Origin of the sequence: Caulobacter sp. Root343, assembly GCF_001425745.1 — a bacterium.
Taxonomy (GTDB): domain Bacteria; phylum Pseudomonadota; class Alphaproteobacteria; order Caulobacterales; family Caulobacteraceae; genus Caulobacter.
On sequence record NZ_LMDF01000007.1, the window covers coordinates 933,130 to 1,047,076 of the forward strand.

Consider the following 113,947-nt stretch of genomic DNA (forward strand, 5'->3'; position numbering starts at 1 on the left):
GCGCCAGCGCGGCCCTGCGCGGGGTCTCGTGCGCCTATATCTCAGGCGAGGAAGCCGTCGCGCAGATCCGCGGGCGCGCCGAGCGCATGGGCTTGGCCAAGGCCAATGTCAGCCTGGCGGCCGAGACGGCGCTGCGCGACATCCTGGACGGGCTGAAGCGGGACAATTTCGACCTCGTGGTCATCGACTCGATCCAGACCATGTGGAGCGACGCCCACGAGGCCGGACCCGGCACGGTCACCCAGGTTCGCGCCTGCGCCACCGAGCTGGTGCGCCTGGCCAAGAAGAAGGGCGTGGCGATCCTGCTGGTCGGCCACGTCACCAAGGACGGCCAGATCGCCGGCCCGCGCGTGGTCGAGCACCTGGTCGACGCGGTGCTCAGCTTCGAGGGCGAGCGCGGCTATCCGTTCCGCATCCTGCGCGGCGCCAAGAACCGCTTCGGGGCCACCGACGAGATCGGCGTCTTCGAGATGGGCGACGTCGGCCTGCGTGAGGTCAAGAACCCCTCGGCCCTGTTCCTCAATGAAGGCGGCGAGCGATCGGCCGGCGCCGCGGTGTTCGCCGGCATCGAAGGCTCGCGACCCGTCCTGGTGGAGTTCCAGGCCCTGGTCGCCCCCTCCGCGTACGGAACGCCGCGCCGCGCGGTGGTCGGATGGGACTCTGGGCGTCTCGCCATGGTCCTGGCGGTGCTCGAAGCCCGATGCGGCCTTGGTTTTGGCGACAAGGACGTCTATCTGAACGTCGCCGGCGGCCTGCGCATCACGGAACCGGCGGCGGATCTCGCGGCGGCGGCGGCCCTGGCCTCCTCCGCCCTGGACGTCGCCCTGCCCCAGGATTGCGTCGTATTCGGCGAGGTCAGCCTGTCGGGCGAAGTGCGGCCCGTCAGCCGGATGGAGACGCGTTTGAAGGAAGCCGCGAAACTGGGATTTGGCCGCGCGCTCGGACCGCTCTCCGGCCTTCCCGAAGGCGGCGGCGCCCTGCCCGTGGCTGGGGTCGCGCGCTTGACAGACGCCGTCCGCCGGATCGGCGACGAGATCTGGAGCAATCTGACGTGACGCCGTTCGACATCATAGCCGGCCTGCTGCTGCTGGTGTCCGGCGTCACCGGCTGGGTGCGCGGCGCCTCGCGCGAGCTGACCTCGGCCCTATCGTTCATCTTCGCCGCCGCGATCGCCCTGTTCGGTCTGCGGATCAGCGGGCCCGTTTTCCGCAAGCTGATGGACCCCGACTGGGCCGCCACCGGCGCGGCGGTGCTGGTGGTGTTCGTCGTCTTCTTCCTGATTTTCCGCCTGATCGGCGGCCGCCTGACCGCCAGCCTGCACGAGACCTCGGCCGGGACGCTGGACCGCGGGGTCGGCGCGACCTTCGGCCTGGTCCGCGCCTGCGTGATCCTGGGCGTCTTCAACCTGCTGCTGCACCTGGCGACGCCGCCGGACCGCATGCCGCACTGGGTCGAGGACTCGCTGTTCTACCCGGTGTCCGAAGCCAGCGGCAAAGTGCTGAAGGTCTTCGCGCCCAAGGGCAAGGCGCTGGCCGGCAAGCTGGCGCCCGCGATCAAGGACGCCGTTCACGAGGGCGGCGACAATACGTCCGGCGAGAAGTCGACCGGAAAAGGCTATGATGATAACCAGCGTCGACAGCTCGACGACCTGGTGGAGAAATCGCGATGACCTTCCTGGGCCAGTCGACCGACCGCTATTCGTCCACGTCCTGGCGTGACCCGGAGGACGATACGCTTCGCCTGGAATGCGGGGTATTCGGGGTGTTCGGCGTGCGCGACGCCGCCGCCATCGCGGCCCTGGGCCTGCACGCCCTGCAGCATCGCGGGCAAGAGGCCTGCGGCATCGCCGCGTTCGACGGCGGCCGCTTCCACACCGAACGCCACATGGGCCACGTTGGCGACGCCTTCACCGGCCCGGACCTGGTGCAGCGCCTGCCCGGCAACATGGCCATCGGCCATACCCGCTATTCGACGGCCGGCGGCAGCGGCATCCGCAACGTCCAGCCGATGTTCGCCGATCTCGAGACCGGCGGCGTGGCCATCGCCCACAACGGCAACCTGACCAACTTCCTGACCCTGCGCGAACGCCTGGTCCAGGAAGGCGCGATCTTCCAGTCGACCTCGGACAGCGAGGTGATCCTTCACCTGATCGCCCGCTCGCGGAAGGCCAAGATCGTCGACCGCTTCATCGACGCGGTCGGCCAGATCGAGGGCGGCTACGCTCTGGTGGCGATCACCAACAAGAAGATGATCGGCCTGCGCGACCCGCTGGGCATCCGCCCGCTGGTGCTTGGCGACCTGGACGGCAAGCCTGTCCTGGCTTCCGAAACCTGCGCGCTGGACATGATCGGCGCCCGCTTCGTACGTGACATCGAGCACGGCGAGATGGTGGTGATCGAGGAGACCGGCGTCACCTCGACCAAGCCGTTCCAGACCAAGGCCGCCCGGCCCTGCGTGTTCGAATATGTCTATTTCGCCCGTCCCGACAGCGTCGTGAACGGCCGTTCGGTCTATGGCGTTCGCAAGCGGATGGGCCGCAACCTGGCCAAGGAGACCGGCGTCGAGGCCGACGTCGTGGTGCCGGTGCCCGACAGCGGCGTGCCGGCCGCGCTCGGCTTCGCCCAGGAGAGCGGCATCCCGTTCGAGATGGGCATCATCCGCAATCACTATGTCGGCCGCACCTTCATCCAGCCGACCCAAGGCGTGCGCGAACTGGGCGTGCGCATGAAGCACAGCCCCAACCGCGCCATCCTGGCCGGCAAGCGCGTCGTGCTGATCGACGACTCGATCGTGCGCGGCACCACCTCGCTGAAGATCGTCCGCATGGTCAGGGAGGCCGGCGCCAAGGAGGTCCACCTCCGCTCGGCCAGCCCGCCCATCAAGTGGCCCGACTTCTATGGCATCGACATGCCCGAGCGCGAGCAGCTGCTGGCGGCCAACAAGTCGCTGGAAGAGATGGCCAAGTTCCTGGAGGTCGACAGCCTGGGCTTCCTGTCGGTCGAGGGCCTGTACGACGCCCTGGAGGCCGGTCCCCGCGACCCGGCCGCCCCGCAGTTCACCGACCACTACTTCACCGGCGACTATCCGACCCGCCTGACGGACCGCGAGATCGCCGAGGGCCGCAACGAAACCAACGACAAGCAGCTTTCGCTGCTGGTCAGCGCGTGACATACCCCTCGTCCCCCAAGGCCTAGATCAAGGGCCGGCGGGACGAGGATTTGTCCATGGGTTTCAAAAGCCTGCTCGATAAGCTGAAACTCGAGCCTTTCGTCATCGCCCTGTTCGGCATGGTCGTGCTGGCCTCGATCCTGCCCGTGCGCGGTGAGGCGGCCGTCGATCTCAAGCTCGTGGTCAAGCTGGCCATCGCCCTGCTGTTCTTCCTGCACGGGGCCAAGCTGTCGCGCGAGGCCGTGGTCGCCGGGATCACCCACTGGCGGCTGCATCTGTTGATCCTGGCCTTCACCTTCGTGATGTTCCCGGTCCTGGGCCTGATCGCCAGCAAGCTGGGGATCCTGTCCTCGACCCTGGCGGCGGGCATGCTGTTCCTGTGCTGCCTGCCCTCGACCGTGCAGTCCTCGATCGCCTTCACCTCGATCGCCCGGGGCAATGTCGCCGCCGCCGTCTGCGCGGCCTCGGCCTCGAACCTGTTCGGGATTTTCATCACCCCGGTCCTGGTCGGCCTGCTGATGCACACTCAAGGCGGTGCCGCCGGCGGCTGGAAGTCGGTGCAGGACATCATCATCCAGCTGCTGCTGCCGTTCGTGGTCGGCCAACTGGCGCGACCGCTGGTCAGCAAGTGGGTCGAGAAGCACAAGGCGCTGGTCGGCTATGTCGATCGGGGCTCGATCCTGCTGGTGGTCTACGCCGCCTTCAGCGAGGCCGTCGTGGGCGGGATCTGGCACAAGGTTTCGGTGCTGGAGATGGTCGTGCTGCTGGTCGCCTGCTGCGTCCTGCTGGCCGTCGTCCTGGCCGCCACCACCTACGGCTCGCGCGCCCTCGGCTTCTCGAAGGAAGACGAGATCACCATCATGTTCTGCGGCTCCAAGAAGAGCCTGGCCACCGGCGTGCCGATGGCGGGCATCCTGTTTCCCGGGCCGACGGCGGGGATCATCGTCCTGCCATTGATGATCTTCCACCAGATCCAGCTGATGGCCTGCTCGGTCATCGCCCAGCACTATGCGGGGCGGCCAAGGGAGATCGCGGGAGCTTAAGGGCTCCCCCCGGTTTCCGTTTCACCTTCCCTGCTCTAGAACCCGCGCCATGACTTCCGACTCCCCAAAGCCGCTGGCCGGCCGCATCGCCCTCGTCACCGGCGCCACGCGCGGCATCGGCGAAGCGGTCGCCCTGGGCCTGGCCAAGGCCGGCGCCCACGTGATCGCCACGGGCCGCACCCAGGGCGCGCTCGAGGCCTTGGACGACGCGATCCTGCAAGCCGCCGGCGAGCGCGCCACCCTGGTGCCGCTGGACCTGCGCGAGCCCGACGGCCTGGACCATCTGGGCGCGGCGATCCATCAGCGCTGGGGCAAGCTGGACATCCTGATCGGCGCGGCCGGCCTGCTGGGCCCCCTCACCCCGGTCAGCCACCTGGAGCCCAAGGGCTGGGACATGATCCTGTCCACCAACCTGACGGCCAACTGGCGGCTGATCCGCGCCATGGATCCGCTGCTGCGCGCTTCGGACGCCGGCCGGGCTCTGTTCTTCACCAGCAGCGTCGCCAAGACCCGCCCGGCCTTCTGGGGGGCCTATGCGGCCACCAAGGCAGCGCTGGAGGCGCTCGTCGACGTCTATGCCGACGAGATGGAGAACACCGCCGTCCGCGCCTTTTGCATCGATCCCGGCGCGATGCGCACGCGCATGCGCTCGGGCGCCTTCCCGGGTGAGGATCCCAAGACCGTGCCCGCGCCGGAGACCATCGTCCCGTTCGTCGTCGACCTGGTCCGTCCCGATCGCGAGCCGCCCAAGGGCGTGGCCCGCTTCAAGGATCGCGGCCAGGAATCACCCAGCGTCGACGCCTAGAGGCGATCCGGGCTTCCCTCTGAAATCACTGTGAAAAACAGCCGCCAGGGTTGTTTGTCCGCAAGGAATGCCACCCTGAATCCTCGCGATCGCCGCTTAGCGACCCGGATTGGGTGAACAACATTCACGGTTAGTAACCAATTAACCCTGATCCCCGACAGCTTTGTGTCGACTTTCACACGGAGCGGGGGCTCATTCTCATGGCGCTGTTTTCCTTCGGCCGCGAAGACGCCGCCGCCTCGGCCAAGATCACCGACCTGGAAGGCGTCGTCGCGGCCATCCAGCGCTCCCAGGCGGTCATCGAGTTCAGCCTCGACGGGACGATCCTCACCGCCAACGAGAACTTCCTGCGGGCCCTGGGCTATAGCCTCTCGGAAATCCAGGGGCGCAAGCACAGCATGTTCGTCGAAAGCGGCGAGATCGACTCGCCCGCCTATCGCGAGTTCTGGCGCGCGCTGAACGCGGGCCAGTTCGTGGCCGACAAGTTCAAGCGCATCGGCAAGGGCGGCAAGGAGGTCTGGATCCAGGCGTCCTACAACCCGGTCCTCGACAAGCACGGGCGTCCGTTCAAGGTCATCAAGTTCGCCGCCGACATCACGGCGATGGAAACCGAGCGCCACGCCGCCGACGCCGAGCGCGAAGAGGTTCGGCAGGAACAGGATCACGTCGTCTCGGTCCTGGCCCAGAGCCTGGGCCGCCTGGCGCGCGGCGACCTCACCGCCCGCATCGAGGAGCGGTTCGACGGCCGCTACACCCAGCTGAAGGAAGACTTCAACGCCGCCATCGACAGCCTGAAGGACGCCATGGGCGCGATCGCCGAGGCGGCCAACGGCATGGAGAGCGGCGCCAACGAGATCGCCAGCGCCTCCAACGACCTGTCCAAGCGCACCGAGCAGCAGGCCGCCAGCCTGGAAGAGACCGCCGCCGCCCTCGACGAGATCACCGCCACGGTCCGCCGCAGCGCCGAGGGCGCCAAGCAGGCCTCGGCCGCCGCCTCGACCGCCAGCACGGACGCCGACCGTTCGGGCGAGGTGGTCCGCGAGGCCGTCGCCGCCATGGGCGAGATCGAAAAGTCCTCGGGCCAGATCACCCAGATCATCGGCGTGATCGACGAAATCGCCTTCCAGACCAACCTGTTGGCCCTGAACGCCGGGGTCGAGGCCGCCCGCGCCGGCGACGCCGGCCGAGGCTTCGCGGTCGTCGCCCAGGAGGTCCGGGCCCTGGCCCAGCGTTCGGCCGATGCGGCCAAGGAGATCAAAGGCCTGATCGCCAACTCGACTGCCCAGGTCGAGCGCGGCGTGCGCCTGGTCGGCGACACCGGCCAAGCCTTGGAAGGCATCGTCGGCAAGGTCGGCGAGATCAACAGCTTGATCCGCGAGATCGCCGAGTCCTCGCAGGAACAGGCCACCGGCCTGAACCAGGTCAACGCCGCGGTAAACCAGATGGACCAAGTCACCCAGCAGAACGCCGCCATGGTCGAACAGGCCAACACCTCGTCGGCCTCGCTGCGCGGCGAGGCCCAGGACCTGGCCCGCCAGGTGGCGCGCTTCCAGACCGGCGCCACGCGTCGTCCCGAGCCGGCCCAACCCGCGCGCCATGCGCCGGCCCGCAATCCCGTAGCCGAGCAGCGTGCGCGCCTCCAGACCTTCGCCCGCCCGGGCGGGGCAGCCACGGCCGCCGCGCCGGCGACGGAGTGGGAGGAGTTCTAACGCTCCTGGGAGGGAGCCCTGACCTGCTTTAGCAGCAGGTTCGCCGTCGCCGTCGCCGAGCCGTCACCGGTCAAGGCGGCGGCCACGATCGCGCCGTCCTTGACCGAGTAGGCCACGACCGCGTTGGCGCCCGGCGCGCCGCCCAGATGACCCAGCCATAGCGACTTGGAGCCATCGGGGTCGGGAACCTCGATCGCCATCACGCCCAGGCCGTAGAAGCTGCCGCTGTCGAACATCGGGTAGAGCCTGGCGAACATCGTCGTGACGGTGTCCTGCTTCAACAACTTGCCGCCCAGCAGCGCCGCCCAGACCCGCGCCATGTCGCCGGCCGAACCCACGGCCGGCCCCGCGGCGCCGGCCCAGGCCGGCTGCATCGGCGCCTCCTTGGCCGAGACCAGCCTGGCCACGTCCTCGGCCCTGTCGCCTTCCGCCAGCATCCGCAGTGATTTCAGCCCCAGCGGCTTGACGATGCGGGCGTCGACCGCGTCCTGCCAGGAACGCCCGTCCACCGTCTCGATGACCTTGCCCAGCAAGGCGTAGCCGGTGTTCGAATAGCGCCAGCGCTCGCCCGGACACGAGAACGCCCCGTGACGAGCGATGATCTTCAAGTCCTCGTCCAGCGTATGGGCGCGATGCTCCGCCCGAGCTTTCAGGTCCTCGTTGGCGCTGAACAGGCCGCCGGTGTGGACCAGGAGATCGCGGATCGTCACCACGTCGCCGTTCGGGACCCCGGCGACATACTTGCTGATCGGATCTTCCAGCTTGAGCTTGTCGGCCTCGACCAGCTGCAAGACGACCACGGCGACCAGGGTCTTGCCCGCGCTGGCCCAGAACAGCAGCGGGGGCTGATCGCCGCTGTCGGTGCGCTCCCAGGCGCCCTTTCCGGGAACCAGGACGGCCGCGGTCAGGGCCGGCGCCTTGGTCGCCGTCTTGGCTTGCGCGAAGGCCGCCTCAAGCCGCGCGACCATCGCCGGATCGAGTGCGGCCTTGGGAATTTGGGCGAGAACCGGCGGCCCGACCGGCGCATGCAGCGGCGCGCCGGCATAGGTCACCGCGCTCTTGCAGACGACGGGCTTGTAGTCCTCGGCCCAGGCTTCGGCTGACGCCGCCAAGACGGGCAGCATCGCCAGCCCCAAGATCCATCCCCGCCCCATCGTCGCCTCCCGCGCTCAAGCTTCACTAGCCGAAACGCGCGAGGCGAAGATAAGGCGATCAGCGGCCCTTGGAACCGCCGGGACGGGTGTTGCCGCGCACGGTGCGCGAGCCGGCGGTGGGGCGCTTTGGTCCGGCCGCCTTGCCGCCAGCCGACTTGGCGCCGACCTTGTAGCTGGGCGTGGTCGAGACCTTCTTCTGGACCTTGGGGCCCAGTTTCTTGACCGACTTGACGGCGGCCTTGCCCGGTTCCGACACGGCGGCGCTCTCGACCGATGCGGCGGTCTTAGGCGCGACGTCCTTGGACGCGGCGGCCTTTTTCGGCCTGAGGGCCGGCTTGGTCGGATCGGGCAGGCCCGCCTCGGCCGCGGCCTTGGCGGCGGCCTCGTCGGCGATGCGCTTGGACTTCTTGACCGTGTTGCGCGAGGCGCGGATGCGCTCCTCCTCGCGCTCGCGGCGTTCGAACTCGCGCTTGCCCCGGCCGCTGTGGCCCTTGGCCTCGCCGTCGGCATAGGGGTTGGCGCCCGACTTGATGGTGATGCGCAGCGGCACCCCCGGCAGGTCGAAGCTCTCGCGCAGGCTGTTGATCAGATAGCGCCGATAGTGGTCGGGCATCTGGTCGGCGCGGCTGGAGAACAGCACGAAGGTCGGTGGGCGCGCCTTGGTCTGGGCCATGTACTTGGGCTTGACGCGGCGGCCGCTGACGGCGGGCGGCGGGTGCCGCTGCATGGCCATCTGCAGCCAGTCGTTCAGGTCGCGGGTCTTGACCTTGGTCGACCAGTCCTTGTGGATCTTCAGCACGGCCGGCATCAGCTTGTTGACGCCGCTGCCCGTCTCGCCCGACAGCGCCACCACCGGTGCGCCGCGCACCTGGGGCAGCATGCGCTCGGCGTGCTCGCGGAAGGCGGCCAAGGTCGCGGCCTGATCCTCGATCAGATCCCACTTGGCCAGCACGAACACCAGGGCCCGCCCTTCCCGCTCGGTCAGATCGGCGATCTGCAGATCCTGGATCTCGAACGGGTGGGTGGCGTCCATCACCAGCACCACGACCTCGGCGAAGGTGATGGCGCGGATGGTGTCCTGGGTGGAGAGCTTCTCCAGCTTCTCCTGGACCTTGGCCTTCTTGCGCAGGCCGGCGGTGTCGACCAGGCGGACCTTCTTGTCCCCCCAGATCCAGTCGACCGAGATGGAGTCGCGGGTGATGCCCGCCTCTGGGCCGGTCAGCAGGCGCTGCTCGCCGATCAGGCGGTTGATCAGGGTGGACTTGCCGGCGTTCGGACGGCCGACGATGGCCAGGCGGATCGGCTTGTCGTCGTCGTCTTCGTCGTCGGAGTATTGGTCCTCGGGCACGGCGGCCAGCATGGCGGCGTAGAGCTCGGCCATGCCTTCCCCGTGTTCGCCCGAGATCGGGATCGGCTCGCCCAGACCCAGCTTGTAGGCCTCGCCGATGCCCGACTGGCCCGCTTTGCCCTCGGCCTTGTTGGCGGCGATGATCACCGGCTTGCCGCGGCGACGCAGCAGGGCCGCGAACACCTCGTCCAGCGGGGTGACGCCTTCACGGGCGTCATAGATGAACAGCGAGAGATCAGCTTCCTCGATGGCCAGCTCGGTCTGGGCGCGCATCCGCGCTTCCAGGCTCTCGTCGGCGACGTCCTCGAAGCCGGCGGTGTCGATCAGGTGCAGGTCCAGGTCGCCCAGGCGGCCGTCGGCGTAGCGGCGGTCGCGGGTGACCCCCGGCTGGTCGTCGACGATGGCCAGCTTCTTGCCGGCCAGACGGTTGAACAGCGTGGACTTGCCCACATTCGGGCGGCCGACGATGGCGAGTTTCAAAGGCATAGGCGTCCAGTAGTCGATTTTAGCTCATCTCGCAAAAGCGAACGCCCGGGCCAGCTTTCGCGGACCCGGGCTTCAGAGCGTTTAAAGTTGTCTTTCGGGCCCCAAAAGGCCCGGTCGGTCTAGCGGATGGCGACCAGGTCGGCCTCGTCCGTGACCAGATAGATCATGTTGCCGACCGCGATCGGGTTCAGCAGGACGGGCGCGCCGATCTTCAGAGTCTTTTCCCTGGCGCCGGTCTTGGCGTTCAGGGCAACCGCCTCGCCGTCGCTGGAGGCCGTGATCAGGCGGCCGTTGGCCAGGATCGGGGTCGACCACAGGCGCGGATGCTTGGCGCGCTTCTTCTTCTGCTTCTTGCTGAGCTTGGCGCTGTCGTTCAGATCCTGGATCCAATAGACCGAGCCGGTTTCGCGGGCGACACAGATCACCTGGCCGGCCTTGTCGACCACATAGACGACGTCGCCGGCGGCCCACGGAGTGGTGATCGCGGTCACCGGCAGGCTCCAGCGGGCTTGGCCCGTGCGCAGGTCGGTGGCGGCGAACACGCCCGAGTGGCTGACGGCGAAGACGTCGCCCTTGTAGATCACCGGGCGGCCCGGAATGTCGCGGATCTCGGACAGGGCGTTGGTGCGGCTGGCGCGGCTGAGTGCTTCGCTCCACAGGTCGTTGCCGTTGGCGGCGCGCAGGGCCACCAGCTCGCCCGAGGCGAAGCCCGAGACCACGGTGTCGCCGCTGACGGCGGGCGTCGAGGCGGCCAGGATGCGGGCCGGCTCGCTGAGGGCCTGGTAGGTCCAGCCCGGCGTGCCGTTCTCGGCGTTGTAGGTCAGCAGCTCGTTGTCGGTCGACACGACGAACACGCGGCCGTCGGCGACCGTCGGGGCGCCGTGGATCGGGGTCGAGGTCTGCTGGGTCCAGCCGATCTCGCCGGTGGTGGCGTCGATCTGGGCCACGAAGCGGAAGCCCGAGGCGACATAGAGCTTGTTGTTCGGACCCAAGGCCACGCCGCCGCCAAAGCCGAGGCGGTCGTTCTTCTTGGGCATCAGGCCCAGGAAGCCACCCTTCTTGGTCGGGCCGGCGGCCGGACGCAGGTCCTTGCGCCAGATGGTCGAGCCGGTCTTGGCGTCCATCGCCACGACGTCGGCTTCGCCGTCCATCACATAGATGCGGTCGCCCGACGACACCGGCGGGGCGGTGACGTGGAACTTGCGGCCGCCCTTCTTGCCGAAGCCGCGCTTCCACGCGATCTCGAAGGCCTTGCCGGCGTCGACATGCTCGATCGACTGCTCGGGATTGCCGCCCGGCAGGCGCCAATCGGCCTGCGCGACCGGATCGGGCAGGAAGAAGTCGGCGCCCTTCAGCGATTCCGCGGCCTCGACCTTCTGATCGAAGGCGATGATCGAGATCCGCTGGCCCTGGCTGGCCGTGGACTTGTTCTTGTCCTTGCCGCCGAACGGATTGAGCTTGGAAACGGTCGAACAGCCGCTGACGGCCATGGTCGCCGACATCAGCGCGACCAGGGCGACGGAACGCTTGGAGATCATCAGGCGGCTCATTGTGCGGCGTTGGGGGCGGCGTTAGGCAGGGCGGTCGGCGGCAGCTGGCTCAGCGGCGGCGTCGCCGGCAGGCTGGCGGCCGCCTTCACGGCGGCGGCCAGGTTCTTGGCGGCGCCCGAGTCGATCAGTTGCATGGCCGCCTGGGCGCGCTGGCGCACCTCCTCGGACGTGCTGGTGTCCAGCGAGTTGGCCAGGATCACGAAGTCCGCCCGCGCGCCGGCCAGATCACCGGCCTGCAGCTTGGCGAACGCCAGCCCCTCCTTGGCGTACACGCGGTACGGACTCTTTTCCCCCGCCAAAGGCGTCAACCTCGTCTCGATGTCTTTGTACGAGGCGGTGTCCATCAGGGCGAAGGCGGATTTGAGGCGCGCCAGATCGCCCAGCAGCGGGCTCGGCGCGGCCTTGGCGGCTTCGTCGAAATAGGCGACGGCCTCCTTGGTCTTGCTCTCTTCGAGGCGGATATTGCCCATCTGAAGCAGGGCCAACGCCTTGTAGCCCTTGGCGCCGCCGTCAGCGATCGTCTTGAACTGGCCGAAGGCCTGGGACGGACTTTGCTTCTGCGCCGTTTCCAGCGCGGCCTGGTAGCCTTCCGAGGCCTTGTTGGCCTGGTTGGTCTGGTAGGAATTCCAGCCCCAATAGCCGCCGACGCCGATCACCACGGCCGCCGTCGCCGCCGCCACCCAGGGCAGCGACTTCACCACCAGGGTGCGATAGCGCTCCGACCGAAGCTGCTCTTCGACTTCGTCAAAAACATCGACCACGAAACGAAGCTCCGAAAGGGGCGGCGCCGCCCTTGGACGTCACACCCGTACTGGGCCGACGTCGCTGGTTTACGACAGATTGTGGCTAGCGGAGGGCCGCTCGCCGAGGCGGCGAACCTATAGCGTGCCGCGCCGCGTCGCAACGCGCCGTTTTAAGCCTTTTTGGCGTAGTAGGTCTCGGTCTCGCCCGGAAAGCTGCGATCTTTCACGTCACGCGCGTATTCGGCGGCGGCGCGTTCGATCTCGCCCTTCAGGTCGGCGTAGCGGCGGACGAATTTCGGGGTCCAGTCGAACAGGCCCAGCATGTCGTCGGTGACCAGCACCTGGCCGTCGCAGCCGGCCGAAGCGCCGATGCCGATGGTCGGGACCGAGACGGCTTCCGTGACCTCGCGGGCCAAGCTCTCGGCGACACCCTCGACGACGATCGCGAAGGCGCCGGCCTCGGCGGTCAGGCGCGCCTCCTTCAGCACCTTGGCGCGGCCGGCCTCGTCCTTGCCCTTGGCCTTGAAGCCGCCTTCCAGCAGCACGGCCTGCGGACGCAGGCCGACATGGCCCATGACCGGCACGCCGCGCCGGGTCAGGTAGGCGATGGTCTCGGGCACGGTCGGGCCGCTCTCGACCTTCACGGCCTGGGCGCCCGTCTCCTTCATGATCCGCACCGCGTTTGCATAGGCTTCCTCGTGCGAGGCCTCGTACGAGCCGAACGGCATGTCGACGACGACCATGGCCTTCTTCGAGCCACGCATGACCGCCTGACCGTGCAGGATCATCATCTCCATGGTCACGCCCACGGTGTTGGGCAGGCCGTGAACCACCATGCCCACCGAATCCCCGACCAGCAGCAGGTCGCAGGCGTCGTCCAGGGCGGCGGCGACCGGCGCGGTGTAGGCGGTCAGGCAGACGATCGGCACGCCGCCCTTGCGGGCGGTGATGTCCGGGGCGGCTAGACGGCGGACCGTCTCTTCACGATGAGCGGACAGGGCGAGCCCTCCCTACGGCGTACTTTGGGCGCCGTTTGTGGGCCGGATCGCGCCGCATCGCAACATGAACAGCGATAAGACGGCCGCGGAGGCTTCTAGAAGTCCTCCACCACCCGCGTCACGAAGAACGCGATCGCCACCACCGCCAGACCGGCCGCCAACCAGACCGCCTCGGCGCTGGACGGGGTCGTCAGCACCGCGTTGAACTTGGCCACGCCCGCGCTGATCTCGGTCTCGAAGCTGTGGCTGCTGCTTTTCGACAGCTGCGAGACTTCGCTGGAGAAGCGGGTGCTCAGGATCTGGAATGCGGCGATCAGCCCGGCCGCCACGCCGGCCGCGCCAATGAACATCCGCCGCATCGCCCAGCCACGGTCCAGCTTGGCCGCCATCTCGGCGTTGAACAGCGCCGCGTCCGGAAACGACGGCGGCTCGGCGAACATGCGGCTCAACTGCGCTTCGAAATCGGGTTCAGCCATGAGCTTCCCTCCTCGCGCCTTCCTCGGGTCGGGCCAGTTTCGCCCGGAGTTTATCCAAACCACGTTTGACATGGGATTTGACCGTGCCGATCGGGATGTTCAAGGCCTCCGCCGCCTCGGCGTGAGACCAATCAGCCCCGTAGCAGAGGGAAACGCACAGGCGCTCTCCCCGTGACAAGGCCTTCAACGCTTCGTCCAGGTCGATGCGGCTGGCGGCGTCCCCCGACGCGTCGCGCACCATCACTTCCTCGACCGGCTCGGCGTTGTCCGAGAAGATCAATCGCGCATCGCGCCTGACCTTCTTCAGATAGAGCCGCGCGGCGATCTTCTTGATCCAGGCGCCGAAGGTCCCCTCGCCCCGATAGTCGGCCACCTGTTCGAAACCGGTCATGAACGCGTCCTGGGCCAGGTCGTCGGCGCTGGCCGAGTCGGCGCCCAGGCGTCTCAAGAGACCCCGGACGGTCGAGCCGTGCCTGCGCACCAGCTCCCCGTAGGCCTGCCGGTCGCCCGCCGCCGCGGAGGCGGCGAGCTCGACATCGTGGCCGGTTGGCGGGCGTTCCATGCCCATTGGACTCATGCCCCTCCCAAGGCTTCGGGTTCTAGACCCGCTCTTCCTTGTTCGGATTGAAGAAGCTCAGGACGATGAAGGCCACGCCGATCACCGCCGGGATACAGGCGAGACCGATGCTGTCGAAATCGCCGTCTCCATGAATGAAGTCGCCGAAATAGGTGGCCAGGCCGATGCCGATGCCGATCGCCAGCCAGATCACGCCGGTGCGCAGATCGCGCAGACGGGTCGGCGGCATCTTCACCGCGCGGGTCATGGCCTCGATCACCTCGGGCGGGATCGGCTGGCCCTTCTCGATGGCGACGCGGAGCGTGGCCTGCATTTCGCGGCGCTCGCGGCTCTTGAAGTAGAACGGCAAGCAGACGATGGCGACGATCATCATGCAGCCGGCGACGGGAACGACGATATCAGGACCCATTTTCAATCCTCCAGTTAGGTGGACGACGCCCCCGCGCCGCCTTCACTAGTAAGAGGCGTTCACGGCCCCGTTTGGAGGCGCCCGCCGGGATGAAACTTTCGTAAGGCGCGAAATCGTCAAAGCGCTCAGCCGATCGACAGCCCTAGTCGACGCCAGACGGTCGGGCCTCCCGTCACCACCACCGCCCCCGCAAAGGCGAAGACCGCCGCGATCGGAGCCAGGGCCGGCGCGATCATCGAGACAGCCAGGTTCAGCACCGGCGCGCAGGCCCACAGGACCAGGGCGATGACCACCGCCCCGGCGGCGGTCGTGGTCAGGCGATCCAAAAACACCTGCCGCTCGACACGCTTCATCACCTCGGCGGTGAACACGTCGGCGCGGCTTTGCTTGGGCGTCTCGCCCAGAAAGGCGGAGAGTTGATCGTCCAGGTTCATGATCCAGCTCCCAGAACCGCCAGCAGTCGCTCGCGACCACGGGTAACATGCGATTTGACGGTGCCCAAAGGAAACCCCAGGGCGTCGGAGACCTCGGCATGCGACCAACCTTGGCCAAGGCACAGGGTGACACAGGCTCGTTGGTCCTCGGGCAGGGTCGCCAGGGCCGTTTCGAGGGCCATCCGGTCCTCGGCGCCGACCTCGGCGGCGGCCTCCAGTTCCTGCTCGCCGCGCCACGCTTCATCCCGGGCCGCCGCGCGCTGTGCGCCCCGTCGTTGAGAGAGCGCCTTCTTCCAGGCCACCCCGTAGAGCCAGGCCCGGAAACCTTCGTCTTCGCGCAGCTTGGCCAGGCCCGACCAGGCCGCCACGAAAGCCTCCTGGGCGATGTCGTCGGCGTCGATCCAGCCGCTCTTGCGCAGAAAGCCGCGCAGAGGCTTTTCGTGGATCGCCACCAGCCGTGCGAAGGCGGCCTGAGAGCCCGCGCGCGCCTGTCTGACAAGCGCGGCCTCCATCAGACGGTCGGGCCGTTCCGATCGAGCAACACCTGCACCAGGGTCGCCGCGCACAGGGCGCCCAGAACGAAGGCCACGATGACGAAGGCTTGGCCCGCGCCATAGATGTTGGTCGCGGCGGCGACGGTGAAGCCGATGCTCAACGAGCCGAACAGCACCACCTGATACCAGGTTCGCTCACGACGGCGGCGATAGCGCGGGCGTTCGTCCCGGTCGTCGTCGTCACCGTGCCAGCGCTTGTTCAGCCTGGCCATCAGCTCGGGCGGCGGCTCGCGGCCGGCGGCGGCGTAGGTCTTGATCAGGTCCAGCGTCTCGCGATTGGCGCGGTACGACAGCCAGCTCTGCCAGGCGCCGAACACGAACCAGCTGAGCGGGAAGATCAGCCACCAGAATTGACGGAAGATGTCTTCGGACATCGGATCCTCCTAGCGAGCGTCGAGTTGAGCAACGAGGGCGGCCGGAGCTTCGCGTCCGGCCTTGGCCAGGTCGCGGAGCGTCTCCACCACTTCGCGGCGAGCGCGATAGTCCAGCCACGCGCGGAAAGCGCCCTGCAGCATGAAGCCCATGGGGAACATCAGCCACCAGAAGTCACGGAACAGGTCGTCCACGGTCAGATCCCTTCGATCAGAGGCGCGATCATTCGCGCTTTCGAAGGTTAGTCGCCGCCGACCGCCGGTCTGGATGCAGCGACGTACGAAATAATTTCAGACATCGAAGCGAACGAGACGGTGGGCTGGTGCTCGGCCAGGATCGACGGCTTGGCGTAGCCCCAGCCGACGGCCCCGCAGTCCAGGCCCACGGCGCGGGCGGCCTCGATGTCGCGAGTCTCGTCGCCGATGCAGAGGACCTTGTCGCGCGACACGCCGCGCGCGGTGACCTGCTTGAACTTGCGAGCCTTGCCGAACAGCGACGCGCCGCAGGCGTAGAGGCTGATCAACTCGGCCAGCTCCTCGCCCAGCACCCGGCGGATCACCGCCTCGCTGTTGGAGCTGACCACCGCGATCTTCACGCCCGCCTGGTGCAGGGCGCGCAACATGCAAGCGGTCTCGGGAAACAGCGGGATGGTGTGGGCGTCGGCGGCCATCAGCTTCTTGCCGGCCCGGGCGATCAGCGGAAGCTTCCAGGGCGAGACGCCCAGATAGCGGATCACCTCGCGGGTGCTGCGGCCGCGCAGCATCTCGATCTCCTCGTCGGTGACGGTCTTGAAGCCGTACCGGCGCGCCATCGGATTGACAGCCCGCATCATCCACGCCGCGCTGTCGGCCAGCGTGCCGTCGAAGTCGAAGATGACCAGTTCGTACCGCGAGACGCCGTTCTCCCCCACGCGCCTAAAGCCCCTCTTCCGTCCGCCGATCGCGGATGTTCCGTCCAGTGATAGACTGATCCCCCGAAGGTTGTCGTCTTAAACTTCGCTCACCCGGCGACCAAGAGCGTGGATAAATCCGGGGCTTAGCTAAAGATCGCCTCATAGAGGTCAGGCTTGAAGCCGACCAGGCGGCGGTCGCCGAGGTCCAGCACCGGGCGCTTGATCATCGACGGCTGGGCCAGCATCAGGGCGATGGCCTTGTCGGCGTTCAGGTCCTGCTTGTCGGCGTCTTCCAGCTTGCGGAACGTCGTGCCGGCGCGGTTCAGCAGCACTTCCCAACCGAGTTCCTTCACCCAGCCTTCGAGGCGCGGACGATCAATCCCCGCGGCCTTGTAGTCGTGGAAGGCATAGGCCCGGCCGCGATCCTCCAGCCACTTCCGGGCCTTGGCGACCGTGTCGCAGTTCTTGATGCCATACATCGTCAAGGTCATCGTGGACTCCTCGGCGCGGGCCGAATCCAGGCCGCGTCCTCTCCCCTGCCCTAGCGGAGAGACTCCGCCGCGCCAATCGCCTCAGCCGGTCTTCTTGTTCAGCTGACGCAGAGCGTCCTTGCCGTTCCAGCGGGCCGTGGGGTCCGACATCGCCGCCAGCCGCGCGGCGACCTCCAGGACGGCCACCTTCAGGGCCGGGCTCTTGCGCGAGCCGATCGCCCGCAGGGCCCAGTTGACGCCCTTCTTGACGAAGTTGCGCGGATCCGTGGCGCCGGCCTCGATCAGCGTCAGGCGCTCCAGGAACGGCGCGTCCGGCAGCTCCTTGCGATGCAGCGCCACGCAGGCCAGCAGGACGAAGCCGGCGCGCCTGTCGAATTCCCCCTCCAGTCCCACCCATTCGTCGACCTTGGCCAAGGCGTGGGGCGTGCGGTCGAACAGGTCGAAGCAGAGCGTGTCGGTGACCGCCCAGTTGTCGAAGTCGGCGCGCCAGGCGTCCATCTGCTCGGGCGTGACCAGCTTGGGATCATCGACCATGCCCGCCAGCAGCCGCGCCTCGTACCAACCGGTGTCCCACAGGGCCTGGGCCAAGGCATGGTCGCGGCCGAGGCGCTTGGCGAGGGCGCGAAGCTGACCGACGGCGACGCCGAACGCTTTCGGCGCGTGGATGGCGTAGCGGGCCATGCCCTCACGGTAAGCGTCGTCGCCGAGCGCCTCCAGTTCCCGCAGGACGTCGGCCGCCGTCGCCATCAGGCCAGGTTCCAGGCCCTGAGCACGATATGCTGAGTCTGACCCAGCTTGCTCTGGACCAGAACAAAGCGGTTCACGGTCCAGCGGATCGGTTCGATCGCCTGGGCCGGGACCACCTGGCCGTCATAGAGCAGCGTGATGTGCGGCAGGAACTGCTTGTCCGGCTTCAAGCCCGCCTTGGCCATTTCCAGCCCGAGCTTCCGTTGAAAGTCGATCAGGTCTTGCACGCCCTCGCCGCCCTGCAGCGTGAATGGGTTGTTGCCAGGCCGGTTGGCGAAACTAACCGCGCGATCGAACGTCACCTCGAAAGGCGCCGTGGCCAGGGCCTGCCCGGCATCCTCCCCCTTGCGGACCAGATCGCGCGGCAAGCCGACATAGTCGCCCAGGTGATGCAGGGTGATATGGAAACGGTCGGTCAGCAGCGGCGCACCGCGCAGGTTCAATGCGTCCTTCAGACGGCGCGCCTCCCGGGCGATCGTCTCGGCCGTCGCCGCGTCCGGATACAGCAGGAACATCAGCCGGTCGGTCGGCGTGGGCGGGTCAAAGCCCGGCAGGCCCATCTGCAGCGTCTCGGCCATCCGGGCCCTCCCTGAAGTCGGTCGCCAGGATTACGCCGCTTCGGGGTCTTGGTCCAACCGCTGCATTACATTTCGTTTACATGCGTAATCGTTGGCTTGACGCGATCGTTTACGTGCGTAATCGTCAGAGCATGGAAACCACCCCGCAACGCATCAGCGCCGCCGAGAGCGAAGTCATGAAGGTCCTGTGGGCCGACAGCCCCAAGGCCGCCGAGGACGTGCTCGCCATCCTGGCCACGAACCAGGGTTGGGCCGAGGGCACGGTGAAGACCCTGCTCAATCGCCTGCTGAAGAAGGGCGCGATCGCCGCCGACAAGGACGGCCGCCGCTTTCTCTACCGCCCGCTGATCGGCCGCGAAGACTATGTCGACGCCGAGAGCCAGGGCCTGCTGGACCGCCTGTTTGACGGCCGCCTCGCCCCCTTGGTCAGCCACTTCTCCAAGCGCGAGAAGCTGAATCCCGAGGACGTCGCGGAGCTGCGCCGCCTGCTGGAGAAGATCGACGATGACCAGTGACCTGATCCTCTTCCTGCTGAAGGCCAACCTCGCCCTGGCGGCGGCGGTCTTGCTGATCCTGGTCCTGCGCAAGCCGGTTCGGGCCATGTTCGGGGCCCGCAGCGCCTACGCCCTGTGGCTGGTCGCGCCGCTGTCGATCCTGGCCCTGTTGGTCCCGGCCCGGACGATCACCCTGCCCGCTTCGGCCACGGCCAAGCCGGCGGCGGTGGTCGCCGAGACCCAGGTCCCGGTCGCGACCACGCGGCTGACCAGGCCCGCCCCTCGCCAGCTGCCAGCCTTGCCCATCGGCGAGATCCTGCTGGGCCTGTGGATCGCCGTCGCGTTTGGCGGCCTGGTCGTCCAGGCCGAGCGCCAGCGGCGGTTCGTCCGCTCGTTGGGCAAGCTCAGCACCACCGACGAGGCCGGTCTGTTGCGATCCGAACGCCCTGGCGCCGGTCCCGCCGTGATCGGCGCCCTGGCCCCGCGCGTCGTGCTGCCCGCCGACTTCGCCGAACGCTTCACCGCCGAGGAGCAGGCCCTGATCCTGGCCCACGAGCGCAACCACCTGGCGGTCGGCGACGCCCAGATCAACGCCGCCGTCACGGCGCTGCAGTGCCTGTTCTGGTTCAACCCGCTGGTCCATGTCGGCGCGGCCGCCCTGCGGATCGACCAGGAGGTCGCCTGCGACGCCGCCGTCCTGGCCCGCCACCCCAAGACTCGCCGCGCCTATGGCGAAGCCATGCTGAAGACCCAGCTGGCCGCCTGCGCCCCGCCGCTGGGCTGCCACTGGCCCGCCTCGGCCAACAAGCAACTGAAGGAACGCTTCACCATGCTCGCCCGTCACCATTCCAATCGCTCCCGCCATCTCGCCGGCGCGGCCGTTGTCGCGATCCTCAGCCTTGGCGCCGGCGTCGCCGCCTGGGCCGCCCAGCCCGCCCAGGTGGTCGAACAGCCGCAGCAGGCTCAGAAGGCCGTGGCCCGCCATCTGGGCGGCCCGCTATTCGACGCGGTCCGAGCTCGCGACTTGGCCGCCGTCCGCGAATTGATCGCCCTCGGCGCCAATGTGAACACCGTACTGCCCGGCGACGGCTCGCCGCTGATCGAGGCCGCCCGTCACGGCCAGATGGAGATCGTCCAGGCGCTGCTGACCGCCGGCGCCGATCCGAACCTGGCCGTGCGTGGCGACGGCGCCCCGCTGATCCAGGCCGCCCTGTCCGGCAACCTCGCCGTCGTCCGGCTGCTGGTCGAGCGTGGCGCCAATGTCGAGGTGTTCGTCCCCGGCGACGAAACCCCGCTGATCAACGCCGCCCAGGCCGGCGGCCTCGATGTCGTCACCTATCTGGTCGAGCACGGCGCCGACGTGAACCGGGCCGTTCCAGCCAACCCCGGCCAGACGCGCTCGCCGATGAGCGAGGCCCGCCGGAACGGTCATGCGGACGTGGTGGCCTATTTGAAGAGCCGGGGCGCGCGGTCCTAAGCCGCCCCCGACTTTCCCCTTAAAAATCAAGCGAGACCTCAACGATGGCGATCATCGACGCCCGAACCTTGCCTGACGCCAGCCGGATCGAGGCGGATCTGATGATCATCGGCGGCGGCATGGCCGGCATCGCCCTGGCCAAGGAACTGGCCGGCGGGCCGCTGAAGGTGGTGATCCTGGAGAGCGGCGGCCTGGAGATCGATATGGAGAACCAGGCCCTTTACGCCGGCTCCGGCGTCCAGCGGGCGCCGGGCAATCCCGACCGGCCGTTCGATGACTATCCGGTCCAGTCGCGGATCCGGGCGCTGGGCGGGTCAGGCATGGTCTGGGGTGGCAAGTGCGCGCCGCTGGATCCCGCCGACTTCGCCGAGCGGGCCTGGATCCCCCACAGCGGTTGGCCGATCACCCGCGAGCAGATGCAGCCCTATTACGACCGGGCCTGCGATCTGCTGGAGATTCCGCGCTTCCCGCTAGAGCGGCCCAAGCCCGCGGAGCCAGAGCGGCAGCCGCTGGCGCTAGATCCGGCCGACGGCTTCTTCCCCGCCCCGCGCGAGTTCTCGAGGTTCTCGGGCGGCGTGGACAAGACCGCGTTCGACGCGTTCCGCACCCAGTTCGCGGACGCGCCCAACATCACCGTCTATCTCCAGGCCAACGTCTTGAAGATCCGGCGAGAAGGCGACCGGATCACCGGCCTCGACCTGGCCTGCCTGAGCGGCAAGCGCCACACGGCCAAGGCCGCGCGCTACGTCCTGGCGGTCGGGGGCATCGAGAACGTCCGCTTGCTGCTGGCCTCCGACAGCCTGGGTAACCGCGAGGATCTGGTCGGCCGCTTCTTCCAGGGCCACGTCACCTATTCGAACGATGGCGACAGCCAGACCGAAGGTTCGGTCGTGGCGGTCTCGCGCGCCGCGCCGATGGAGCTCTACGCCCCGGGCAAAGGCCGGATGGCGCACTGCGTGATCGGTGCGGGCCTCAAGGCCCAGACGCGGATGAAGACCGGAAACTTCACCGCCACCCTGTTCCGCGCCACGCCCTCGGGAACGGAGACGCCCGTTGGAGCCGACACCCAGACCATTCGCCAGGCCAGCGGCCGCGTGGCCGGCCAGGACCAGGCGCAGTTGCTCGGCTACTTCGCCATGGCCGAGCACTTTCCCAACCCCGACAGCCGCGTGACCCTGGATCCAGAGCACAAGGACCCGCTGGGCTTGCCGCGCGTGAGTCTGACCTGGACCTATGGCGAGAAGGACCATGCCGACCTGGAGCTATCGGTGACGGGCCTGGCCGACGCGCTCGGCGCGTCCGGCGAAGGGCGGATGTGCTGGTCGATCGAGCGGAGCAAGCTGCTGGCCCTCTCCAGCGCCTCGCGCCATCACATGGGAACCACGCGGATGCACGCCGACCCGAAGAAGGGCGTCGTCGATCCGGATCTGCGTCTGCACGAGGCCAAGAACCTCTACGTCGCCGGCAGCTCGGTCTTTCCGACCTCCGGCATCGCCAATCCAACCCTGACCATCCTGGCGCTGGTGATGCGCCTGGCCGACCACCTGAAGCGCGAGACGGGAGCCGCCCGATGACCAGCCGCCGCGACCTGCTGGCCGCCCTCGTCGCCTTCGCCGCCGCGCCCGTTCTGGCCCACGCGGCGGTATCGGACGCCTTTGCCGGCCTCGATCCCGCCGCAGTCGATCGGATCGGCAAGGCCTGGCGCGCTCAGCACGCCGATGTCACCGCGCGAGCGCTCGCCGTCCGGCTGTTCCCGACCGGACGCGGCTCGGACGCCTTGGCCCGACTGGGCGCTCTGGCCGCCGCCGACTTCCGCGCGGGCAAGGTCTTAACCTATCGCGGCTGGCGGTTGTCGGACACCGAAGGCGCGCTCTTCGCCCTGCTGTCGCTGGAAGGTCGGCCGTAGGAACCAGCCTGGCGCCGGCCGGTTAGGTCTCGCAGCAGAGGAGACTCGCCATGCCTCAGGGCGACAAGAGCAAGTACACCGATAAGCAGGAGCGCAAGGCCGACCACATCGCCGAAGGCTACGAGGCGCGCGGCGTCTCGGAGAAGGAAGCTGAGCGGCGGGCGTGGGCGACGGTCAACAAGGACGACGGCGGCGGCAAGAAGGCTGGCGGTTCCGGTCGCGGCAAGCACACCGGCCATCCGGCGGCCCACAAGGGCGGCGAGAAAGGCGGTGAAGCCTCGGCCCACCGCAGCGCCGCCGATCGGTCAGCCTCGGCCAAGAAGGCCGCCGCGACCCGCAAGCGCAACGCCGAACACCACGCCCATCACTGAACGGCGGGCTCGGCCTCGGGCTCACGCTCGGCGGTCCGCCGCCACAGGGCGAAGGCCGCGCCGGTCAGGGTCAGGGCCACCGCCGTCATCGTCCATTCCATGCGGCTGGTCGGCTCGGCGATGACGCGCGGAATGTGAAGCAGCACCACGAAACTGGCCATCATGCCGAAGATCGCGGGTCCCGCCGCCTTCAGCCCGCGATTGGACAGGAAGGCCAGACCCGCCAGGACGTGCCCTGCCCCGGTCGCCGCGGCCCAACCCGTCCGCCAGGGCAGCCAGGCCGGAACCATCTGGGCCGTGAAGGCCAGGTAGACGAAGTGCGACAGACCGAAGACCAGCAGGCAAAGGCCAAAGGCTATCCGGCTCGAAAAAGTTAGGCGGCGTCGCCAGGTCTCCGCCTCGAGGGTGTCAGCGAAGAGGGCGACGCCGCCCGCCGCCATGGCCGCGCTCTCGGCCACGCCCAGCCATTCGGCCACGGAGCCGGGCTGGAGGGCGACATGGGGGCCGTGGAGCAGGACGGCCCAGACACCGAAGAAGATCGCCAGGAGCAGCCGCCCCTCCCGCGCCAAGCGCGGCAGGACCGCCGCCAGGGCGGCGCCGGCCATGGCGGCGGCGGAGACGGAAGCCAGCACGGACCGGAGAGGAACGTGTTCCGGCACGGGCTGCCATTGGAAGGCGAAGTCGCCGGAGATCAGCCCCAGGACACCCAGCACGAACGCGCCCAGCGCATAGAGAACCGCCTTCACCGACACCATCGCCCGCCCCGCTCCTGAACCTCGGTAGGCGCAGAATGGCAGGCGCGGCCACGCCGAACTTGGGTTTTGTTGCGCTTGGCTCAGGCCATCCCGCGCCACGCTCTCGGCGGCCGGCCGAACGCGTCACGGAAGGTATGGTTGAAGTACGAGAGGTCGTTGAAGCCGACGTTCAGGGCGATGGTCGTGATCGGCGCCTTGGTGTCCAGCAACTGGTCGGCGGCGGCTTTCAGGCGCGCGCCGATTTGGAACTGACGCGGGGTTTCGCCCGTGACGTCGCGAAAGGCCCGAATGAAGTGATAGCGCGACAGTCCGGCGCTGGCGGCCAGGGTCGTCAGGGGGAGAGCCTCGGCGTAGCGGCGCTCGATCTCGTGCGCCACCTCACGGACCCGCCGATGATCCACCCGGCTGGCGTCGCGCCGGCGCACCCGCCGTCCCAAGGCCAGGGCCGCGGCCGTGACGCCGACGACGGCCTCTTCCTGCGGACGAGGATCGCGCGCCAGGCGACGGATCGCCCCATAGAGCGGTGCGGTCGCGCGTCCGGGCGCCACGGCGGCGACCGCGAACCGTCCTTCGGAGCATCGCAGATCTTCGGCTAGCTCGGCCAGCAGCCCTTCGTCCAAGGCCAGCACCGCGCGACGGTTGCCGGCGTCGTCCAGATGCAGACAGCCGAAGCGCTCCTCGGCGTTGCCCAGCACGATCGCGCCCGGCGAGACGGTCGCGGCGCCGCAAGGGGTCAGATAGTCGAACAGGCCCGACACCACGGCCCCGATCGCCGAGCGGGCATAGCGGTGCTCGGCCAAGGTCCGGGCCGGCGCGCGGCAACGGACGTCGCCCACGCCGTAGAGGCCGCCCCGGTTGGCCAGCAGCGGACCGTCGACCTCGACCCGGAATGCCTGTTCGCCCCCGGTCGAGCTCATGGACTCTACAGCGCTCGGCCGGTCGGGGCGCTCGCGGTGTCGATCCGCGTCCAGATCTGCGATTTGCACAGGATGTTGGGCAGCAGACAGCCCTTGGCCCGCAAGGAGGCGCGGTCCAGAAGCTTAACCTGGCCCGAGAACGTCATGTCCAGATCGGGCACGAACACCTTGCCCTTCCACTCGTTGGGATCGGAGACGCGGAAGTCGCGCAGCAGCTGCATGCCGACCAGGTCCTGGTTGTTCTTCTTCTTCACGTCAGCCCGCGCGTCGGCGCTGGCCCAGACGACGACGCCGCAGGTGCGCGCATCGCACGGCTTGATCTCGATGTGGACGCTGCCCTTGGGATTGCGCCAGACGCCGTAGATATCACCGGCGCGCGGCGGCGGGGCGTCCGCGGCCAGGGCCGCGCCGGCGACGCTCCATAGCGCCAGCCCGATCGCGGCCAATCGCGTTCCGCTCGACATCGTTCGGCTCATCCGGTCCGTCCTTCTCTGGTCGGCATGTGCGCACGCGACCCAAGGGCGCGAGGCTAGACGTTCCAGAAGACCAGGTGAAGCCGTCAGAATCGAGGCGAGATCCCGGTTTCAGGTTTCGGCGATCTTCCGGGCCTCAGCCCTTGGGCTGAGCGACGACGCGCAGGTACGGCTTCAGGGTCTTCCAGCCGTCCGGATACTTGGCGGCGGCCTGTTCGTCGCTGACGCTGGGCGGAATGATGACGTCCTGGCCCGGGCGCCAGTTCACCGGCGTCGCCACCGTGTGCCGGGCCGTCAGCTGGCACGAGTCTAGCAGGCGCAGCACCTCGTCGAAGTCGCGGCCCGACGTCATCGGGTAGATCAGCATCGCCTTGATCTTCTTATCGGGCCCGATGATGAACACCGCCCGCACCGTGGCGTTGTCGGCGGCCGTGCGGCCGTCCGAGGTGTCGCCCGCGCCCTCGGGGAGCATGTCATAGAGCTTGGCGACCTTCAGGTCGGTGTCGCCGATCATCGGGAAATTGACCGCGTGGCCCTGGGTTTCCTCGATGTCGGCCGCCCAACGCGCGTGATTGTCCACCGGATCGACGCTGAGCCCGATCACCTTGGTGTTGCGCTTGTCGAATTCTGGCTTGAGGCCCGCCATATAGCCCAGCTCGGTCGTGCAGACCGGCGTGAAGTCCTTGGGGTGCGAGAACAGGATGGCCCAGCCGTCGCCGATCCAGTCGTGGAAGGTGATCTCGCCTTGGGTGGTCTGGGCCGTGAAGTTCGGCGCCTCGGAATTGATCCTCAACGACATGGGCTTCGTCTCCGTCCGGATGGGCCGCGACGCGCACGCTGCGCATGACGACTTGGCTCGCGCCAACGTTTAGCAAAGTCGAGCGCGGCGGCTAGGCTGGTCCCGTGAAATATTCACGTCCGAGCTCCGCACGCGAACCAGCAGGGGGACCGGCGGAAAACTGGCTTGATTTATAGTACAATTACTCACACCTTCCGCCCGCCTCCATCACGGGGCGCGTCGGTCGGAAGGAAACGTCATGCGGGGCAAACGCCACCTTACCCTGGCCCTCGCCGCCAGCCTGGTCAGCCTGGTCAGCCTGGGCGTCGCGCAAGCCGCCGAACCGACCATCTACCTCGGGGTCGACATTTCCTACGCGAACGAGATGGACGATTGCGGCGCGGTCTACATGTCAGGTGGACAAAAGGTCGACCCGTATGGGTTCTTCAAGTCGGCCGGCGCCAATGTGGCGCGGATCCGGATCTGGAACGATCCCGACTGGACGAAATACTCCAACCTGGCCGATGTGAAACGCAGCATCCGGCGCGCCAAGGCCGCCGGCCTGCGAGTGCTGTTGGACTTTCACTATTCCGACGACTGGGCCGACGGCGACAAGCAGATCGCGCCCAAGGCCTGGGCCGGCCTGTCGACGCCTGACCAAGCCAAGGCGCTGTACGCCTTCACCCACGACACCCTGACCGAACTGAACCGCGAGGGCTTGATGCCGGACTTGGTCCAGGTGGGCAACGAGACCAACGGCGAGATCGTCTCCAGCCTGGCCAAGGCCAAGGAGCCGATCCATTGGGACCGCAACGCCCTGCTATTCAACGCCGGGATCAAGGCGGTGCGGGACGCCGGCAAGGAGACCGGGACGAAACCGCGCGTGATGCTGCACATCGCCCAGCCCGAGAACGCCGAGCCGTGGTTCGAGGCGGCGACCAGGGCGGGAGTCACCGACTACGACATCATCGGTCTCAGCTACTACAGCAAGTGGTCTAAGCGTTCGATGGCGCAGCTGGGCCAGACGATCAGCCGCCTGCGAAACACCTACGCCGCCGAGGTGCTGGTGGTCGAGACAGCCTATCCGTTCACCACCCAGAACAACGACGCGTCTCCAAACCTGCTCGGCGAGGACTCGCTGATCGCCGGCTATCCGGCCACGCCGGATGGTCAAAAACGGTATCTGGTCGACCTGACCCAGCTGGTGCTGGCCAGCGGCGGCGTGGGCGTCTTCTACTGGGAACCCGCTTGGGTCTCGACCAAGACCTGCGGCACGCGCTGGGGCAAGGGCTCAAACTGGGAGAACGCCGCCCTGTTCGACTACAAGGGGAACGCTCTTGAGAGCGCCAAGGGCTGGCTGAAGCACCGCTACGTTCTACCGTCGAAGTGACGTTCAGGATCAGGCGGCCGAAGCGAGCGCTCGTCGATGGCCAAGCGGTCGCCGTTCCCCTGACGGGGCAACCTTGAACTGTCGCGCTCAACCCGCGATTATCTGTTTAATAATATGAATGGAGATTTCCTGAGAACGACGGTATGGCTGTCGGATTAAGGGAGCGTCGGGCGCGAAGACGCGTCTGTCGAGGAGGTCGCGATGCCGCGGGAAAACCCGGCGCAGCAGCAGGTGGGAACACCCGACGACGGGCAAATCGATCGCCTGAGCGCGCGGTATCGAGGCCCGCTGACCAGCTACTTCCTGCGCCGCGTCCATCGTCGCGACGAGGCCGAGGACCTGACCCAGGAGGTGTTCCTGCGCATGGTCCGCAGCCTGCAACGCCCGGACCGCGACGGCGGCGAGCGGATCGACAACCCCGAGGCCTTCCTGTTCCGGACCGCGGTGAACCTGCTGCGTGACCGGGCGCGCCGGGCCAAGACCTTCGCCGAACATCTGGCGGAAGCGGCCCATCGCGACGAAAACGTTGAGGTCCGTTCGCCCGAGCGCGTCTTACAGGGCAGGCAGTCCTTGCGATCCGCGCTGACCGCCTTGGAGGAATTGGACGCCCGCACGCGCGACGTGTTCATCCTGCATCGACTGGAAGGGTTGAAACACGCCGAGATCGCGACGCTGTACGGCGTCTCGTCGAGTTCGATCGAGAAGTACATGATCAAGGCGCTGGCGCATCTGGCAAGGCGCGCTCGCGCGTTCTAGAGCAGGTCCGTGGCCCAATCCCCATCCGACAGCATCGTCCACGAAGACGCCGCGCGCTGGCTCATGCGCCTGCGCGCCGCGCCGAACGACGCCTCGACCTTCCAGGCCTTCCAAGACTGGCGCGACGCCGCGCCTGAACACCAGCAGGCCTTCGACGCCGTCCAGGAGAGCTGGGCGCTGTTCGGCGACCAGGCGGCCGCGCCGGAACTGCTGGTCCTGCGGCGCGACGCCCTGAACCGCGCGGACGGGATCGGGCGGCGCGGGCTCGGGCTTGGCCGCCGAGGCTTCGCCGCGGGCCTCGCCGCCTTGGCCGTCGCGCCGTTGACGTTCTATGGCTGGCGGCGGCTGCGTCCCGGCGCTCGCCAGACCCTGCGGACCGAGGTCGGCGAACAGCGCACGGTCACCCTCTCGGACGGCAGCCGGGTTTCCCTGGACGCCAACACCCTGGTCAAGGTCACCTATTCGCCCGCCATGCGCCTGGCCGAGCTGGTCGAGGGGCGCGCCCATTTCGAGGTGGCCAAGGACAAGACTCGCCCGATGAAGGTGCGGGCCGGCACGCGCACCGTGACCGCCCTGGGCACCGCCTTCACCGTCGAGCACGAGGGCCAGCGCGTCGTCGTCACCCTGGTCGAAGGCCGCGTGGCGGTGACCGAAGCCGCGCCGGAACGCGGCGTCGCCCCGCCGCCGAAAGAATTGGCTCCGCAGCAGCAACTGGTCTTCGCCGCCAACGCTACGCCACGCATGCATGAAGCCGTCGACGTCGAGCGGGCCATGGCCTGGCGCGAGGGCAAGCTGGTGTTCGACGACGAAACCCTGGCCGACGCCGTCGCCCGCATGAACAACTATTCGCAGGTGAAGATCGTCGTCGAGGACGCCCCCGCCCGGGCTCTGAAGATCAGCGGCATTTTCAACGCCGGCGACTCGCCGGCGTTCGTCGAGGCCGTGCAGAGCTATTTTCCGGTCGACGTATCGACAGGCGAATTCGTCATCCAGATCCGCTCCCGAAGCTGATTGGCGCCGACCTGAAGTTTTTCTTGAGGGCGTCGGGAGAAAGCGCGTCGTAACCCATATCCGCGGGTTCAAGAGCCGAGACGGCCACCACGGACAGGGAGGGAAACGATGACAAGCCACCGTCCGTACGGACGTCGCCACGGTCTTTGCGCCGGCGCCGCGAGCGCCATTCTGTTGACCAGTGTCGCGGCCGCCGCGCCAGCCTTGGCGCAGGGCCAAGCCGCCGTCGCCCAGACCTATGAATTCAATATTCCGGCCAAGGATCTCGACCAGGCCCTGAAGGCGTTCGGTGACCGATCGAACACCCAGGTGCTGTTCACCAAGGCCGTGGTTCAGGGGCGCAAGAGCCCTGCCCTGCGCGGCCGCTATACCAGCGCCGAGGCCTTGGACCTGCTGCTCAAGGGGGCGGACCTCAACTACCAGCGCACCGCCTCGAACGTGGTCCTGATCCGCGAGGCCGCGCCGCCGTCATCCATGGCCGGGTCGGCCGCCGAGGCGCCGGCGTCGACAGCGGCGCAGGAAAGCGTCGCCCTCGATGAAGTCGTCGTCACCGGCGTGCGCAAGAGCCTGCGCGAAGCCCTGGATGTGAAGCGCGGCTCCGACAAAGTGGTGGAAGCTATCTCGGCCAAGGACATCGGCGTCCTGCCCGACGTCACCATCGCCGAATCCATCGCCCGCCTGCCGGGCGTCAACGCCACTCGCGATCGTGGCAACGACAGCCAGGCCGTGGTCCGAGGCCTGGGCGCCCGCCTGGTGCTGGGCACGGTCAACGGCCGCGAGGTCGCCTCGTCCGAGCCCGACCGGAACGTGCGTTGGGAGATCTACCCCTCGGAGGTCGTCTCGGGGGTGCAGGTCTACAAGTCGCAATCAGCCGACCTGGTCGCCGGCGGCGTCGCCGCCACCATCAACATCTCGACCATCGACCCGCTGGACTACAAAGGGCCCGAGTTCGTGCTGCGCGCCGGCCCGGTCTTCTACGATGGCGGCAAGGACATCCCGAACTACAAGACGACCGGCTATCGCGGCTCGGGGTCTTGGGTTCACAAGATCAACGACGACCTCGCGGTCGTCCTGGGGGTGACCGCCCAGCGGCAGAAGAACGGCTACGGCTCGTTCACGGGGTGGGGCTACAACGATTCCAACGCTCGCCCGCCGGCTGGCGCCAGCGACTATTCGAGCGATCTGAACCGCGACGGCAAGGTCGACTACACGCCGTGGGGCGCGCAGATGTCGGCCAGCCGCATCGACCAGAAGCGCACCGGCGTGTCGGGCGGCCTGCAGTACAAGCCGACCGACCACTTCGAACTGAAAGCCGACGCCCTCTATTCGAAGATCAAGATCACCGAGGTCCAGGACCAGACCGTCTGGGGCGCCAACAACTGGGGCAACTGGAACCGGGGCGACGGGACCAACACCGGCTGGAACGACGGCGACTATCACGCCGCCGGCGCTTCCTTCACGCTGATCAACAACGCCGTCGTGGCCGCCACCGTACCCTTCAGCTCGGTGCAGACGGTGCTGGCCAAGTACACCGAGGACAAGGACCTTTTCGCGGGCGGCGTGAACGGCAAGTGGACCGGCGACCAGTGGACCGTGGCCGGCGACATCTCCTACTCGAAGGCCAAGCGCGACAACACCTGGAAGGCCGTGCGCTTCGAGGCCTGGCCGACGTCGACCAGCTTCGACTGGCGGGCCGGAAAGACGCCGACCATCACGACCAGCCAGGACAGCATCAGCCTGTCACAGACGGCCGACCTCGCCGGCTCGCACGACGGCCCCGAGCGCCTGAACGATGAGCTGAAGGCCGCGGCCTTGGACTTCACCCGCGACTTCGGCGGCGAAAGCGTCTTCAAGAGCGTGCAGTTCGGCGCCCGCGCTTCGGATCGCACCAAGGACCACGTCAGCTTCAGCTTCGCCCCGTCGGCCACCGGCGCGACGATCCCGACCAGTCTGCTCACCGCGTACAAGCTCGACGACGGCGCCAACGTCCCGGCCTTGCTGACGGGCGACATCGACAAGATCGCGACGGTCGCCTACGGCGCCAACGCTTTTGCTGTCTCCAAGGCCACGGAGGAGCTGGCCGAGCGCTGGGCGGTCAACGAGAAGGTCTACGAAGGCTACGCCAAGCTGAACTTCGCGGGCGACGGCGTCGGAGGTTCGTGGGTCAGCGGCAATATCGGCGCCCGCCTGGTCCATACCCAGACCAGCAGCGACGGCCAGCAGCAGAACACCGCCAGCGCCTTCACGGCCGTGACGGTGGACAACAAGTACACGGACCTCCTGCCCTCGGCGAACGCCAAGTTCGACTTCGGCGACGGCAAGCTGTTCCGCCTGGGCGTGGCCAAGGTCATCGCGCGTCCGCCGCTGGACGAACTGCGCGCCAGTCGCACCCTGGCCAACTGGTCGCCCTGGACCGGCAGCGCCGGCAATCCGAAGCTGAAGCCTTTCGAGGCGATCCAGTTCGACGCCTCGGCCGAATACTATTTCCGTCCGGAAGCCCTGGTGGCGTTGTCCTACTACTACAAGGACGTCGACTCCTACATCGGTTGGAAGCAGACCCCGGTCACGTTCGGCGGCCAAACCTACACCGTGGCCAGCCCGGCCAACGGCGGCAGCGGCCACATCCAGGGCGTCGAGCTGACGTTCCAGACGCCGTTCTTCTTCCTGCCGGGCCCGCTGAGCAAGTTCGGGATCTATTCGAACTACGCCTATGTGGAGTCGAACCTGAAGGAGTTCTCGCCGGCCAACAATCCGCTGCGGATGACGGGTCTGGCCAAGAACACGGCCACGGTCGACCTCTGGTACGCCAACGGCCCGGTCGAGGCCCGCCTGGGTTGGAAATACCACTCGCCGATGACCGTCATCTACGGCTGGAACGGCGCGGACCTGCAGACCCTGGAGGCCGAGAAGACCCTCGACTTCAGCTCGTCCTACACCGTCAACGACCACGTCGCCGTGCGCTTCCAGGTCAACAACCTGACCAACGAAGCGCTGCGGATGTATCGCGACAACGACCCCAATCGGATCGGCCGCTACGACAGCTACGGCCGTCGCTATCTGATGGACGTGACGGTGAAGTTCTAAAGTCGAGCCGACCAAAAGACTCTCGTCCCGGTCTCGTGCGCGAGACCCGAGCCGAGCCTGTCGATGGGCGCTACGCGCTCGAGGCTTGACCACCATTGATTGTCCGACTGGGGAGGAAGCCGCGGCTTCCTCCCCTTTCTACGTCGGCCCAGCCTCAACCCGGAACCGGATCTTCGGTCGCCACGGAACAGCTCTTGGATTGCCGGTCGCGCCCCCTTCGCTATAGGCTCTTCGCGATGATGATGATCCGCACGCGCTTTCCGCTGGGCTGAACGGATTCGTCCCTCGCGGACGGTTCGCCGCGCGAGCTTTCGCGCCCTGCCCCTTTTCAGACGGCTGTCGCCTTGGCGGCCGTTCAACGTGCGTTGATCCCATCATGACCCATCACCGAGCTCGCCCGCTCCGCGCGGCGGATATCGAGCAATTCGTTCGCGACGGTTTCGTCCGTCTCGATGACGCCTTCCCCCTTCGATTGGCCGAGGCCGCGCGCGCCATCTTGTGGCGCGAGACAGGCTGCGATCCCGAGGATCCGGAAAGCTGGACCGAGCCCGTGATCCGACTAGGCATGCACGCCGAGCAGCCCTTCAGGGAAGCCGCCAACGCCCCGGTCTTGACCGCGGCACTCGATCAACTGGTCGGGCCGGGTCGTTGGCGGCCGATGAAAGCGCTTGGGACCTTCCCGGTCCGCTTTCCTTCGCCCAAAGATCCCGGCGACGCCGGCTGGCACATCGACGTCAGCTTCGGGACCGAAAACCCCGACTTCCTGCAGTGGCGCGCCAATATCGACTCTCGCGGACGCGCGCTCCTGATGCTGTTCTTGTTTTCCGATGTCGGACCTTTGGACGCTCCAACCCGTATTCGAGCCGGCTCGCACCGCGACATCGCCCGCCGCCTGGCCCCAGCGGGCGAGATGGGCCTGACACTGGGCGAATTGGCCGCCACCGGCTTCGAGGAATCAGCCCATCGGCGTGAGGTCGCCGCGACGGGCCCCGCGGGCACGGTCTATTTGTGCCACCCGTTTCTGGTGCACGCGGCTCAGCCGCATCGAGGCGCGCGGGTTCGCTTCATCGCCCAGCCGCCCCTCGAGCCCGCAACCCGCTTGGACCCCGCCTTTCCGGTCGGTCTGGCAATCTCGGCGGCGCTGAATGGGATAGACTGAAGGTCCCGGAAGAGCCCTGAATCGCCGGGCTCAAGCCTGGGCGATCCAGAGCGGCGACTGTCCGCTTCGCGCCAACAGCGGACTCTGGCGTCGATCCGGAAAGACGACTTTCAGGATAGCGACCTAGAGGGTGGGCTCGGGCCGCTTGCCGCAAGTGATCGCCCCACCGCCGCAGTTCGGCGGCAACAGCGTACGCCAGCATTGACGCACCCAGCGCCAGAGATGGAACGATGCAGGCAAATCGACGGGCGCAGACGCTAGCGCGGGACTGGAATACGCATGGCGAGGATCTCTCGGGTTCGCCGGGTGATACCGTACAGCATGCCCGGCTGGCTCTCGTCCCAGTCGATGGCCTGGCCCTCGGCCTCCATGGCGATAGTGTCTAGATGGTCCAGCACGCCGCCGCCCATCGGCAGCCGCATGACATATAGCTCTGGCAGGTCATGGCCGCTGAGATAGAGCTTGCCGTCCGGTCCCCAGCCGCCGCCCGAGATGCTCATCGGCGCGATGCGGTCGAGCACCGTGGGCGGCAGGGCCCAGGCCTCCAGCCTGCGCCACTGGTCGTCGAACTTGACCAGGGTGGTGTGGCGATGGTCGCGCGGCGGCTCGCCGCCCTTGCCGTCATAGTTGGCGAACATCGCCCACCAGAAACCGTCATGGCGATCGATCCAGGTGACCGACCCCGTGCCCAAGCCCAGCGAGACGCTGCGCTTGTGAGCCAGGCTCATCGGATCGAACACCTCCACCGTGCTGACCTGCGGCGTGCCGGGGAAGTTTGAGCTGGCGCAGACCAGGTCCTTGGCGATCAGGGCGCAGGAATTGATGTGCGGAAAGCGGACCTTGTCGCCTGTCCACTCCGCCCGCTTCTCGCCGGTTTTCTTGTCGTAGCGGACCAGCCTGAAGTTGCTGACCGCATAGACGTCATTGGGACCCACGGCCGCGCCCTGACTGGCGTTACCGTCATAACGGCGGAGGGTTTCGGCCTTGCGGGCCGCTGGCGCGGGAACGTCGGCGGTTTGCAGCGCCAAGGCCGCGAAGAGGAGCAGAATCATCGGTCGTTCTCCGTCCCCGGCCTTAGAAGTTCACGGCCGCGCCGACCCAGTAGGTGCGGCCGTAATTGGCCCATTCCTGCAGGTAGCGGCGGCCGGGGCCAGTCACTTCCTGGCGGCCGGTGTTGGACAGGTTCTGCCCTTCGACGAAGATCGTGAAGTGATTGGCGAAGCGCCAGGACAGGCTGGCGTCGAACACGTGGCGGCCCTTCCAGTACTGGTCGGAATTGGCGTTGGCGTCGTTGATCGTCTCCAGCTGGCCGCCGATGTAGTTGTGCGACACCCGGGCCTCCAGCGGTCCGCGCTGATAGTAGATCGACGCATTGGTGGTCAGGTCCGGTTGCTGGAACAGACCAGTGGTGCGAGGACCGGTCGAGGTCAGGAAGGTGAACTCGGTGTCCAGCACGGTGATGTTGCCGTTGAAGCCGAACCCGTCGAACGGCGCGGGCAGGAAGGTGAAGGCCTGCTGGACCGCGAACTCCAATCCGCCGATCTTGGCGGTCTCGGCGTTGCGCGGCGTGGACACCAGCACCGGCTCGACGCCGCGACCCACATTGAGGTTCTCGGTCGAGCTCAGCGTGAAGATCTCATTCTTGATGCTCTTGCTGAACACCGCCAGCGAGACCATGCCGTCGCGCGGATAGAACTCGACCGACAGGTCGAAGCCCCCGCTCTCGCGCGCCTTGAGGTTCGGATTGCCGCGGGACAGGGTCGGTTGGCTGCCGTCGAAGTTCAGGCCTTCGGTGGCGGCCAGTGAATTGTAGTCGGGGCGGCCGATGGTGTTGGTCCAGGCAGCGCGGATGATCCAGTTCTCGGCCGGCTTCCACTGCAGGTGAGCGCTAGGCAACCAGTTGCCGTAGGACCCTGAATTGCTGGTCGGGGTCAGGACGCCGCCGGTGTTGCGGATCGCGTCGGACCCCACCTTGGTCTTCTCGTAGCGCAGGCCGCCCAGCAGGGTCAGGTCGCCGAACTGGTAGCTGGCCTGGGCGTAGCCGGCATAGATGTCCTCGGTGACGCCGTAGTTGCCGGTCGGCGCGGTGATCGTCTCGGTGAACTTGGCGCGGTTGGTCCGGAAGAAGTCCATGGCCTGCTGGGCGCCGATGCGCGGGGACAGCAGGTAGCGGCCGGCGATCAGCTCGCTGGGACCCGCCACATCGACCTCGTCCAGGGTGTAGGTGAAGCCGGTTCCCGCCCGGTAATTGACTTGGCTGCTCTTGAAATCGCGCTCGCTGGAGCGCAGTACGCCGCCGATCTTGGCCTTCCAGCCGTGATCGCCGGCCCCGTCGTCGAAGGCCAGGTTGAAGCGGGCCTGGCTGGTCTTCTCGTCGGTCTTGGTCAGGGCGATGCGATGCTGTTGCAGCACGTAGTTGGCGGGGTTGCGCAAGGCGGCGTTGTTGACCGGCCTGAAGACCGGGAACAGCGGGTTGGTGGTGTCGTAGGTGAAGGCGTAGTTGGCGCCGGCCGCGTCGACGGTGCGAAACTCCACCGACTCGTTGGGCACTTCCAGGCCCGCTTGCGAATAGACCAGGTCGCCGTCGGCCTTCCACTGCGGGGCGAACTGCCAGGCGAAGCTGGTGCGGGCCAAGCCGATCTCGCGCTTGGTGATCGGCTGGTTCAGCTGGATGATACCCCGGCCGCGCGCGAAGGCGCCGCTGGTCGGGGTTTGGCTGGCGACGTTGCCCAAGGGCTCGATGCGGTACTCGATCCGCTCCTCGTCGTCCTCCATGCGGGCGAACAGGCCCGAGGCCTCCCAGCGGAAGTCGTCGGTGGGGCGATACTCGATCTTGCCGTTCACGCCGCTGCGTTGCTTGGTGTTGTTGTACCAGAACAGGCGCAGTTGGGTCGGCACCTGGATGCCGTTGCCCGCCGCCGAGCCCGACGGGACCGGCGCGCCGAGGGCGTTGTATTCGCGCACCGACGGGTCGGCGGCTTCCACCTGCGGGATGTCGTAGTCCAGCTGCTCGTGCGAGGCGCCGATCACCACGCCCCATTGATCCTGATCGCCGAAGGTGGCGCCGGTCGCGAAGGCCAGGCGGTAGGACGGCTTGTCGTTGCGCACGCCGCCGCTGCGCTCGTAGTCGCCGTATGAGGCCATGCCGTTGAAGAACGGCTTCTTGGCGTCGAAGGCGCTGCGGGTGGTGACGTTGATGACGCCACCGATGGCGTTGCCGTCGTTCTCGGGCGTCACGGTCTTGATGACTTCCAGACGACCGGCCATCACCGAGGGCACGATGTCCATCGGCACGGTGCGGCCGCTCTCGTCGACCGAGGCCACCAAGGCGCCGTCGACGGTGGTGCGGTTATAGGTCGAACGCAGGCCGCGAATGACTGGGAAGCGCGGCTCGCCCTGGTCTTCCATCACCGAAATGCCGGGAATGCGGCGCAGGGCGGCGGCGGTGTTGTGGTCGGGCAGCTTGCCGATGTCGTCAGCCGAGACGACGTCGGAGACGGCGAAGGCCTCGCGCTTGACGGCGATGGCGGCGCGCTGCGCCTCGCGCTGGCCGGTCACGACCACTGCCTCGACAGCCGTCGCATCGGCCTCTTGCGCCTCCGCAAGCATGGGCGTCGAAAAGCTGGCGCTGGCCATCAGGCCGATGGAAAGTCTGCGCATGATCACCGGCTCGAGCATCCTGTCCCCCTGACGTGTGACACAGGCGCTTAGGCTGGAGTGGTGACGGGCGCGCTACAGCTGGATGGCGCGTGGAAGACCGCAAGATGACGTTCGGGTGACAGCTAACCTCAAGCCCCGCTCAACATTTGAGCCCTCGCCTGGAACAGCAGACGCTGAAACTCGCGCTACCGCTCACGCTGGCCATGCATCCGAGGTCTTGTTAGGATCGCATTCCCGTCCAAGCCCCATGTTTCCGGAGATCCCCATGAGCGTGAGCCTGGTCCGGATCCTCATGCCGCTTGGAACGGCCTCGAACCCTCCTTCTTTCGCCCCTGTTCTCGCCTTCGATCTAGGCGAAGATCGGTATCGCGTCCTAGGCCGGCAGCCAGGCTGCGAGCTCTGGCGCTGGCCGCCCGACAGCATCGTGGCCTGCCGGAACACCAACGACGGCGCCGTGGCGGTCGCGCACGTGCGACACTAGCGACAGGAACGGTGATGGGCTTCGAAATCGAACGCAAGTTCCTGGTGATCAGCGAGGCCTGGCGCGAACATGCGGCGGTTGGGCGAAAGATCCGGCAGGGCTATCTGGCGCGCGACGCCAACACCGTGCGGGTGCGGCGCACCGAGGATCACGCTGTCTTGACCGTCAAGGGACCTCGGTCCGGCGTGTCTCGCCGCGAACACGAATACGAAATCCCCCTCGCCGAGGCCGACCAACTGCTGGCTCACCTCTGCCTCAAGCCGCTCATCGACAAGACCCGGTTTGAGGTCGTCGTCGGCGATCACGTCTGGGAAATCGACGTGTATGGCGGCGTCAATCACGGCCTCATCCTGGCGGAAATCGAGTTGGACGCCGAGGACGAGCATTTCGCGCGCCCCACCTGGCTGGGCGCGGAGGTGTCAGGCGATCCACGCTACGGGTTCCAGGGTCTGAGCCGGTCCGGTTCCCAAGCGGACGCCCTAGGCGAGGGTGTCCGATCCTTCGCTCCCGCACCCCTGTAGAGACCTTTGTCGGTGTCGGGGCGCCGATCGCCTCGCGACGCAGGGATTATCGCGTCCATCTCTTATGCACCGGGCGAGGATCCAAATCGCCTCACTAGGATTGGCCGGTCGGCGCTCGTTCCAGACGTTGGCGGTCTGCGGGAAGCGCCCTCGCCGCCAAAGCGGGTGATGATTTGGGCAAGATGAGGCGTGCTTTAGTCGCCATGAAGCAAAACCTGGCCGACGAACACCGCCAAGATTTCAGGGCCGAGCGGATCCAAAGTAGTCCTGACCACGACCCGCCGCGGCCCAGCGACGCGACGAAATGGCGTCAAGCTTGCCTGGCCATGACTTGACGCCAGGGTGCAGTTCTGAGGCCTTGACGACGACTGCAGGCCAGGCAGCCTGCCCACCTTCGTCCCGCAATTCGAAGCGGACGGTCGGATCCGGCAAGGTCATGTCGAAATCGACGACGCCGAAGTTCACGTCGGCGGAAAACGCCTGTCGGACCCGCATGACCGGCCGGCCGGTCAGGTAGAGATCGACCGTGTCCTGGGCCAGGGGCGAACTGACGAACTCATAGAGGTCGTAGCCGCCGCGCTCCGACCAGGGCAGGCAGTTCATCTCGCCGAAATGGGTGTCGCCCGACAGCAGCACGACCCCCGCGACGTCCGCCGCCATGACCGCGTCGAAGATCGCATCGCGCTCGTGGGTGAACGAGGCCCAGGAGTCCGCCCCCTCGACCTTGCCGTCATTCCAGCCCGATCCGGAGACCAGGACCTTGAACGGCGCCTGGCTGGCCTTCAACCCCGACAGTAGCCAGTCGCGCTGGACGGCGCCGAGCATGGTCTTGCCCGCGATATTCGGATCTTGGTTCGGGTCGCGGTAGTAGCGCACGTCAAGGAAGAAGAAGTCGACACCGCCCTGCGACCATTGAAAGAAGGCGCCGGGCGCTTCCGGCAGGCCGGCGGCGGGATTGGGCCAATAGCGTCGGAAGGTCTCCAGGGCGGCGACCTTGCCAGGATGCCGGCGATCCTGGTCGTTGAGGCCGTAGTCGTGGTCGTCCCAGATGCAGAACTGAGGGGTCTCGGCCATGAACCGGCGGATTTCCGGCAGGTCACGCTGGCGGCGATACTCCTCGGCCAGGATATGCGGGTCCAGGCTGTCGGCGTAGACGGCGTCGCCGGCCCAGATGAACAGATCCGGCCGCGCGGTTTCCACGGCGCGCCAGATCGGCTGCACGGGATAGCGCGCGCGGCGGGCGCAGGACCCGAACGCCAGACGAAAACGCGCTGGAGCTCCGGCCGGCGTGGTGAGCCGATAAGGCTCCAGGCCTTGGTCGTCGGGATTGATCTTGCCGTCGACCAGGACACGATAGGCGTAAGTCCGACCTGGCTTCAGGCCTTCGAGGCGGTGGACCTGGACGAAATCCTCGGCGGCGTCAGCCAACTGAACCGTCGTGCGCCGAGGATCGGGGAACAGCGGATCGAGATCGAATTCGACGCAGACCGGCCAGGCGCCGCTGCTACGGGTCCAGACGGCGGCGCTTTCGGTGGCGCACCAGCCCAGCACCGGCCCCTGCATCAGCCGTTTGATGCCGACCCAATCGAGATTGGATTGCGCCAAGGCCAGACCGGGCGTCGCCGCAGCAAGACCGGTTCCGATCAGAGTTCGACGATCGAGGAGCGGCATGGTGATCCCGGCCTTGAAATGAGTTGCGCCGCCGCCGTGGCTCGTCGCGGCCTTGAACCCTGCGGCGATATACGACCTTTGGCCCGATGTTTCGAAGGTGATGAGCGCCTTAGAAGGTTGCCCTTGGCCTTGCTCCGGCGGGCATGGTCAACCGATAGACCAAGATCACGCTGTCATTGTCGCCGACTCCGCCGGGCCCGCTGAGGCGAGCGTCGAACGTTTGGCCGTTGACCCGTCCGGCGGCCGTCAGGAAGTCATTGTCGTTGCCGACCAGCAGGAACACGTCATTGGGCGCGGTCTTGTCCATCGCCGGAGCCAGAGCCATGGCCTCCCACTTCTCCGACAAGCTGAAACGATCGGACGGGGCGGTCGATAAGTTCATGCCGAACTTGGCCAGCTGAATGGGATTTAGCAGGTTCAACAGCTCGGTCTGCTTGGCCGGCTCTAGCCCTGGGACCAGGACGCCGTCGCGGGCGATCGCCTCGGCGTCCTGCTCGTAGGGCGTGCCCGCCAAGTTGGTCGCGCCGTCGGTGTCGACCAGCAGCACGCTCTTGAAGACCGGCGACTTGGTCGAACCCTTGCCCCGGCCATTGGCGTCGCGGGCCAGCACCAGGAACTGGTGGTCGTTCAGCGCCAGCATTTCCGACTGAGCAGCGGTGACGTCGGCGGCCCGGCCATCGCCGTTTTCGCGCACGGTCGGTAGCTGCAGCGCGTAGTGGCCGATCGGCGTCTTGGGCGTGCGGGTTTTGGAGATGTCGTAGACCAGGATGCGGGTGTTGTTGCGCGTGGCGGCGTTCGAGCCCGCCGTGTCCTGCACCGTCGCACTTTGCAGGATGGCGACCAGCCGCTTGCCGTCGGGCGTTACCGCCAGCGCTTCCAGGCCCTGGTTGTTACGCCGGCCGGCGTCGGGCGCCACCTCCGCGGTGAAGTCCAGCTGGCCTTTGTGCATTGGCAGCAGGGCCGGCACGGCCTGGATCGCGCCGATCTGCTTTCCAGTGCGGTCGAACAGATAGATGCCGGCCGCGTACTCATCGGAGACATAGAAGCCGCCGTCCGGCAGATAGGTCACCGCCTCGGAATCGAGACTGATCCTGCCAGCGCCCTCGCCGGTCGCCGGCGAGGGGTAGCGTATCCCGTCGCGGGTCAGCACGTTGGCGCCAGGATCCTTGCCGGTGAACGGTTGGCCTGTCTGGTCCTTTAACAGAAAGCCGCCGGTCGGCGAGATCGTCAGCTTGCCGCCGGCCAGGGTCAGGCGGTGCGCATGCAGGCGGTTGGCGTAGTCGACCGTGCCGGCCACGGAGCCGACGCCGTTGGGCCCACGGTCCGGCAGGGTGAGCAGCTCTCCCTCGTAGCTCCCGTTCGTCAAGCGGCGCCAGGACCGCAGGGCCATGCCCGAGAACGAGCCCAGGGTATCGCCCTTGAAGTCCCGCGTCGCCGCGTCGAGTCGACCGACGGCGACCAGACCGTGGTTGACGAAGGTCTGGCCCTGGAACGCGACGGTCTCCTCGCCAGCGGCCTCGCTCCAGTGACGGGCGACATAGGTCTGGGACTGGGCGCGAGCGCCGCCACCGGCGAGCGTCGCGGCGGCGAGAGCGAGTAGGATCGAGCGGCGCATGAGGATCTCCTGAACGAAGACTGGCGGACGGCCCTGGGGCCGCCCGCCGGCGCGAGGTTTCGGTCGGGTCCGGCCTAGAAGCGGTAGCGGACGGTGGCGCCGATCGTCCGCGGATTGCCAGGATAGCCTTGTATGATGCCGGTCGACTTCGTCAGGCCCAGCAGGTTGATGTAGTAAGCCTTGTCGGCCAGGTTCTCGGCCCAGACCTGCAGGTCGAGGCTGTCGTCCATGAACAGGGTGCCGATCCGCAGGTTGGCCAGGGCGTAGCTCTTGATCTGCGCCGCCGGGTCCAGGGTGATCGTGGTGTTCTGGGTCGAGCGCCAATTGGCGTCGAAGGTCATGTAGCTGGTCGTGCCCGACACGAACGAGTGCTCGTAGTTCACCGTGACGCTGCTGGTCCATTTCGGGGCCCAGGCGACCTGGCGGCCGGTCAGGTCGCAGGTCAGGGCCGTCGACTGGGCCGGACAGACCGAGTTGTGGAAGCTCTTGTAGGTGGCCTCATTATAGCCGAGCAGGCCCTTGACGCGCAGCTCGCCCAGGCGCGCCTCGCTCTCGACCTCGACGCCGCGCGAACGCAGCGAACCGACATTGGCCAGGAAGCGCACGGCGGTGTTGCCGACGCCGATCGCCTGGTTGGCCTGATAGTCCTTCACCTCGGTGTTGAACGCCGTGACGTTCAGCAGCAGGCGGCGGTCGAACCACTCGCTCTTGAAGCCGGCTTCGACATTGTCAGAGGTCTCGCCATCGACGTCCTGCTTGGCGCCGTAGATGGCGGTGGCCGGATCGAAAGGCAGCAGGTTGAAGCCGGCCGACTTGTGGCCGCGCGCCGCCGTGACATAGGCCATGAAATCGGTGGTCGGGCGATAGCTGACGCCGACCTGCCCGGACAGCGACTTGTCCTTCAGGGCGTCGGTCGCGCGGCCCAGCTGGGCGTTGGCGCCGGCGGCCGACATGGCCGTAACCTGGGCCTGGGTCAGATTGCCGAGGTTGCTCTCGACCCAGCCCGTATAGGCGTAGTCGCGGTCTTCCCAGGTCTGGCGCAAACCCAGGTTGATCGCCCACTTCCGGTCGGCGTCCGGATGCCAGACGACGTTGCCGAACAGGGCGGCGGTGTCGGTGTGGAAGCTGGCGTACGAGCGCATGCCGAAGCCGGCGACCGCCGAGGCATAGGCGCCCTGGGCCCAGGTCTTGCCGGCCAGGGTCGGGAAGGCCGCAGCCGAGGGATTGGCGGCCCAGATGTTGTACTGGTCGCCGAAGCGGATGCGCGAGTTCACGCCGAGGTACTGCGTCGAGAGGAACGTGCCGAGCACCGCCTCAACCGGCTTGTCCTTGACCGAGGCCCAGCGCAGCTCCTGCGAGTACTGGCGCTCGACGTTGCACGAGCCGTAGTCGGGGATGGCGTTCAGTTGGGTGTAGTCGTTGTCGTTGTTGGTGAAGCAGGTCCAGTTCTGGAAGGCGCTGATCGAGGTGATCGTCCCCTTCTCGCCCAAGTCCCAGTTCAGCTCGCCGCTGACCAGGTTGGCGTGGGTGGTCGCCGTCAGCGGAGCGTCGATATTGACCTCGCGCTTCTCGGCGTCGCTGACCAACAGGGTGTAGCCGGCGGCGGCCATGCGGGCCTGCAGAGCGGCGGGGTTGTAGACCCCCAGAGTCACAGGGCCGATCGAGTTGAAGTTCTGCTCGGTGTGCTGGGCGATCAGGCGGAAGGTGACGTCGTCGCCGACCTTGGCCAGGAACTGGGCGCGCACGCCTTCGCTCTGGCGGGCGTTGGCGGCCGGGCCGCCGGCGCGGTTGGGATAGTTGCCGTCCTTGTCGGTGTAGAAGGCCGAGACGCGCGCAGCCAGCTTGCCGTCCATCAGCGGGCCGGAGACGCTGGCCTTGACCTGACGCAGGTTGTCCTCGCCGAAGGTCACCTCGGCCGAGCCTTCTGGCGTGAAGGTCGGGAGCTTGGAGTTGATGATCACGGCCCCGGCCGTGGTGTTCTTGCCAAACAGCGTGCCCTGCGGTCCGCGGAGCAGTTCGATGTCGGCGATGTCGCTGAAGTCGCCGCTGACCATGCCCTGACGGCCGGTATAGACGCCGTCGACGAAGATGCCGACCGAGCCGTCGATGCCGTCGGTGTTGAAGCCGTTGTTGCCGATGCCCCGGATACCCAGGTTCTGCTGCTTCGGATTGGTCAGATAGACCGAGAAGGCCGGGAACTTGTACTGGAAGTTGGTGAAGTTCATCAGGTTCTGGCGCTGGATCTCGCCCGCCGAGATCACCGTCACCGGCGTCGGGACGGTCTGGACGTTCTCCGAGCGCTTGCGGGCGGTGACCATCACCTCTTCCAGGCGGTCGCCGTCGGCGGTCGCCGCGTCGGCCCCGGCCGGTTCGGCGGCGTAGGCGTGACCGGCGCCGATCAGCACAGTCGTGGAGAACAGCAGCGCGAGGCCGCGCCGACCGTTCCGGCTTTGATTCTTTATCGTCACGAGAAATCCCCAAGCATTACATCTCGGACCGAAGACAACGCGTCGTTGCCGCCCGTTCGAACAGCATTCAGACGTGAAGAGTCGGGCGGATTTTCACCCGATTGCTTCAGCATCCTGTTTTCGAAATGATTTCGAGGACTCTCATCCTCGTCGTCGCCCCGCCGTCCTTATGTATTTATTGCGTAGGTTTCGTGACGCCTTGCGTGCCTGACAATGACCGCGCCGCGCGCTCGGCCGTCAGCTCCGCCGTCTTGCCGCGTCATGGCTCAAACAGCTAAATCGCCGCCGGATGCGGACGTTGAGATCGCTCCAATTCGGCGACGTTTCGCATCTCGATAGAGGCGTGATGTCGTCAATCCGTCATCCAAGCCGATTAGTCCACGGCAGGATCGGTTCGCGTCGGCGAAACCGGAGATCCTCGCGCGCAGCATGCCACGCAAAATCGATTGTCGGACCGTGCTGCTCACGATCACGGCGACCGCGGCGGCGTCGCTCGTGCCGCGAGCCCACGCACAAGTTCGCCAGGATTTGGGCCAGGCGCTGACCAAACTGGCAATCGAACGTGACGTACAGATCGTCTTTCAGCCCCGCTTCGTCAGTGGCCGCCTCGCCGGGCTGGCTCCCCATGGGGCCAGCTTGGATCAAACCCTGGCCGCCCTGGTCGCCGGCCAGGGTTTGGTTGTCCGCAAGCTTGGACCGGGTCTCTATTCGCTGGAGGCGGCTCCGGCGCGGGTCCCGCTCCGATTGGGCCCAGAAAACGACGAAGCCGCGTCGCTCGATCCAGTTGTCGTCACCGCGCCGTACGCCGCCAGCCTGGGCCGAGCCCTCATGCTCAAGCGGCGGGCGCCCTATGGCATGGACGCCGTCAGCGCCGAAGACATCGCCCGGCTGCCCGCGGTCAACGCCGCCGAAGCATTGCAACTCGCCCCTGGCGTCAGCCTGGAACGTCATCGCGGGATCGGGCTCTATGTCAGCGTCCGAGGCCTGGGGCCGCAATTCCAGAACGTGCTGCTCAACGGCCGGTCGGTGGCGATGAACGACCTGGTCGAGAACGGCGGCTTTCGCGGCAGGCAGTTTCGCTTCGAGATGCTGCCGGCCGACGCCATCGAACGCATCGAAGTGGCCAAGACCACCACGGCCGACATGGATGAAGGCGCGCTGGGCGGCAACATCGACGTGCGCACCTTCAAGCCGCTTGAGCAGTCGCGTCGCGCCGCCATCTCGATCCGCGGCTCGCGGGGCCAGAGCGGCAAGGTCGATCCCGCCGTCTCCGGCGTCTGGAGTTGGATCAACGATGGCGGCAGCCTGGGCCTGCTGGCCGCGGGCGTAACCGACCGCCGGCGCGTCCGCAACGACCGGCTCTACCAGACGGGTTGGAACCTCGATCGTTTCAAGTCGGTTCTGGGACCGGGGCTGTATACGCCCACACGCACCCGACCGACCGTCGAGTTGGAGGATCGCCGCCTGGCGTCGGCCGATTTCGCGCTGCAGTGGCGACCGTCCGCCGCTTGGCGATCCGACATAGACCTGCTGCTGACCCGGCTGGACGCCCACTACGACGAGTTCGGCCTCGACATCTATCCCGACGATCCCACGTTTTCGGCGCCGAGCTTCGTTCCGGGAACCCAGATCATCGTCGGCGACACCGTGCGGGCCGGAACCATCGACAACGTGCGATGGATGGCCTCTCGCGAAACCAGCCTGAACCGACACGACCTGGCCGCCTTCGGCGCGCACCAGCACTGGAGCGACGGGTCGTGGTCGGTCGAGGCCGACTACGCCTATTCGCGCGCTCGCAGCTATCATCCCGACGGCCAAGGTACGGTGCGCGCCCGGGCGGCGTTCTTCGCGCCGCTCAGCTTCGACTTCGGCCAAGGCCGGGGCGCGGGCCCGGCCCTGATGACGCCGATCAACTACGCTGATCCCGGCCAATTTGTCGGCCAAGCCTTCGACTACACTTGGAAAGATTCGCGCGACACCGACGAAGCGATCAAGCTCGACGCCTCGCGAACCTTCGACGGTCCTTTGGGCAAGCTGAGCGCCGGCCTCGAGCGGCGGCGCCGGGTGCGGGACTATCGCCGCCGCGATTGGATTCTGGATACGGTGGTCGGCGCCCCCCTGACCACCCTGGGCGCTAAATCCTATGGACTAACCCCCTTCTCGAACTTCTTGGCCGGGACCAACGGCGATCTCCCACGCCGTTGGGTGGCGCCTGACGCGCGCGCTTTTTATGGGCGGCTCTTCACCCCCGAGATCGCCGCCCAGCCGCCGTCGACTTCAGATCTTCGCAATTCCTTCGTGGTCGAGGAGAAGATCCGCTCGGCCTATGTCCGCGCCGATTTCGCGGGCGCGTGGTTCGGACGCGCCGTCGACGGCGACATGGGCGTGCGCTACGCCCATACCGATCAAGTCTCCGCGGGCGTGCTGTCCAGCGGGGCCATCCCAATACCCGCCGAATGGCGCAAGTCCTATGGCGACTGGCTGCCCAGCGCCAACCTGCGCATGACCTTGCGCCCCGACCTGCTGCTGCGTCTGGGCGCTTCGCGAGTGGTCAACCGGCCCAACGTCGTCGACAACGCTCCGCGTATCACCCTGGCCCGCGACACGCCCACGGCCAACGGCGGCAATCCCGACCTGGACCCGTTTCTGGCCACTCAGCTGGATGTCTCGCTGGAATGGTACCTGGCGTCGGGCGGCGCCCTGACCGGCGCGGTGTTCGACCGTCGGCTGGACCACTACATCACCGCTCAAAACACCTATATCCAGGTCCCCGGACGCGGCGAGGTGCTGCTGTCGACCAACGTCAACGGCGGCGACGCCCGGATCCAGGGGCTCGAGGCCGCCTACAGCCAGACGTTCAGGTCGCTCCCCGCCCCGTTCGACGGCCTGGGCGTGCAGGGATCGGTGACCCTTGTGCGCAGCAGGGCCAACTATTTCGCTGGCGATCGGGTCATCCGCAACGCCTTGCTGGGCCTGTCGCGCACAAACTACAGCCTGCTGGCCTTCTACGAGCGCGGCCGCGCTTCCGTACGCCTGGGCTATGCTTGGCGCGGTCCCTACCTGACGACGATCGGCAGCTCGGTCACCGCGCCCTCCCATACCGAAGCCTTCGGGTCGCTGGACGGCGCGGCCTCATGGCGGATCGATCGCCGGGCGATGCTGACTCTGGAAGGCGTCAACCTGACGGACGCACGCAAGTACGTCTACGGCGAGACCCGAGACCAGCCGATGGAAACCCATCACTGGGGCCGATACCTGTCCACGAGGCTGAGATGGGCGTTCTGATCTTCCCCACGCCTACGACCGAGTTCACCCCGGAGGCGCGCTCGTCAGAGACGGCGCCATCGCCGTTGGACGCGCCCGGCTTCGACGCGCTCGTCGCGCGCTATCGTCGTCCCCTGCTGAGCTTCTTTCAACGCCGCGCCGTCAGCCTCGAGGACGCCGAGGACCTGACACAGGAGGTCTTCATGCGCTTGTCGCGCCGGTTTTCTCGCCTGCACTGGGGTAATCCCGACGGCCTGATCTTCACGGTCGCCGCCAACGCCCTGGTCGACCACGAGCGCCACGAGCGATCACGGCGTCGCGGCTACCACGTCGAGGTCGATCCCGCCCTCCCCGCCGAGGAACCCTCCGCCGAGGCGGCGCTCAGCGGGCGCGAGCGCCTACGAACCCTGGTCGCGGCCCTGAATACGCTCCACCCCAACGTCAAGGCCGTATTCGTCCTCTGCCGTTTCGAAAACCTCAGCCAGGCCGAAACCGCCGCGCGTCTGGGACTGTCGGTAAGCGCGGTGGAAAAACACATGATGACGGCCATGACGCGGCTGCGTCAGGCAATCGGATCTCAGCATGACGCCTAGTGACATCGCCAGCCCGGCGCCCGGCCGCGATCCGCGCCAACTGCTCGCCGCCAGCTTGTCGCGAGCGCTTACTGAGGCCGAGCAACTCAGTCTCGACGCCTGGGCCGCCAGTTCGGCCGCCGCGCGCGAGGAAGTCGCCCAGACCCGCGAGATCTGGTTGGCCGCGGGCCTAGCTGCCGAAGATCCGGTGATCCGCCGTTTGCGACAGTCGGCGCGCCTGACCGCCCGTCTGAACCCGCCCCAACACGGGCGTAGCGCGGCGCTCGCCCGTCGCTGGCTTGTCGGGGGTCTCGGCCTGGCAGGGGCCGCAGCTCTGGTCGCGGGCGTGATGCTTGTCGATCGTCCTCGGACCGAGCGGTACGTGGCGCCCGACCACGCCGTAGCCCACTTGGCGCTGGCGGATGGCAGCCGCATCGCGCTCAGCCCTGGTGGCGTTCTGACGGTTCGGTGGTCGCGGCATGCGCGCACCGTGGACCTCGCCAAAGGCGACGCTTTCTTCGAGGTCAGCCACGACGCCCGCCGTCCGTTCACGGTCGCCGCGTCGGGCCGGACGCTGACGGTGCTGGGCACCCGCTTCAACGTCGCGGGCGGGCGACACCTAACGGTATCGTTGGTGCAAGGCTCGCTGCGCGTCGGCGCGCCGGGCGCGGTCGATATCGTGCTCAAGCCGGGCGAGCGTTATGTGGCGGCGAAGATGGGCGGCCGGGCGGAAATGGCCGATGTCGTCAGCGATGCGGCCTGGAAAGACGGGCGACTGGTGTTCGCCGACACTGGCCTGACCGAAGCAGCCGAGCGTCTGTCGCGCGCAGCCGGCCGGCGCTTCGTTCTCGCCGATCCGGCGCTGGGCGCCCTGCGGCTTTCCGGATCGATGAAGGTCGAGCGGATCGAGGACGTGCGATCCGTGCTGGAGGCCGGCTTGCCGGTGGCCACCCACCTCGCGGGTAATGGCGACATCGTCATTACGAGCGTAGACGAAACTCGTCCTTAAGCGGATAAAACTTCCGGCTTTTCAACAGGCTGTCGCAAATATTTCATCAGCTCGCGACTGAGGTTTGACCGACCAGCTTTCGTTCTTCCTCCCCGACCCGCCTCCCTGCGGGCAGCCAATCCATCGGGGGATAGATGATCCGCTCCAAGTTCATGCCGGCGCGCTGTGCGGGCGCCGTGGCCGTTCTCGCCTTCGCCGCTCAAGGCGCCTGGCTGTCCCAGGCTCACGCCGCCGAACCCGCGACCGCCGCGGCCGCCGAGCCGGCCGACGCGGTCGACGCCATCGTCGTCACCTCCTACGGCAAGAGCCTGCAGGCCGCCGCCGCCCTGAAGCGCTCGGCCGCCTATGGCCTGGACGCGATCAACGCCGAGGACATCGGCAAATTCCCGACCCGCAACGCGGCCGAGGCCCTGCAGCTGGTCACCGGCGTTACCATCGACCGTCAGCGCGGCGCCGGCCTCTATGTCAGCGTTCGAGGCCTGGGGCCGCAGTTCCAGTACACCGAGCTGAACGGCCGCTCGATCGCCGTCAACGACCTGATCGAAAATGGCGGCGCCAAGGGTCGTCAGTTCCGCTTCGAGGTGCTGCCCGCCGAGCTGATCTCGCAGATCGAGGTTGTGAAAACGCCGACCGCGGACATGGACGAAGGCGCCCTGGGCGGCAACATCAATATCAAGACCTTCAAGCCCTTCGATCTTGGCAAAAAGGCCGCCTTCTCGGTGCGCGAGACCTACAATGACGTCCGCAAGAAGGCCGACCCGTCATTCTCGGGCCTGGGCAGCTGGACCAACGCCGACAACACGCTGGGCCTGCTGGCCTCGGGCCTGTACGACGAGCGCCACGTCCGCAACGACCGCCTGTACCAGGTCGGCTGGAACCTCGATAAGTTCAAGTCGGTGGTGGGCAGCGGCCTCTACACGCCGTCGCGCACCCGCACGACGATCGAGACCGAGCATCGCAAGCTCTATTCGGGCGCCCTGTCAGGCCAGTGGAAGCCGAACGGCGATTTCCAGACCGACGTCGACCTTCTGATGACCCGGCTCGACGTCGATTACGACGAGTTCGGCCTCGACATCTATCCGGACGACAGCACCTTCGCCGCGCCACAGTTCGTGGCCGGCAGCCAGAAGGTCGTGGGCGACACGATCGTGGCCGCGACGATCAACAACGTCCGCTGGATGGGTTCGCGCGAGACCAGCCTGAACCGCCACGACTTGGCGATCTTCGGGATCAAGCAAGCCTGGACCCCCGGCGCCTGGAGCTTCAACGCCGAGTACGGCTATTCGCGCGCCCGCAGCTACCACCCCGACGGCAAGGCCACGACCCGCAACCGCATCGCCTTCTTCGCCCCGCTGACCTACGACTTCTCGCGCGGCTATACGGCGATCCCGCAGCTGACCACGCCCGTCGACTACACCAACCCGGCCAACTATGTCGGCCAGGCCTTCGACTATACCTGGAAGGACTCGCGCGACACCGACGAGACCTTCCGGTTGGACGGCTCGCGCGTCTTCTCGGGTTGGTTCACCAAGCTGGCGTTCGGCGCCGAGCAGCACAATCTGAACCGCACCTACCTGCGCCGTGACTGGGTGCTCAACGACATCCTCAACGTGCCGCTGACCACCCTGGGCTCCAGCTTCTATCAGCCCATGCCCTATTCCGGCTTCCTGTCGGATTTCTCGGGCAATACGCCGCGCACCTGGGTCAGCCCGACCCGTGACGCCTACTACAACCGCCTGTACACGCCGACCGTGGCGGCCCAACCGTGGTCGGCGGCCGACCTGCGCAACTCGTTCATCGTCGACCAGAAGATCCACAGCGCCTATGTGCGCGGCGACTTCAAGTTCGACCTGGCCGGCCTGCCGGTCAGCGGCAACCTGGGCGTGCGCTACGCCGAGACCAAGCAACTGGCCAGCGGCACGCTGACCAGCGGCTCGACGCCGGTGCCGGTCGGCTACCTGAAGACCTACGACAACTGGCTGCCCAGCTTGAACGTCAAGGTCGAACTGCGCGACGACCTGATCGCCCGTTTCGCCGCCTCGCGCGTCGTCAACCGCCCCAACGTTACTGACAGCGCCCCGCGCATCAGCGTCTCGCGCGACTCGCCGACGGCCTCGGGCGGCAATCCGGACCTGGATCCGTTCCTGGCCGATCAGTACGACGCCTCGCTGGAGTGGTACCCGGCTCCGACCACGGCCGTGACCGGCGCCATCTTCGTCAAGAAGATGGACGATTACATCACCGCCCAGAACACCACGATCCAGGTGCCCGGCCGCGGCGACATCCTGCTGTCGGCCAGCGTCAATGGCGGCGACGCCGAGATCAAGGGCTTCGAGGCTGCCTACAACCAGTCGCTGTCGTTCCTGCCCGGGCCGTTCGACGGCTTCGGCGTGCAGGCCTCGGTCACCCTGGTCGACAGCAAGGCGAACTACTTCGCCGGCAATCGTCAGATCAAGGACGACCTCGTGGGCCTTTCCAAGAAGAGCTACAACCTGGTCGGCTATTACGAGAAGGGTCCGATCAGCGCCCGCCTCGGCTGGTTCTGGCGCTCGCGCTACCTGACCTCGATCGGCAGCACCACGACGGCCCAGGCCTATGTCGACGCCTATGGCTCGCTCGACGGCTCGGTGTCCTACCAGCTAACGCCGCAATACGCCCTGACGCTGGAAGGCTCGAACCTCACGGACGAGATCCGCTACGTCTACGGCAAGAGAAAGGACCAGCCGATGGAGATCTATCACTGGGGCCGCACGGTCTCGCTGACCCTGCGCGGCAAGTTCTAGTCCATTTCCAGTCCCCTCGGGCGGCCGCGCGTCGGCCGCCCCACCTCATGGATCGGCGCGCCCCTAGCGCGCGCCGATCCGCCTTTTTCCTTCTTATGAGGTCCTGCCATGCGCCTGCGCGTCCTGCTGTCGTCGATCGCGCTGCTTGCGCCGCTAAGCTCGCCCGCCCATGCGGCCGACGCGCCGAGGCTCAACGCCATGCACGTGCTGGGCTCGCACAACAGCTATCGTCCTGAGCTGGACCCGGCCGCCTTGGCCCACCAGCGCCAGGTGATGGGCGAGCGCTCCACGGGCGTCGAGTACGGTCATCCGCCGATCGCGACGCAGCTGGATCTAGGCGTGCGCCAACTGGAGTTCGACCCCTATGCCGATAGCGCCGGCGGCCTCTACGCAGCGCCCTACGCCCACGACCCCGCCAAGCTGGCGATCATGAACCGGCCCGGCGCCAAGGTGCTGCACGCGCCCGTCGTGGACGCCCGCACCCATTGCCTGACCCTGGCCGCCTGTTTCGGCGAGGCTGCCGCCTGGTCGAAAGCCCATCCGGACCACGCGCCGATCGTGATCTTCGTCAACACCAAGGAAGAGCCGTTCAACACCCCGGCCATTCCCAACCCGCCCCTGTACGCCGAAGCCGACCTGGCCAGCATCGACGCCGACGCCATCGCCACGTTCGGTCGGAGCGGCATCGTCGCGCCAGACGACGTGCGTGGCGCGGCCGCTACCCTGCGCGAAGCCGTGATCGCCAGCGGCTGGCCGACCCTGGCGGCGGCTCGCGGCAAGGTGCTGCTGGTGCTCGACTCCAATCCGCGCATCGCCGAGGCCTACCGCCAGAGCCATCCGTCGCTGAAGGGCCGGATGATGTTCGGCCTCTACGACGCCGACAAACCCGAGGCCGCGGTGTTCAATATTCAGGACCCCAAGGCCGAGGAGGCTCGCATCAAGGCTTTGGTCGCCCAGGGCTTCCTGGTCCGCACCCGCAGCGACGCCGACACCCGCGAGGCCCGCCAGCACGATCTCAGCCGCTTGCAGGCGGCGCTGCGGTCGGGCGCGCAGATCATCAGCAGTGACTACTATCCTGGCGCCCCGGACCCGCTGGGCCTGGGCTTCGTGGTGTCGCCGCCCTGGTTCAAACCTCGGTCGCGGTAGGCGTCAGGCGATCACGACCTCGGCGTCGCTGAAGGCCTCTTGGAATTCAGCGCTTAGCGGCGCGTCGGTGACCAAAACATCGACATCCTTGATCGACGCCGTGTGAACCAGTCCAAGGCGACCGAACTTGCCGTGGTCCGCCGCGAGGAGGACGCGACTGGCGGTCGAGTAGGCGATCCGGCTCATGATCGCCTCGCTGGGCGAATGGTCCATCAGACCGTGCTCCAGGTTCACCGCCCCGACGGTCAGGATCGACAGGCTGGGCCGAAAGCCGGCGACGAAATCCTGGGCGTGGCGGTCGGAGAACGATTGATAGGCCGCGTTCATCTCGCCGCCGGCCAGGAACAGGGTGTGGCCCCGGTCCTTGCGGATCGCCTGGGCCACGGCCAGCGAGTTGGTGATGATCTTCAGCTGGCGGTGCTCGGCCAAAGCCTTGGCGACGAAGCAGGAGGTCGAGCCGCTGTCGAGGAACAGGGTGTCGCCGTCCGAGACGAACTTGACCACCGCCTCGGCGATGCGGGTCTTGCCAGCCACGTTCTTCTGCATCCGCAGGTCAAAGGGCCCCTCGATCTCCTGCGGCGGCAGACGGACCGCGCCGTGCAGGCGCACGATAGTTCCAGCCTCTTCCATGACGCGCAGCTCGCGCCGGATCGTCTCCTCGGAGACCGACAGCGCCTTGGCGATGTCGGCGATCGCGCGCGTCTGGTTGGGCTCGAGCAGGTTCAGGATATCGCGCTGGCGATCGTAGCGTTTGAGCATTCTCTGTCCGTCTCTGTCGGGGGCGCCGCCGACAAGTTCCCAGGACACTATGCGGTGAGTCCCGGCGCATGAAGGATGTCCCCGGCCGGCGGGAATGGGGAGGAACCGGCCGGGGACGGGCGCGTCGTCAGAAGGCGACGCGCATCTGGATCCGCGCGTAGCGCGGGGTCTGGTAGTCGACGGGTTTGCGGAAGTTGGGGTCGGCCACGCCGCTGCCGCCGATGTCGCCGAACTCGTGATAGGCCGTCACCGCGTGCGAATTGAACAGGTTGAAGACGTCCAGTCGCAGCGAGGCGTCGAACCGGTCGCCCGGCGTCGGCAGGGTGACCACGGCGCTGGCGTTGAACTGGGTGACCCAATCGCCTTCGAAGGCCGAGCCCCGCTCGACGACCTTGCCCTGACAGTAGAAGCCATAACCCTGGTAGCCGAAGGCGACGGGATCGACCGCGTTCGGCACAATGCCGATGCAGCTGTACTTGCGCGGCGACTGGACTAGGCCGTTGCCGCCCAGGGTCAGCCACTTGTTCACCGCGTAGCTGCCATAGGCCTTGAAGGTGTGACGGCGGTGGTTGGGCAAATAGCCGTCGGCGCCGTTCAGGAAACCGGGCGAGTCGAAGTCCGCCGTGGTGTTGATGGCCAATTGGCCGTTCTCAGAGCGTACGCCACCCTCGTAGTTCCCCTTCAGGCTGGCCCAGGTGTAGGAGCCCGACAGCGACCAGCGGTCGTCGAAGGCGCGGTCGAACGTGAAGGTCAGGGCGTTGTAGTCGCGCTTGGGCTTGGGATAGGTCAGATCCGCGGCCGACAGCGTGACGGTCGGCTTGGAGCCGTTCGGCAGGCTGTTCAGCCGGATCTTCACGTCCTCGCCCGGATTGACGATCACCCATTGGCGGCCGCCGCCGAAGCTGGCCTGGCATTGGACGGCGGTGAAGCCGGCCTTCACGCAGTAGGCGCGGGCCCCGGTGTCGATCGCCACGTCCTCGATGATACTGTTCAGCTCGCGGTGGGTAAAATAGGCGCCGATCTTGATCAGGTCGCCGAACCGGCGCTCGTAGCCCAGCACGAACTCGTCGGCCGACTGAGGTTTGAGGTTGTGGGCGATGGATTCGACCGTTTCGGCCACCGCGCCCGAGGCCGAAACTAGGCAGTTGGGCGTGCTGGTGTCCGGGCAGGCCTGCATGCCGGCGACCGTGGTGACCGGCGCGCCCAGGCCCGGCGTCCCGTCGGCGGCGACGGAGGTCAGCAGGTTATAGCGGGTGTATGTGACCAGCGAGCCGGCGAACTTCAGCGAAAGATCGCTCGGCAGCGGCAGGTAGTAGCGGCCGAAGAAACCGTAGAGCTTGGACTTGCCATCGCCGAAGGGGTCGCCCGACACCGCGATGCGCGGCGCCCATTGATTGCCCGGATCGTAGAAGGTCGAGCCGTCGGCGCTGCGGTTGTCGAACCGGTCGTTGCGGACGCCCAGTTCGAACTGCAGGCGGTTGTCGAACAGCGACCACTGGTCCTGGGCGTAGAAGGCCTGGTTGACCGTGCCGAACGAACCGCTGTTGCGATAGACTCGGGTGGTCACATAGTCCGTGCCCGACGGCAGGCCGGTCTGGTCCGAGCCCGTGGCGCGGAAGATCTTCAGGAACCCCTGACCGATCGTCTCGAACGTCTGGTTTGCGGTGTTCTCCTCGTGGTCGTACCCGACCCGCAGGTGGTGGGCGCCCAAGAGGTTGAAATTGAAGTCGGCGTCGGCGCGATAAAAGGTCCGCTTGTCGTCGTTGAACGACATCGCGTCGGTGACCTTGTTCACGCCGATGTCGACACCGGCCGAATTGGTACGGTAGTCGAGGACCCGCTCATGGGCGGTGTCCAGCGGCAGCTGACCGTCGCGGAACTTGTTGACGCCATAGGCCGCCGACAGGGTGAACCACGGCGTGAACGTGCCGGTGTAGCGGGCGATGTAGTTCTCGCCGCCCGAGCGCTGGTTGGTCCCGCCGGTCTCGGCCCCAAGCGTCTTGGTGGCGCGGACGTAGTTGAGGCTGCGATTGCGGACGTCCTTGGTGGAGTCGAAATAGGTGAACTCCAGGTGCTGCTTGCTGGTCAGCCATCCGTCCAGCTTGCCGCCCCAGAACGGCGCGTCGTCACTGACCCGCGTGGCGTTGTCCTGGCTGGCCGACGGGGTGAAGGTCTTCAGGCGGCGCTGGTTGTAGAGGCCATAGAAGAACAGGCGGTCCTTGATGATCGGACCGCCCAGCTCGGCCACCCATTCCTCGCGGCTGGCCGTGGAGTCCTGGAAATTGTTGCGGAAGCTGCTCGGCGCGCTGTCACGCAGGTCGCCCGGCTCCCACGTCGCGGTGACGCCGCCGTGGAAGACGTTCGTACCCGACTTGGTGATGGCGTTGACGAAGCCGCCGGTCGAGCGGCCGAACTCGGCCGGATAGCCGCCGGTCTTCACCTCGATCGACTTGTAGAAGTCGAACGGCACCTCCACCGGCAGCAGGCCCATCCGAAAGTTGGTGATGTTCAGGCCATTCACGAAGAAGGCGTTCTCGATGAAGCTGGCGCCCGAGATCGAGATCTGGTTGGCGAAGGTCCCGTTGGCCGACGACGAGCCCTGGACGACGCCAGGCGACATCAACGCCACGTCGCGCAGCGAACGTCCGACCGGCACGCGCTCGGCCAGTTCGCCGATCTCGATGGCCGCGCCGGTGGTGGTGATCTCGAAGTCCGGCGTGCGCATCCGGCCCGCCTTGACCACGACGGCCTCGACCGAACCGACCGGCGCCAGGGTGAACAGGTTCGAGCCGCCCGCGCGGCTGATCAGCACGCCGTTTTCCGCATAGGCGTCGAAGCCCTCGGCGGTGACCGAGATCGCGTAGGCGCCCGGCGCCAGCTGCGGGATCACATAGGCCCCGCTGGCGTTGGTGACGGCCGAGCGCTTCACGCCCAAAGCCTCCGACGTGATCCGCACCACCGCCCCGGCGATCGGCTTGCCGTCGGCGCCCTGCACGCGGCCCGAGGCCTGCACGTTGGTATAGTCCTCGGCCGCCGCCGGCGTCGCCATCAAGGCGATCACGGGAAGGCTCGCGCCGACCAGGGCCAGGGCCCGTAGCGCCATGACGCCGCCGCACCAGCGACGACCGGCTGCTGATTGATCCCTCACGACCGTCTCTCCCAGAGAAATTGCGCCCAAAACGATGCGCCGCGCTCCGCCCTTACGGCCGCCGCCCCTCGCCGTAGCCATTCCTAGTCGTGCTTTGTGGATATCACGTGACATTTGTGGATTTGATGTGAGCGTCACGAGAAATTCTTTTGCGCTGTGTGGGAAAATTGACCACTAAACCCGCGAAACCCACACGGAAGGCCGTCAGCGCCAGGCCCTTCGCCTTTTCGCCGGCCTTCATCGGGGTGTGTCAGACATCCGCCACAAGGCGTTGCGGATGTCATCGGACGAAGGGGCGCCAAGGTGACCAAGACTTCCCTGCCAATCGCCATGCTGGTGTCGATCACATGCGGCCACGCCGGGATGGCGATGGCGGCGCCTCCGGGCGCGAACGCGCGCTATTTCGCCACCGTCGACGTGCGCCGCGACGCTCGAAGCGACGACAAGGCGATCACGGGGGTCGTGTTCGACGACGCCAACCGCAACGGCCGCCTGGACGCCGGCGAGCGCGGCGTACCGGATATCAAGGTCTCGAACGGCCGCGAGGTCGTGCTGACTGACCAGCGAGGCGGCTACAGCCTGCCGGTCCGCAGCGACATGTCGGTGTTCGTGGTCCAGCCCAGCGGCTGGCGCGTGCCGACCGATCGGCGCTGGGTTCCGCAGTTCGCCTACGAGCACAAGCCGGCGGGCTCGCCCAAGGCGCTGCGCTACGGCGGTCTGCCGCCCACCGGTCCCCTGCCCTCGGCGATCAACTTTCCGATCATTCCCACAGAATCCGGTCAGAGCTTCAACTGCGCCGTGCTGGGCGACGTTCAGCCGGCGTCGAACATCGAGGTCGGCTATGTCCGCGACTCGCTGGTCCGCGAACTGCTGAACGCCCCAAAGAAGCCGGCCTGCCTGTTGGCCTTGGGCGACATCGTCAGCGACGACCTGCACTTGATCCCCCGCACCGCCGAGGTAATGGGCGCGGTCGGCGCGCCGCAATGGTGGGTGCAGGGCAATCACGACTACGATCACGACGCCGACCACGACATCGACAGCTCCGACACCTGGCGTCGCCTGTATGGTCCCAACAACTACGCGTTCGAGATGGGTCAGGCGGTGTTCATCGTCCTCGACAACGTCTCGTTCCCCTGCGGCGAGGATCCGCGCGAGGCCCGCGAGCGGCCGTTCTGCAAGCAATATTGGAAGACCTATAACGGCCGCCTGCTGCCCGACCAGATGACCTTCATCGCCAACGTGCTGAAGGCGACCGATCCGAAGAAATTGGTGGTGTTCGCCGCCCATATCCCGTTCGTGGGCTTCGACAACAGCGAGTCCCAACCGCACCAGACCGACAATCTCGGCGAGCTCTATGCTCTCGTGAAAGGCCGCCCTGCCCTATCGCTGACGGGCCATAGCCACACGCTAGAGAACCTGGCCCCAGGCGACTCGATGGCCGGCTGGAAGGACACGGTGGGCGTGACCACCATTCCCTTTAGGCATCTGGTGGCCGGAGCCGTCGCGGGGGATTGGTGGGGCGGCGACTATGACATCGACGGCACGCCGATGAGCATCCAGGGCGACGGCTCGCCTCGCGGCTATGTGGATTTCGCCGTGGACGGGACCGCCTACACGCTGGACTATCGCGGCAGCGGCCTGCCGCGCGACCGGGCCATGTGGCTGTCGGTCAGCACGCCCGCCTTCCGCGATTGGGCTGACAAGATCTTCGCCTGGCGGGACGCGCCGGAGGACACTCGCGATCCCGTCCCGCCGCTCACCGTCCAGGATCTGCCGGACGTGAAACTGCTCTCGAAAGCGGATCTTGCGGGGCAGAGCTGGATCACCGCCGACATCTGGATGGGCGACAGCACGACCAAGGTCATGGTCTCGATCGACGGCGCAACGCCCGCGCCGATGACCCGAACCCAGAACCTCAAGGGCGAAGGGATTCGCAGCGGGGCCGCCTATTCCGACCCGTTCGCCCTACAACGCCAACTGACCATGGCCCGCACTGCGATCCAGAGCCGCTCGGGCGACGCCGAGGCCCAAGGCTATGTCCAGGGCCGCCAGAAACGGCTGCCGCCTATGCCGCCGCAGCCGCGCGGCTCGCGCGCCGACCACTCGCCGCACATCTGGCGCTACGACCTGCCCGCCGGTCTGGCGGAGGGATTGCACACGGCGGTGGTCGCAGTCACCCGCGACCAAGGCGAGCCGGCCCGCGACACCCTGGTGTTCGAGGTCCGCTCAGCGCCGCTGAAGCGCACCTTCGACTTCGAGCACTGGAACCGCTTCAAGAACCAGTAGCCGCGCCGCGCGCTATCGCGGGGCGATCGTCAAATAGATCGGGTTGCCGATCATCAGCAGCCGTCCGGCCGGATCACGCACATTGACCCGCACCCAGGTCGGCCGCTGGCCCATCTGGATCGAGAACCCGCCGTTCGCCGACATGTTCTGCATGATCTTCGCGCCGTCCTGGATGACCTCAAGTCCGGCCGGATCGGCGCCAACGGCGGTGGCGGCAAAGCTGACGGTATCTCCCGGCCTGACCGCCAGCGCGCCGCCCATCACCGCTTCGCGGCCTTCAGCCTTAGCCGTCAGGTCCAGCAGCCGGTCGCGCGTCCCGTCCAGGTCTATGAACACCCGGCCCCCGCGCAGCCCCGCCAGGATGGCCTCGGTCGAGAGACCGTCGGCGTGGATCACCGTCGCCGGACGGCCCACGGCCGAGGGCTTGTCGTGTGCAATACCGGCGTCGTGGTTGTCGCTGCCGCCGATCGCGGTGATACGGCGGCCCTGGTTCAACTGAGCCTCCCAGAAAGGAACGCCCGACAGGACGCCTTCGAAACCGCCCAGCGCCTTCTCGTTGCCGCCGTTGGCCACTTCAACCGCCTGGACGGCGTCGTAGTCGGCGTCCTTGGCGGTCCAGCCGCAGCCCATGCATTGTTCGCCCGACGGCACGGCCGGGTGGTTGATCGAGAACACGCCGCCGGCCGCTTTCACCGCCCGCTGCAGGCTCTGAATGGTCGGTACGGTCTTGGAGCCCAGGCGGAAGTCGATGAAGGCCGTGGGCCCAAAGACGTTGGCATGGCCCTGGAAGGTGGTCACCTCGCGGCCGGTCATCAGCAACAGGCCGGGGAAGGCCGGCTGCAACTCGGCCAGGGCTTCGGCCTGGCTGGTGGTGTTGTGGTCGGTGACGGCGATGAAGTCGAGGCCGGCGGCCTGGGCGGCGAGCACGGTGCGATAGACGGGGCACGGCGCGCGCGACGCCTCGCCCGTCGTGCAGCCGCCATCGCTGTGGGCGGTGTGCATGTGCAGGTCGCCGCGATACCAGCCCGGCGTCGCCGCCTTGGGCAAGGTTGCCGGGAGCGGCATCGGCGTCTTCTCGAACCAGACCCTGGCCTCGTAGGCCGCCTTGGAGTTCGGCCGGGCGTTGGGCACGCCCAGCAGCAGGGTCCACTTCCCGGCCGGCAGTGGCCCCGGCAGGTAGCTGGCCGTCGCCGCCTCGGTCGAGACGAAGAAATCCTTCTTGTTGCCGCCGCTCCAGCCGCGGAACCGGACCGGATCCAGCAGACCCAGGTCGACAACCGTGCGGTTCTCGCGGCCGGTGTAGTCGAACGCGACCGACAACCGAGTGACGCCGGGCGGAACCTCGAAGGTCACCGACTTGTAGGTCTGGTGGTCGGCGCCGGTGATCTCGCCGGTCAGGACCAGGTCGGGCTCGCGGCCCTCCTGCGCAACGGCCGGCGAGGCAAGCAGCAACAGGACGAGGATGAGCCAGCGAAGCATAGGCGAGATCCAAAAAGAAGGGCGGCCGGGGCTGCGGCCGCCCGAGTTTCAGGGGAGGTAATCGAGTGGCGCGCTCTAGAACTTGAAGAGAAGCGCCGCCTTGAAGGCCCGGCCGAACTCTGGCCGGCCGATGCCGTAGAGGGCCCCAGCCTCGGTGCTGATGATCTGGCCGGCGCGCGGATTGCCCTCGGTCAGGCCGATCTCGTTGGTCAGGTTCGTGCCGTAGACATAGGCCGACAGCTGGTCGGTGACCTTGAACCGCACCGTCGCGTTGACCAGGGTGTAGGCCGAGAGTTTCAGCGTGTTGGCGGCGTCCGAGAAGCGGTCGCCGTAGCGCTCGATGCTGCTTTCGACCCGCAGGCGGCCGTCCAGCAGGTTCAGGCCGGGCGTCAGGCGGAAGGCCGTCTTAGGCACGCGGATCAGCTGGTTGCCCGTGAAGTCGCGGGTGCGGCTGGCGGTGGCGGCCGGCGGCTTGACCTGGCAGGTCGGGTCCGAGGCCGAGACCGTGCAGCTTTCCTCGAACTTGTAGTCGCCGAACTCGGGGTTCTGGATCGTGGCGCTGAAGCCAAGGTCGAACCAGCGGGTCGGGCGGTAGGCGCCTTCCAGCTCCAGGCCCAGGGTCTTGGTGTCGGTGATGCTGGTCTGGTTGACGTAGGCGCCGGTGGTCGGATTGAACACCAGGCTGCCGAAGCCCAGGCTGTCATAGGCGGTGTGGAACACCGTGGCGTAGAGGTCCAGCTTGCCGGCGTTCAGCTTGTACCCCGCCTCCATCAAATCCATCGTCTGGACACGACCCGTCGAGTTGCTGGCGTTGGTGATGTAGTCGCCCAGCGACGGCAGCCTGAACGCCGAGGTGTAACGGGCGAAGACGCCCATGTGCGGCGTGATGCGGTAGTCGGCGCCGACCGTCCAGCCAGCGTGGTCGAACTGGCGCGACAGGCGGTCGTAGACGCCCGAGCCGGCCAGCACGGTGTCGTCGGCCGGGGTCGGCGAAAGGCCGAGATTGATCGTCGCCGTCCGCTCGCTGCGGCCAGTGAACTCGATCTTTTCCCAGCGCACGCCGGCGTCAATCCGCAGGGACGGCGTCACCTGCCACTCGTCGGTCAGATAGAGGGCGGTGGTGTTGGACTTGCCGTCGCCGTTGGCGAACTCGGCGCCGTAACGGCTGACGCCGTTCTCGGTCAGGCTGGACAGGATCTTGCCGGTGGCGTCGACCGCGACCAGGTCCAGGCGCCGGGCATTCTCGCGCACGTCCAGCAAGGCGTTGGCCGAATAGCGGTTGAAGGCCTCTTCCACGTGGGCGTGGTAGAATCCGGCCGCGACGTCGTGGGTTTGGCCGCCGAAGTCGAACTTGTGGACCAGCCGCGTGTCGCTGATCAGCTCGTCCAGCGGCACCGAGACATAGCGCAGCGAACCGTCCAGCACGAGGCCGTTGCCGTTCTGGCCGGCGCCGGTGGTGCTGAACACTTCGCCGGGATTGGTAGTGTAGCGCAGCTGCACATCCGTGGCGCCCGGCGTGGCGGCCAGCAGGGCGGCGCGGTACTGGGCGATGCGGGCCGCGCCGGTCACCGGCGTGTTCGGGAAGAGGCCGATGCGCTTGGACTCCGAGGTCCGGTAGCGCAGGGTCTCCGACAGGCGCCAGCCGTCGGCGATCTCGTACTTCAGGACGGCGGTGGCCTGGGTCAGCTTGACCTCGGTGCCGCGCGACAGGTCCCAGTCAAACGGGCCCTTGGGCCCGCGCAGGGTCAGCTTGTTGGTCTCGGGTCCGGCCAGGGTCCCGGTCAGCGGGTCGAAACCCGGCGCGGCGCTGGCCTCGCCCGCCGCGTCGAACTTCAGGGGCACGCCGGCGAACAGGATGACGTTGTCGTCGAGGTGCTTGAGGTTGAAGTCGAAGCTGCCGCGCTCGAAATCGCGGCCGATCGAGGCGCGGACCTGGTAGCCCTTGTTCGCCGTGAAGCCCGGGTCGCGGATGCCGTCGTCCTCGCGCCAGAAGCCGCCGACGCTGGCGCGCCAATCACCGATAGGGCCGCCGTAGTAGGCGTCGACGCGCTTGAGGCCGTAGTCGCTGGCCTGGACCTTCACGATGCCTTCCTTCACGTCGCCCTTGCGGGTGATGAAGTTGACCGTGCCGCCCGGAGCGTACGAGGCGAAGATCGAGGACGGGCCGCCGCGCACGACCTCGATCCGGTCGATGGTCTCGTCCAGGCGGAACGACTGGTCGGCATTCAGATAGCCCAGGCCGCCGTCATGCTGGATCGGCGCGCCGTCTTCCTGCAGGGCGATGGCCGAGAAGCCTTCCTGCGGAATGCCCCGGGCCCGAATGTTGGCGCTGGCCTCGCCGCCCGAGGCCTCGACCCAGAAGCCGGGCACCGACTTCAGCGCGTCGGCCACGCCCATCGGCGAACGCAGGCGCAGGGCCTCTTCGTTCATGGTGGTGACAGCGTAGCTGGTCGCCAGGCGCGTGCGGGCGTCCGAGCCCGCGCGCGAGGTGACGATCAGTTCCTCGACCGTGTCGGACGCGTCAGCGCCGGCCGAGGCGGCGTCCAAAGGGCCGACGCCCCGCTGGCGCAGGGTGATGACCTGGGCGGTGGCCGAGGCGATCTCCAGGTCGCTGCCGTCGATCAGCTTGCGGACCGCGTCCTCGCGGCCGAACGCGCCTTGCAGGCCGGCCGTGCGGTGCTTGGCGGCGACGTCGTAGGGGAACAGGATCTGCACGCCAGCCTGGCGCGAGAAGGCGGTCAGCGCTTGGGCGGTGTCGCCGGCCGGGACGTTGAACGCCACCCGCGCGGCCGCCTGGGCCTGGGCGGCGACTGGAACGACGGCGACCAGCGCCGTCGTGGCTAGAAGCAGGCAAGTCGCCATGCGCGGCGCCCCAAATCGCGCCCCAAACTTGGTCATCGTGTTTCGCCCCGTTTGTCATGCCGAAAATCGGCGTCTCGCTCGGCAAGACGGGAGGGGCGGCGAAAACCTCTATCGAGATTTTAGAAGAATTCGTGACGGATCGTCGGCGATGATCCGTAGACCGAAGGTCGTGCGCAGGGCCTCGAGGAAGGTTTCGGGATTGTCGGTCAGGAAGCGGCCGCCCAGACGCAGGGCGCCGACCTTGGGGTCTTCTATGACCAGCTTACGGGTGAGGTAGCGATTGTACTCCTCGACCGCCTCGGTGAGGCGCTGACCTTCGAAGACGATCTCGCCACGACGCCATGCTTGGACGTTCTGGACCTCGGCTTCCGGCGCCGCGGCGACAGAGACCCCGGCGGCGCTGACCGCCAGAGCCTGGCGGGCGTCCGTGGCGGCTTCGACGGCCGCCTCGGCCTCGCCCGCCGCGGTCTTGATCGCCGCCCTACCGGCCAGGACGATCAGGTCCAGGCCTGCCGGCCGCAGGCGGGCGTTGAATTGGCCGGACGCCAGGCGCGCCAGCCCCTCATGGGTGAACAGTTCGAACGGGCGTAGGGCGTCGTGGGCGATGGTCAGGGCGATCTCGCCGCGTTCCAGCCACAAGCGGCGACGCTGGCGATCAAAGCGCCAGGCGACGATGGTGTCGGTGTTCAGCTCGACCGAGCTGCCGTCGGGCAAGGCCAGCGTGCGGCGCTCGCCGATCCCCGTCACGGTGCGGACGCGCAGCAACTGGTCTCGGCCCACATATGCCGCCCCCGCGACGCCCGCCGCCAGGGCCAGGCCGCCGCCCAGCCAGGCGCGACGGGTCACCGCCGGCCGTGTGCGAGGCTCGACGTCGCGCAGTGCGTCCAGCCGGCTCCAGGCGGCGGCTACCTCGGCGAAGGCCGCGGCGCGGCGCGGATCGACGGCGCGCCAGGCTTCGAAGTCCTCTGGAACCGCGCGGCCGGCGTCCAGGCGCGCCAGCCAATCCGAAGCCTGGGCGATCAGCGCGTCTCTGTCTTGATCGCCGGTTTTCGCCATGACCTCGCTTTACCTTCGATCCTGCGCCCTTCGCTGGCGGCGAGGGACTTGGTCAAGAGCATCAGCCCCTTGGCCAGATGCTTCTCGACCGTAGAGATGGACAAGCCCAGCCGAACCGCTATCTGGCCGGGCGAAAGGCCCTCCATTTTCCGCAAGGTGACCACGCGGCGGCACTGTTCGGGCAGGCGCTCGACCGCGTCGAGCACGCGCAACAGCTCCTCGCGGGCGCTGGCCACGGCGTGGGCGTCCGGCGCTGGGTCGGGCAGGGCTTCCATCTCCAGCACCCCGATCTGGCGAATGCCCACCACCTTGGCCCGGCGGAACCGCTCAAAGGCCAGGTTGCGGATAACGGTCAGGACGAAGCGCTCGGGCGCTTCAAGTCGTCGCCAGTCGGGCACGCCCAGCACCTTGGCATAAGCTTCCTGGACCAAATCCTCGGCATCGGCCGGGTCGTTGGAGAGCTTGCGGGCATAGGCGCGGAAGTTCGGCGCGAACGGCAGCACCGCCTCGGCGAACCACTTGTCGATGTCACGTAGCCAGGCCATCGCGTCGCGCCCCGTCAGCGACGATCGCCGACTCTTTGCGAAGCTGGACTACCGACCGGACGTGTCAGTTTGGCGACGTCGAGGCAAGGCCTCCCAGATGTACCGTCAGGCCTGACTTGCCGTGACGGTATCGGCCGCCCGCCCTCGCGAGCAAGGTCGCGCGACACCGTCAGATGCGCGAAATGTGTTCTGGCTCTCCCCGATCGTCGCCGATCTCTGGAGAGCCAGAACACATCTATTTCAAGAATTTAGGCAATATTCGCGATGGTCCGCGGAAGTCCCGAAAGAGCCCTGAATCATTCCCACTCGATCGTGCCGGGCGGCTTGGACGTCACGTCGTAGACCACACGGTTGACACCGCGCACCTCGTTGATGATGCGCGTGGCGGTCTTGCCCAGGATCGGCCAGGGGAACTCGAAGAAGTCGGCCGTCATGCCGTCAGTCGAGGTGACCGCGCGCAACGCCAGGACGTTTTCATAGGTGCGCGCGTCGCCCATGACGCCGACGGTCTTGACCGGCAGCAGCACGGCGAAAGCCTGCCAGATCTGGTCGTAGAGGCCAGCGTTGCGGATCTCCTCCAGATAGATGGCGTCGGCGTCCTGCAGGACCTTGACCTTCTCGGGCGTGATTTCGCCGGGGATGCGGATGGCCAGGCCCGGGCCGGGGAACGGGTGGCGGCCGACGAAAGCCGGGGCCAGGCCCAGCTCGACGCCGAGAGCGCGGACTTCGTCCTTGAACAGCTCGCGCAGCGGCTCGACCAGCTTCAGCTTCATGTAGTCCGGCAGGCCGCCGACGTTATGGTGGCTCTTGATCACAGCCGAGGGACCGCCGCGGGCCGAGACGCTCTCCACCACGTCGGGATAGAGCGTGCCCTGGGCCAGGAATTGCGCGCCGTCGATCTTGGCGGCCTCCTTGTCGAAGACCTCGATGAACAGGCGGCCGATGGTCTTACGCTTGGTCTCGGGGTCGCTGATCCCGGCCAGCTCGCCCAGGAACAGGTCGCCGGCGTCCACGTGGACCAGCGGGATGTTGTAGTGATCGCGGAACAGAGTGACGACCTGGTCGGCCTCGTTCTTGCGCAGCAGGCCCGTATCGACGAACACGCAGGTCAGCTGGTCACCGATCGCCTCGTGGATCAGGACGGCGGCCACCGAGCTGTCGACGCCGCCCGACAGGCCGCAGATCACCTTGCCGGTCCCGACCTGGTCGCGGATCTTCTGGACCATCTCCTGGCGGAAGGCCGCCATGGTCCAGTCGCCCTTCAGCCCGGCCAGGGCCAGGAAGTTCTTGTAGATCCGCGAGCCATTGACGGTGTGGACCACCTCGGGGTGGAACTGGACGGCGTAGATCTTCTTGGCGTCATTGGCGATGGCGGCGAACGGCGCGCCGGTCGAGGTGGCCACGACCTCAAAGCCTTCGGGGATGGCGGTGACACGATCGCCGTGGCTCATCCAGACGGTTTCCAGCTCGCCGACGCCGGCCAGGCCCTGGAACAGCGGGCTGACCTTGCCGATGGTCAGTTCGGCGCGGCCGAACTCACCCGCATGGCCGCCCTCGACCTTGCCGCCCAGCACGTCGCACAGCAGCTGCTGGCCGTAGCAGATGGCCAGCAGGGGCACGTCCAGATCGAACAGCTTGCGGCCGATGCGGGGGCTGTCGTCCTCCAGCACGCTGGCCGGACCGCCCGACAGGATGATCGCCGAGGGCTTGTAGTCGTCGACCAGGGCTTCGGCCTTGTCGAACGGATGGATCTCGCAATAGACGCCGGCCTCGCGCACCCGGCGGGCGATCAGCTGAGTCACCTGGCTGCCGAAGTCGACGATCAGGACGCGCTGGTGGTGGGTTTCGGTGGTCATCGGCGGGTCTCCAGCGGTCGGTCGATTATCGTCAGGGCGTATAGGATGCTCGCTCCAGAACGGCGGCGAAGAAGCCGTCGGTCCCGGCGCGGTAAGGGGTCAGGCGCAGATAGCCTTCGGGGGTGACGTGCTCGACGCCTGGCAGGGCGATCGGCTTCACGGAAAATTCCGGGTGGCGTTCGAGGAAGCCCGCGACCCGGTCCTCGTTCTCGTCGGTCAGCAGCGAGCAGGTCACATAGACCATGCGACCGCCGGCCTTCACGAAGGTCGAGGCGTCCTCCAGCACGCTGTCCTGCTCGATTTGGCGCTTGGCCAGCTGGTCGGGCGACAGGCGCCACTTGGCGTCCGGATGACGCCGCCAGGTGCCGGAGCCAGTACACGGCGCGTCGACGAACACGACGTCGATCTTGCCCTCCAGGCCTTTCAGCGGCTGGGCCTCGATCGGCGAGCGGATCTGCAGGTTGCGCACCCCTGCCCTCTGGCCGCGACGGATGGTGTCGGCCAGACGGCGAGCGTCGCTGTCGTGGGCGAAGATCTGGCCGGTGTTGCCCATGGCGGCGGCCAGGGCGAGGGTCTTGCCGCCCCCGCCGGCGCAGAAGTCCAGCACCTGCTTGCCCTTGACCTCGCCGGCCACGGCGGCGGCGATCTGGGAGCCCAGGTCCTGCACTTCGAACCAGCCCTTGGAAAAGGCCGGCACGGCCTCGACCGACGGCGTGCGGTCGGCGGCCGCGGGCGCGGGGATGCGGAAGGCGGTCGGCAGGATTCCGGCCGGTGACGCGTGGATCGGCGCCAAAGCCTTGGCGGCCCGCTCGGCGTCGGTCTTCAGGGTATTGACGCGAAGATCGACCGGCGCGCGTTCGGCCAGGGCCGCCATCTCGACGGCATGCTCGGAGCCCAGAGCGCGGTCCAGGCGGGCTTCCAACCAATCCGGATAGTCGCCGCTGATCGGAGCAGGCGCCCCGTCCAGCGGAACAGGAGCAGCCAGACGCTCGCGCTCGGCGTCGGTCAGGGCGCCAAAACCGTGCTCTTCCGAGGCCGCCTCGGCGATGCGTTCGGGCGTCCATTTCCAGGTAAAGGCCAGCACGCCCAGCATCACGCCGCGCGGGCTCGTATCGCCCATCATCCAGCCCAGCGAACGCTTGCGGCGCAAGCCGTCCAGGACCAGGCCCGAGACGAAGGCGCGATCCTTGGAGCCCGCATAGCGCGCGGCCTCGCCCCAGCGCTTCAGGGCCATCTTCGCCGGAAAATGCCGCGCCTCGATCTCGGCCAGAACCTCGATCGCCGCTGAAACCCGCCCTCCGTCGCGCATCAGACCACCAGGGCCGCGAGCAGCAGCAGGATCCCGACGAGGGAGGCCAGCCAGACCAGGCTGCGAACCATCGGCACGCCGAACGCATAGAGCGGGACATAGACCGCGCGCGCCACGACATAGATCACCGAACCGTACGCGGTCAGCGCTCCGAGCCTGCCGCCCAGATAGTCGATGATCACCAGGGCCACGAAGAACGGAAAGCTTTCGCGAAAGTTGGCGAAGGCCCGTTCGAGCCGGCCGGCGACGCCGGTCAGCACGACCGGCTCGTCACGCGGACCGATGTTCCACTTCAAGCCGCGCTGCGGCTGGGCGGCCGCGGCCGCCCACAGGAGGTGGATGATCCCGACGATCACCGCCACCGCCACCATCTGCAGCTCGAAAGCCATTCGCATCGGCTAGACCGCGCTCGGGTAGTTGGGCGCTTCCCGGGTGATCATCACGTCGTGGACGTGGCTTTCACGCAGGCCGGCGCCGGTGATGCGGACGAACCTGGCCCGCTTCTGGAGTTCGGCGATGGTCGGCGCGCCGACATAGCCCATGGCCGCCCGTAGACCGCCGACCAGCTGGTGCAGCACCGGCGAGATCGGCCCCTTGAACGGGGTCTGGCCTTCGATACCTTCCGGCACCAGCTTGAAGTTGTCCGTCACTTCCTTCTGGAAGTAGCGATCGGCCGAGCCGCGGGCCATGGCGCCCACCGAACCCATGCCGCGATAGCTCTTGTACGAGCGGCCCTGGTAGAGGAACACCTCGCCGGGCGCCTCTTCGGTGCCAGCGAACATCGAGCCCATCATGGCGGTCGAGGCCCCGGCCGCGATGGCCTTGGCCAGGTCGCCCGAATATTTGATGCCGCCGTCGGCGATGATCGGCACGCCGCTCTCGCGGCCGGCGCGGACGGCTTCCATGATCGCGGTCAGCTGCGGCACGCCCACGCCCGCGACGATGCGGGTGGTGCAGATCGAGCCCGGGCCGATGCCCACCTTCACCGCGTCGGCGCCGGCGTCGATCAGGGCGCGGGCGGCGTCGTAGGTGGCGATGTTGCCGGCCACGATCTGGACGCGGTTGGCCTCGCGCTTCAGGCGCGAGACCGCCTGAGCGACCTGGCTGGAGTGGCCGTGGGCGGTGTCGATGACGACGACGTCGACGCCGGCGTCCACTAGGCCCATCGAGCGCTCGAAGCCGGCGTCGCCGACGGTCGAGGCCGCGCCGACCAGCAGGCGGCCCTTGTCGTCCTTGGCGGCCAGCGGATGGGCCTGGGCCTTCTCGATGTCCTTGACCGTGATCAGGCCAACGGCGCGATAGGCGTCGTCGACGACGATCAGCCGTTCGATCTTGTGCTTGCGCAGCAGCTCGCGGGCCTCGCGCTGATCGACGCCTTCGGCGACGACGATCAGGTTTTCGCGGGTCATGATCGCCGAGGCCGGGACGCCGGCGTCGCTCTCGAAGCGCATGTCGCGGTTGGTGACGATGCCGACCAGCTTGCCGCTGCCCCGCTCGACCACCGGGAAGCCCGAGATCTTGCGACGCGCCGTGATCTCACGAATCTCGGCCAGGGTGGTGTCGGGATGGATGGTCAGCGGATTGATGACCATGCCGCTTTCGTAGCGTTTGACCTCGCGAACCTGGTCGGCCTGCTCCTCGTTGGTCAGGTTGCGGTGCAGGATGCCCAGACCGCCGGCTTGCGCCATGGCGATGGCGAGGCGGCTTTCGGTCACGGTGTCCATCGCGGCGGACACAAGCGGAATGTTCAGACTGATTTCACGCGTGAACCGAGTCTCGGTCGTCACCTGGGTAGGCATGACGTCGGACGGGCCGGGTTCGAGCAAAACGTCGTCGAAGGTAAGCCCTTCGCGAATCTCCATCGGAGTCTCCATTTTGCGGCGCGGATATAGCCGTGAGGCCGGCCGTTGTCGACCCGCCGCAGGTGCGAAATGGAGATGAATCTTTCTCCGCCGAGCGGAGGGCGGCGCCGGGCGCGTCGCCCGACACCGCTGAACGACCCTTAAACCGGCTTGGCGCCCGGCGTACCGCACTTGGCGAACTTGCCCTTGGCGTCCTTGCACTTGGTCGGCTTGGCCGGCGCGGCGGCCGGGCACTTGGTGAACTTACCCTTGGCGTCCTTGCAGGGGGCGGCGGAGGCGACGCTCGCGCCCGACAGGGCGATGGCGAAGGCGACGGCGATACTCAGGGACTTGGACATGGGTAAGCCTCTTCATGAAACGCGAGATGCGCTCATCAAGGCTCACGCCTGTTCTCCCCGCCTCGCAAGAGACTGAAATGTAAATTTCCCTGCCAAAACAACATCTAATGAGCGAGATCGTGATTTTCCGCAACCCTTGCGAAAGCTCGCCGGCGATCAGCGCGCCTTGAACCCCGTCGCGACCAGGAAGACCTCGGAGCTATCCTGACGGCTGGCCTTGGGCTTGAAGTGCTGGACCTTGTCGAAATGGCGCTTCAGGCGGCCAATCACCTCGGCCGTCTCGCCGCCCTGGAAGGCCTTGGCGACGAAGGCTCCGCCGGGCTTGAGAACGTCGATGGCGAACTCGGCGCCGATCTCGATCAGGCCGACGATGCGCAGGTGGTCCGTCTCGCGATGTCCAACGGTATTGGGGGCCATGTCCGACATGACCAGATCCGGCGCGCCGCCCAGCAGTTCCAGAAGCTTGGGCGGACAGTCGTCGTCGGTGAAGTCCATCTCCAGGATGTGGGCTGGAGCCACCGGATCGACCGGCAGCAGATCGACGCCCACCAGGTCGGTGACGCCGCGTTCGACGGCGATCTGCAGCCAGCCGCCCGGCGCGCAGCCCAGATCGATGACCTTCGCGCCCTTCCTGAAGAAGTGGAACTTCTCGTCGATCTCGCTGATCTTGAAGGCCGCGCGGCTGCGATAGCCCAAGGCGCGGGCCTTGGCCGAGAACGGGTCGTTGATCTGGCGCTCCAGCCAAGCCTGCTGGCTGGGCGTTCGGCCGTAGGCGGTCTTCAAGCGCGCGGGCTTGGCCCGGCCGCCTTCGGTTCCCCCGGACGGCGGCTTGACCATGCGCTTGCGGGGCGGTTCTTCGTCGCTCATGCGGCTTCCGGCTTCTTCGAGGCGCCGCCGCGACGACGCCGGCGCGGGCGTCGCTGCTGATCGGACATCAGGGACATCAGGAGCCCCTCTCTAAGCCCTCGGTCGGCGACACGCACGCGCGAACATGGCCACAGCTCCTGCACGGCGCGCAGGATCGCCGCGCCGGCCAGGACGAGATCCGCCCTGTCCGCGCCGATGCACGGCTCCCGGGCCCGCTCGACGGCGGTGAGGCCTAGCAGCCGATCGGACGCCACGTCACAGTCGGTGCGGTCCATCCAGAGACCGTCGACCACATTGCGGTCGTAGCGCGGCAGGCCCAGATGCAGGCCGGCCAGGCTGGTGATCGCGCCCGACGTGCCGACCAGATGCGCCCTGCCCTCGGCGAACACTTGGCGCATCGGCTCGGCGTGCGGGAAGGCCTCGATCCGCGCCTTGACGTCGTCGACCATGGCCCGGAACCAGCGCTCGTCGGCCCGTTCGCCTTCAGGGAAGCGCTCGGCCAAGGTGACGACGCCCACGGGAATCGACAGCCAAGCCTTGATCGGCAGTTTCCAGGCAGCGAACTGGCGCGGCTTGGCGTCGAGGCCGCCGCCCTTCAGGTCCACCCAAGAGAGCTCGGTCGAGCCGCCGCCGACATCGACCACCAGGGCCGCATCCTGCTCGCGGTCGAACAGGCTCATGCAGCCGGCGACGGAAAGTTGGGCCTCCTCGCGCGGACTGATGATCTGCAGCTTGAGGCCAGTCTCCTCGTGGACCCGGCGCACGAAATCGGGACCATTGGTCGCGCCCCGGCAGGCCTGGGTGGCCACGGCCTTGACCCGCAGCACCTTGCGACGACGGATCTTCTCGGCGCAGACCTTTAGGGCCGCCAACGAACGGTCCATGGCCGCCTCGGACAGCTGACCGGTCTGCGACAATCCCTCGCCCAGACGTACGATGCGGGAATAGGCCTCGACGACGCGGAATCCGCGTGGCGTGGGCGTGGCCACCAGCAGGCGGCAGTTGTTGGTCCCCAGGTCGAGCGCCGCGTAACACGCAGACTCTTCCGGAGACCGCCGGCGCCGACTCGGGGGGGCGCCGGGCGCGCGCGGCGCCTCCGACATGGTCTCTACTACCTGTCTCGCAGGCGCCGCGAACGCGCGACGCCTCACTTCGAGTCGACCATAGCATGGTGTTCGCGCGCCGGAAGGCGCCCGCTTGTCTTCCGGGTTCGGAGGTCTATCCGTTCAGGTTTCAGTCAGGTGCGCCTGCTATCCTTAACGCCATGGATTCGAGACTCGCCAAATTCGCGATCGGACAGGTCGTCAGGCACCGCATCTTCCCGTTTCGGGGCGTGGTGTTCGACGTCGACCCCGTGTTCGCCAATACGGAAGAGTGGTGGCAGTCGATCCCCGAAGACATCCGGCCCAAGAAGGACCAACCCTTCTACCATCTGCTGGCCGAGAACGACGACAACAGCTACGTCGCCTATGTCTCCGAGCAGAACCTGCTGCCCGACAACAGCGGCGAGCCGGTCGGCCATCCGCAGACCGCGGTGATCTTCGAGTCGTTCGATCACGGGCAGTACAAGCTTCGCCCCCGGATTTCCCACTAGGCAGAACGTCTATCCGCTGATCCGCCCTTTTGACGCAAACTCCGAACAGCTTTTGCGAATTTCGGGGCGTAGCGTCATTGCATGAGCGGAGATGGTTTTAGCGACGGGCCGCCCCCGGGCGCTCGCCCCGATTGGACGATCGACCAGGACTGGGAGAACTACTCCCAGGCTGAGCATGACGTCTGGATCACCCTGTACGAGCGCCAGGCCGACATGCTGCATGGCCGCGCCTGCGACGAATTCCTGCGCGGCCTGGACGCGCTGGACCTGCACCGCACGGGCATCCCCGACTTCAACCGCATCAACGAAGAGCTCCAGCGCCTGACCGGCTGGAGCGTGGTGGCCGTGCCGGGCCTGGTGCCGGACGAGGTGTTCTTCGATCATCTGGCCAACCGTCGCTTCCCGGCCGGCCAGTTCATCCGCAAGGCGGACCAGCTGGACTATCTGCAGGAACCGGACATCTTCCACGACGTCTTCGGCCACGTGCCGATGCTGACCGACCCGACCTTCGCCGACTACATGCAGGCCTACGGCCAGGGTGGTCAGCGCGCCTTGGGCCTGGGCCGCCTGGCCAATCTGGCCCGCCTCTACTGGTACACGGTGGAGTTCGGCCTGATGAACACGCCAGCGGGCCTGCGCATCTACGGAGCCGGTATCGTCTCGTCGCGCGCGGAGTCGATCTTCGCGCTGGACGATCCCTCCCCCAATCGCATCGGCTTCGATCTGGAACGGGTGATGCGCACCCTCTATCGGATCGACGACTTCCAGCAGGTCTATTTCGTGATCGATTCGATCCAGACCCTGCAGCAGGTCACCCTGCGCGACTTCGCCGCCCTCTACGCCCGGCTGGCCGGCGCCACGGACATCGGCGTCGCCGAGATTGCTCCCGGCGACGCCGTCATCACGCGCGGCACCCAGGCCTATGCGAAGGCCGGCGGGCGGCTGGCGGCCTTCTCGGCCGGCTGACCTCGCAGGCCGAACAGGATCCGCACGCCCGGGATGCGTCGCACGATCTCATAGGTCGCGAAGCAGCCGGCGAAGGTGGCGACGACCAGGATCGCGCCCTCCAGCCCCTGGGGCAGGCCCAGCTTGGCCAGGTGATGCGCCATGACCACGATCAGGGTCTGATGCACCAGGTAGAATGGGAACACGCCCAGGGTCAGGTAGCGCAACGCCGGCCCGCCTTTGGTCAGGTGCTTGGCCCCGAAGCCCAGGATGGCGACGATCGCGCACCAGGTGTCGGCGGCGAAGACGAAGCGCATGGCGAGCTTCAGTTGCGGCGCCGGGATCGGCGTGTCGTTGCGATAGGTCCAGACATAGGCCGACCAGGCGACCCAGGCGGCGACGGCGACGGCCAAGGCCGGCCAGCGCACGGCCGTCAGGCGATCGCGCAGAACCTCTGACTTGGCCAGGCCGAAACCCAGCAGGAACGCGCTGAACGAAACGGCATGGACATAATGGTCGCCGACCAGGGCGTGGGTCTCGCCGAACTTGGCGTAGAGGGTGGCGCGCATCATGCCCAGGAACAGCACCGGCCAGACGAACAGGCCAACGCCCTTCAGCAGCCGCTCGGCGGCGGCCTGGATGTGTTGACCGGCCTTCTTCCAGATCACCAGCATGACGGCCAGAACCAGGGTGTAGAACAGCAGGTAGGCGACGAACCACATGTGATTCCAGGTCGGCGTGATCAGGCACTCGCCGTCCGCCCCGCACCAGTGGCCCGAGGCCGTGACGTAGCGAACCCAGAAGTTGTCGACGCTTAGGGCCGTGCCCGGGTGGGCGGCGATATATTCGACGACCTGGTAATAGGATTGCGGCGGCACGATCACGAACATCGCGAACAGCAGTGGCGGCAGCAGTCGCGCGATGCGAGCGACGGTCAGTTTTCCCACCGGGGTCTTGTCGGCCATGAACCGTGTCGCCGCGCCCGAGACCAGGAAAAGCAAGGTGAGGCGCCAGGGATTGGTCATCAGCATGAAGGGCATGAGGCCCTCCACGATATGCGGGGTCTTCACGTGCCATTCCCACGGCACGTAGAACATGCCGGTATGGTAGAGGATCAGCAGGAAGAATGCGCCGACCCGAATCCAGTCGAGGTCGTAGCGGCGGTCGAGGGGTAAGGCGGTCGTGGTCATGAAGAGGCGTCCGGCTTGAAAAGCGATGCTGACGACGTGCCCCGCACCGCGTCGAGCGGCCAAGCGCCGGGGGATCAGCGGCCGCTGCCTGGGACGACCGGAAAAGCGCCAGGGACGAGCGGCGGCCTTTTCGGGATGACCGGCGAGGAGCGCCTCTGGCTAGGCCGGGCCTGGCTTCTCGGCGCCTGCCTGATCAGCGCGATCGCCGTCGTCAATGTGCTGACCATCCAGCACGACGCACCCAGGCTGGGCGTCCTGCCGCCGTCGATCTGGGAGGCCAGCAGCGCATTCGTCACCCTGGCGATCTTCGCCGTTCCCGCCGGAATGGCGCTGTGGATGATCCGAACCCGGCCGCGCTGGTGGATCGCGCTTCCGGCGCACCTGCTGGCGGTGTTGGCTTACTCGGTGCTGCACGTCTCGGGTTTCGTGGCCCTGCGCAAGCTGGCCTATGTCGCCCTGCTGCGCGAGCGCTACGTGTTCGGACCGCTGTCCACCGAGTTTCCCTACGAATTCCGCAAGGACATGATGGCCTATGGCCTGGCCTCGATCATCTATTGGCTGGCCCTGCATCGGGGCGGCCAGAAGCCCGCTCCACAGGCTATGGCGACTTCGCCCGCCACCTTCGACATCCAGGACGGCGCGCGAATGATCCGCGTACCCGTCGCCGACATCTTGGCCGTGCGATCGGCCGGCAACTATGTCGAGTTCGTCCTGGCCGAAGAGCGCCGACCGCTGATGCGTTCATCGTTGAGCGCGGTGTCGGAACAGTTGGCGCGGCATGGCTTCGTGCGCAGCCACAAGTCCTGGCTGGTCAACAAGGCTCGGGTCACGGGCCTGAAGCCGGAAGGCTCGGGTGACTACGCCGTGGAACTGGGGGCGCTGGAAGTTCCCTTGTCGCGGCGTTTTCCCGAGGCCCTGGCGGCGCTGAGGGACTAGAGCAGCAGCCCCATCAGGATGTCGTCCTCGAAGCGGCCGTCCGGCAGTCGCCCGCGCGCCACCTGCCGCCCCTCGTGCTGGAAGCCGAGCCGCTCATAGAGCCGCACGGCGCCGGGATTGCCCGCGCCGGCCGCCAGCTCGATGCGCAGGATCGGCGGGTTCATCGTCCGCGCCTTGGCGATCAGCGCCTCGAACAACCTGGAGCCGATCCCCTGCCCCTGCCGCTCCGGATGAACCGCCACGGTCAAGCCGCCCAGCACGTGGGCGAAGATCGCCGGGACCTCGCGCTTGGCGTGGATCTCGCCGCAGACGAAGCCGTCGACCTCGACCGCGACCAGGCAGATGTCGGCCCCGATAGCGCCATCTGCGTAGGCGGGCGTCACCTCCTCGGGCGCGCGGGCCAGGGCGCCCGGCGTGACGGCGGCGGCCTTGTGCAGGGCGACGATGGCGTCGCGGTCGCCGGAAACGGCGGGTCGGATCGAGAAGCTCACGCGTCCCTCTGGAAAGGATAGAAGTCGCCGCCAAGGTCGAGGATCCGCGTCAGCTCGTCCAGGGCTTCGCGGCTCTCGGTCAGCAGATCGGGATCGGCCAGGTCCACCGGAGCCAGGCGCTCGCGGTAGCGGCGCGTGACCCAGTCAGCCAACAGAGTGTGCAGCCCGGGTAGGAAATGCTGAGCCGGATTGGCGGCGGCCAGCTCGGCCTCGGTCAGCACGACCCGCAGGCGCAGGCAGGCCGGTCCGCCGCCGTTGCGCATGCTCTGGCGAACATCGACATAGTCCACACGCCCGATCGGCCCATTCGATGCGATCAGGCCCTCGGCCACCGCAAAGGCCTGCGGGTTGTCGCGCGTCTCGGCCGGCGCCAACAGCACCAGGCGTTCCTCGCCGGGTACGACCAGCAGCTGCGAATTGAACAGATAGCTGGCCACCAGATCGGCCATCGGCAGGTCGGCTTCCGAGACCTCGACGAAGACCGGCTCGAACAGACCGTCAGCGGCGACGCGGACCTGACGCTCCACCAGAGCTCGGTCCTCGAAGGCCCGTTCGTGGAAGAACAGGCACTCGCGCGTGCCGACACAGACCACGTCGTTGTGGAAGGCTCCGCCCTCGATCGCCGCCTTGGCCTGCTGGGCAAAGACCGCCTTGGCCGCGCTATGGCGACGCTGGATGGCCTCGGACGCTTCGCGGGTTTGGCGCGCCGGGAACTTGCCATCCCAATGCGCCCAGGCCTCACGTCCCCAGACGAACAGATTGACACCGGGCGCGCCGTGTTCAGCGCAAAGCCGCACGTGGTTGGCCGCGCCCTCGTCGGCGAAGTGGAGCTGGGCCGGCAGCGGGTCGTGAACGGCGAAGCGGGCTTCGTCCGGGAACAGCCGGCGCAGGGCCCGCGTGGTCTGCGGCCCTTCCAGGCTGCGATGCAGATTGGTCAGCAGGTTGGCCGGCGTGAAGTGGACGCGACCGTCGGCCGTGTCCGCGCTGGGCGTCACCGTGGCGGCGTTGGCGGCCCACATTGGCGAGGCCGAAAAGGCGGCGGCGGCCAGGGCCGGCGCGTCCTTCCAGGCCCGTTCGATCATCGCTTCGTCGGAGCCGGTAAAGCCCAACGATTTCAGGAGACCTACAGCGGGACGCTCATGCGGTGGCAGCACGAACTGCGGAATGCCCAGGTCGGAGAGCTGGCGCATCTTGGAGAGACCTTCCAGCGCCGCGTCGCGCGGATTGGAAACCTCACCGGCGTTCCGGGTGCTGGCCAGATTGCCGGGCGAGAGGCCGACATACGAATGGGTCGGCCCGACCAAGCCGTCGCAATTGGCCTCGAAAGCCGAACTCATGACCGCAACCCCTTGATGTCCTTAAGGGTGTCGGTCACCGCCTCGGCTTCGAAGCTGGCCACTGGATAAGCGCAGTAATCGGCGGCGTAATAGGCGCTAGGCCGATGGTTGCCCGAAGCGCCAAGGCCTCCGAACGGCATCGAGCCTGCCGCGCCGGTGGTAGGGCGGTTCCAATTGACGACGCCGGCGCGAATGCGCTTCAGGAATTTATCCCAATGCTTTGAATTGTTGGAAATAAGTCCCGCCGACAAGCCATAGCGGGTGGCGTTGGCGGCCTTAAGCGCGTCGTCAAAGTTCGCCACGCGGCGCACCTGCAACCAGGGTGCGAACAGCTCCTCGTCAGGCGTGTCGACGCCGGTGACGTCGACCAAGCCCGGGGTCACGAATGCCTCGCCTAGCCCCTCGACCGAGCCCAGCGGCCGGATACGCTCGCCGCCCATGGTGTCGGCGATGGCGCGCGCGGCGTTGGCGGCGCGGGCCGAGATCAGCGGACCCATGAAGACCTCGCCCTCGCCGTTCCAGGGACCGATCGATAGCCGGTCGGCCAGCGCCGCGGTCGCCTCGATCACCGCGCGTCCGGAAGCCTCGTCCGACACGATCAGCCGCCGGGCGCACGAACAGCGCTGGCCGGTGGTGATGAACGCCGACTGCACGATCAACGCCGCGACGGCCTCGGGTTCGCCCGCGTCCCAGACCACCAGCGGATTGTTGCCGCCCAGCTCCAGAGCCAGGATCACGTCGGGGCGGTCGGCGAAGTGGCGTCGGAAGAAGGTCCCCGCGGCGGCCGAACCGGTGAACAGCAGGCCGTCGATCTCTTGATTGATCAGCGCCTGGCCGGCTTCGCGACCGCCCTGGACGAGGTTGATCACGCCCGCCGGAACGCCCGCCGCCTCGAAGGCTTCGACCATCAGCTGGCCGGCCAAGGGCGTCTCCTCCGACGGCTTGAACACCACGGTGTCGCCGGCCAGCAGCGCGGGCACGATGTGGCCGTTGGGCAAATGGCCCGGGAAGTTGAACGGTCCCAGCACCGCCATCACGCCGTGGGCGCGGTGGCGCAGCACGGCGCGGCCGAACGGCATCGTGTTCTCGGTGACGCCGGTGCGCTCGTCATAGGCCTTGATCGACAGATCGACCTTGCCGGCCATCGACCCCAGCTCGGCCCTGGTCTCCCACAGCGCCTTCCCGGTCTCGCGGCTCAGGGCCTCGGCGAAGGCGGCGGTGCTCTCGACCAGGATCTCCTTGTAGCGGCGAAGAACGGCGATCCGCGCCTCGCGAGGCTGATCCGCCCACGCCGGAAAGGCTCTACGCGCGGCCTCGACGGCCTCGGCGACGTCGGCCTCGTTGGCCGCGGCTTCACGCCAGACGACTTCGCCAGTGGCCGGGTCGGTCGAGACCAGCTCCGCGCCCCGGCCCGAGCGCCACTTTCCGTCGATGTAGAGACCGTCGCTCATGCCTTCACCCGCACCATGTCGCCTTCCCAGAGCCGCAAGGCCTGCGCCGCCTCGCGTCCCACGATCGCCGTATCGCCATCGATCAACACCGGCGCCCGGACGGCGCGAAAGGCGTTGATCGCGCCGGTGGAAATCAGGGCCTCCTCGCCGAAAGCGTCTTCGCCGAGTTTCAAACGCAGACGCCTGGCCTCACGCACCGTCTTGATGTCGTCGCGCCGGGCCGCGACCGTTGGCCCGGCGTCGAAGATGTCGATCAGGCCCTCATAGCGGAACCCCTCGGCCTCCAGCATCGCGCGCGCGGCCTCGCCTTCGCGGTGCACGCGGCCCAGGGCTTCCCGCGCCTCGCGCGGCAACAGCTCGGCATAGATCGGGTGCCGCGGCGCCAGGTCGAGGATGAACTGCCCGTCGGTCGAGGCGCTCATTCGGTCGGCTTCGTCGAACTCAAGGCGGAAGAACTTGCTGGCGACGTGGTCCCAGAACGGACAGGAGCCGTCCTCATCGAACCAGCCGCGCAGCTCGGCCAGCACCATCTCGGCGAAACGCTGCGGCTCGAGGCCGATCAGCATGTAGCGCGACTGGGCCAGCAGCCGCCCCGCCCCGCCCTTGCGCCGCTCGGGCCGCAGGAACAGCGAACCGACCTCCGACCAACCCGCGCATTCGTTGACCAGAACGAGGGCCCGGTGGTCGAAGCGTTTCTCCAATGTCGGAGACGACTGGGCGAGGGTCACCACGCGGAACGAAAAGTGCGGTCGCTTCAGTCCTACCCCGGCCTTGACCCCCGCCACGCCGATCACGTCACCGGCGTCCAGGTCCTCGAGCATCAGGGTGTACCAGGCCTCCGGCGCGGCGACACCGGCCTGGAAGCTGGCCTCGGACAGCGCCAGCCGCGACCGCAATGTCGGCTCGTCCTCCGGCAGGCTGGTGAAGCCGCGCCCGGACAGGACGGCCAGCTCCATCAGGGCGTCGAAGTCGGTGGAACCGGCGGGACGGACGACGAGCATTCAGCGGGACTCCCCAAAAGCGCCCATCTGGGCGCGTATCGCTCTGGCGTCGATCTCGCCGTTAGCCAGTTTCATCAGGATCAGGGCCGAGAGCTGAGCGCGCTCGACGAAGCTCTCGGGGAAGGCGTGCTCGGCCTCGCTATGGATATCGCCACCGCGCACGCCCAGGGTGTCGACGTTCGGCAGCCCCGAGGCGAACAGGTTGTTGCCCTCGCAGACGCCTCCGGAGGGCTTCCAGGCGATGTCCTGGCCCAGCAAGGCGCCGACGTCCTTGACCGCGCCGAACAGTCGCTGCTGGGCGGCGTTGAACGGCTTGGCGCCGCGCGTGATCAGGCCATGCAGATGGGCGTGGAGGTCGTCACCGATCTCCGAAACGATGCGCGCGACCTCGGCCTGGAACCAGGCGGCGGCCGCGGCGTCGGGGAAACGGACGTTGAAGCGGACCACCGCCACGTCCGGCACCATGTTCAGCGGCGCGCCGCCGTCGATGCGGGCGACATTGACGGTGACGCCGTCGCGCTGGCCATTGAGGCCGTGGAGCTTCTCGGCCGTCCGCGCCGCGCCGATCACGGCGTTGCGTCCGGCGGCGAAGTCGCGCCCGGCGTGGGCGGCGCGGCCGTGGATGGCGACATGGAAGTTGCCCGAGCCCTTGCGCGCCGACGCCAGGGCCCCGTCGGCCAAGGCGGGCTCATAGGTCAGGCCGATATGCCCCTGCCGGGCGAAGTCCGCCAGGATAGGCCCCGAGGCGATCGAGCCGATTTCCTCGTCCGGCGACAGCAGCACGCGATAGCCCACGTTCGCCGCTTCGGGATGGCGCTCGAAGGTTTCCAGCGCCGCCAGCATCACGGAGATCCCGCCTTTCATGTCGGCGATGCCCGGCCCGTGCAGCGCGCCATCAGGCCGCGTGCGGACGACCTGGAACGGACTCGTCTCGGGATAGACGGTGTCATAGTGGCCCGTCAGTACGACCTGGACCGGAGCCTCGGGCCGTACGACCACGGCCAGGCACGGCGGATGGTGAAACTCGCTCTCGCGGCCGTCGGCGCCGACCTCGCGCGACGGCGACAGCGGGATCTCGATCGGCGCGGCGGGCAGGCGCGCGGCGGCGTCGAGCAAAATTCGCCTCTGACGCTCCAGCCCGGCCAAGTGCCGACTGCCGGAGTTGACGGCGCACCAATCGACGGCGCGGTCGACGATCTGGCCGCCGTCGCGCGCGATATGATCCAGAACCGCGCGATCTTTCGAATTGAGACGCATATAGGCTGGTCCTCCCTCAGTCACGATAACCAAGGGCCGCGGGTAAATCGTGCTCACCTCGAGGGAGGTAACCGGGAGCCCGCGCAACAGCCTTGCTTCTTTAGTAGTCCTTTCGCCAACGGACGGAAAGCTTGGCGTCGTTCTGGCCGCCGATCCGCGAGACCAGCGACAGGGTCCGGCGAATCCGCCATTCGACTTGAGCGGCCGGACCTTCACGACCACCGCCGATGATCTCGACATAGACGTCGTCGGTCACGTACTTGCCGCCCGACACAGTCATGCCCGTGGCGCTCTCGGCGAAAGCCAGGCGGTCCAGCCGCGCGAAGCTCCTCAGGTTGCCGATCACGTCGAAGCCTCCGCCGCCCGCCATGGAGGCCAGGGCCGAGGCCAGCTGGGCGGCCTCGATCGGCGACAGCTGGGCCGCGGACGAACCAAACAGCACCTGGCTGAGCACCTCGTCGCTGGGCAGCTCGGGCTTGGAGGTCAGGGTGATCTCGGGCTTGGCGGCCGTGCCCTGGATCTTGACCACCGCCGTCAGGGCCGCGTCCTCGCGGGTCGCCGACAGGTCCAGGCGGATGCGGTCGAGCTGGCTGGACAGATAGACCGTGCCATTCTGGTCGAACTCGAACCGCTTACCCGCGAAGTCGTATTCGCCACGCACCACCCGCGCCACGCCGCTGAGCGCCGGGGCCAGGGAGGTGCCGCCGACATGGGCGTCCAGCGACAGCTCGACGTCCAGGCCACGGCCGCGCACGAACACCCGGCGCGACGCCTTCAGATCAAGGTCGAGGATCATGCCGCCGGTGGTCGGGCGGCGCTGCAAGCCCTGGTCAAGGTCCTGCGGGCGGTTGCGCTCGACCACGTCCATGGCGACGACGCCGACCGGCGTCTTGCTCTGGGCCGAGACGTCGGCGCGGTCGATGGTCACCGCGCCGGTCAGCTTGATCTTGCCGTCGGCGGAGCGGTTGATGCTGGTCTGGCCGGTGGCGACGGCCGAGGCCAGGTCGTTGTCGATCAGGCGGAAGCTTTTCAGGTCCAGTTTGAAACTGCCGACGCCGTCACGGGCCAGGCTGATCCGGCCCGCGCCCGAGACCGAGCCGCCCTGCCCGTCCTCGCCGATGGCCTGGCTGACGTCGATGGCGTTGTCGGCCAGGGCCGCGCGCAGGGTGACGTTGCGTAGGCGAAGACCGCTCTGGCCGTCCTCGAAGCCGCCGCTGTCCAGGGTCGCCTGGCCGATCAGGCGTGGGTCGGCCAGGGTGCCGCCCAAACTGGCTTGCAGATTGATCCGGCCCGATAGCGACCGCTCGGGGCCTAGCAGCAGGTCCCACAGCGGTTTGATCTCGCCCTGGGCCGAGAACTGCCCTTGAACACCACGCTTCTTGTCGACCATCAGGCGTAGCGGCCGGGCGGAGGCCTCGACGGGGAGCACCAGATTGGCTTCGGCTTTCAGGCCCTGACGGTTGTCGCCATCGGCGATGATCGTCAGCTGCCTGTCGGTCAGCTCGCCATGCACCTTGGCGTTCAGGGATTGCTCGACCTTGGAGCCCCGCTCGCGAGCGTTCGACAGCCGCATGGTGAAGTCGCCGCCCAGGGTTTCCCCTTGGCCATGCAAATTGAACGAACCGTCGATGTCGCCGTCGAGATCGGGATCGAAGGCGGTCAGGGTCACGCCAGCAAGCTCGGCCTTCAGCATGGCCGTAGCCCCGCCGATGTCGGCGTCGATATCCGCGCGGCCTTGGTCGATGGCCAGGCGCAGGCGGGCCTGGGTTGGGCCGTCGCCAAACCGGACCTTGGCGGCCTCGCGGGTCTTGATCTCGGTGCGCCCCATGCGGCCGGTGGCGTTCAGGGTCAGGTCGTAGAGCTTGCCCGTCTGGGCCAGTTCGCCGGTCCCGCCGAAGCGCCAGCGCCCTCCCGGGGCCTCGCCGCGCGCGTCGATCGACAGCGGCAGGCGCGACAACGGTCCGTCGGCCTTGATCCGCGCCGAACGCACCTTCCAGGCGCCGCTGGCGACGTCCTCGGCGGTCAAGTCCAGCGTGGCCGTGGCCGCGCCGGCGCCGGGCGCGTCGACCAGCTTGGCTGTGCCCTTGACCTGGCCTTGCGGCAGGAAGGCGCCGGGACCGATCGCGACGGCCAGGTCGGCGGTGGCCGGCAGGCCGTCACGCAGGCTCATCGCGCCCTTGGCCTTGGCGCCGCCGGCGTCGACGTCCAGCTCGGTGAGCTCGATCCCGCCCGGCGAGAACCGGAAAGCCGTTCGGCCGCGCGCCGGGCCGTAGCCGCTATCGGCCTGCAAAGCCGCGACGCCATCCGTGGCGTTTGGCCCGTGAGCGAAGGTCAGGGTCAGGTGCGCCTTGGTCAGCGGCAGCCTGGGCAGATCGATGGCGTCGAAGTCGGCGTTCAGCTCGGCCTTCGGCGCCGACAGCGTGCCGCCGACGTGACCGTCGCCCGCCGCCTTGCCCGCGATCTCGACCGGACCGGCGCTGAACGGACCCGACGCCGTCCAATCAAGCTTGAAGTCCAGACCGAGGCCCTGAGCGACCATCTTGCCGGCGCTTCTGAGGCTGGCGGCGGCGCCGTCCAGCTTGGCGTCGGCGACCGTCAGCACGCCGTTGTTCCAGCTGGCCTTGCCGTTCAGACGCGGTGTCGCGCCCAACAGGCGGTCGATCTCGGCATAGCCGGTGGCGAACCCCGCCGCGCGGCTATCGACCGTAAAGCTCCAGGGACTGTTGGCGAAGCTGGAGGCGGTCCACTTGGCCGTGACCGAGCCTTTGGCGCCGGGCCGCACCGGACCCAGGCTGGCCACTTTCATTTCACCGTCGAATGACAGGCCGCCGAGCACGCCGCGCTCGCCCTTGCCGGTGACGACCAGGTTGGGCGCGTCGACACGGGCGGACTTGATCAGGAAGCGACCACCCTTGACCCGCGCGCCCTCGAAGCTGGCCTTGGGACTGGAACCCAGCACGGCCAGCAGACCCGTCCCGCCGCCACCCGAGGTAGTCGCCTGGGCCTTGATCTCCAGCTCGCCCTTGGCCCAACGCACCTTGGCGGGCCCCCTGGCGCGCTTGAGCCGATAGCCCAGCAGCTCCAGGTCGGCGACGTCGACATTCCCCTCGACCGAGAAACCGCCCTCCTCAAGCCGGAAGACGCCGTCAGCCAGGCCGCGCCCCATCTGCGGGATGGTGACGATGCGCTTCAAGGCGCCGACCTGGGCGCTGAGGGCGATGCCGTCCGGACCGGTCCGCTTCTTGGCGAGATCCGCGAGACCATGGCCGTGCAGCGTCAGGTTCTGGGCGATGATCGCCAAGTTCAGGTCCGACAGCCCGTCCTTGGTCGCCTTCTTTCCGTCGAGGGTGAAATCCGCTTGCGACCCGAACATGTGGGCCAGACGCTGGGTCAGGATCGAGGCCTCGAGGTCGATGCGGCCGTGCGCCGAGCCGCCTTCCGGCGTCCAGGCTCCGTCGGCTTGCAACGGGGTCGTGTTTCCGGTGCGCGCCAGGACGTTGAACGACGCGCGACTGGTCGTGCCGTTCGCCTTGGCCTTCAGATCGAACGGACGGTCCGCGGGCAGGCCCAGCGCGCCGGCGATGGCGCCGCCGTTCGCCTCGGTGGCGTCGGCCATCAGGCGCAGGCTCTTCGAACGGCCCAGGTCGAAATCGACGTTCAGGTGATCGCCGACATGCAGACGCGAAGCCACCGTTAGCTTGCCCTTCTGACCGCCCTGCCTGGCCATTTCATAGTCGCCCGTGACGTCGAAGTCGCCGTCCTTGCCGCTGAACGCCGGCCGGGTGATCAGGCGCAGGGTGAAGGCGTCCAGATCGACCGACACCGGCGCCGCGCTGGACTTCGGTCCCTTGGGCGCCATGGTCGGCCGGCGCAGGACCAGGACGTCGCGCGCGTCGACCCGCTCGGCGTGAAAGCGGCGACCGAACAGCTCGGTGGGTCGCCAGGCGACGCGGATGTCATGCGCCTCCAGCCAGACGCCCTTCTCGTCCGAGATGGTCAGGCGGCGGACGCCAAAGTCCTTCCAGATATCGCCGGACAGTCCCTCGATGTGCAGCTTGCCGATCCGGCCCAGCTTCAAACCGGAGGCGCGGGCCTCGAGGAACATGCGGCCTTGCGGGGTGATCGGGGCGAAGCGCAATCCGCCCGCCATGACGATCAGGATCCCCGCCAGGATCGCGGAGGCAATCAGCAGCCAGCCGCCCCACCCGATTTTCCTGGCCGCCTGAACGGCCGTTTCGCCCGCCGCTTCGGCGGCGTGGACGACCGTCTCGGTCAGGTCAGGCTTGTCGTGCTCCCCGCTCAAAAGCTTTGCCCGATGCTGAGATAGATCTGGAAGGCCGGGTCGCCCGACCGCTTGCCCAGCGGCACGGCGATGTCCGCGCGGATGGGGCCAAAGCCCAGGTCATAACGGACACCGAAGCCCGCGCCCGCTCGGAAGTCCTCGCCCCGCGGCGTTTTGTCGGTGCCGATGGCGCCCGCATCGATGAAGGCGACTCCGCTCCAGCGATCCGTGACCCTCTGGCGCAGCTCGAACGACGTCTCGACCAGCGAAACACCGCCTTGGGGCGTGTTGTCTGACAGTCGGGGGCCAATGGCCTGATAGGCGTAGCCGCGCACCGAGCCGCCGCCGCCGGCGTAGAACCGCCGCGAGGCCGGCACTTCGGGGATGCCTCCGCCGACGATCGCGCCCAGCTTAACCCGCGCCGCCAGCACCGTGCTGGCGAGCTTGCCGAACGGCAGATAGGCCGAACCCTGGGTGGTCAGCTTCAGATACGGCAGGGTCGTGTCCCCGACGACATAGGTCGGCTCGCCCCGCGCTTCGAGGCGCCAGCCCCGTTTGGGATCGAGGATATTGTCCGAGAAGTCCCAGGCATAGGCCGCCAGGCCCGCGACGGTCGCCAAGTTCAGCTTGCGCCCCGCGACCAGGCCGTTGCGGCTGACCTGCTCCTTGGTCTGCGAAATATCCAGCGACACGCCGAAGGTGCGATAGGCCGTCGTCTGACGCCGCTTGGTCAGGTCGACCCCGACCGTGGCCCCGGTTTCGTTGTAGGCGTCCGTGTCGTTGCGGAAGATCGAGGAGTTCAGCTTCAGGGTCTGCTGCGGCCTCCGCCAGTGCGGCAGCGAGATTTCCCCGCCTAGGCGTTGCTCCAGCTTCGCGAACTTCAGAGCATAGGTCGTGGTGTCGGCGCGCTTGAACCGATTGTAGCGGCTCCACCGCAGATCAACGCCACCGCCCTCGCTGGTGGAATAGCCGACGCTGGTTTCGATCGTCCGCGATCGACGATCGGACAGCGTGATCACGACCGGCCGCAGCCCCTCGGGCGTGGCCTTGTCGGGCCCGGCCAGCGAGACGGAGATCGAATCATAGACGGAGGTGTCGCGCAGGCGGCGCTCCAGCTCCGCGACGTCCTCCGGGTCGTAGACGTCACCCGAGCGCCAGGGCGCCAGGTGATTCACCCAGACTGAATTGGTCCGCCCCTTGGTGACCAATTCGATTCCGTCGAGATGGACCAGTTCGCCGGCGGCGATCTTGAAGGCCGGCCGGACCGTGTGATCGCCGTGATCGACGACCACCTCGCGCGGCTCGGCCGCGGCGTCGGCATAGCCCAGCTTGGCCACTTGGGCGACGATGCGGCCCTCGGCGCCGACCACGTCGGCGGCGCGGCCCGGTTCGCCCTCCGTCAGGCGCATGGCGGCGGCGGCGCGCTGGCGGACGCCTTCGTCCGGCGGCGCGCCGGACCAGTCGATACGGGGATCGGCGATGACGAACACAGGGCCAGGCACGACCTTGACCACCGCGCGTGGTGGTTCGCCGTCCAGCACGTCGGGCTCGACGGTGTAGGCATAATAGCCCTCCGCGCGCAGCACCGCGATCGAATCCTCGCCAGCTTGGCGGGCCCGGCGACGGGCCTCCGCGCGGCTTTGAGGGGGATGCTTCGACTGGGTGAGCGCGCGCTGGATGGCCTCGCGCAGAGCCTTGTCCTCGACGCCCTGGATCTGGGCCATCGGCTCATCGGCCCAGGCGGCCGAGGCCGTCAGGAGAGTCGCCGCTGACAACGCCAGGGAAGTCCGCCCAAGCACCAAATCACGTTCCCCGCGCGAAGCGCCCCCGCCCCTGCTGTAGTCTGGGGTTTGGCCTCTGTCACGACCGGAATTGCAACGACCTAAGAGCAAGCGGCGCTTCTCAAAGCGGGCGAAAGGCGCCCAAATGCTAGGCAGCCGTGCGCATCTACGCGGCGAATGTCGAATTCGGCGCGCGGGCCCTGCGCGACGTTCTAGAGTTGGGACGGCGCGGCCCCCTCGGCATGGCGTCCAAAGCGAAGAGAAACGTGGAAAAAAGCGTGGCGGCGAAGACCCAGACCCTTGTGGATGCCCCGACCCTGCCGATGACGGAGGCGGCGTACTTGCCGGGCGTCGCCTACGACGAGATGTTCACGCCCGAGGGCGAGGTCCGGTCCCACTACGATCCGCTGCACGCCCGCATGTCGACCTTGGGCGCCGAAGAGCTGGCGGGTCGCCAGCGAACCCTCGAGCGGTCCTTCCTGCTGCAAGGCATCACCTTCACCGTCTACGGGGCCGAGAACACCACCGAGCGGATCATCCCGACCGACCTCTTCCCGCGCATCATTCCCGCCGACGAATGGAAGCGGATCGAAGCGGGCCTGACTCAACGCCTGCAGGCGCTGAACCTGTTCCTGGCCGACATCTACGGCGACCAGCAGATCCTGATGGATGGCGTGGTGCCGCGCGAACTGGTGCTGGGCGCGCCGTCGTACCGGCGTGAAATGCAGCACATCTACGTGCCCCACAAGGCCTACGCCAATGTCTGCGGCAGCGACCTGATCCGCTGCCAGGACGGCCAGTTCGCGGTGCTGGAAGACAATCTGCGCGTCCCGTCCGGCGTCTCGTACATGCTGGCCAACCGCGACGCGGCCAAGCGGACTTTCCCCGGCACCTATCGCGCCGCCGGCGTGCGGCCGGTCGAGCGCTATCCCGACCTGCTGCTGGCCACGCTGAAGAGCATGGCGGCCGACTGGCGCGGCGATCCTCAGGTCGTGGTGCTGACGCCCGGCGTCTACAACAGCGCCTACTACGAGCACGCCTACCTCGCGCGCCTGATGGGCGTGCCGCTGGTCGAAGGCCGCGATCTCGTGGTGCACGAGAACATGGTCTACATGCGCACCACGACCGGCATCCGTCGGGTGGACGTGATCTATCGCCGGGTCGACGACGACTTCATCGACCCCCTCACCTTCCGGCGGGACTCTTCGCTGGGCGCGGCGGGCCTGTTCAACGCCTATCGCGCCGGCAATGTGGTGATCTGCAATGCCCCCGGCACCGGCGTCGCCGACGACAAGGCCGTCTACGCCTACGTCCCCGACATCATCCGCTATTACCTGGGCGAGGACGCGATCCTGCCCAATATCGAGACCTTCCTCTGCCGCGAGTCCCGGCAGCTGGGTCACGTGCTCGACAATCTCGACAAGTTCGTGGTCAAGGCCGTCGGCGCCTCCGGCGGCTACGGCATGCTGGTCGGGCCGCACGCCAGCCAGAAAGAACGCGACGACTTCGCCGAAGCCATCAAGGCCGATCCTGACAACTACATCGCCCAGCCGACGATCCAGCTGTCGACCGCCCCCTGCCTGGTCGACGGCCGCATCGAGCCGCGCCACGTCGACCTGCGACCGTTCATCCTGTCCGGCGAGAAGACCATCGTCACGCCCGGCGCCCTGACGCGCGTGGCCCTGAAGCGCGGTTCGCTGGTGGTGAATTCCAGCCAGGGCGGCGGTTCAAAGGACACCTGGGTGCTGGCCGAGGAGAACGGCCACTCCAATGGTCACTCCAACGGCAATGGGAGTGTCCGCCCATGATGTTGGCTCGGGTCGCCGACAGCCTCTACTGGCTGGGCCGCTATATCGAACGGGCAGAGCACCTCTCGCGCCTGTCCAGCGTCATGCTGAACGCCACCCTGGACCAGACGGATTCCGGGACCCACGCCGTGCAGATCGCGCTGGCCGCCGTCGGGGAGCCGGCCGACGGCGCCGACGTCGGCTCGTTCGAGGCCGCCCACGCCCTGGTGCTGAACCGCGGAGATCCCAACTCGGTGGTCTCGTCCCTGGCCCGCGCCCGCGAAAACGCCCGCCAGGTGCGCGACCAGATCACCACCGAGACCTGGGAACGCCTGAACCTGCTGTATCTCAAGGTCACCGACGCAAAGGCCGCCAAGGACTTTTCCCACGGCTCGGACACCTTCCTGCACGACGTCATCGCTGACCTGCACCTGTTCAAGGGCGCGGCCGACACCACCATGAGCCACGGCGAAAGCTGGCGGTTCATGATGCTGGGCATCTACATGGAGCGCGCCCAGCTGCTGTCGCGTCTGCTGGAGGTCTGTTTCGCGGAGTCGCCGGTCCATGGCCGGATCGACGATCACGTCGCGCTGGTCAGCGTGCTGCGTATGGCCTGCGCTCTGGAGCCCTATCTGCGCGTCTACACCGCCGAGATCGAGCCTCGGCACATCCTTGAATTCCTGGTCTTCGACGAGGACTTCCCTCGCTCGATCCGTTTTGCCACCGCACAGATCGAGCAGCATCTTTCCGCCCTGGCTCGCCGCGTCGCGACCGGCGATCGCGCCGGTCCGGAACGGCTGGCTGGACGACTGAAAGCCCGCCTGCAGTTCGCCGACGTCGACGAACTGGAAGCTATTGGCGCCGGGCCGTTGCTGACCACCGTCGTCAACGAATGCGCGCGCATTCACGAAGCGATCTACGAGACCTTCGTGGCCTATCCGCTTGAAATGCGCCTACCGGCTTAGGACGAAAACAGTGCTGCTCGAAATCCGCCACGTCACCCAGTACCACTACGAGCGCCCGGTCCGGGAAAGCCTGATGGAGCTGTGGATGCAGCCCCAAAAGACCGCCCGTCAGCGCCTGGTCAGCTTCGAGCTGGATCTGGAGCCGGCCGCCCAGGTGTTCTCCTACGCCGACAGTTTCGGCAACGCCGTCTACCATTTCGACGTCCCCCAGCCACACGACAAGCTGACCATCATCGCGCGCTCCGCGGTCGAGACCGAGCCGACCGGAGAGCGACCCGAGCAGCTGGACATGGGCGAATGGGACCGCCTGCGCAGCGAGTTCGTCCGCGGCGAATGCTTCGACTTCCTGCGGCCGCATGGGTTCGTCCAGACGACCGACGCGCTACGGACCTTCATCAACGAGCACGATCTGGATGCGCTCAAGCGCAAGGATCCACTGACCGCGGTTCGCGCCCTGTCCGAAGCGATCTATCGCGCGTTCGAGTATCAGCCCGGCGTGACCGACGCCGACAGCCCGATCGACCTGGCGCTGAGCGCGGGACGCGGGGTTTGTCAGGACTTCGCCCATATCATGCTGGCCGTGTGCCGTGCATGGGGTATCCCGGCGCGTTACGTCTCGGGTTACCTGTTCACCGATCGCGACGCTGGCGACCGGTCCGATCCCGACGCCACCCACGCCTGGGTCGAGGTCTTCCTGCCCAGCCTGCGCTGGGTCGGCCTGGACCCGACCAACAACATGATGACCTGCGAGCGGCACGTGGCCGTGGCGGTCGGCCGCGACTATGCCGACGTCACTCCGTCACGCGGGGTCTACAAGGGCGACGCCGAGAGCCAACTGGCTGTAGGGGTCACCGTCCGCCGAGCCCGCGCCGCCCTGGCTGAGCCGGAATTCCTGCGCATGGCTCGGCCCAGCTTCGCCGGCGGCCGTCGTCGTCCCGACGCGGCCTTGAAGCAGGAGCTGCATCAGCAGCAGCAACAACAGCAATAATAGATCTACTGCAGGATCTCCGGGGACAGCGTCGCGGCGAACCGTCGAGCGATGTCCAGCGCGCCGGCCGCCCCACCGGCCCGGGGGCCGATACGCTCGGTCTTCAGGAATTGCACGCCGGCCTCGCTGCCGGAGCGCCAGACCACATGGGCCAGGTGCACCCGGCGGCCGCCGGCGTCGACGAAGACGAACTTGTCCGGTGGCGCGGCGATGCCGGCCGTCGACAGGCGGGCGCCGCGCTCGGCGACGTCCAGCAGCGAACACTTCCACGAGCGCGGATCGTCCACGATATAGATCTTGCGCGCCGCCGGCATCCGAGGATGCGCGCGCCGCTCCGCGCCCGAAGGCTCGACCATGGACATGGGCCTCTAGAACTCCCGCCGAGTCAGTACCGATTTTAGCGCAAGCAGAGGGCTCGCCCCCACGCAGAGCGCCGTTCGTCCGGGACCGGTCTAACGGATAGAAGCTTAGGCGGCGTAAACGTGAGCCTTACGGGCGGCGATCTTCACCGTGCCTTGGAAACGAGTGGCCTCGGCGCGCGAGGCGCTAATCTCGATGTGACGGCCGTCGGCGGCGGTGGCGTTGACGGTGGTCAGGGCTCCCTGCACGTGAGCGCGGTCAACCCGCACCTCGAAACCGCCGTCGTCCAGCACGAAGTCGTGCGGCCGGACATAGGCTGTCGCCGAGCCCTCGCGAACGCCCGAGGCCGGCAGCCCCAGGGGCCCGGCGCTGAAGCGGCCGCCGCTGACCTGGCCCTCGAAGCAGTTGGCCTCGCCGACGAAGCCGCAGACGAAGGCCGTCTCCGGCTGGTCGTGCACCTGGTCGGGCGTGCCGATCTGCTCGATCTCGCCCTTGTTGAGGATGGCCACGCGATCAGCCAGTTCCAGGGCTTCTTCCTGATCGTGGGTCACGAAGATAGTGGTGACGCCGGTGGCGTCGTGCACCCGGCGCAACTCACGGCGCAGCGATTTGCGGACCGTGGCGTCCAGGGCGCCGAACGGCTCGTCCAGCAGCAGCACGCTGGGCTGCACCGCCAGGGCCCGCGACAGAGCCACGCGCTGGCGCTGCCCCCCCGAGAGCTGCGAGGGGTAGCGCTTGCCCAGGCCGTCCAGCTCGACCAGCTTCAGAAGGTCCTCGACCCGCCGGGCGATCTCGACCTTGGACGGCTTGTCCTTGCCCTTGCGGACATCGAGACCGAACGCGATGTTCTTGGCCACGGTCATATGCTTGAACAGAGCATATTGCTGGAACACGAAGCCCACGCGGCGCGCGGCGGCCGAGGCGAAGGTCACGTCCTCGCCGTCGAACAGAACCTGGCCCGCGTCGGGGAATTCCAGGCCGGCGATCGTGCGCAGCAGGGTCGTCTTGCCCGAGCCCGAAGGCCCCAGCAGGGCCAGCAGTTCGCCGTCGGCGATCTCGAGGTCGACCTTGTTCAGCGCCGGATAGCGCCCGAACTTCTTTTCGACGGAGCGGATGGTGATGGTCATGGGCCGTTTAGTCCGTTCAGTGTCCGCCGCGCCCGCGCATGCCGGGTGCGCCGACCTCGAGCGCCGTCTTCAGCACCAGGGTCACCACGGCCAGCAGGCACAGCAGGGCCGCGACGGCGAAGGCGCCGACGAAGTCGTACTCGTTGTAGAGGATCTCGACGTGCAGCGGCATGGTGTTGGTCAGGCCGCGGATATGACCGCTGACCACCGACACCGCGCCGAACTCGCCCATGGCGCGGGCGTTGCACAGCAGCACGCCGTACATCAGGCCCCAGCGCACGTTGGGGGCGGTGACCCGCCAGAAGGTGTAGAGGCCCGAGGCGCCCATCGAGACGGCCGCCTCTTCCTCGCTGGTCCCCTGCTCCTGCATCAGCGGGATCAGCTCGCGAGCGACGAACGGAAAGGTCACGAAGACGGTCGCCAGCACGATGCCGGGCACGGCGAAGATGACCTTGATGTCGTTGTCGACCAGATACTCACCGAACCACCCCTGCAAACCGAAGATCAGCACGTAGATCAGGCCGGCCACCACCGGCGACACCGAGAATGGCAGGTCGATCAGGGTGATCAGCAGCGCCTTGCCGCGAAACTCGTACTTGGCGATCGCCCAGGCCGCGCAGAGGCCGAACACCGCGTTGAACGGCACGGCGATCGCGGCCGTGATCAGGGTCAGCTTCACGGCCGCCAGCGCGTCGGGATTGTTGACGGCGTCGAGCGCCGGACCGAGCCCCTTGCGCAGGGCTTCGACGAACACGGCCGCCAGCGGCAGGATCAGGACCAGGGCCAGGAAGGCCATGACCACGCCGACGATCAGAACCTTGGCCCAAGTCGGATCATCAACGGCGCGACGGTGCGAGACGGCAGCCATCAGTCGAACCTCCGCGCCCACGCCTGGATGGCGTTGATGACCAGCAGCATCGTGAATGAGACGGCCAGCATCACGACAGCGATCGTGGCGGCGCGGGCGTATTCGAACTGCTCCAGCTGGATGATGATCAGCAGCGGCGCGATCTCGGACTTGTAGGGCATGTTGCCCGCGATGAAGATCACCGAGCCGTACTCACCCACCCCTCGCGCGAAGGCCATGGCGAAGCCTGTCAGCCAAGCTGGGGCCAACGCCGGCAGAACGATCCGCAGAATGGTGTCGATGCGGTTGGCGCCCAGGCTGGCGGCGGCTTCCTCGACGTCCTCGGCCGCGTCGCGCAGGACCGGCTCGATGGTGCGGACCACGAACGGCAGGCCGATGAAGATCAGGGCGATGGTGACGCCGACCGGGTTGTAGGCGGCCTTGATGCCCAGCGGCGTCAGGAACTGCCCGACCCAGCCGGTGGGCGCGTAGAGCGTCGCCAGGGCGATGCCCGCCACCGCGGTCGGCAGGGCGAACGGCAAGTCGACCAGGGCGTTGACCATGGTCTTGCCCGGAAAGTCGTAGCGAACCAGGGCCCAGGCGGTCAGCACGCCGAACACCCCGTTGATCACCGCCGCCACGAAGGCGGCTCCGAACGTCAGGCGATAGGCGGCCATCGACCGTTGCGACGTGGCCACGGCCCAGAAGTCGGCCGGGGATTGGTGCGCGGCCTTCAGGACCACGGCGCTAAGGGGAATCAAGACGATCAGCGACAGCACCGTCAGCGTCACGCCCATGGTCAGGCCGAAGCCCGGAATGGCCGAACGCCTACGGAAAAGCGGCCGCTTACCCGGCTGGCGGGGCGGCGGAGCGGACGACCGGCGCACGGCGGTGTCGGCGGTCATCGTCTGATCGTCGTCCAGGATCCGGGCTCGCCACATAGCTCAAGGCAAAAATGAACGCGCCGGGACGGATAAGGGTCCCGCGGGCGTGGTGGAAACTGAGCCGCTTAAATCCCTACCTGGACAATGGGGCAAACGAGAAAAGGGTGGTGGGGGTGGGAGAAAAACTGGCGCGACCGGCTCTCCTCCAGGCAACGACCGGTGTGCTTGTCGTTTGAACGAGCTCACCCTAGGGTCAAGCTAAGCCGCCCGATCGGCGGCATGGAGGGGAAAGAATGAGTACGAACCGGTCGGGCCTCAGCGCCGACACCCAAGCCCTGATGCTGTTCGAATCCAGCAAGAAATCCACAGGTGTCGCCTATCTGCTGTGGTTCTTTACCGGCGGCGTCGGCGGTCACCGATTCTACATGGGTCGGACCAAGTCGGCGATCGGCATGATCGCTCTGACCATCTTCGGCTGGGCGACCCTGGCCGCCTTTGTCGGCGGCTTTTTCCTGGTCGCGCTGGGGATCTGGCTGATCGTCGACGCCTTCGCGATGCCCGGCTGGATCGCCGAGCACAACAACGCGCTGATGGCGCGGTTGAACAAGGCCGCCGGCCCTTCGGGCTCGGACGATGTCGCCGATCAGTTGGCCAAGTTCGCCGACCTCAAGGAAAAGGGCGCGATTACCGAGGAAGAGTTCGAAACGCAGAAGAAACGGATCATGGAGCAACTCAGCCCCAGCATCGTCACCGGACGCTGAGAGAGAAATCTCCACGAGAGAACCAGGCCTCGTTCAGCGACAGCTGGACGGGGCTTTTCTCTGTCATGCGTATTGAAAGTTGGTAGGCCGGGTGGGGTTCGAACCCACGACCATTCGATTAAAAGTCGAATGCTCTACCACTGAGCTACCGGCCCGCTCACGATCCGGCGGGGACCGGTGGAAGCGGCGCGGACCATAGTCGGCGGTCTTCCCCCTCGCAAGCATGGTTTCGCCGTTTTTCCGTTGGATGACGCCTAAGCTGTGGGCGGGTTAGGGTGAGTCATGCGTGGTACCTTGCTTTTGGCGGCTTTTTGCGGCGCGACCCTGGCCGGCGCGGCCTCCGCGCGGCAGCAACCGTCGCCGCCGTTGCTCGGCGCACCAGCCTCCACGCTCGCGAATGCTCCTCAGGATTCGCCCGTCCAGCCTATCGACCAGGGCCGAATCAAATCGACCTCCGAGGCCAATCGCGAAGGCATCACCGGGGCCATGCAGGCGCCGCTGCGAGACGTGAACATCGTCCGAACCAAGATCCCCCGCGTGTTGCTGGAGGCGATGGACGATCCTTATCAGCGCCCCGCCAGGGCCAGTTGCGACGCCCTGATCGCCCTGGTCCAGCCGCTGGACGTGGCCCTGGGCGAGGACATCGACCGTAATCCGCCGGGCGAGAACGAAGACCTGATGGACCGGGGCCGCAAGGCGGCCGGCGGGGCGGCCCTGGGCGCGGTGGCCAGCGCCGCCCAGGACATGATCCCGATGCGCGGCTGGGTCCGGAAGCTGACCGGGGCCGAACGCCACGACCGCCTGGTGCAGAGCGCCATCGCCTCGGGCGCGGTGCGTCGGGCCTATCTGAAAGGTTTGGGCGAAGCCCGCGGCTGCAATCCGCCGGCCACGCCCCAACACAAGCCGCCGGCCGAACCGCCGGTGGTCGATCCCGGCATGCCGCCGCCGCGCGATCCCTATGGTCCGCGCAAGCCGCGCTTCCCGATCAACAAGCAGGAAGCGCCGACCGTGCCTCAAGGACCCCGTTACTGAGGCAAGTGCCGGGCCGCGAACTCGCGGCGGAACTGCTCGAAACGCCCTTCCGCGATCGCCATGCGCATGGCGCCGGTCAGGGCCTGGAAGAAGGCGATGTTGTGCCAGGACAGCAGCACCTGGCCCAGGATCTCCTCGGCCTTGAACAGATGCCGCAGATAGGCCTTCGAATAGTCGCGGCTAGCCGGGCAGTCGCTGTCGGGGTCCAGCGGCGTGTCGTCCTCGGCGTACTTGGCGTTCTTCAGATTGATCGCCCCGTCCCAGGTCCAGGCCTGGCCATGGCGTCCCGATCGGGTGGGCAGGACGCAGTCGAACATGTCGACGCCGCGCGCCACGGCCTCCACCAGGTCGATCGGCTTGCCGACGCCCATCAGGTAGCGCGGGCGGTCCTCAGGCAGCAGGCCTGGCGCGTAGTCCAGCACCTCGCACATGGCCGCATGACCCTCGCCGACCGCCAGGCCGCCGATCGCGTAGCCGTCGAAGCCGATCTCGCGCAGTCGCTCCGAGGACTCCCGGCGCAGGTTTTCGAACGTCGAGCCTTGCTGGATGCCGAACAGGACCTGACTGTCGCGGGTCCCGAACGCGTTCTTCGAGCGCTGGGCCCAGCGCGCCGAAAGCTCCATGCCTTTGCGCGCCCTCGCCTCCTCGGCCGGCCAGGCCACGCACTCGTCCAACTGCATGACGATGTCGCTGCCCAGCAAGTCGGCCTGGATCTCGATCGAGCGCTCGGGCGTCAGCACGTGCTTGGAGCCGTCGACATGGCTGGAGAAGGTCACGGCCTCTTCGGTCAGCTTGCTGATGCCCGACAGAGACATGACCTGGAAGCCGCCGCTGTCGGTCAGGATCGGCTTGTCCCAGCGCATGAACTTGTGGAGGCCGCCGAGGCGATGCACCCGCTCGGCCGAAGGCCGCAGCATCAGGTGGTAGGTGTTGCCCAGGATGATGTCGGCGCCGGCGCTCTTGACCTGATCGACGGTCAGAGCCTTGACCGTCGCGGCGGTGCCGACCGGCATGAAGGCCGGTGTGTGGATGTCACCGCGCGGGGTCTTCAGCACGCCGGTGCGGGCCTTGCCGTCCGTGGCTTTGATCTCGAAGGGAAAGGCGGCCATCAGGAGGTCTCGTCTTTGAACAGCAGGCTGCCGTCCCCGTAGGAATAGAAGCGATAGCCCGTCGATATGGCGTGTTCGTAGGCCGCCCGCATCGTCGCCTGGCCGGCGAAGGCGCTGACCAGCATGAACAGGGTCGACTTGGGCAAGTGGAAATTGGTCATCAGCACGTCGGCGGCCCGGAAGCGGTAGCCGGGCGTGATGAAGATGGCGGTCTCGGTGGCGAACGGCCGTACGACCCCGTCTTCGCCCGTGGCGCTCTCCAGCAGACGCAGGCTGGTGGTGCCGACACAGACGATCCGGCCGCCGCCGGCGCGGACGGCGTTCAGGGCGTCGGCGACCTGCGCGCTCACCTCGCCGAACTCGGCATGCATCTTGTGCTCGGCGACCTCGTCGGTCTTGACCGGCAGGAAGGTGCCCGCGCCCACGTGCAGGGTCACGAAATGCAGTGAGACGCCCTTGGCCTTCAGGCGCTCCAGCAGGTCGGGCGTGAAGTGCAGGCCGGCGGTCGGGGCGGCGACCGAGCCGTCCTCGCGGGCGTAAACGGTCTGGTAGTCGGCGCGGTCGCGCTCGTCCTCGCCCCGCTTGGCGGCGATGTAGGGTGGCAGCGGCATGTCGCCGTGGCGGGCGATGCCGATGTCGAGGTCGGGGCCGGACAGGTCGAAGGCCAGGACCACCTCGCCGCCTTCGTGCTTCTCGGCGACGGTGGCGTCCAGGCGGTCGAGTTCGCAGGCCCGGTCGTCGCGTGAACCGAACGCCACGCGGTCGCCGACCTTCAATCGCTTGCCCGGACGCATGAACGCGCTCCAACGGCTGGGCGAAACGCGGCGGTGCAAAGTGGCCTCCACCGCCACGGGCGTGCCGTCGGCGCCGCCGGTCGTACGGCCCTCGCGCAGGCCGGACAGGCGCGCGGGGATCACCCGGGTGTCGTTGAAGACCAGGGCGTCGCCCGGACGAAGGAAGTCGGGCAGGTCGCGGACGACATGGTCGGCCAATTGGGAACCGGGCGGTGCGTCGGCACGCACCACCAGTAAGCGCGCGGCGTCACGGGGCTCGGCCGGGCGCAACGCGATACGGTCCTCGGGAAGGTCGAAATCGAAGTCGGAAAGGCGCATGGGCGGGCTTCAAGCGCACGATGAACCCGGAACGTCAAGACACACGCTGTCGGGCGAGCCCGGTGGACAACCTGGGCGGGATTATTCCATGATCGAGATAACGAGATTCTTCGGGGGAAGACCGCCATGAAACGCTTGCTTATCCCGGCGCTCGCGCCGTTGCTGCTGCTCGCCGCCTGCGAGCAAAAAGCCGCCGCGCCAGCCGCGCCCGCCGCACCGATCGAAACCAGAACCGTGGCGACGACGGTCGCCCCGGCCGCTGCGGAACACACCGCCGCCGGCTTTCAGCACGACCCGGCGGTCAACCTGGAGGGCTACTATTTCACCGAAACCACCGTGCAGGCTGGGAACTGGAAGCTGGTGGATCTGTCCATCCGCGACCAAGCCGCGTTCGGGACCTGGGAAGCGGGCCACTTGATGGACCCGGGCGGCCCCATCTTCCTGAGTTTCGAGGACGTCACCAGCCCGACGGCCGAAAACGAACTGGGCCAGACCTATCACAAGGTGAACTTCCGCCTCGAGCCGGGCGGCTACCGTGTCGACGGCAAACAGGTGTTGTTCCACGCCAAGGACCCGCGGCTCGGCGACGTGGTCCTGGAGCTCCGCCCGGACCTCGCCGCCTACAAGGCGGCTCGGGCTGCCGGTCCGAACGGTGGCCCGCTCAGGATCGTGTTCACGGGCAGCCTGCAGGTCGGCGCCGAGCGAATCCGCAACATCAGCTTCCTTTATCACCCCGGCGAATAGATCGCCCTGCCTCCGCCGCGAGGGCGTGCTATGGGCGGCTCATGCGCCTGATCGTCCAGCTTCTCAGTCTTCTCGTTCGCGGCACGGCCCTGATGCTGGGCCTGGTCGGCGCCGGCATGGCCATCGCCTGCCTGGGCGGCGCGTTCAGCGACCGCCTGGACGCCTTCACTCACGCCGCGCCGCTGTGGCTGATGATGGGCTTTGGCGCGGTCATCCTCGGCGCCTTGTTCGCGCGCGGCGGCGAGCGCTGGGTCATGGTCGGGCTCGGCGCGACGACCCTGGCCGCTTGTGCGGTGCTGATGCTGCCCGACCTTTGGGCCGCCTGGCGCTTCAAGCCGGCGACCGTGGCGGCCAGCGACCTGAAGGTGGTGCAGTTCAATATCTGGCACGAAAACCGTACGCCGGAGCAGAGCCTCGAATGGATCCTGGCGCAGGACGCGGATGTCGTTGTGATGGAAGAGGCCGGTGGCAACGCCATTCCAGTAGTCAGGGCCTTGAAGGAAGCCTACCCCTTCGCCTCATGCGACAAGGCCGGCCGGTGCGAGACTTGGATCTTCTCGCGCAAGAAGATGTTGGCCCGTGGTGGCGTGCCGATGGAAATGCCCTACCTCTCCGGCGCCTGGGCCACCCTGGCCGACGCCAAAGGCGCTTTCACCGTGGCCGGCGTACACTATACTTGGCCAATCCCGGCGGGCCCTCAGCAGGCTCAGTCACGCAAGCTGGTTCAAGCCCTCGCCCCGTTCGATCGCAAGAGCCTGATCCTCACCGGTGACTTCAATTCCACGCCCTGGTCATTCACGTTGAAGCGTCAGGACAAGGCTCTAGGTCTGCGTCGCTGGACCCGCGCCCTGGCCTCTTGGCCGGCCGGCAAGTTCTCACGCGTGATGGCCGCTCCCGCCCCGTTCCTGCCGATCGACCACGTCTACGCCGGCAGCGAATGGCGAGCGGTGAAGATCGAGCGCGGCCCGGCCCTGGGCTCGGACCACCGTCCGGTGGTGGTGACTCTGCGGCGAACCCAGAAATGAAAAAGGCCCCGGATCACTCCGGGGCCCTTCTGGTCTGTCGTCGTGTCCTTAGGCGTCGGCGGCGATCTTGGCGCTGACGATCTTGCCCGGCTGACGCGGCGGCTCGCCCTTCGGCAGGGCGTCGACATTTTCCATGCCTTCGACCACCTGGCCCCACACCGTGTACTGACGGTCCAGGAAGGTCGCGTCGTCGAACACGATGAAGAACTGGCTGTTGGCCGAGTTGGGGTCGGGCGTGCGCGCCATCGAGCAGACGCCCCGCACGTGCGGCTCGTCGTTGAACTCGGCCTTCAGGTCGGGCTTGTCCGAACCGCCGCGGCCGCTGCCCGACGGGTCACCGCCCTGGGCCATGAAGCCCGGGATCACGCGGTGGAAGACGACGCCGTCATAAAAGCCCTCGCGCACCAGTTCCTTGATCCGGGCGACGTGGCCCGGCGCCAGGTCGGGGCGAAGCTTGATCGTGACCGGACCGGTCTCGAGGGTCAGGATCAGGGTGTTTTCGAGGTCGGCCGACATGGTCTTCCTTTAGGGTGCGGAATGATTGATCGCGCTTCTAGCGCGGATTGCGCCCGCCTGTGAACCAAGTCGCGCCCGAAAACCGGAAAATGCTCAGCGAACCTCGACCGGCGGATCCATGTCGCAGACCGAAAAGTCCGCGCCTTTCAAGGCCCGCAGGCGCTTGGTTTCGGCGGCGAACCAAGGCCCCTTGGGATCGATGACGCGAACCTTGGGACGTTCGGCTTCGGGAATATCCGATAGAAGACGGACCTTTTGCATCAGGTCTTGCGGCGCCGGGACCGGCTCACCGGTCTTGATGGCTCGCACGGCGTCCAGGCCGCTGATCACCCGGCCGAAGGCCGTGTAGCGCTTGTCCAGCGACGGATAGGGCTGGCGCATCAGGAAGAACTGGCTGTTGGCCGAGTTGTTGTCCTCGTCGCGCGCCATGCCGAGGACGCCGGGGCAATAGGTTCCCCAGGCCGAAACCTTCTTGTCGCTGGTCATGTCGCTCCAGCTCCAGGCCTGGCTGACGACGGGCAGCGACTTCAGATAGCCGACCTCCAGGCCCGCCGGTGCGGCCATCGGGACAAAGCCCGCCTCGGCCGTGCGGCGGAAGGTGAACTCGGCCTTCAGGTTGGGCTTGTCCGATCCGCCCTCGCCCGTGTTGGTCGGATCACCGGTCTGGGCCATGAACTTGTCGATGACCCGGAAGAAGGTGCGGCCGTCGTAGACGCCTGCGCGGGTCAGCTCCTGCAGGCGCGCCACGTGGTTCGGTGCGACCTCCGGGATCAGCTCGACCAGCACGCGGCCCTTGTTGGTGTCGATCACCATCACCGTCTCGGGCGCCGGCGTCCGCCAATCCTGTTCGGAAGGCTTGGCCGAAACCGTCGCCGCGAGCGCGGGAGTCGAGATTGCCAGGCAGAGCCCGGCCAGAAGCGCGCGCGAGCGGGTCATGTCACTTCACCTGCCGTTATTTCACCTGAACCGGGACATCGACATCGCAATTGGTAAAGCCGGCGCCCAGCTCTCCCTGGCGCTTGGTCACCAGGGCCTTGAAGGCGGCCGAGCGGGTGTCCATCACCTGGACCGAGGGGCGCTTGTCAGCCGGCATGTCGGCCAGCAACTTGACGCTCAGCATCTTGTCCTGGGGATCGGGCACGGGCTCGCCGACCTTGATAGCCCGCACGACATCGACGCCCTGCAGCACACGGCCGAAGGCGGTGTAGGTCTTGTCCAGCGAGGCGTTGGCCTGGCGCATGAAGAAGAACTGGCTGTTGGCGCTGTCGGGGTCGCCGGCGCGGGCCATCCCCAGCACGCCGGAGCAGAAGTTGCCCCAGGTCGCCACCTTGCGGTCGGCGGTCATCACCGCCAGGGCCGAGGGCTGACTGGTCACCGGCAGGACGCCGACCCAGCCGGACTCGTTGGTTCCAGCCTTGAAGCTGGCGCCCAGCGGGGTGTCCGCGCCGCGGCGGAAGGTGAACTCTGCGGTCAGGTTGGGCTGGTCCGAACCGCCGACACCGGTGTTTTGGGGGTCGCCCGTCTGGGCCATGAAGTCGCTGATGACGCGGAAAAAGGTCAGACCGTCGTAGAAGCCGCTCTTCACCAGCCCCCGCACGCGCTCGATGTGGTTCGGCGCCGCTTGCGGATAGAGCTCTGCGATAATCCGGCCCTTGTTCGTCTCGACGACGATGACGTTGTTCGGATCCGGCGTGCGCCAATCGGAGACGGTCTGGGCCGAGGCCGCCTCAACGGAGGCCGTCATAGCGGCAAGCGCCAGGGCGGCGGCGGTCGTGGCGAGCTTCATCGAATTCCCCGAACAAATAGGTCGGGGTCGGGCGTAGAACGCCACGGCCTCCCCGACAAGTGCGGCGATGTTGAAGCGCAGGATTTCGGCCGGATAACGGCAGCGGTTGGAATGGGCCTCCGGGACGGCGCGGCGCCGTGGACTTCAACCGCGGCAGCGCCAGCCTTTTCAATGCTGAGCAAGCGGCCAAACGGTTCCAGCAGGCCCAAGGCGGAAATGTCTATGAGTGGGATTCCGAGAAAATATAGTTTTCACTCGCAATTCATTGATCGACGTGAGAGTATCCCTGTATCGACTTGCGCTTTGGCTTCGGTTGCTCTCCACGCTTGATCTTCGGATTGAGCTCCGGGCCTACCAAGAACCTCTCCGACATTTTGATCTCACGCACCGTTCGGCGCGTGCGAGCCTTCGCAATAAAAGAGATATTCCCATGAATACCGGCACCGTGAAGTGGTTCAATTCGACCAAGGGCTTCGGCTTCATCCAACCCGACAATGGCGGCCCGGACGTGTTCGTCCACATTTCGGCGGTCGAGCGTTCGACCCTGGGTTCGCTGCAAGAAGGCCAGAAGCTCAACTATGAGCTGGAGCGCGATCAGCGCAGCGGCAAGATGTCGGCGGGCCAGCTCCAATCCGCATAAGGCCAAGGCTCACGTCGGGGCCAGTGGCTCGGGACGTGGCTTAGGACAGGGGCGGCGGGCTTGGCTCGCCGCCTTTTTCACATTTCGAGGAAGGCGATGACCCCATCAACTATCGAGCGCGCCTACGCGCTCGCCCGCTCAGGCAAGTATGCAACCGTGGCCCAGCTCCAACAGCGGCTGAAAGAAGACGGCTGTCACGCCGTCGAAGCGCTTCTCGCGCCACGCTCCATCAAGAGCCACCTGGAAGCCATCTGTGCGGCGTCCTCGAGAGCGGCGCTCGTTCACGGCTGACGAACAACGCCCCTCCCCCACGACCGCAGAGGCGGGGCGAACGAACGAAGAGTGCAAGACCCCGTCCGCCGCCGCCGCCAAGACAGGCCGGATGCGCGGCGCGCGAAGGGGCGAAAGCAGAGTCCTAAAGCGGAGAAGAGCCCTCGGGCGAAGATCATGACCGTCCAGAACGACCTCGACCTGCCTCGCCTCATCGCCGATCTTCAGGCCCGGTCGATCATCCATCACCACATCATCATGCAGCTGGTCCGCCGCGAAGCGACGGCCTCCGGGGACACCCGCAAATACCTTTCAGGTCTTACGGATGACCTGACGAGGATCGCTGATGAAACACTCCCGCTCGAAGATACGCGCGCCGCCGCGATGAGCATGCGTGACTATCTCGACGATTTCCTCGTAAGGGCCGGCGCCTAGGCGACGCTCAACGTCCTAGCCAGCCGGCTAGAGAGCGCCACGAGCCGCTCAGCCCCGCTTCACCTTGACCAACAACTGCTCGGCCACGCCGGCCGGCACGAACTTGGAGATGTCGCCGCCCAAGGCGGCGATCTCCTTGACCAGACGCGAGGCGATCGCCTGGTGCCGTGGGTCGGCCATCAGGAACACGGTCTCGATCTCGCGGTCCAGCTGCTGGTTCATCGCCGTCATCTGGAATTCGTACTCGAAGTCGGCCACGGCCCGCAGGCCGCGGACGATCATCTGGGCGTTCACGTCCCGAGCGAAATGCATCAGCAGGCTCTCGAACGGCTTGACCTCGATCTGCGCGATCTTGGTCAGGTGCGCCGTCTCGCGCTCCAGGATGGCCACCCGCTCGTCCAGCGAGAACAATGGCCCTTTGCCGATGTTCACCGCCACCCCGATCACCAGCTTGTCGACCAGCTTCACGGCCCGCCCGATGATGTCGAGGTGTCCGTTGGTGACCGGATCGAAGGTCCCAGGATAAAGCCCGACCCGCATGCAACCCCCTGCTCTAAGGATTCGAGGGTTACAGGGTCTCTTCCGCCCCGCTGTCCTCGCCCTGGTTGTCGTCTCCGCCGGAATCGGCGAGGCGCTCGACGCTGACGACATGCTCGTCCTGCGCGGTGCGGAAGATGGTTACGCCTTGAGTATTCCGCGCCGCAACACGAATTTGCGAAACCGGCACCCGGATCAGCTGTCCCTGGTCAGTCACCAGAAGGATCTGATCGCTCTCGTCGATCGGGAACGAACCCACCAGGCGACCACCGCGCTTGCTCAGATCCTGGGCGGCGAGACCCTGGCCGCCCCGGCCCGTGCGGCGGAAATCATAGGCGCTGGTGCGCTTGCCGAAGCCTTCTGACGACACGGTCAGCAGGATTTCCTCGGCCGCGCCCAGTTCGGCGATGCGTTCCGGCGTCAGGGTGGTTTCGTCGCCGTCCTCTTCGCCCTCTTCCGCTCCGGCGGGAGCGTCGTCGCCCTCTTCGCCGGCGGCGCGCAACATGGCGCGCTGGTGCTTGAGGTAGGCGGCGCGCTCGGCCGGAGTGGCGTCGACGCTGCGCAGCACGGCCATGGAGATGACCTGGTCACCGTCGGCGAGCTTCACGCCACGCACGCCGGTCGAGTCGCGGCTGGCGAACACCCGCACCTCGTCCACCGAGAAGCGGATGCAGCGGCCGGCCGCCGTGGTCAGCAGCACGTCCTGGTCGCTGTTGCAGACGGCCACGCCGACGATGCCGTCGCCTTCGTCCAGCTTCATGGCGATCTTGCCGTTGCGGCGGACATCCACGAAGTCCGACAGCTTGTTGCGGCGCACGCTGCCCGAGCGGGTGGCGAACATCACGTCCAGGCCGCCCCAGGTGGCTTCATCCTCCGGCAGGGTCAGGATCGAGGTGATGGTTTCGCCGGTTTCGATCGGCAGCAGATTGACGAACGCCTTGCCGCGCGAATTGGCGACGCCCTGCGGCAGGCGCCACACCTTCATCTTGTAGACCTTGCCGCCCGAGGTGAAGAACAGCAGCGGGGCGTGGGTCGAGGCCGAGAACACGCGGGTGACGGCGTCCTCGGTTTTGGTCGCCATGCCCGACTTGCCTTTGCCGCCCCGATGTTGGGTGCGGTAGGCGGCCAGCGGCGTGCGCTTGACGTAGCCGCTCATGGTGACGGTGATCACCATGTCCTCGCGGACAATCAGGTCCTCGTCTTCCATGTCCGCGTCGCCGTCCACGATCTGGCAGCGGCGCGGAATGGCGAACTTCTCGCGGACCTCGACCAGCTCCTCGCGGACCACGGCCATGATGTTGGAGCGGTCGGACAACAGTTCGAGATAGCCGCGGATGGCCTCGGCCAACGCGGTGGCCTCGTTGCCGATTTCGTCGCGGCCCAGGCCGGTCAGACGCGACAGCGTCAGGGCCAGGATGGCGCGAGCCTGCTCGTCGGTCAGGCGGATCAGGCCGCCATCTTCCTTGAGGGTGCGCGGGTCGGCGATCAGCTCGACCAGCGGCAGCATGTCGCCGGCCGGCCAGGACTTGGCCACCAGGCGCTCGCGGGCCTCGGTCGGATCCTTCGACGAGCGGATGATATGAATGAATTCGTCGATATTGGCGACCGCGATGGTCAGGCCGACCAGCACGTGACCGCGGTCACGAGCCTTGCCCAGCTCGAACTTGGTCCGCCGCACGACGACTTCCTCGCGGAAGTCGATGAACAGCTTGACCAGCTGGTGCAGGCCCATCTGCTCGGGACGACCACGGTTCAGGGCCAGCATGTTGACGCCGAACGAGCTCTGCAGCGCCGTGAAGCGGTAGAGCTGGTTCAAGATCACTTCGCCCGAGGCGTCGCGCTTCAACTCGACCACGATGCGCATGCCGTCGCGGTTGGACTCGTCGCGGATGTCGGCGATGCCTTCGATCCGCTTCTCGCGGACCAGCTCGGCGATGTGCTCGACCAGATTGGCCTTGTTCACCTGATACGGGATCTCGGTGATGATGATGGCTTCGCGGCCGGCGCGGATTTCATCGACGCTGGCGACGCCACGCATGATGACCGAGCCACGGCCCGTCAGCAGCGCCTGGCGCGGGCCCGCGCGGCCGATGATCTCGCCACCGGTCGGGAAGTCGGGGCCGGGCACCAGGTCCAGCAGCTGGTCGGTGGTGACGTTCGGGTCGTCGATCAGCAGCAGGCAGGCGTCGATGATTTCGCCGAGATTATGCGGCGGGATGTTGGTGGCCATGCCGACGGCGATGCCGCCCGCGCCGTTGACCAGCAGGTTCGGGATCCGCGCCGGCAGGACGGTCGGTTCCTGCTCCTTGCCGTCGTAGTTGTCGGCGAAGTCGACCGTATCCTTGTCGAGGTCGGCCAGCAGCGACATGGCCGGCGGCGCCATGCGGCATTCCGTATAGCGCATGGCCGCGGGCATATCGCCGTCGACCGAGCCGAAATTGCCCTGGCCGTCGATCAGGACCAGGCCCATCGAGAACGACTGGGTCATCCGGACCAGGGTGAAGTAGATCGAGGCGTCGCCGTGCGGGTGATACTTACCCATCACGTCACCGACCACGCGGGCCGACTTCACGTACGGGCGCTCGGGCGTCTGGCCCTGCTCGTGCATCGAGAACAGCACCCGGCGGTGCACGGGTTTCAGACCGTCGCGCGCGTCCGGCAGGGCGCGGCTGACGATCACGCTCATCGCGTAGTCGAGATAGGAACGGCGGAGTTCGTCCTCGATATTAATCGGGGCGACATCCCCGCGAGAACCGTCGGCGGGGATCGTGGTGTGTTCGTCGCTCAAGGGAATTTTTCGCCGTCAGAATCGGACACGGAACAGTCTGAAACTGTTAGCATTGCGAGGTGGACGGCGCCACCTTTCCGGCCGTTTCATCCCCTGCTCTTGGCTTGAATCCGAAGGAAAAACGCATGATCCGCCTCCCCGCCGCGACTGCACTCGGCCTCGCCGCCCTGATCGCCGCCTCACCCGCCCTGGCCCAGACCTCAGCGACCGCCGTGGTCAAGACCGGCGACGGCAAGGACGCCGGCGTGGTGACGCTGACCGAGGCCCCGCACGGCGTGCTGCTGAAGCTGGAACTGAAGGGCCTGACGCCCGGCTGGCACGCGGTCCACTTCCATGAAAAGGGCGACTGCGGCGCGCCGGACTTCAAGTCGGCCGGCGCCCATGTCCATACGGCGGCCACCACGGTGCACGGCCTGCTGAACCCAGCCTCGAATGACAGCGGCGACCTGCCGAACGTGTTCGCGAACGCCGATGGCGCGGCCACGGCCGAGGCCTATTCGACCCTGGTGTCGCTGAAGGGCGCCGGCGGCCGTCCCGCCCTGCTGGACGCGGACGGCTCGGCGATCGTCGTCCATGCCAGCCCCGACGACCACAAGAGCCAGCCGATCGGCGGCGCGGGCGCGCGGGCGGCCTGCGGCGTGATCAAATAGTCTAGGCGGTTTCGGCCAAGGCCGCCTCGGCCTTGGCCCTGTTCTCGGTCAGGGCGACCAGGGCCACGCCGACCATGGTCGCCGCGCCGCCGATCAGGAGCTGGGTCGACAGCTTGTCGCCCAGGAACAGCACCCCGATCGTGCAGGAGACCAGCGGTGTCAGCAGGAAATACGGCGTCACGCGCCCGGCCTCGCGCCGCTGGACCAACCAGAACAGCAGGGCGCTGGCCCCGATCGTCGAGACCACCCCGGCGAACACCACGCAGACCCAGGCGATCGGCGGCGCGGCCTGCATCTTCCCGACCTGATCCGTCTCGAACACGGCTGACATGGCCAGCAGCGTCGGCGCGGCGACCAGGGCCGTCATGCCCTGCAGCTTCAGCGGCTTGATGCCGGGCGTCTTACGCACCAGCACCGTCGCCACGGCCCAGCAGGCGCTAGCGAAAACGATTAGCAGAATGGCTGGCAGGTCGCTGGCGCCGTGCGGATCCAGGCTCATCCACGCCACGCCCACGAAGGCGACGACGAGGCCCGCCACCGCTGGCGGCCGCATGGTCTCGCCCAGCATCCGCCAGGCGAAGATGGCCGTGAACGGGATCCAGAGCTGACTGGCCACCACCAGCGGGCTCAAGGCGTCGGCCATGCTGAACGCCACATAGATCACGCCGAAATGGATTGGCCCGGTCAGCAGCACGATGGCCAGCAGCTTCCGGGGTTCGGGAAACGGCGGCTTGATGAACGGGAACAGAAACGCCAACGCCGAGGCGAAACGTAGGCCTCCCATCAGCATCGGCGGCAGATAGGCCGTGGCCACCTTGGCGGCGGCGTTGTTGATCCCCCAGGTCAGGATGATCGCCAGGATGGCGAGATATTCCAGGACCGTGAGCGGAGACGACTTGGAGGACATGGCCGTGCTTGGACCAGACCCGGCCTCTCGGGTCAATCGACGCCGATCACCTTGCGGACGGCGGCTGTCAGCAGATCGAGATCGGCATCCGGTGTCGTGAAGGCGGGGGTTAGATAGACGACCTTGCCCATCGGGCGGACCCACGCGCCCAGCTCGGCGAACCGTGCGCAGAGGTCGCCCACCGACACGGGCCCGTCGAACTCCACGACTCCGATCGCGCCCAGGGTCCGCACGTCGACGACACCCTTCCCCGCCCGGCACGGTTCCAGTCCATCGGACAGCGCCGCCGAGACCCGCGCCACGTTCGCGGCCCATGCTCCGTCCTCGAACAGGTCCAGGGAAGCATTGGCCGCCGCACAGGCCAGTGGGTTGGCCATGTATGTAGGGCCATGCATCAGGGCCGCGTCCGGATCGTCGGACCAGAAGGCCTCGAACACCTTGCGCGACGCCACCGCCGCCGACAGCGGCAGGGTCCCGCCGGTCAGGGCCTTGGACAGGGTGACGATGTCCGGCTCGACCCCCGCCGCCTGCATGGCGAACAGCGTCCCGGTGCGGCCGAAACCGGTGAAGATCTCGTCGAAGATCAGCAGCAAGTCGTGCTTGTCTGCCAGGCGGCGCAGGGTTCGAAGCACTTCCGGCGGATGAAGGACCATGCCACCCGCGCCTTGGACCAGGGGCTCGACCAGGATCGCCGCGATCTCGTGGCCCCGCTGAGCCAGCAGGGCGTCCAGCGTGTCTTCGCTCTCCGCGTCTCGCGGCAGGTCGGCGATCACCTGGTCGGGCATGACGCCGGCGAACAGGCTGTGCATCCCCTCCTCCGGGTCGCAGACCGTCATGGTCGCCAGGGTGTCGCCATGATAGCCGCCCCGGAACGCGAGGAACTTGGTCCGCCCTTGAACCCCACGGTTGATCTGGAACTGCAGCGCCATCTTCATGGCGATCTCGACCGAGACCGAGCCGCTTTCGGCGAAGAAGACGTGATCCAGCTCGCCCGGCAGCATCTTCGCCAGACGCGCCGCCAGCCGATAGGCCGGCTCGTGGGCCAGGCCTCCGAACATCACGTGCGGCATCTTCTCGATCTGCTCGCGCAGAGCGTCGACGATGTGGGGATGGTTATAGCCGTGGCAAGCGGTCCACCACGAGGCCAGCCCGTCGACCAATTCGCGCCCGTCCGCCAGCACCAGGCGCGAGCCCCGGGTCGCCACCACCGGCAACGGCGGCCGCGCGGTCTTCATCTGACAATAGGGCCGCCAGACATGCGGGGCTCCGGCGGTCAGCCAGTTCAACTCAGTCATGACTGTTTCCGTTTGCGGACTCGGGGCGCCTTGCCTATGCCGCGCGCTTGAGCGCCGCAAAGGGAAACGACATGCAAAGCCTCGACGCCTTCGCCGGCGAGAAGCTGGCGGCCCTCGACGCCAAGAGCCTGCTGCGCCGCCTAAGGCCCACCCGCCGCCACGAGGGCGCCATGGTCGAGCGCGACGGAAAGCGGCTGATCTCGTTCTCGTGCAACGACTATCTGGGCCTGTCGCAGCATCCCGCCGTCCGCGCGGCCGCGGCCGAGGCGGCGCTGAACTACGGCGCGGGCGCGGCAGCCTCGCGGCTGGTCACCGGCGACCATCCGCTATTGAGCGACCTGGAAAAGCGCCTAGCCCGCTTGAAAGGGACCGAGGCGGCTTGCGTGTTCGGCTCCGGCTATTTGACCAATACGGGGGTGATTCCAACCTTGGTCGGGCCTGGCGACGCCATCTTCGTCGACGCCCTGGCCCACGCTTGCATCTGGGCCGGCGCGCAGCTGTCGGGCGCCAAGATCGTCAAGTTCGTCCACAACGACGTGGACGACCTAGAGCGCCTACTCGGGGCCGAGCGCCCGCTCGCCCGCAGAGCCCTGGTCGCGACCGACGGCGTCTTTTCGATGGACGGCGATATCGCCCCGCTGGACGTGCTGTCGGACCTGTGCGCGAGCTACGACGCGTGGCTGCTCAGCGACGACGCCCACGGGGTCGGGGTGCTGGCCGAGGGTCGTGGCTCGGGGGCCTTGTTCCCGGACGCGGACATCCCGCTGCAGATGGGCACCCTTTCCAAGGCGCTGGGTTCGTATGGCGGCTACCTGTGCGGCTCCCAGGCGGTGATCGACCTGCTGAAGACCCGAGCTCGGACGCTGGTCTACGCGACCGGCCTCCCCCCGGCTTCGGCCGCCGCCGCCCTGGCGTCGCTGGACATCATCGAGGCGGAACCCGCGTTGACCGTCCAGCCCGTCGCCAAGGCGCGCCTGTTCACCCGCCGCCTGGGCCTGCCGGATGCGGTCAGCCCGATCGTGCCGGTGGTGCTGGGAAGCGCCGACGACGCTCTCGCCGCTTCGGCCGCGCTAGAGGCGCAAGGTTTCCTCGTCGTCGCCATCCGGCCGCCGACGGTGCCCGAGGGAACGGCCCGCCTGCGCATCGCCTTCAGCGCCGCCCATGCCGACACGGATGTGATCCGCCTGGCCGACGCGATCGCGGATCTGCGCAGGGTCGCCGCGTGAGGGCCTTGTTCGTCGCCGGGACCGGCACGGATCTGGGCAAGACCCACGTCGCCTGCGCCCTGCTCGGAGCCGCTCGGGCGCAGGACGCGACGGTGGACGCCTTCAAGCCCGTGGTCAGTGGCTTCGATCCAAACGCGCCCGAAGTGAGCGACCCCGCCCGACTCGCCGCCGCCCTGGGACGGCCGCACGACTGGGCGCGGGTCTCGCCGCGTCGCTATCGCGCGCCGCTGGCTCCGAATCTCGCCGCACGGCTGGAAGGCGACACTCTGGCGATGAAAGACCTAGTCGCCGACTGCCGAGCTTGGCTGGCCAGCCGCGATGTCGGCCTCGCCTTGGTCGAAGGGGCCGGCGGGGTGATGTCACCGATGACCGACGACGCCACCAATCTCGACCTGATGATCGCCCTCGACCTGCCTGTCCTCCTGGTCGCCGGCAGCTATCTCGGCACGGCCAGCCACCTGCTGACCGCGCTGGAGGTGTTGCGGGCGCGAAGGCTGACGGTGGCCGCGATCGTGGTCAGCGAGAGCCTCGACGCGCCCGACTTGGGTCAGACGGTCGAGATGCTGCGGGCGTTCGAGCGAACCGCGCCGATCTTGGTGGCGGCGCGAGATGCGGACTGGGACGCGAGCGAACTGCTGGAACTGTTGCTCGGCTAAGCCCCTCCTCCGCTCTACTTCTCCAACCGCGCCACCAAGCTGGAGGTGTCCCAGCGATTGCCGCCCATGGCCTGGACCTCGGCGTAGAACTGGTCGATCAGGGCCGTGCTCTCGAGTTTGGCGCCGTTGCGGCTCGCCTCTTCCAGAGCGATCCCAAGGTCCTTGCGCATCCAATCGACCGCGAAGCCGAACTCGAACTCGCCACGCGCCATGGTCGGCCAGCGGTTTTCCATCTGCCACGACTGGGCCGAGCCCTTGGAGATGGCGGCCAGGACGTCATCGGTCGGCAGGCCGGCGCGCTTGGCGAAATGCAGCGCCTCGGCCACGCCTTGGACGACGCCGGCGATGGCGATCTGGTTGCACATCTTGGTCAGCTGGCCGGCTCCGACCTCCCCCATGCGGCGGACGGCCTTGGCGTAGACCTCGATCACCGGAAGAACGCGGTCGTAGGCGGCCTGATCGCCGCCCGCCATGATGGTCAGCTGGCCGTTCTCGGCGCCGGCCTGGCCGCCGGACACCGGGGCGTCGACGAAGGACCGGCCGCCCTTGGCCACCAATTCCGCCATTTCGCGGGCCACCGTGGCGGAGGTGGTGGTGTGGTCGACGATCACCGCGCCCTCCGCCAGGGCCGGCAGGGCCTGCGCCACGACGTCGCGGACGTCGTTGTCATTGCCCACGCAGAGCAGAACGACATCCGCGCCGGCCACGGCCTCGGCGATGGTCTCGAAGGCTTGCCCGCCATGCTTTTCAGCCCAGCGCCGGGCCTTTTCCGGGCTGCGATTGTAGACGGCGACCTCGTGGCCGGCGGCCTTCAGGTGGCCCGCCATCGGAAAGCCCATCACGCCCAGGCCGATAAACGCCGTCTTCATGCCGCTGCTCCACAAAATAGGGTGTGGGATTACGCGTCTCGCGCGGTCTTCGGCAACCCCATCTTAACGTCCTTTGGGCAGGTTGCGACCTTACGGTTAAGCAGGCTTAAGCACGATGGCGGTCAACAGCGAACAGCCGATCATCATTAAGAAGATCAAGAAGAGCAGCGGCGGTGGGCACCACGGCGGCGCTTGGAAGGTCGCCTATGCCGACTTCGTGACCGCGATGATGGCCTTCTTCCTGCTGATGTGGCTGCTGAACACGACCAGCCCCGAGCAGAAGCAAGGCATCGCCGACTATTTCGCGCCAGCCTCGATCTCGTCCACGACGAGCGGCTCGGGCGGCATCCTGGGCGGCACCTCGCTGGGCGACGATGGCGCCAAGGCCGACGGCAAGATGTCGGTGATCCAGCAGATGGCGCCGGAAGCCCCGAACGACGTCGACAAGGACGGCCAGAGCACCAATACCGCCAGCCTCGACTCCGCCAGCGAGCAGGCCCTGCGCGACGCCTTGGCCAAGAAGGAGCAGGACAGCTTCGCCTCGGCCGCCCAGTCGCTGCGCCAGTCGTTGCAAGACATGCCCGAACTGGCCGAACTTTCGAAGCAGATCCTGATCGACCAGACCCCGGAAGGCCTGCGGATCCAGCTGGTCGACCAGGAAGGCCGGGCGATGTTCAAGGAAAACTCCAAGGAGCCGAACGACCGCGCCCGCATCCTGCTGCGCGCCGTCGCCAAGGTGATCACCCAGCTGCCGAACCGCGTGACCATCTCGGGCCACACCAGCGCCAACGCCTTCGGCAAGAAGCAGGACGGCGACTGGGCCCTGTCGGCGCAGCGCGCCGACGCCTCGCGCCAGGTCCTGCGCGGCGCTGGGGTCGACGACGACCGCATCTATCAGGTGTCCGGCAAGGCCAATTCCGAGCCCCTCTACGCCGACGATCCCACCCTGGCCGGCAACCGCCGGATCTCGATCATCCTGTTGCGTGAAAAGCCCGTCCTGCCAGATGGCCTGTAACGGACGGCCTGTGACCGTTAGCCGCGCGAGCCCTCCGTTGAGCTTGCGCAACTGAACGGTATGCCCCCTAATCTCGTTCAGGGCAGACGGTGAGCTGAAAGGGGCCAGGGCTAACGTGACGCAGCATTTTCCGACGCGACAGCTTCGGTTCTTCCTGACGGCGCCCACGCCATGCCCGTACTTGCCCGGTCGCGAGGAACGGAAGGTGTTCGCCCACCTGCCGCTGTCCGACGGCCCCACGGTCAATGACAGCCTGACCCAGGTCGGTTTCCGCCGCTCCCAGAACATCGCCTATCGCCCCGCGTGCGAGACCTGCCGCGCCTGCCAGTCGGCCCGCGCGCCGGCCGCCGACTACGTGCTGTCGCGCTCGGAACGGAAGATCCTGAACCGAAACGACGACCTTGAACGTCACCTGGTCGAGGCCGAGGCCACGCTGGAGCAGTTCGAGCTGCTGCGCCGTTATCTGCTGACTCGCCACGCCGACGGCGGCATGGCCGAGATGACGTGGCCCGACTACGTGGCCATGGTCGAGGACACCGCGGTCCGCACCCACCTGATCGAATACCGCCGCAAATCTGAAGATCGCGGCCCCGGCGACCTGGTCGCCTGCGTACTGGTCGATGTCCTCGCCGACGGCTTGTCGCTGGTCTACAGCTTCTATCAGCCTGACCAGGTCCGCCGCAGCCTCG

Annotated in this window: 98 protein-coding genes, 1 tRNA gene and 2 pseudogenes (2 of these 101 running past the window's edge); 40 read left to right on the forward strand and 61 right to left on the reverse strand. The window is 67.4% G+C overall.

Annotated elements, in window-relative coordinates; all coding sequences use genetic code 11:
* From radA to ASC70_RS16845, 6 genes and pseudogenes are all read left to right on the forward strand, one after another.
* On the forward strand, positions 1–1,055 hold the 3' portion of the coding sequence (gene radA / locus ASC70_RS16820; protein ID WP_047405109.1) for a DNA repair protein RadA. It extends 328 nt beyond the left edge of the window; the window shows 1,055 of its 1,383 coding nt (coding positions 329–1,383); its start codon lies off the left edge, out of view; it ends in the stop codon at positions 1,053–1,055.
* Positions 1,052–1,669, forward strand: a complete 618-nt coding sequence (locus tag ASC70_RS16825) for a CvpA family protein (RefSeq protein WP_056052096.1) — start codon at positions 1,052–1,054, stop codon at positions 1,667–1,669. Before radA ends, ASC70_RS16825 begins: the two co-directional genes overlap by 4 nt.
* The gene (purF, locus tag ASC70_RS16830) at positions 1,666–3,168 is read left to right on the forward strand and encodes an amidophosphoribosyltransferase (protein ID WP_056052099.1); all 1,503 of its coding nucleotides are present in this window, start codon (positions 1,666–1,668) and stop codon (positions 3,166–3,168) included. Before ASC70_RS16825 ends, purF begins: the two co-directional genes overlap by 4 nt.
* Positions 3,169–3,198: 30 nt before the next feature.
* Positions 3,199–4,211: pseudogene (locus tag ASC70_RS16835) on the forward strand (bile acid:sodium symporter family protein); the annotation flags it as partial.
* A 49-nt stretch (positions 4,212–4,260) separates the two neighbouring features.
* Entirely contained in the window at positions 4,261–5,016 is a 756-nt protein-coding gene (locus tag ASC70_RS16840; protein ID WP_056052106.1) for an SDR family NAD(P)-dependent oxidoreductase, read from the forward strand.
* Positions 5,017–5,216: 200 nt separating this feature from the next.
* Positions 5,217–6,725, forward strand: coding sequence for a PAS domain-containing methyl-accepting chemotaxis protein (locus ASC70_RS16845; protein ID WP_056052107.1), 1,509 nt, complete (start codon positions 5,217–5,219; stop codon positions 6,723–6,725).
* Here the strand turns inward: ASC70_RS16845 and ASC70_RS16850 are convergent.
* From ASC70_RS16850 to ASC70_RS16925, 16 genes are all read right to left on the reverse strand, one after another.
* Positions 6,722–7,849, reverse strand: coding sequence for a serine hydrolase (locus ASC70_RS16850; protein ID WP_056052109.1), 1,128 nt, complete (start codon positions 7,847–7,849; stop codon positions 6,722–6,724). The genes ASC70_RS16845 and ASC70_RS16850 overlap by 4 nt on opposite strands.
* An 88-nt stretch (positions 7,850–7,937) precedes the next feature.
* Positions 7,938–9,713, reverse strand: coding sequence for a ribosome biogenesis GTPase Der (gene der, locus ASC70_RS16855; RefSeq protein ID WP_056052113.1), 1,776 nt, complete (start codon positions 9,711–9,713; stop codon positions 7,938–7,940).
* Positions 9,714–9,832: 119 nt separating this feature from the next.
* Positions 9,833–11,263: a PQQ-like beta-propeller repeat protein gene (locus tag ASC70_RS16860; protein WP_056052116.1), complete on the reverse strand. Its 1,431-nt coding sequence runs from the start codon at positions 11,261–11,263 to the stop codon at positions 9,833–9,835.
* The gene (locus ASC70_RS16865; RefSeq protein WP_056052119.1) at positions 11,260–12,024 is read right to left on the reverse strand and encodes a tetratricopeptide repeat protein; all 765 of its coding nucleotides are present in this window, start codon (positions 12,022–12,024) and stop codon (positions 11,260–11,262) included. Before ASC70_RS16865 ends, ASC70_RS16860 begins: the two co-directional genes overlap by 4 nt.
* Before the next feature lie 152 nt (positions 12,025–12,176).
* The gene (gene panB, locus ASC70_RS16870) at positions 12,177–13,004 is read right to left on the reverse strand and encodes a 3-methyl-2-oxobutanoate hydroxymethyltransferase (RefSeq protein ID WP_056052122.1); all 828 of its coding nucleotides are present in this window, start codon (positions 13,002–13,004) and stop codon (positions 12,177–12,179) included.
* Positions 13,005–13,099: 95 nt separating this feature from the next.
* On the reverse strand, positions 13,100–13,480 hold the full coding sequence (locus ASC70_RS16875; protein ID WP_047405085.1) for a hypothetical protein: 381 nt from the start codon (positions 13,478–13,480) through the stop codon (positions 13,100–13,102).
* Positions 13,473–14,057: an RNA polymerase sigma factor gene (locus ASC70_RS16880; protein WP_047405083.1), complete on the reverse strand. Its 585-nt coding sequence runs from the start codon at positions 14,055–14,057 to the stop codon at positions 13,473–13,475. The genes ASC70_RS16875 and ASC70_RS16880 overlap by 8 nt, the downstream gene beginning before the upstream one ends.
* A 22-nt stretch (positions 14,058–14,079) precedes the next feature.
* A complete protein-coding gene (locus ASC70_RS16885; RefSeq protein WP_082009105.1) occupies positions 14,080–14,472 on the reverse strand; it encodes a DUF6249 domain-containing protein in 393 nt (130 codons plus the stop codon).
* Positions 14,473–14,591: 119 nt separating this feature from the next.
* Entirely contained in the window at positions 14,592–14,900 is a 309-nt protein-coding gene (locus tag ASC70_RS16890; protein ID WP_056052125.1) for a hypothetical protein, read from the reverse strand.
* Entirely contained in the window at positions 14,897–15,412 is a 516-nt protein-coding gene (locus tag ASC70_RS16895) for an RNA polymerase sigma factor (protein ID WP_056052128.1), read from the reverse strand. Before ASC70_RS16895 ends, ASC70_RS16890 begins: the two co-directional genes overlap by 4 nt.
* A complete protein-coding gene (locus ASC70_RS16900) occupies positions 15,412–15,828 on the reverse strand; it encodes a hypothetical protein (protein ID WP_056052131.1) in 417 nt (138 codons plus the stop codon). Before ASC70_RS16900 ends, ASC70_RS16895 begins: the two co-directional genes overlap by 1 nt.
* A 9-nt stretch (positions 15,829–15,837) precedes the next feature.
* Positions 15,838–16,020, reverse strand: a complete 183-nt coding sequence (locus ASC70_RS16905) for a hypothetical protein (RefSeq protein WP_047405074.1) — start codon at positions 16,018–16,020, stop codon at positions 15,838–15,840.
* 47 nt (positions 16,021–16,067) lie between these two features.
* On the reverse strand, positions 16,068–16,766 hold the full coding sequence (locus ASC70_RS16910; RefSeq protein ID WP_082539759.1) for an HAD family hydrolase: 699 nt from the start codon (positions 16,764–16,766) through the stop codon (positions 16,068–16,070).
* A 95-nt stretch (positions 16,767–16,861) separates the two neighbouring features.
* The gene (locus tag ASC70_RS16915; protein ID WP_056052138.1) at positions 16,862–17,209 is read right to left on the reverse strand and encodes an ArsC family reductase; all 348 of its coding nucleotides are present in this window, start codon (positions 17,207–17,209) and stop codon (positions 16,862–16,864) included.
* Positions 17,210–17,290: 81 nt separating this feature from the next.
* Entirely contained in the window at positions 17,291–17,956 is a 666-nt protein-coding gene (locus ASC70_RS16920) for a DNA alkylation repair protein (protein ID WP_082539760.1), read from the reverse strand.
* Positions 17,956–18,534, reverse strand: a complete 579-nt coding sequence (locus ASC70_RS16925) for a 2'-5' RNA ligase family protein (RefSeq protein WP_056052141.1) — start codon at positions 18,532–18,534, stop codon at positions 17,956–17,958. Before ASC70_RS16925 ends, ASC70_RS16920 begins: the two co-directional genes overlap by 1 nt.
* Before the next feature lie 131 nt (positions 18,535–18,665).
* Between ASC70_RS16925 and ASC70_RS16930 the strand changes: the two genes are divergently transcribed.
* From ASC70_RS16930 to ASC70_RS16950, 5 genes are read left to right on the forward strand one after another with little or no spacing between them, the layout of a single operon-like run.
* Entirely contained in the window at positions 18,666–19,049 is a 384-nt protein-coding gene (locus ASC70_RS16930) for a BlaI/MecI/CopY family transcriptional regulator (RefSeq protein WP_056052144.1), read from the forward strand.
* The gene (locus ASC70_RS16935) at positions 19,039–20,505 is read left to right on the forward strand and encodes a M56 family metallopeptidase (RefSeq protein WP_056052147.1); all 1,467 of its coding nucleotides are present in this window, start codon (positions 19,039–19,041) and stop codon (positions 20,503–20,505) included. The genes ASC70_RS16930 and ASC70_RS16935 overlap by 11 nt, the downstream gene beginning before the upstream one ends.
* A 44-nt stretch (positions 20,506–20,549) precedes the next feature.
* A complete protein-coding gene (locus ASC70_RS16940; RefSeq protein ID WP_056052150.1) occupies positions 20,550–22,079 on the forward strand; it encodes a GMC oxidoreductase in 1,530 nt (509 codons plus the stop codon).
* Positions 22,076–22,411 carry a hypothetical protein gene (locus ASC70_RS16945; RefSeq protein WP_056052153.1) on the forward strand — a complete coding sequence of 112 codons (336 nt, stop codon included), beginning with the start codon at positions 22,076–22,078 and terminating at the stop codon, positions 22,409–22,411. The genes ASC70_RS16940 and ASC70_RS16945 overlap by 4 nt, the downstream gene beginning before the upstream one ends.
* A gap of 50 nt (positions 22,412–22,461) precedes the next feature.
* Entirely contained in the window at positions 22,462–22,782 is a 321-nt protein-coding gene (locus ASC70_RS16950) for a hypothetical protein (protein ID WP_047405058.1), read from the forward strand.
* Here the strand turns inward: ASC70_RS16950 and ASC70_RS16955 are convergent.
* The 4 genes from ASC70_RS16955 to ASC70_RS16970 form a co-directional block, all read right to left on the reverse strand.
* Positions 22,776–23,537, reverse strand: coding sequence for a hypothetical protein (locus tag ASC70_RS16955; RefSeq protein WP_056052155.1), 762 nt, complete (start codon positions 23,535–23,537; stop codon positions 22,776–22,778). The two genes, ASC70_RS16950 and ASC70_RS16955, sit on opposite strands and share 7 nt — an antisense overlap.
* 80 nt (positions 23,538–23,617) lie before the next feature.
* Positions 23,618–24,454 (reverse strand): AraC family transcriptional regulator, encoded by an 837-nt coding sequence (locus ASC70_RS16960; protein WP_056052158.1) that lies wholly within the window; start codon positions 24,452–24,454, stop codon positions 23,618–23,620.
* A 5-nt stretch (positions 24,455–24,459) separates the two neighbouring features.
* Positions 24,460–24,930 (reverse strand): DUF2147 domain-containing protein, encoded by a 471-nt coding sequence (locus ASC70_RS16965; protein ID WP_082539761.1) that lies wholly within the window; start codon positions 24,928–24,930, stop codon positions 24,460–24,462.
* Between the two features lie 133 nt (positions 24,931–25,063).
* Complete coding sequence (locus ASC70_RS16970; RefSeq protein ID WP_056052163.1) at positions 25,064–25,726, reverse strand: peroxiredoxin; 663 nt, start codon at positions 25,724–25,726, stop codon at positions 25,064–25,066.
* Positions 25,727–25,964: 238 nt separating this feature from the next.
* On the opposite strand from ASC70_RS16970, the gene ASC70_RS16975 reads away from it, so the two are divergent.
* The 5 genes from ASC70_RS16975 to ASC70_RS16995 all read left to right on the forward strand — a co-directional run bounded on the left by ASC70_RS16975 (position 25,965) and on the right by ASC70_RS16995 (position 33,105).
* Positions 25,965–27,095, forward strand: a complete 1,131-nt coding sequence (locus ASC70_RS16975) for an arabinogalactan endo-1,4-beta-galactosidase (RefSeq protein ID WP_056052167.1) — start codon at positions 25,965–25,967, stop codon at positions 27,093–27,095.
* A gap of 201 nt (positions 27,096–27,296) precedes the next feature.
* Positions 27,297–27,851: an RNA polymerase sigma factor gene (locus ASC70_RS16980; RefSeq protein ID WP_052196639.1), complete on the forward strand. Its 555-nt coding sequence runs from the start codon at positions 27,297–27,299 to the stop codon at positions 27,849–27,851.
* A gap of 9 nt (positions 27,852–27,860) precedes the next feature.
* Positions 27,861–28,862: a FecR domain-containing protein gene (locus tag ASC70_RS16985; protein WP_156396242.1), complete on the forward strand. Its 1,002-nt coding sequence runs from the start codon at positions 27,861–27,863 to the stop codon at positions 28,860–28,862.
* A gap of 174 nt (positions 28,863–29,036) precedes the next feature.
* Positions 29,037–31,946 (forward strand): TonB-dependent receptor, encoded by a 2,910-nt coding sequence (locus ASC70_RS16990; protein WP_200939228.1) that lies wholly within the window; start codon positions 29,037–29,039, stop codon positions 31,944–31,946.
* Between the two features lie 376 nt (positions 31,947–32,322).
* Complete coding sequence (locus ASC70_RS16995) at positions 32,323–33,105, forward strand: phytanoyl-CoA dioxygenase family protein (protein WP_056052173.1); 783 nt, start codon at positions 32,323–32,325, stop codon at positions 33,103–33,105.
* A gap of 257 nt (positions 33,106–33,362) precedes the next feature.
* Here ASC70_RS16995 and ASC70_RS17000 read toward each other — a convergent pair whose 3' ends face one another.
* Positions 33,363–34,157 carry a hypothetical protein gene (locus ASC70_RS17000; protein ID WP_056052176.1) on the reverse strand — a complete coding sequence of 265 codons (795 nt, stop codon included), beginning with the start codon at positions 34,155–34,157 and terminating at the stop codon, positions 33,363–33,365.
* Between the two features lie 22 nt (positions 34,158–34,179).
* A pseudogene (locus ASC70_RS17005) lies at positions 34,180–36,756 on the reverse strand (TonB-dependent receptor); the annotation flags it as partial.
* 504 nt (positions 36,757–37,260) lie between these two features.
* Between ASC70_RS17005 and ASC70_RS17015 the strand changes: the two are divergent.
* Positions 37,261–37,767 carry a CYTH domain-containing protein gene (locus ASC70_RS17015; protein WP_056052185.1) on the forward strand — a complete coding sequence of 169 codons (507 nt, stop codon included), beginning with the start codon at positions 37,261–37,263 and terminating at the stop codon, positions 37,765–37,767.
* 240 nt (positions 37,768–38,007) lie between these two features.
* Here ASC70_RS17015 and ASC70_RS17020 read toward each other — a convergent pair whose 3' ends face one another.
* From ASC70_RS17020 to ASC70_RS17030, 3 genes are all read right to left on the reverse strand, one after another.
* Positions 38,008–39,438 carry an alkaline phosphatase gene (locus ASC70_RS17020; protein ID WP_082539763.1) on the reverse strand — a complete coding sequence of 477 codons (1,431 nt, stop codon included), beginning with the start codon at positions 39,436–39,438 and terminating at the stop codon, positions 38,008–38,010.
* A 109-nt stretch (positions 39,439–39,547) separates the two neighbouring features.
* The gene (locus tag ASC70_RS17025) at positions 39,548–41,053 is read right to left on the reverse strand and encodes an esterase-like activity of phytase family protein (protein WP_056052191.1); all 1,506 of its coding nucleotides are present in this window, start codon (positions 41,051–41,053) and stop codon (positions 39,548–39,550) included.
* A 74-nt stretch (positions 41,054–41,127) separates the two neighbouring features.
* Positions 41,128–43,521, reverse strand: a complete 2,394-nt coding sequence (locus tag ASC70_RS17030; protein WP_056052194.1) for a TonB-dependent receptor — start codon at positions 43,519–43,521, stop codon at positions 41,128–41,130.
* A 429-nt stretch (positions 43,522–43,950) separates the two neighbouring features.
* Between ASC70_RS17030 and ASC70_RS17035 the strand changes: the two genes are divergently transcribed.
* The 5 genes from ASC70_RS17035 (at position 43,951) to ASC70_RS17055 (ending at position 52,295) form a co-directional block, all read left to right on the forward strand.
* On the forward strand, positions 43,951–46,806 hold the full coding sequence (locus tag ASC70_RS17035) for a TonB-dependent receptor (RefSeq protein WP_056052198.1): 2,856 nt from the start codon (positions 43,951–43,953) through the stop codon (positions 46,804–46,806).
* Positions 46,794–47,378, forward strand: a complete 585-nt coding sequence (locus tag ASC70_RS17040; protein WP_056052201.1) for an RNA polymerase sigma factor — start codon at positions 46,794–46,796, stop codon at positions 47,376–47,378. Before ASC70_RS17035 ends, ASC70_RS17040 begins: the two co-directional genes overlap by 13 nt.
* Positions 47,368–48,366: a FecR family protein gene (locus ASC70_RS17045; RefSeq protein WP_056052204.1), complete on the forward strand. Its 999-nt coding sequence runs from the start codon at positions 47,368–47,370 to the stop codon at positions 48,364–48,366. The genes ASC70_RS17040 and ASC70_RS17045 overlap by 11 nt, the downstream gene beginning before the upstream one ends.
* Before the next feature lie 134 nt (positions 48,367–48,500).
* Positions 48,501–51,149 (forward strand): TonB-dependent receptor, encoded by a 2,649-nt coding sequence (locus tag ASC70_RS17050; protein WP_056052208.1) that lies wholly within the window; start codon positions 48,501–48,503, stop codon positions 51,147–51,149.
* Positions 51,150–51,257: 108 nt separating this feature from the next.
* Positions 51,258–52,295: a phosphatidylinositol-specific phospholipase C domain-containing protein gene (locus tag ASC70_RS17055; protein WP_056052210.1), complete on the forward strand. Its 1,038-nt coding sequence runs from the start codon at positions 51,258–51,260 to the stop codon at positions 52,293–52,295.
* A gap of 3 nt (positions 52,296–52,298) precedes the next feature.
* On the opposite strand, the gene ASC70_RS17060 is transcribed toward ASC70_RS17055, so the two are convergent.
* Entirely contained in the window at positions 52,299–53,054 is a 756-nt protein-coding gene (locus ASC70_RS17060; protein ID WP_056052212.1) for a DeoR/GlpR family DNA-binding transcription regulator, read from the reverse strand.
* 127 nt (positions 53,055–53,181) lie between these two features.
* Complete coding sequence (locus ASC70_RS17065; protein ID WP_235519435.1) at positions 53,182–56,202, reverse strand: carboxypeptidase regulatory-like domain-containing protein; 3,021 nt, start codon at positions 56,200–56,202, stop codon at positions 53,182–53,184.
* A 303-nt stretch (positions 56,203–56,505) separates the two neighbouring features.
* On the opposite strand from ASC70_RS17065, the gene ASC70_RS17070 reads away from it, so the two are divergent.
* The gene (locus ASC70_RS17070; protein ID WP_056052218.1) at positions 56,506–58,488 is read left to right on the forward strand and encodes a calcineurin-like phosphoesterase C-terminal domain-containing protein; all 1,983 of its coding nucleotides are present in this window, start codon (positions 56,506–56,508) and stop codon (positions 58,486–58,488) included.
* A gap of 12 nt (positions 58,489–58,500) precedes the next feature.
* On the opposite strand, the gene ASC70_RS17075 is transcribed toward ASC70_RS17070, so the two are convergent.
* The 11 genes from ASC70_RS17075 to ASC70_RS17125 all read right to left on the reverse strand — a co-directional run bounded on the left by ASC70_RS17075 (position 58,501) and on the right by ASC70_RS17125 (position 71,765).
* Positions 58,501–59,967, reverse strand: a complete 1,467-nt coding sequence (locus ASC70_RS17075) for a CehA/McbA family metallohydrolase (protein ID WP_056052220.1) — start codon at positions 59,965–59,967, stop codon at positions 58,501–58,503.
* A 75-nt stretch (positions 59,968–60,042) separates the two neighbouring features.
* Positions 60,043–62,829, reverse strand: a complete 2,787-nt coding sequence (locus ASC70_RS17080; RefSeq protein ID WP_082539764.1) for a TonB-dependent receptor — start codon at positions 62,827–62,829, stop codon at positions 60,043–60,045.
* A gap of 108 nt (positions 62,830–62,937) precedes the next feature.
* Complete coding sequence (locus ASC70_RS17085; protein WP_056052227.1) at positions 62,938–63,885, reverse strand: FecR domain-containing protein; 948 nt, start codon at positions 63,883–63,885, stop codon at positions 62,938–62,940.
* Positions 63,849–64,430 carry an RNA polymerase sigma factor gene (locus tag ASC70_RS17090; RefSeq protein WP_056052230.1) on the reverse strand — a complete coding sequence of 194 codons (582 nt, stop codon included), beginning with the start codon at positions 64,428–64,430 and terminating at the stop codon, positions 63,849–63,851. The genes ASC70_RS17085 and ASC70_RS17090 overlap by 37 nt, the downstream gene beginning before the upstream one ends.
* Positions 64,431–64,726: 296 nt before the next feature.
* Positions 64,727–66,286, reverse strand: a complete 1,560-nt coding sequence (guaA, locus tag ASC70_RS17095; protein WP_056052233.1) for a glutamine-hydrolyzing GMP synthase — start codon at positions 66,284–66,286, stop codon at positions 64,727–64,729.
* Positions 66,287–66,317: 31 nt separating this feature from the next.
* Positions 66,318–67,595 carry an RsmB/NOP family class I SAM-dependent RNA methyltransferase gene (locus ASC70_RS17100; RefSeq protein WP_056052236.1) on the reverse strand — a complete coding sequence of 426 codons (1,278 nt, stop codon included), beginning with the start codon at positions 67,593–67,595 and terminating at the stop codon, positions 66,318–66,320.
* Complete coding sequence (locus tag ASC70_RS17105; RefSeq protein WP_056052240.1) at positions 67,595–67,990, reverse strand: MAPEG family protein; 396 nt, start codon at positions 67,988–67,990, stop codon at positions 67,595–67,597. Before ASC70_RS17105 ends, ASC70_RS17100 begins: the two co-directional genes overlap by 1 nt.
* Before the next feature lie 3 nt (positions 67,991–67,993).
* Positions 67,994–69,457 (reverse strand): IMP dehydrogenase, encoded by a 1,464-nt coding sequence (guaB, locus tag ASC70_RS17110; protein WP_056052242.1) that lies wholly within the window; start codon positions 69,455–69,457, stop codon positions 67,994–67,996.
* A gap of 140 nt (positions 69,458–69,597) precedes the next feature.
* A complete protein-coding gene (locus tag ASC70_RS17115; protein ID WP_047413547.1) occupies positions 69,598–69,795 on the reverse strand; it encodes a hypothetical protein in 198 nt (65 codons plus the stop codon).
* A 156-nt stretch (positions 69,796–69,951) separates the two neighbouring features.
* Positions 69,952–70,662, reverse strand: coding sequence for an RlmE family RNA methyltransferase (locus tag ASC70_RS17120; RefSeq protein WP_056052245.1), 711 nt, complete (start codon positions 70,660–70,662; stop codon positions 69,952–69,954).
* A complete protein-coding gene (locus ASC70_RS17125) occupies positions 70,659–71,765 on the reverse strand; it encodes a Ppx/GppA phosphatase family protein (protein WP_056052247.1) in 1,107 nt (368 codons plus the stop codon). Before ASC70_RS17125 ends, ASC70_RS17120 begins: the two co-directional genes overlap by 4 nt.
* Positions 71,766–71,926: 161 nt before the next feature.
* Between ASC70_RS17125 and hspQ the strand changes: the two genes are divergently transcribed.
* Positions 71,927–72,256: a heat shock protein HspQ gene (hspQ, locus tag ASC70_RS17130; protein ID WP_047413542.1), complete on the forward strand. Its 330-nt coding sequence runs from the start codon at positions 71,927–71,929 to the stop codon at positions 72,254–72,256.
* 81 nt (positions 72,257–72,337) lie between these two features.
* Positions 72,338–73,222, forward strand: coding sequence for a phenylalanine 4-monooxygenase (gene phhA, locus ASC70_RS17135; protein WP_056052250.1), 885 nt, complete (start codon positions 72,338–72,340; stop codon positions 73,220–73,222).
* Here the strand turns inward: phhA and ASC70_RS17140 are convergent.
* A complete protein-coding gene (locus ASC70_RS17140) occupies positions 73,177–74,391 on the reverse strand; it encodes an acyltransferase family protein (RefSeq protein WP_056052254.1) in 1,215 nt (404 codons plus the stop codon). The two genes, phhA and ASC70_RS17140, sit on opposite strands and share 46 nt — an antisense overlap.
* A 135-nt stretch (positions 74,392–74,526) precedes the next feature.
* On the opposite strand from ASC70_RS17140, the gene ASC70_RS17145 reads away from it, so the two are divergent.
* Positions 74,527–75,327: a LytTR family DNA-binding domain-containing protein gene (locus tag ASC70_RS17145; protein WP_082539765.1), complete on the forward strand. Its 801-nt coding sequence runs from the start codon at positions 74,527–74,529 to the stop codon at positions 75,325–75,327.
* Here ASC70_RS17145 and ASC70_RS17150 read toward each other — a convergent pair.
* The 7 genes from ASC70_RS17150 to ASC70_RS17180 form a co-directional block, all read right to left on the reverse strand.
* Positions 75,324–75,818 carry a GNAT family N-acetyltransferase gene (locus ASC70_RS17150; RefSeq protein WP_056052260.1) on the reverse strand — a complete coding sequence of 165 codons (495 nt, stop codon included), beginning with the start codon at positions 75,816–75,818 and terminating at the stop codon, positions 75,324–75,326. The two genes, ASC70_RS17145 and ASC70_RS17150, sit on opposite strands and share 4 nt — an antisense overlap.
* Complete coding sequence (gene astB / locus ASC70_RS17155; RefSeq protein ID WP_056052263.1) at positions 75,815–77,155, reverse strand: N-succinylarginine dihydrolase; 1,341 nt, start codon at positions 77,153–77,155, stop codon at positions 75,815–75,817. Before astB ends, ASC70_RS17150 begins: the two co-directional genes overlap by 4 nt.
* Positions 77,152–78,606: a succinylglutamate-semialdehyde dehydrogenase gene (gene astD, locus ASC70_RS17160; protein ID WP_056052266.1), complete on the reverse strand. Its 1,455-nt coding sequence runs from the start codon at positions 78,604–78,606 to the stop codon at positions 77,152–77,154. The genes astB and astD overlap by 4 nt, the downstream gene beginning before the upstream one ends.
* Entirely contained in the window at positions 78,603–79,607 is a 1,005-nt protein-coding gene (locus tag ASC70_RS17165; RefSeq protein ID WP_056052270.1) for an arginine N-succinyltransferase, read from the reverse strand. Before ASC70_RS17165 ends, astD begins: the two co-directional genes overlap by 4 nt.
* Positions 79,608–80,864, reverse strand: a complete 1,257-nt coding sequence (locus ASC70_RS17170) for a hydrolase (protein WP_056052273.1) — start codon at positions 80,862–80,864, stop codon at positions 79,608–79,610. It lies immediately after the preceding gene.
* Between the two features lie 100 nt (positions 80,865–80,964).
* Positions 80,965–85,140 carry a translocation/assembly module TamB domain-containing protein gene (locus ASC70_RS17175; RefSeq protein ID WP_162247242.1) on the reverse strand — a complete coding sequence of 1,392 codons (4,176 nt, stop codon included), beginning with the start codon at positions 85,138–85,140 and terminating at the stop codon, positions 80,965–80,967.
* A gap of 23 nt (positions 85,141–85,163) precedes the next feature.
* Positions 85,164–86,948, reverse strand: a complete 1,785-nt coding sequence (locus ASC70_RS17180) for an autotransporter assembly complex family protein (RefSeq protein ID WP_056052280.1) — start codon at positions 86,946–86,948, stop codon at positions 85,164–85,166.
* 257 nt (positions 86,949–87,205) lie between these two features.
* On the opposite strand from ASC70_RS17180, the gene ASC70_RS17185 reads away from it, so the two are divergent.
* The 3 genes from ASC70_RS17185 to ASC70_RS17195 are packed head-to-tail and all read left to right on the forward strand — an operon-like array spanning position 87,206 to position 90,667.
* Positions 87,206–88,735: a circularly permuted type 2 ATP-grasp protein gene (locus tag ASC70_RS17185; RefSeq protein ID WP_047413613.1), complete on the forward strand. Its 1,530-nt coding sequence runs from the start codon at positions 87,206–87,208 to the stop codon at positions 88,733–88,735.
* On the forward strand, positions 88,732–89,679 hold the full coding sequence (locus ASC70_RS17190; protein WP_047413515.1) for an alpha-E domain-containing protein: 948 nt from the start codon (positions 88,732–88,734) through the stop codon (positions 89,677–89,679). The genes ASC70_RS17185 and ASC70_RS17190 overlap by 4 nt, the downstream gene beginning before the upstream one ends.
* A gap of 10 nt (positions 89,680–89,689) precedes the next feature.
* A complete protein-coding gene (locus ASC70_RS17195) occupies positions 89,690–90,667 on the forward strand; it encodes a transglutaminase family protein (RefSeq protein WP_056052283.1) in 978 nt (325 codons plus the stop codon).
* A gap of 5 nt (positions 90,668–90,672) precedes the next feature.
* Here the strand turns inward: ASC70_RS17195 and ASC70_RS17200 are convergent, their stop codons facing one another.
* The 4 genes from ASC70_RS17200 to cysT all read right to left on the reverse strand — a co-directional run bounded on the left by ASC70_RS17200 (position 90,673) and on the right by cysT (position 93,906).
* Positions 90,673–91,029 carry a PilZ domain-containing protein gene (locus tag ASC70_RS17200; RefSeq protein WP_047413511.1) on the reverse strand — a complete coding sequence of 119 codons (357 nt, stop codon included), beginning with the start codon at positions 91,027–91,029 and terminating at the stop codon, positions 90,673–90,675.
* Between the two features lie 105 nt (positions 91,030–91,134).
* A complete protein-coding gene (locus ASC70_RS17205; RefSeq protein WP_056052286.1) occupies positions 91,135–92,154 on the reverse strand; it encodes a sulfate/molybdate ABC transporter ATP-binding protein in 1,020 nt (339 codons plus the stop codon).
* 16 nt (positions 92,155–92,170) lie between these two features.
* Positions 92,171–93,022, reverse strand: coding sequence for a sulfate ABC transporter permease subunit CysW (cysW, locus tag ASC70_RS17210; protein ID WP_056052289.1), 852 nt, complete (start codon positions 93,020–93,022; stop codon positions 92,171–92,173).
* Complete coding sequence (gene cysT, locus ASC70_RS17215; protein ID WP_082539805.1) at positions 93,022–93,906, reverse strand: sulfate ABC transporter permease subunit CysT; 885 nt, start codon at positions 93,904–93,906, stop codon at positions 93,022–93,024. The genes cysW and cysT overlap by 1 nt, the downstream gene beginning before the upstream one ends.
* Positions 93,907–94,178: 272 nt before the next feature.
* On the opposite strand from cysT, the gene ASC70_RS25075 reads away from it, so the two are divergent.
* Positions 94,179–94,646, forward strand: coding sequence for an NINE protein (locus ASC70_RS25075; protein ID WP_235519436.1), 468 nt, complete (start codon positions 94,179–94,181; stop codon positions 94,644–94,646).
* 80 nt (positions 94,647–94,726) lie between these two features.
* Here ASC70_RS25075 and ASC70_RS17225 read toward each other — a convergent pair.
* A tRNA-Lys gene (locus ASC70_RS17225) sits at positions 94,727–94,801 on the reverse strand.
* A gap of 127 nt (positions 94,802–94,928) precedes the next feature.
* Here ASC70_RS17225 and ASC70_RS17230 point away from each other — a divergent pair.
* On the forward strand, positions 94,929–95,678 hold the full coding sequence (locus ASC70_RS17230) for a hypothetical protein (protein WP_056052291.1): 750 nt from the start codon (positions 94,929–94,931) through the stop codon (positions 95,676–95,678).
* Here the strand turns inward: ASC70_RS17230 and tgt are convergent.
* Entirely contained in the window at positions 95,672–96,787 is a 1,116-nt protein-coding gene (gene tgt / locus ASC70_RS17235; protein ID WP_056052294.1) for a tRNA guanosine(34) transglycosylase Tgt, read from the reverse strand. The two genes, ASC70_RS17230 and tgt, sit on opposite strands and share 7 nt — an antisense overlap.
* On the reverse strand, positions 96,787–97,899 hold the full coding sequence (gene queA, locus ASC70_RS17240; protein WP_056052297.1) for a tRNA preQ1(34) S-adenosylmethionine ribosyltransferase-isomerase QueA: 1,113 nt from the start codon (positions 97,897–97,899) through the stop codon (positions 96,787–96,789). Before queA ends, tgt begins: the two co-directional genes overlap by 1 nt.
* A gap of 126 nt (positions 97,900–98,025) precedes the next feature.
* Here queA and ASC70_RS17245 point away from each other — a divergent pair, with 126 nt between their 5' ends.
* Both ASC70_RS17245 and ASC70_RS17250 read left to right on the forward strand, forming a co-directional pair.
* Positions 98,026–98,643 carry a hypothetical protein gene (locus tag ASC70_RS17245; protein ID WP_056052300.1) on the forward strand — a complete coding sequence of 206 codons (618 nt, stop codon included), beginning with the start codon at positions 98,026–98,028 and terminating at the stop codon, positions 98,641–98,643.
* 41 nt (positions 98,644–98,684) lie between these two features.
* A complete protein-coding gene (locus ASC70_RS17250; protein WP_056052303.1) occupies positions 98,685–99,668 on the forward strand; it encodes an endonuclease/exonuclease/phosphatase family protein in 984 nt (327 codons plus the stop codon).
* 48 nt (positions 99,669–99,716) lie between these two features.
* On the opposite strand, the gene ASC70_RS17255 is transcribed toward ASC70_RS17250, so the two are convergent.
* From ASC70_RS17255 to ASC70_RS17265, 3 genes are all read right to left on the reverse strand, one after another.
* The gene (locus ASC70_RS17255; RefSeq protein WP_047413497.1) at positions 99,717–100,184 is read right to left on the reverse strand and encodes a peptidylprolyl isomerase; all 468 of its coding nucleotides are present in this window, start codon (positions 100,182–100,184) and stop codon (positions 99,717–99,719) included.
* 93 nt (positions 100,185–100,277) lie between these two features.
* Positions 100,278–101,120: a peptidylprolyl isomerase gene (locus tag ASC70_RS17260; RefSeq protein ID WP_056052304.1), complete on the reverse strand. Its 843-nt coding sequence runs from the start codon at positions 101,118–101,120 to the stop codon at positions 100,278–100,280.
* Positions 101,121–101,136: 16 nt separating this feature from the next.
* A complete protein-coding gene (locus ASC70_RS17265) occupies positions 101,137–101,970 on the reverse strand; it encodes a peptidylprolyl isomerase (RefSeq protein ID WP_056052309.1) in 834 nt (277 codons plus the stop codon).
* A gap of 430 nt (positions 101,971–102,400) precedes the next feature.
* Between ASC70_RS17265 and ASC70_RS17270 the strand changes: the two genes are divergently transcribed.
* Together ASC70_RS17270 and ASC70_RS17280 are read left to right on the forward strand one after the other, a co-directional pair.
* Positions 102,401–102,610, forward strand: a complete 210-nt coding sequence (locus tag ASC70_RS17270) for a cold-shock protein (RefSeq protein ID WP_047413492.1) — start codon at positions 102,401–102,403, stop codon at positions 102,608–102,610.
* A gap of 447 nt (positions 102,611–103,057) precedes the next feature.
* A complete protein-coding gene (locus ASC70_RS17280; RefSeq protein WP_056052316.1) occupies positions 103,058–103,315 on the forward strand; it encodes a hypothetical protein in 258 nt (85 codons plus the stop codon).
* Positions 103,316–103,363: 48 nt separating this feature from the next.
* On the opposite strand, the gene coaD is transcribed toward ASC70_RS17280, so the two are convergent.
* Positions 103,364–103,855 carry a pantetheine-phosphate adenylyltransferase gene (gene coaD / locus ASC70_RS17285; protein WP_047413487.1) on the reverse strand — a complete coding sequence of 164 codons (492 nt, stop codon included), beginning with the start codon at positions 103,853–103,855 and terminating at the stop codon, positions 103,364–103,366.
* 28 nt (positions 103,856–103,883) lie between these two features.
* Positions 103,884–106,640 (reverse strand): DNA gyrase subunit A, encoded by a 2,757-nt coding sequence (gene gyrA, locus ASC70_RS17290; RefSeq protein ID WP_056052320.1) that lies wholly within the window; start codon positions 106,638–106,640, stop codon positions 103,884–103,886.
* Between the two features lie 125 nt (positions 106,641–106,765).
* Here gyrA and ASC70_RS17295 point away from each other — a divergent pair, with 125 nt between their 5' ends.
* Positions 106,766–107,290 (forward strand): superoxide dismutase family protein, encoded by a 525-nt coding sequence (locus ASC70_RS17295; protein WP_047413483.1) that lies wholly within the window; start codon positions 106,766–106,768, stop codon positions 107,288–107,290.
* Position 107,291: 1 nt separating this feature from the next.
* Here the strand turns inward: ASC70_RS17295 and ASC70_RS17300 are convergent, their stop codons facing one another.
* Positions 107,292–108,233, reverse strand: coding sequence for a DMT family transporter (locus ASC70_RS17300; RefSeq protein WP_162247238.1), 942 nt, complete (start codon positions 108,231–108,233; stop codon positions 107,292–107,294).
* A complete protein-coding gene (locus ASC70_RS17305; protein WP_056052326.1) occupies positions 108,230–109,492 on the reverse strand; it encodes an adenosylmethionine--8-amino-7-oxononanoate transaminase in 1,263 nt (420 codons plus the stop codon). The genes ASC70_RS17300 and ASC70_RS17305 overlap by 4 nt, the downstream gene beginning before the upstream one ends.
* 71 nt (positions 109,493–109,563) lie before the next feature.
* Here ASC70_RS17305 and bioF point away from each other — a divergent pair, with 71 nt between their 5' ends.
* Complete coding sequence (bioF, locus tag ASC70_RS17310; RefSeq protein WP_056052328.1) at positions 109,564–110,718, forward strand: 8-amino-7-oxononanoate synthase; 1,155 nt, start codon at positions 109,564–109,566, stop codon at positions 110,716–110,718.
* Positions 110,715–111,374 carry a dethiobiotin synthase gene (gene bioD / locus ASC70_RS17315; protein WP_056052332.1) on the forward strand — a complete coding sequence of 220 codons (660 nt, stop codon included), beginning with the start codon at positions 110,715–110,717 and terminating at the stop codon, positions 111,372–111,374. Before bioF ends, bioD begins: the two co-directional genes overlap by 4 nt.
* A gap of 14 nt (positions 111,375–111,388) precedes the next feature.
* Here bioD and ASC70_RS17320 read toward each other — a convergent pair whose 3' ends face one another.
* Entirely contained in the window at positions 111,389–112,243 is an 855-nt protein-coding gene (locus tag ASC70_RS17320) for an NAD(P)-dependent oxidoreductase (protein WP_056052334.1), read from the reverse strand.
* Positions 112,244–112,358: 115 nt separating this feature from the next.
* Here ASC70_RS17320 and ASC70_RS17325 point away from each other — a divergent pair, with 115 nt between their 5' ends.
* Entirely contained in the window at positions 112,359–113,258 is a 900-nt protein-coding gene (locus tag ASC70_RS17325; protein WP_047413471.1) for a flagellar motor protein MotB, read from the forward strand.
* Positions 113,259–113,373: 115 nt separating this feature from the next.
* Positions 113,374–113,947, forward strand: partial view of an arginyltransferase gene (locus tag ASC70_RS17330; RefSeq protein ID WP_056052337.1) — the 5' portion only. It continues 266 nt past the right edge of the window; the window shows 574 of its 840 coding nt (coding positions 1–574); its start codon is at positions 113,374–113,376; its stop codon lies beyond the right edge, outside the window.

Coding starts and splice junctions, on each gene's coding strand:
- ASC70_RS17270 (WP_047413492.1), top strand. CDS start 102,401: ATGAATACCGGCACCGTGAAGTGGTTCAATTCGACCAAGGGCTTCGGC.
- ASC70_RS17245 (WP_056052300.1), top strand. CDS start 98,026: ATGAAACGCTTGCTTATCCCGGCGCTCGCGCCGTTGCTGCTGCTCGCC.
- ASC70_RS17325 (WP_047413471.1), top strand. CDS start 112,359: ATGGCGGTCAACAGCGAACAGCCGATCATCATTAAGAAGATCAAGAAG.
- ASC70_RS17125 (WP_056052247.1), bottom strand. CDS start 71,765: ATGTCGGAGGCGCCGCGCGCGCCCGGCGCCCCCCCGAGTCGGCGCCGG.
- ASC70_RS16845 (WP_056052107.1), top strand. CDS start 5,217: ATGGCGCTGTTTTCCTTCGGCCGCGAAGACGCCGCCGCCTCGGCCAAG.
- ASC70_RS16940 (WP_056052150.1), top strand. CDS start 20,550: ATGGCGATCATCGACGCCCGAACCTTGCCTGACGCCAGCCGGATCGAG.
- ASC70_RS16980 (WP_052196639.1), top strand. CDS start 27,297: ATGCCGCGGGAAAACCCGGCGCAGCAGCAGGTGGGAACACCCGACGAC.
- ASC70_RS16920 (WP_082539760.1), bottom strand. CDS start 17,956: ATGGCGACGGCGGCCGACGTCCTGCGGGAACTGGAGGCGCTCGGCGAC.
- ASC70_RS16945 (WP_056052153.1), top strand. CDS start 22,076: ATGACCAGCCGCCGCGACCTGCTGGCCGCCCTCGTCGCCTTCGCCGCC.
- ASC70_RS17040 (WP_056052201.1), top strand. CDS start 46,794: ATGGGCGTTCTGATCTTCCCCACGCCTACGACCGAGTTCACCCCGGAG.
- cysW (WP_056052289.1), bottom strand. CDS start 93,022: ATGGCTGCCGTCTCGCACCGTCGCGCCGTTGATGATCCGACTTGGGCC.
- ASC70_RS16955 (WP_056052155.1), bottom strand. CDS start 23,537: ATGGTGTCGGTGAAGGCGGTTCTCTATGCGCTGGGCGCGTTCGTGCTG.
- ASC70_RS16935 (WP_056052147.1), top strand. CDS start 19,039: ATGACCAGTGACCTGATCCTCTTCCTGCTGAAGGCCAACCTCGCCCTG.
- ASC70_RS17025 (WP_056052191.1), bottom strand. CDS start 41,053: ATGCGCCGCTCGATCCTACTCGCTCTCGCCGCCGCGACGCTCGCCGGT.
- ASC70_RS17280 (WP_056052316.1), top strand. CDS start 103,058: ATGACCGTCCAGAACGACCTCGACCTGCCTCGCCTCATCGCCGATCTT.
- cysT (WP_082539805.1), bottom strand. CDS start 93,906: ATGACCGCCGACACCGCCGTGCGCCGGTCGTCCGCTCCGCCGCCCCGC.
- ASC70_RS17055 (WP_056052210.1), top strand. CDS start 51,258: ATGCGCCTGCGCGTCCTGCTGTCGTCGATCGCGCTGCTTGCGCCGCTA.
- ASC70_RS16850 (WP_056052109.1), bottom strand. CDS start 7,849: ATGCTGCCCGTCTTGGCGGCGTCAGCCGAAGCCTGGGCCGAGGACTAC.
- ASC70_RS17230 (WP_056052291.1), top strand. CDS start 94,929: ATGCGTGGTACCTTGCTTTTGGCGGCTTTTTGCGGCGCGACCCTGGCC.
- hspQ (WP_047413542.1), top strand. CDS start 71,927: ATGGATTCGAGACTCGCCAAATTCGCGATCGGACAGGTCGTCAGGCAC.
- tgt (WP_056052294.1), bottom strand. CDS start 96,787: ATGGCCGCCTTTCCCTTCGAGATCAAAGCCACGGACGGCAAGGCCCGC.
- ASC70_RS16915 (WP_056052138.1), bottom strand. CDS start 17,209: ATGACCTTGACGATGTATGGCATCAAGAACTGCGACACGGTCGCCAAG.
- ASC70_RS17085 (WP_056052227.1), bottom strand. CDS start 63,885: ATGGCGAAAACCGGCGATCAAGACAGAGACGCGCTGATCGCCCAGGCT.
- astB (WP_056052263.1), bottom strand. CDS start 77,155: ATGAGTTCGGCTTTCGAGGCCAATTGCGACGGCTTGGTCGGGCCGACC.
- ASC70_RS17100 (WP_056052236.1), bottom strand. CDS start 67,595: ATGCGCGACGGAGGGCGGGTTTCAGCGGCGATCGAGGTTCTGGCCGAG.
- ASC70_RS16925 (WP_056052141.1), bottom strand. CDS start 18,534: ATGGCCGAGACGCTGCAGATGGGCCTGCCGGGCTTTGACCCGCCCACG.
- ASC70_RS17115 (WP_047413547.1), bottom strand. CDS start 69,795: ATGTCCAAGTCCCTGAGTATCGCCGTCGCCTTCGCCATCGCCCTGTCG.
- purF (WP_056052099.1), top strand. CDS start 1,666: ATGACCTTCCTGGGCCAGTCGACCGACCGCTATTCGTCCACGTCCTGG.
- ASC70_RS17120 (WP_056052245.1), bottom strand. CDS start 70,662: ATGAGCGACGAAGAACCGCCCCGCAAGCGCATGGTCAAGCCGCCGTCC.
- ASC70_RS17015 (WP_056052185.1), top strand. CDS start 37,261: ATGGGCTTCGAAATCGAACGCAAGTTCCTGGTGATCAGCGAGGCCTGG.
- ASC70_RS17200 (WP_047413511.1), bottom strand. CDS start 91,029: ATGTCCATGGTCGAGCCTTCGGGCGCGGAGCGGCGCGCGCATCCTCGG.
- ASC70_RS17320 (WP_056052334.1), bottom strand. CDS start 112,243: ATGAAGACGGCGTTTATCGGCCTGGGCGTGATGGGCTTTCCGATGGCG.
- ASC70_RS16970 (WP_056052163.1), bottom strand. CDS start 25,726: ATGTCGTTGAGGATCAATTCCGAGGCGCCGAACTTCACGGCCCAGACC.
- ASC70_RS17305 (WP_056052326.1), bottom strand. CDS start 109,492: ATGACTGAGTTGAACTGGCTGACCGCCGGAGCCCCGCATGTCTGGCGG.
- ASC70_RS17140 (WP_056052254.1), bottom strand. CDS start 74,391: ATGACCACGACCGCCTTACCCCTCGACCGCCGCTACGACCTCGACTGG.
- ASC70_RS17000 (WP_056052176.1), bottom strand. CDS start 34,157: ATGATTCTGCTCCTCTTCGCGGCCTTGGCGCTGCAAACCGCCGACGTT.
- ASC70_RS17020 (WP_082539763.1), bottom strand. CDS start 39,438: ATGCCGCTCCTCGATCGTCGAACTCTGATCGGAACCGGTCTTGCTGCG.
- ASC70_RS16840 (WP_056052106.1), top strand. CDS start 4,261: ATGACTTCCGACTCCCCAAAGCCGCTGGCCGGCCGCATCGCCCTCGTC.
- ASC70_RS17145 (WP_082539765.1), top strand. CDS start 74,527: ATGACCGGCGAGGAGCGCCTCTGGCTAGGCCGGGCCTGGCTTCTCGGC.
- ASC70_RS16860 (WP_056052116.1), bottom strand. CDS start 11,263: ATGAGCCGCCTGATGATCTCCAAGCGTTCCGTCGCCCTGGTCGCGCTG.
- ASC70_RS16895 (WP_056052128.1), bottom strand. CDS start 15,412: ATGGAGGCCGCGCTTGTCAGACAGGCGCGCGCGGGCTCTCAGGCCGCC.
- ASC70_RS16975 (WP_056052167.1), top strand. CDS start 25,965: ATGCGGGGCAAACGCCACCTTACCCTGGCCCTCGCCGCCAGCCTGGTC.
- ASC70_RS17250 (WP_056052303.1), top strand. CDS start 98,685: ATGCGCCTGATCGTCCAGCTTCTCAGTCTTCTCGTTCGCGGCACGGCC.
- ASC70_RS16880 (WP_047405083.1), bottom strand. CDS start 14,057: ATGAGTCCAATGGGCATGGAACGCCCGCCAACCGGCCACGATGTCGAG.
- ASC70_RS17060 (WP_056052212.1), bottom strand. CDS start 53,054: ATGCTCAAACGCTACGATCGCCAGCGCGATATCCTGAACCTGCTCGAG.
- phhA (WP_056052250.1), top strand. CDS start 72,338: ATGAGCGGAGATGGTTTTAGCGACGGGCCGCCCCCGGGCGCTCGCCCC.
- ASC70_RS17080 (WP_082539764.1), bottom strand. CDS start 62,829: ATGGCGACTTGCCTGCTTCTAGCCACGACGGCGCTGGTCGCCGTCGTT.
- ASC70_RS17205 (WP_056052286.1), bottom strand. CDS start 92,154: ATGACCATCACCATCCGCTCCGTCGAAAAGAAGTTCGGGCGCTATCCG.
- ASC70_RS17255 (WP_047413497.1), bottom strand. CDS start 100,184: ATGTCGGCCGACCTCGAAAACACCCTGATCCTGACCCTCGAGACCGGT.
- ASC70_RS17165 (WP_056052270.1), bottom strand. CDS start 79,607: ATGCTCGTCGTCCGTCCCGCCGGTTCCACCGACTTCGACGCCCTGATG.
- ASC70_RS16950 (WP_047405058.1), top strand. CDS start 22,462: ATGCCTCAGGGCGACAAGAGCAAGTACACCGATAAGCAGGAGCGCAAG.
- guaB (WP_056052242.1), bottom strand. CDS start 69,457: ATGGAGATTCGCGAAGGGCTTACCTTCGACGACGTTTTGCTCGAACCC.
- ASC70_RS16995 (WP_056052173.1), top strand. CDS start 32,323: ATGACCCATCACCGAGCTCGCCCGCTCCGCGCGGCGGATATCGAGCAA.
- ASC70_RS17075 (WP_056052220.1), bottom strand. CDS start 59,967: ATGCTTCGCTGGCTCATCCTCGTCCTGTTGCTGCTTGCCTCGCCGGCC.
- queA (WP_056052297.1), bottom strand. CDS start 97,899: ATGCGCCTTTCCGACTTCGATTTCGACCTTCCCGAGGACCGTATCGCG.
- astD (WP_056052266.1), bottom strand. CDS start 78,606: ATGAGCGACGGTCTCTACATCGACGGAAAGTGGCGCTCGGGCCGGGGC.
- ASC70_RS17035 (WP_056052198.1), top strand. CDS start 43,951: ATGCCACGCAAAATCGATTGTCGGACCGTGCTGCTCACGATCACGGCG.
- ASC70_RS16890 (WP_056052125.1), bottom strand. CDS start 14,900: ATGAACCTGGACGATCAACTCTCCGCCTTTCTGGGCGAGACGCCCAAG.
- ASC70_RS17050 (WP_056052208.1), top strand. CDS start 48,501: ATGATCCGCTCCAAGTTCATGCCGGCGCGCTGTGCGGGCGCCGTGGCC.
- ASC70_RS17170 (WP_056052273.1), bottom strand. CDS start 80,864: ATGCGTCTCAATTCGAAAGATCGCGCGGTTCTGGATCATATCGCGCGC.
- ASC70_RS25075 (WP_235519436.1), top strand. CDS start 94,179: ATGAGTACGAACCGGTCGGGCCTCAGCGCCGACACCCAAGCCCTGATG.
- ASC70_RS17190 (WP_047413515.1), top strand. CDS start 88,732: ATGATGTTGGCTCGGGTCGCCGACAGCCTCTACTGGCTGGGCCGCTAT.
- ASC70_RS16965 (WP_082539761.1), bottom strand. CDS start 24,930: ATGAGCCGAACGATGTCGAGCGGAACGCGATTGGCCGCGATCGGGCTG.
- ASC70_RS17260 (WP_056052304.1), bottom strand. CDS start 101,120: ATGACCCGCTCGCGCGCGCTTCTGGCCGGGCTCTGCCTGGCAATCTCG.
- coaD (WP_047413487.1), bottom strand. CDS start 103,855: ATGCGGGTCGGGCTTTATCCTGGGACCTTCGATCCGGTCACCAACGGA.
- ASC70_RS17295 (WP_047413483.1), top strand. CDS start 106,766: ATGATCCGCCTCCCCGCCGCGACTGCACTCGGCCTCGCCGCCCTGATC.
- ASC70_RS17265 (WP_056052309.1), bottom strand. CDS start 101,970: ATGAAGCTCGCCACGACCGCCGCCGCCCTGGCGCTTGCCGCTATGACG.
- ASC70_RS16960 (WP_056052158.1), bottom strand. CDS start 24,454: ATGAGCTCGACCGGGGGCGAACAGGCATTCCGGGTCGAGGTCGACGGT.
- ASC70_RS17105 (WP_056052240.1), bottom strand. CDS start 67,990: ATGCGAATGGCTTTCGAGCTGCAGATGGTGGCGGTGGCGGTGATCGTC.
- ASC70_RS17090 (WP_056052230.1), bottom strand. CDS start 64,430: ATGGCCTGGCTACGTGACATCGACAAGTGGTTCGCCGAGGCGGTGCTG.
- ASC70_RS16875 (WP_047405085.1), bottom strand. CDS start 13,480: ATGGCTGAACCCGATTTCGAAGCGCAGTTGAGCCGCATGTTCGCCGAG.
- ASC70_RS16900 (WP_056052131.1), bottom strand. CDS start 15,828: ATGTCCGAAGACATCTTCCGTCAATTCTGGTGGCTGATCTTCCCGCTC.
- guaA (WP_056052233.1), bottom strand. CDS start 66,286: ATGACCACCGAAACCCACCACCAGCGCGTCCTGATCGTCGACTTCGGC.
- bioF (WP_056052328.1), top strand. CDS start 109,564: ATGCAAAGCCTCGACGCCTTCGCCGGCGAGAAGCTGGCGGCCCTCGAC.
- ASC70_RS17045 (WP_056052204.1), top strand. CDS start 47,368: ATGACGCCTAGTGACATCGCCAGCCCGGCGCCCGGCCGCGATCCGCGC.
- der (WP_056052113.1), bottom strand. CDS start 9,713: ATGCCTTTGAAACTCGCCATCGTCGGCCGCCCGAATGTGGGCAAGTCC.
- ASC70_RS16930 (WP_056052144.1), top strand. CDS start 18,666: ATGGAAACCACCCCGCAACGCATCAGCGCCGCCGAGAGCGAAGTCATG.